At 58.6% G+C, this 86,824-nt stretch carries 98 protein-coding genes and 6 pseudogenes; 46 read left to right on the top strand and 58 right to left on the bottom strand.

Translation table 11 applies throughout. The annotated features are described in order from the left end of the window. From AC07OG_RS19700 to AC07OG_RS19675, 6 genes and pseudogenes are all read right to left on the bottom strand, one after another. A pseudogene (locus AC07OG_RS19700) lies at positions 1-75 on the bottom strand (hypothetical protein); the annotation flags it as partial. Beyond that, positions 71-919 (bottom strand): annotated as a pseudogene (speE, locus tag AC07OG_RS19695) (polyamine aminopropyltransferase); the annotation flags it as partial. The pseudogenes speE and AC07OG_RS19700, both read right to left, overlap by 5 nt. A gap of 253 nt (positions 920-1,172) precedes the next feature. Further along, positions 1,173-1,364: a PLDc N-terminal domain-containing protein gene (locus AC07OG_RS19690; RefSeq protein ID WP_060541565.1), complete on the bottom strand. Its 192-nt coding sequence runs from the start codon at positions 1,362-1,364 to the stop codon at positions 1,173-1,175. Positions 1,365-1,445: 81 nt separating this feature from the next. Next, positions 1,446-1,976 carry a hypothetical protein gene (locus AC07OG_RS19685; RefSeq protein ID WP_495067852.1) on the bottom strand — a complete coding sequence of 177 codons (531 nt, stop codon included), beginning with the start codon at positions 1,974-1,976 and terminating at the stop codon, positions 1,446-1,448. 132 nt (positions 1,977-2,108) lie between these two features. Beyond that, positions 2,109-2,627 carry an ankyrin repeat domain-containing protein gene (locus AC07OG_RS19680; protein WP_060541563.1) on the bottom strand — a complete coding sequence of 173 codons (519 nt, stop codon included), beginning with the start codon at positions 2,625-2,627 and terminating at the stop codon, positions 2,109-2,111. Positions 2,628-2,723: 96 nt separating this feature from the next. Continuing rightward, entirely contained in the window at positions 2,724-4,562 is a 1,839-nt protein-coding gene (locus tag AC07OG_RS19675; protein ID WP_495067851.1) for a long-chain-acyl-CoA synthetase, read from the bottom strand. A gap of 342 nt (positions 4,563-4,904) precedes the next feature. On the opposite strand from AC07OG_RS19675, the gene AC07OG_RS19670 reads away from it, so the two are divergent. Continuing rightward, on the top strand, positions 4,905-5,180 hold the full coding sequence (locus AC07OG_RS19670) for a DUF3509 domain-containing protein (protein ID WP_495067850.1): 276 nt from the start codon (positions 4,905-4,907) through the stop codon (positions 5,178-5,180). A gap of 189 nt (positions 5,181-5,369) precedes the next feature. Here the strand turns inward: AC07OG_RS19670 and mtnC are convergent, their stop codons facing one another. From mtnC to aroC, 5 genes are read right to left on the bottom strand one after another with little or no spacing between them, the layout of a single operon-like run. Beyond that, a complete protein-coding gene (mtnC, locus tag AC07OG_RS19665; RefSeq protein WP_495067849.1) occupies positions 5,370-6,053 on the bottom strand; it encodes an acireductone synthase in 684 nt (227 codons plus the stop codon). A gap of 4 nt (positions 6,054-6,057) precedes the next feature. Continuing rightward, the gene (locus AC07OG_RS19660; RefSeq protein ID WP_060541559.1) at positions 6,058-6,603 is read right to left on the bottom strand and encodes a 1,2-dihydroxy-3-keto-5-methylthiopentene dioxygenase; all 546 of its coding nucleotides are present in this window, start codon (positions 6,601-6,603) and stop codon (positions 6,058-6,060) included. Positions 6,604-6,615: 12 nt separating this feature from the next. Then, positions 6,616-7,236 (bottom strand): methylthioribulose 1-phosphate dehydratase, encoded by a 621-nt coding sequence (locus AC07OG_RS19655; RefSeq protein ID WP_060541558.1) that lies wholly within the window; start codon positions 7,234-7,236, stop codon positions 6,616-6,618. Continuing rightward, positions 7,233-8,384, bottom strand: coding sequence for an MFS transporter (locus AC07OG_RS19650; RefSeq protein ID WP_495067848.1), 1,152 nt, complete (start codon positions 8,382-8,384; stop codon positions 7,233-7,235). The genes AC07OG_RS19655 and AC07OG_RS19650 overlap by 4 nt, the downstream gene beginning before the upstream one ends. Before the next feature lie 28 nt (positions 8,385-8,412). Then, the gene (gene aroC, locus AC07OG_RS19645; protein WP_095059105.1) at positions 8,413-9,504 is read right to left on the bottom strand and encodes a chorismate synthase; all 1,092 of its coding nucleotides are present in this window, start codon (positions 9,502-9,504) and stop codon (positions 8,413-8,415) included. Between the two features lie 83 nt (positions 9,505-9,587). On the opposite strand from aroC, the pseudogene AC07OG_RS19640 reads away from it, so the two are divergent. Further along, positions 9,588-10,587, top strand: a pseudogene (locus tag AC07OG_RS19640) (alpha/beta hydrolase). A 98-nt stretch (positions 10,588-10,685) separates the two neighbouring features. Then, positions 10,686-11,474, top strand: coding sequence for a hypothetical protein (locus tag AC07OG_RS19635; RefSeq protein WP_495067847.1), 789 nt, complete (start codon positions 10,686-10,688; stop codon positions 11,472-11,474). 112 nt (positions 11,475-11,586) lie between these two features. Here AC07OG_RS19635 and prmB read toward each other — a convergent pair whose 3' ends face one another. Beyond that, a complete protein-coding gene (gene prmB / locus AC07OG_RS19630) occupies positions 11,587-12,495 on the bottom strand; it encodes a 50S ribosomal protein L3 N(5)-glutamine methyltransferase (RefSeq protein ID WP_218425109.1) in 909 nt (302 codons plus the stop codon). A 239-nt stretch (positions 12,496-12,734) separates the two neighbouring features. Between prmB and AC07OG_RS19625 the strand changes: the two genes are divergently transcribed. From AC07OG_RS19625 to AC07OG_RS19605, 5 genes are all read left to right on the top strand, one after another. After that, on the top strand, positions 12,735-13,325 hold the full coding sequence (locus AC07OG_RS19625; protein WP_495067846.1) for a cysteine hydrolase family protein: 591 nt from the start codon (positions 12,735-12,737) through the stop codon (positions 13,323-13,325). 132 nt (positions 13,326-13,457) lie between these two features. Beyond that, positions 13,458-13,778 carry a hypothetical protein gene (locus tag AC07OG_RS19620; RefSeq protein ID WP_060541551.1) on the top strand — a complete coding sequence of 107 codons (321 nt, stop codon included), beginning with the start codon at positions 13,458-13,460 and terminating at the stop codon, positions 13,776-13,778. Positions 13,779-13,876: 98 nt separating this feature from the next. After that, the gene (locus AC07OG_RS19615) at positions 13,877-14,434 is read left to right on the top strand and encodes a Smr/MutS family protein (RefSeq protein WP_060541550.1); all 558 of its coding nucleotides are present in this window, start codon (positions 13,877-13,879) and stop codon (positions 14,432-14,434) included. A 273-nt stretch (positions 14,435-14,707) separates the two neighbouring features. Continuing rightward, a complete protein-coding gene (locus AC07OG_RS19610) occupies positions 14,708-15,130 on the top strand; it encodes a hypothetical protein (RefSeq protein WP_495067845.1) in 423 nt (140 codons plus the stop codon). Continuing rightward, positions 15,127-15,423, top strand: coding sequence for a hypothetical protein (locus AC07OG_RS19605; RefSeq protein WP_495067844.1), 297 nt, complete (start codon positions 15,127-15,129; stop codon positions 15,421-15,423). Before AC07OG_RS19610 ends, AC07OG_RS19605 begins: the two co-directional genes overlap by 4 nt. A gap of 496 nt (positions 15,424-15,919) precedes the next feature. Here AC07OG_RS19605 and AC07OG_RS19600 read toward each other — a convergent pair whose 3' ends face one another. The 3 genes from AC07OG_RS19600 to AC07OG_RS19590 form a co-directional block, all read right to left on the bottom strand. Beyond that, on the bottom strand, positions 15,920-16,903 hold the full coding sequence (locus AC07OG_RS19600) for a hypothetical protein (RefSeq protein ID WP_495067843.1): 984 nt from the start codon (positions 16,901-16,903) through the stop codon (positions 15,920-15,922). Between the two features lie 264 nt (positions 16,904-17,167). Continuing rightward, complete coding sequence (locus tag AC07OG_RS19595; protein WP_495067842.1) at positions 17,168-18,166, bottom strand: DUF4238 domain-containing protein; 999 nt, start codon at positions 18,164-18,166, stop codon at positions 17,168-17,170. 92 nt (positions 18,167-18,258) lie between these two features. Next, positions 18,259-19,035, bottom strand: a complete 777-nt coding sequence (locus AC07OG_RS19590) for a hypothetical protein (protein WP_495067841.1) — start codon at positions 19,033-19,035, stop codon at positions 18,259-18,261. Between the two features lie 459 nt (positions 19,036-19,494). Here AC07OG_RS19590 and AC07OG_RS19585 point away from each other — a divergent pair, with 459 nt between their 5' ends. The 3 genes from AC07OG_RS19585 (at position 19,495) to AC07OG_RS19575 (ending at position 21,162) form a co-directional block, all read left to right on the top strand. After that, positions 19,495-19,863: a helix-turn-helix domain-containing protein gene (locus AC07OG_RS19585; protein ID WP_495067840.1), complete on the top strand. Its 369-nt coding sequence runs from the start codon at positions 19,495-19,497 to the stop codon at positions 19,861-19,863. 212 nt (positions 19,864-20,075) lie between these two features. Beyond that, positions 20,076-20,291, top strand: coding sequence for a hypothetical protein (locus AC07OG_RS19580; protein ID WP_495067839.1), 216 nt, complete (start codon positions 20,076-20,078; stop codon positions 20,289-20,291). 193 nt (positions 20,292-20,484) lie between these two features. After that, positions 20,485-21,162: a hypothetical protein gene (locus AC07OG_RS19575; RefSeq protein WP_495067838.1), complete on the top strand. Its 678-nt coding sequence runs from the start codon at positions 20,485-20,487 to the stop codon at positions 21,160-21,162. A gap of 166 nt (positions 21,163-21,328) precedes the next feature. Here AC07OG_RS19575 and AC07OG_RS19570 read toward each other — a convergent pair whose 3' ends face one another. The 3 genes from AC07OG_RS19570 to AC07OG_RS19560 form a co-directional block, all read right to left on the bottom strand. Next, the gene (locus tag AC07OG_RS19570) at positions 21,329-21,652 is read right to left on the bottom strand and encodes an SEC-C domain-containing protein (RefSeq protein ID WP_495067837.1); all 324 of its coding nucleotides are present in this window, start codon (positions 21,650-21,652) and stop codon (positions 21,329-21,331) included. 2 nt (positions 21,653-21,654) lie between these two features. After that, on the bottom strand, positions 21,655-22,500 hold the full coding sequence (locus AC07OG_RS19565; protein ID WP_495067836.1) for a DUF6602 domain-containing protein: 846 nt from the start codon (positions 22,498-22,500) through the stop codon (positions 21,655-21,657). A gap of 69 nt (positions 22,501-22,569) precedes the next feature. After that, a complete protein-coding gene (locus tag AC07OG_RS19560) occupies positions 22,570-23,364 on the bottom strand; it encodes a DNA adenine methylase (protein WP_495067835.1) in 795 nt (264 codons plus the stop codon). Positions 23,365-23,626: 262 nt separating this feature from the next. Between AC07OG_RS19560 and AC07OG_RS19555 the strand changes: the two genes are divergently transcribed. Beyond that, positions 23,627-23,962, top strand: a complete 336-nt coding sequence (locus tag AC07OG_RS19555) for a hypothetical protein (protein WP_495067834.1) — start codon at positions 23,627-23,629, stop codon at positions 23,960-23,962. An 18-nt stretch (positions 23,963-23,980) separates the two neighbouring features. Here the strand turns inward: AC07OG_RS19555 and AC07OG_RS19550 are convergent, their stop codons facing one another. The 34 genes and pseudogenes from AC07OG_RS19550 to AC07OG_RS19385 all read right to left on the bottom strand — a co-directional run bounded on the left by AC07OG_RS19550 (position 23,981) and on the right by AC07OG_RS19385 (position 51,596). Continuing rightward, on the bottom strand, positions 23,981-24,532 hold the full coding sequence (locus tag AC07OG_RS19550; RefSeq protein ID WP_495067833.1) for a lysis system spanin subunit: 552 nt from the start codon (positions 24,530-24,532) through the stop codon (positions 23,981-23,983). Then, positions 24,514-25,077: a glycoside hydrolase family 19 protein gene (locus tag AC07OG_RS19545; protein ID WP_495067832.1), complete on the bottom strand. Its 564-nt coding sequence runs from the start codon at positions 25,075-25,077 to the stop codon at positions 24,514-24,516. The genes AC07OG_RS19550 and AC07OG_RS19545 overlap by 19 nt, the downstream gene beginning before the upstream one ends. A gap of 34 nt (positions 25,078-25,111) precedes the next feature. Further along, entirely contained in the window at positions 25,112-26,158 is a 1,047-nt protein-coding gene (locus AC07OG_RS19540; RefSeq protein WP_495067831.1) for a phage late control D family protein, read from the bottom strand. A 78-nt stretch (positions 26,159-26,236) separates the two neighbouring features. After that, positions 26,237-26,443: a tail protein X gene (locus tag AC07OG_RS19535; RefSeq protein WP_495067830.1), complete on the bottom strand. Its 207-nt coding sequence runs from the start codon at positions 26,441-26,443 to the stop codon at positions 26,237-26,239. Further along, the gene (locus tag AC07OG_RS19530; RefSeq protein WP_495067829.1) at positions 26,418-27,263 is read right to left on the bottom strand and encodes a phage tail protein; all 846 of its coding nucleotides are present in this window, start codon (positions 27,261-27,263) and stop codon (positions 26,418-26,420) included. Before AC07OG_RS19530 ends, AC07OG_RS19535 begins: the two co-directional genes overlap by 26 nt. A gap of 9 nt (positions 27,264-27,272) precedes the next feature. Beyond that, positions 27,273-30,203, bottom strand: coding sequence for a phage tail tape measure protein (locus AC07OG_RS19525; RefSeq protein WP_495067828.1), 2,931 nt, complete (start codon positions 30,201-30,203; stop codon positions 27,273-27,275). Positions 30,204-30,353: 150 nt separating this feature from the next. Further along, positions 30,354-30,587 (bottom strand): annotated as a pseudogene (locus AC07OG_RS19520) (phage tail assembly protein); the annotation flags it as partial. Positions 30,588-30,662: 75 nt separating this feature from the next. After that, a pseudogene (locus AC07OG_RS19515) lies at positions 30,663-30,947 on the bottom strand (phage tail assembly protein); the annotation flags it as partial. A 20-nt stretch (positions 30,948-30,967) separates the two neighbouring features. Then, a complete protein-coding gene (locus tag AC07OG_RS19510; protein ID WP_495067827.1) occupies positions 30,968-31,471 on the bottom strand; it encodes a phage major tail tube protein in 504 nt (167 codons plus the stop codon). 12 nt (positions 31,472-31,483) lie between these two features. Next, a complete protein-coding gene (locus AC07OG_RS19505) occupies positions 31,484-32,647 on the bottom strand; it encodes a phage tail sheath subtilisin-like domain-containing protein (protein WP_495067826.1) in 1,164 nt (387 codons plus the stop codon). Between the two features lie 101 nt (positions 32,648-32,748). Beyond that, complete coding sequence (locus AC07OG_RS19500) at positions 32,749-33,351, bottom strand: tail fiber assembly protein (RefSeq protein WP_495067825.1); 603 nt, start codon at positions 33,349-33,351, stop codon at positions 32,749-32,751. After that, positions 33,348-35,300 carry a phage tail protein gene (locus tag AC07OG_RS19495; RefSeq protein ID WP_495067824.1) on the bottom strand — a complete coding sequence of 651 codons (1,953 nt, stop codon included), beginning with the start codon at positions 35,298-35,300 and terminating at the stop codon, positions 33,348-33,350. Before AC07OG_RS19495 ends, AC07OG_RS19500 begins: the two co-directional genes overlap by 4 nt. Beyond that, positions 35,293-35,901, bottom strand: a complete 609-nt coding sequence (locus AC07OG_RS19490; protein ID WP_495067823.1) for a phage tail protein I — start codon at positions 35,899-35,901, stop codon at positions 35,293-35,295. Before AC07OG_RS19490 ends, AC07OG_RS19495 begins: the two co-directional genes overlap by 8 nt. A 1-nt stretch (position 35,902) precedes the next feature. Next, the gene (locus tag AC07OG_RS19485) at positions 35,903-36,784 is read right to left on the bottom strand and encodes a baseplate assembly protein (protein WP_495067822.1); all 882 of its coding nucleotides are present in this window, start codon (positions 36,782-36,784) and stop codon (positions 35,903-35,905) included. Next, positions 36,781-37,107: a GPW/gp25 family protein gene (locus AC07OG_RS19480; RefSeq protein WP_495067821.1), complete on the bottom strand. Its 327-nt coding sequence runs from the start codon at positions 37,105-37,107 to the stop codon at positions 36,781-36,783. The genes AC07OG_RS19485 and AC07OG_RS19480 overlap by 4 nt, the downstream gene beginning before the upstream one ends. Positions 37,108-37,112: 5 nt before the next feature. Beyond that, entirely contained in the window at positions 37,113-37,391 is a 279-nt protein-coding gene (locus AC07OG_RS19475; RefSeq protein WP_495067820.1) for a hypothetical protein, read from the bottom strand. A gap of 64 nt (positions 37,392-37,455) precedes the next feature. Further along, a complete protein-coding gene (locus AC07OG_RS19470; protein ID WP_495067819.1) occupies positions 37,456-37,758 on the bottom strand; it encodes a hypothetical protein in 303 nt (100 codons plus the stop codon). Between the two features lie 7 nt (positions 37,759-37,765). Continuing rightward, positions 37,766-38,323, bottom strand: a complete 558-nt coding sequence (locus AC07OG_RS19465; protein ID WP_495067818.1) for a phage baseplate assembly protein V — start codon at positions 38,321-38,323, stop codon at positions 37,766-37,768. Further along, positions 38,320-38,838 carry a hypothetical protein gene (locus tag AC07OG_RS19460; protein WP_495067817.1) on the bottom strand — a complete coding sequence of 173 codons (519 nt, stop codon included), beginning with the start codon at positions 38,836-38,838 and terminating at the stop codon, positions 38,320-38,322. The genes AC07OG_RS19465 and AC07OG_RS19460 overlap by 4 nt, the downstream gene beginning before the upstream one ends. A gap of 4 nt (positions 38,839-38,842) precedes the next feature. Then, complete coding sequence (locus AC07OG_RS19455; protein WP_495067816.1) at positions 38,843-39,496, bottom strand: hypothetical protein; 654 nt, start codon at positions 39,494-39,496, stop codon at positions 38,843-38,845. After that, on the bottom strand, positions 39,493-39,813 hold the full coding sequence (locus AC07OG_RS19450; protein WP_495067815.1) for a head-tail joining protein: 321 nt from the start codon (positions 39,811-39,813) through the stop codon (positions 39,493-39,495). The genes AC07OG_RS19455 and AC07OG_RS19450 overlap by 4 nt, the downstream gene beginning before the upstream one ends. 2 nt (positions 39,814-39,815) lie before the next feature. Beyond that, complete coding sequence (locus tag AC07OG_RS19445) at positions 39,816-40,811, bottom strand: major capsid protein (protein WP_495067814.1); 996 nt, start codon at positions 40,809-40,811, stop codon at positions 39,816-39,818. A gap of 61 nt (positions 40,812-40,872) precedes the next feature. Then, positions 40,873-41,217: a head decoration protein gene (locus AC07OG_RS19440; RefSeq protein ID WP_495067813.1), complete on the bottom strand. Its 345-nt coding sequence runs from the start codon at positions 41,215-41,217 to the stop codon at positions 40,873-40,875. Further along, complete coding sequence (locus tag AC07OG_RS19435; RefSeq protein WP_495067812.1) at positions 41,214-42,368, bottom strand: head maturation protease, ClpP-related; 1,155 nt, start codon at positions 42,366-42,368, stop codon at positions 41,214-41,216. The genes AC07OG_RS19440 and AC07OG_RS19435 overlap by 4 nt, the downstream gene beginning before the upstream one ends. Further along, positions 42,365-43,843: a phage portal protein gene (locus AC07OG_RS19430; protein WP_495067811.1), complete on the bottom strand. Its 1,479-nt coding sequence runs from the start codon at positions 43,841-43,843 to the stop codon at positions 42,365-42,367. The genes AC07OG_RS19435 and AC07OG_RS19430 overlap by 4 nt, the downstream gene beginning before the upstream one ends. Beyond that, complete coding sequence (locus AC07OG_RS19425; RefSeq protein WP_390959284.1) at positions 43,843-44,049, bottom strand: phage head-tail joining protein; 207 nt, start codon at positions 44,047-44,049, stop codon at positions 43,843-43,845. Before AC07OG_RS19425 ends, AC07OG_RS19430 begins: the two co-directional genes overlap by 1 nt. A gap of 1 nt (position 44,050) precedes the next feature. Continuing rightward, entirely contained in the window at positions 44,051-46,072 is a 2,022-nt protein-coding gene (locus AC07OG_RS19420; RefSeq protein WP_495067810.1) for a phage terminase large subunit family protein, read from the bottom strand. 4 nt (positions 46,073-46,076) lie between these two features. Next, positions 46,077-46,679 (bottom strand): terminase small subunit, encoded by a 603-nt coding sequence (locus AC07OG_RS19415; RefSeq protein WP_495067809.1) that lies wholly within the window; start codon positions 46,677-46,679, stop codon positions 46,077-46,079. A 168-nt stretch (positions 46,680-46,847) separates the two neighbouring features. Next, a complete protein-coding gene (locus tag AC07OG_RS19410) occupies positions 46,848-47,192 on the bottom strand; it encodes a phage holin family protein (protein ID WP_489372147.1) in 345 nt (114 codons plus the stop codon). 517 nt (positions 47,193-47,709) lie between these two features. Then, the gene (locus AC07OG_RS19405) at positions 47,710-48,075 is read right to left on the bottom strand and encodes a PA0613 family protein (protein WP_407514023.1); all 366 of its coding nucleotides are present in this window, start codon (positions 48,073-48,075) and stop codon (positions 47,710-47,712) included. Beyond that, the gene (locus tag AC07OG_RS19400) at positions 48,068-50,284 is read right to left on the bottom strand and encodes a VapE domain-containing protein (protein WP_495067808.1); all 2,217 of its coding nucleotides are present in this window, start codon (positions 50,282-50,284) and stop codon (positions 48,068-48,070) included. Before AC07OG_RS19400 ends, AC07OG_RS19405 begins: the two co-directional genes overlap by 8 nt. Beyond that, the gene (locus AC07OG_RS19395; RefSeq protein ID WP_495067807.1) at positions 50,274-50,501 is read right to left on the bottom strand and encodes a TraR/DksA family transcriptional regulator; all 228 of its coding nucleotides are present in this window, start codon (positions 50,499-50,501) and stop codon (positions 50,274-50,276) included. The genes AC07OG_RS19400 and AC07OG_RS19395 overlap by 11 nt, the downstream gene beginning before the upstream one ends. Further along, entirely contained in the window at positions 50,494-51,012 is a 519-nt protein-coding gene (locus AC07OG_RS19390) for a phage regulatory CII family protein (protein WP_495067806.1), read from the bottom strand. Before AC07OG_RS19390 ends, AC07OG_RS19395 begins: the two co-directional genes overlap by 8 nt. Positions 51,013-51,338: 326 nt before the next feature. Beyond that, positions 51,339-51,596, bottom strand: coding sequence for a YdaS family helix-turn-helix protein (locus AC07OG_RS19385; protein WP_495067805.1), 258 nt, complete (start codon positions 51,594-51,596; stop codon positions 51,339-51,341). An 86-nt stretch (positions 51,597-51,682) separates the two neighbouring features. On the opposite strand from AC07OG_RS19385, the gene AC07OG_RS19380 reads away from it, so the two are divergent. The 13 genes from AC07OG_RS19380 to AC07OG_RS19320 all read left to right on the top strand — a co-directional run bounded on the left by AC07OG_RS19380 (position 51,683) and on the right by AC07OG_RS19320 (position 60,573). After that, positions 51,683-52,465, top strand: coding sequence for a S24 family peptidase (locus tag AC07OG_RS19380; RefSeq protein WP_495067804.1), 783 nt, complete (start codon positions 51,683-51,685; stop codon positions 52,463-52,465). A gap of 252 nt (positions 52,466-52,717) precedes the next feature. Next, on the top strand, positions 52,718-53,308 hold the full coding sequence (locus tag AC07OG_RS19375) for a hypothetical protein (protein WP_495067803.1): 591 nt from the start codon (positions 52,718-52,720) through the stop codon (positions 53,306-53,308). A gap of 9 nt (positions 53,309-53,317) precedes the next feature. Then, positions 53,318-53,602 carry a phage antirepressor KilAC domain-containing protein gene (locus tag AC07OG_RS19370; RefSeq protein ID WP_495067802.1) on the top strand — a complete coding sequence of 95 codons (285 nt, stop codon included), beginning with the start codon at positions 53,318-53,320 and terminating at the stop codon, positions 53,600-53,602. Between the two features lie 158 nt (positions 53,603-53,760). Beyond that, positions 53,761-54,087: a pyocin activator PrtN family protein gene (locus AC07OG_RS19365; RefSeq protein WP_407514034.1), complete on the top strand. Its 327-nt coding sequence runs from the start codon at positions 53,761-53,763 to the stop codon at positions 54,085-54,087. 51 nt (positions 54,088-54,138) lie between these two features. Then, the gene (locus tag AC07OG_RS19360) at positions 54,139-54,558 is read left to right on the top strand and encodes a hypothetical protein (RefSeq protein ID WP_495067801.1); all 420 of its coding nucleotides are present in this window, start codon (positions 54,139-54,141) and stop codon (positions 54,556-54,558) included. Next, positions 54,555-54,776 (top strand): hypothetical protein, encoded by a 222-nt coding sequence (locus tag AC07OG_RS19355; RefSeq protein ID WP_495067800.1) that lies wholly within the window; start codon positions 54,555-54,557, stop codon positions 54,774-54,776. Before AC07OG_RS19360 ends, AC07OG_RS19355 begins: the two co-directional genes overlap by 4 nt. Then, the gene (locus AC07OG_RS19350; protein ID WP_495067799.1) at positions 54,773-55,315 is read left to right on the top strand and encodes a phosphohydrolase; all 543 of its coding nucleotides are present in this window, start codon (positions 54,773-54,775) and stop codon (positions 55,313-55,315) included. The genes AC07OG_RS19355 and AC07OG_RS19350 overlap by 4 nt, the downstream gene beginning before the upstream one ends. Further along, positions 55,312-55,725 carry a hypothetical protein gene (locus tag AC07OG_RS19345; protein WP_495067798.1) on the top strand — a complete coding sequence of 138 codons (414 nt, stop codon included), beginning with the start codon at positions 55,312-55,314 and terminating at the stop codon, positions 55,723-55,725. The genes AC07OG_RS19350 and AC07OG_RS19345 overlap by 4 nt, the downstream gene beginning before the upstream one ends. 192 nt (positions 55,726-55,917) lie before the next feature. Then, a complete protein-coding gene (locus AC07OG_RS19340) occupies positions 55,918-57,126 on the top strand; it encodes a tyrosine-type recombinase/integrase (RefSeq protein ID WP_495067797.1) in 1,209 nt (402 codons plus the stop codon). Between the two features lie 22 nt (positions 57,127-57,148). Then, on the top strand, positions 57,149-57,694 hold the full coding sequence (gene folE / locus AC07OG_RS19335) for a GTP cyclohydrolase I FolE (protein WP_169994120.1): 546 nt from the start codon (positions 57,149-57,151) through the stop codon (positions 57,692-57,694). A 104-nt stretch (positions 57,695-57,798) separates the two neighbouring features. After that, positions 57,799-58,170, top strand: coding sequence for a glutathione S-transferase N-terminal domain-containing protein (locus AC07OG_RS19330; protein ID WP_060541548.1), 372 nt, complete (start codon positions 57,799-57,801; stop codon positions 58,168-58,170). 361 nt (positions 58,171-58,531) lie between these two features. After that, positions 58,532-59,881: an NCS2 family permease gene (locus AC07OG_RS19325; RefSeq protein ID WP_060541547.1), complete on the top strand. Its 1,350-nt coding sequence runs from the start codon at positions 58,532-58,534 to the stop codon at positions 59,879-59,881. Positions 59,882-59,946: 65 nt separating this feature from the next. Beyond that, complete coding sequence (locus tag AC07OG_RS19320; protein ID WP_495067796.1) at positions 59,947-60,573, top strand: LysE family translocator; 627 nt, start codon at positions 59,947-59,949, stop codon at positions 60,571-60,573. 229 nt (positions 60,574-60,802) lie between these two features. On the opposite strand, the gene uraH is transcribed toward AC07OG_RS19320, so the two are convergent. Then, a complete protein-coding gene (gene uraH / locus AC07OG_RS19315) occupies positions 60,803-61,156 on the bottom strand; it encodes a hydroxyisourate hydrolase (RefSeq protein ID WP_008031462.1) in 354 nt (117 codons plus the stop codon). A gap of 431 nt (positions 61,157-61,587) precedes the next feature. Between uraH and puuE the strand changes: the two genes are divergently transcribed. The 8 genes from puuE (at position 61,588) to AC07OG_RS19275 (ending at position 69,764) form a co-directional block, all read left to right on the top strand. After that, positions 61,588-62,514 carry an allantoinase PuuE gene (gene puuE, locus AC07OG_RS19310; protein ID WP_495067795.1) on the top strand — a complete coding sequence of 309 codons (927 nt, stop codon included), beginning with the start codon at positions 61,588-61,590 and terminating at the stop codon, positions 62,512-62,514. Continuing rightward, positions 62,511-63,026, top strand: a complete 516-nt coding sequence (gene uraD / locus AC07OG_RS19305; RefSeq protein WP_262196151.1) for a 2-oxo-4-hydroxy-4-carboxy-5-ureidoimidazoline decarboxylase — start codon at positions 62,511-62,513, stop codon at positions 63,024-63,026. The genes puuE and uraD overlap by 4 nt, the downstream gene beginning before the upstream one ends. Positions 63,027-63,115: 89 nt before the next feature. Beyond that, on the top strand, positions 63,116-64,111 hold the full coding sequence (gene alc, locus AC07OG_RS19300; RefSeq protein WP_495067794.1) for an allantoicase: 996 nt from the start codon (positions 63,116-63,118) through the stop codon (positions 64,109-64,111). Positions 64,112-64,232: 121 nt separating this feature from the next. Then, positions 64,233-64,736, top strand: coding sequence for an ureidoglycolate lyase (locus AC07OG_RS19295; protein ID WP_060541542.1), 504 nt, complete (start codon positions 64,233-64,235; stop codon positions 64,734-64,736). Between the two features lie 50 nt (positions 64,737-64,786). Next, a complete protein-coding gene (locus tag AC07OG_RS19290; protein ID WP_495067793.1) occupies positions 64,787-66,091 on the top strand; it encodes a urate hydroxylase PuuD in 1,305 nt (434 codons plus the stop codon). Between the two features lie 214 nt (positions 66,092-66,305). Continuing rightward, complete coding sequence (locus AC07OG_RS19285) at positions 66,306-67,658, top strand: nucleobase:cation symporter-2 family protein (protein WP_495067792.1); 1,353 nt, start codon at positions 66,306-66,308, stop codon at positions 67,656-67,658. Positions 67,659-67,814: 156 nt separating this feature from the next. Beyond that, positions 67,815-68,600 carry an outer membrane protein OmpK gene (locus AC07OG_RS19280; protein ID WP_060541539.1) on the top strand — a complete coding sequence of 262 codons (786 nt, stop codon included), beginning with the start codon at positions 67,815-67,817 and terminating at the stop codon, positions 68,598-68,600. Between the two features lie 378 nt (positions 68,601-68,978). Beyond that, entirely contained in the window at positions 68,979-69,764 is a 786-nt protein-coding gene (locus tag AC07OG_RS19275) for an outer membrane protein OmpK (protein ID WP_060541538.1), read from the top strand. A gap of 146 nt (positions 69,765-69,910) precedes the next feature. Here AC07OG_RS19275 and AC07OG_RS19270 read toward each other — a convergent pair whose 3' ends face one another. From AC07OG_RS19270 to AC07OG_RS19260, 3 genes and pseudogenes are all read right to left on the bottom strand, one after another. Further along, complete coding sequence (locus AC07OG_RS19270) at positions 69,911-71,083, bottom strand: patatin-like phospholipase family protein (RefSeq protein WP_060541537.1); 1,173 nt, start codon at positions 71,081-71,083, stop codon at positions 69,911-69,913. 53 nt (positions 71,084-71,136) lie between these two features. Continuing rightward, positions 71,137-71,223, bottom strand: a pseudogene (locus AC07OG_RS19265) (outer membrane lipoprotein carrier protein LolA); the annotation flags it as partial. Between the two features lie 25 nt (positions 71,224-71,248). Further along, the gene (locus AC07OG_RS19260; RefSeq protein ID WP_060541536.1) at positions 71,249-72,181 is read right to left on the bottom strand and encodes a lipid A biosynthesis lauroyl acyltransferase; all 933 of its coding nucleotides are present in this window, start codon (positions 72,179-72,181) and stop codon (positions 71,249-71,251) included. A gap of 118 nt (positions 72,182-72,299) precedes the next feature. On the opposite strand from AC07OG_RS19260, the gene minC reads away from it, so the two are divergent. From minC to AC07OG_RS19225, 7 genes are all read left to right on the top strand, one after another. Continuing rightward, on the top strand, positions 72,300-73,037 hold the full coding sequence (minC, locus tag AC07OG_RS19255; protein WP_060541596.1) for a septum site-determining protein MinC: 738 nt from the start codon (positions 72,300-72,302) through the stop codon (positions 73,035-73,037). A 200-nt stretch (positions 73,038-73,237) separates the two neighbouring features. Next, on the top strand, positions 73,238-74,050 hold the full coding sequence (minD, locus tag AC07OG_RS19250) for a septum site-determining protein MinD (protein WP_060541535.1): 813 nt from the start codon (positions 73,238-73,240) through the stop codon (positions 74,048-74,050). 3 nt (positions 74,051-74,053) lie between these two features. After that, complete coding sequence (gene minE / locus AC07OG_RS19245; protein ID WP_007974947.1) at positions 74,054-74,308, top strand: cell division topological specificity factor MinE; 255 nt, start codon at positions 74,054-74,056, stop codon at positions 74,306-74,308. A gap of 190 nt (positions 74,309-74,498) precedes the next feature. Then, on the top strand, positions 74,499-75,134 hold the full coding sequence (locus tag AC07OG_RS19240; RefSeq protein WP_060541534.1) for an RluA family pseudouridine synthase: 636 nt from the start codon (positions 74,499-74,501) through the stop codon (positions 75,132-75,134). A 458-nt stretch (positions 75,135-75,592) separates the two neighbouring features. After that, positions 75,593-76,882: a M18 family aminopeptidase gene (locus AC07OG_RS19235; protein WP_060541533.1), complete on the top strand. Its 1,290-nt coding sequence runs from the start codon at positions 75,593-75,595 to the stop codon at positions 76,880-76,882. A gap of 134 nt (positions 76,883-77,016) precedes the next feature. Next, positions 77,017-77,193 carry a hypothetical protein gene (locus AC07OG_RS19230; protein ID WP_177336965.1) on the top strand — a complete coding sequence of 59 codons (177 nt, stop codon included), beginning with the start codon at positions 77,017-77,019 and terminating at the stop codon, positions 77,191-77,193. A gap of 77 nt (positions 77,194-77,270) precedes the next feature. Beyond that, the gene (locus AC07OG_RS19225) at positions 77,271-79,424 is read left to right on the top strand and encodes a mechanosensitive ion channel family protein (protein ID WP_218425120.1); all 2,154 of its coding nucleotides are present in this window, start codon (positions 77,271-77,273) and stop codon (positions 79,422-79,424) included. A 92-nt stretch (positions 79,425-79,516) separates the two neighbouring features. Here the strand turns inward: AC07OG_RS19225 and AC07OG_RS19220 are convergent, their stop codons facing one another. Both AC07OG_RS19220 and AC07OG_RS19215 read right to left on the bottom strand, forming a co-directional pair. Continuing rightward, positions 79,517-80,056 (bottom strand): hypothetical protein, encoded by a 540-nt coding sequence (locus AC07OG_RS19220; protein ID WP_495067791.1) that lies wholly within the window; start codon positions 80,054-80,056, stop codon positions 79,517-79,519. Between the two features lie 151 nt (positions 80,057-80,207). Next, on the bottom strand, positions 80,208-80,921 hold the full coding sequence (locus AC07OG_RS19215; RefSeq protein WP_218425122.1) for a UTRA domain-containing protein: 714 nt from the start codon (positions 80,919-80,921) through the stop codon (positions 80,208-80,210). Positions 80,922-81,272: 351 nt separating this feature from the next. Between AC07OG_RS19215 and AC07OG_RS19210 the strand changes: the two genes are divergently transcribed. From AC07OG_RS19210 to AC07OG_RS19185, 6 genes are all read left to right on the top strand, one after another. Next, a complete protein-coding gene (locus AC07OG_RS19210) occupies positions 81,273-82,337 on the top strand; it encodes an ABC transporter substrate-binding protein (RefSeq protein ID WP_060541529.1) in 1,065 nt (354 codons plus the stop codon). Positions 82,338-82,513: 176 nt separating this feature from the next. Then, positions 82,514-83,320: an alkaline phosphatase family protein gene (locus AC07OG_RS19205; RefSeq protein ID WP_060541528.1), complete on the top strand. Its 807-nt coding sequence runs from the start codon at positions 82,514-82,516 to the stop codon at positions 83,318-83,320. Between the two features lie 5 nt (positions 83,321-83,325). Then, positions 83,326-84,162: an ABC transporter permease gene (locus AC07OG_RS19200; protein ID WP_162237395.1), complete on the top strand. Its 837-nt coding sequence runs from the start codon at positions 83,326-83,328 to the stop codon at positions 84,160-84,162. After that, positions 84,149-84,949 (top strand): ABC transporter permease, encoded by an 801-nt coding sequence (locus AC07OG_RS19195; protein WP_495067790.1) that lies wholly within the window; start codon positions 84,149-84,151, stop codon positions 84,947-84,949. Before AC07OG_RS19200 ends, AC07OG_RS19195 begins: the two co-directional genes overlap by 14 nt. After that, positions 84,946-85,935 carry an ABC transporter ATP-binding protein gene (locus AC07OG_RS19190; protein WP_060541525.1) on the top strand — a complete coding sequence of 330 codons (990 nt, stop codon included), beginning with the start codon at positions 84,946-84,948 and terminating at the stop codon, positions 85,933-85,935. Before AC07OG_RS19195 ends, AC07OG_RS19190 begins: the two co-directional genes overlap by 4 nt. Positions 85,936-85,969: 34 nt before the next feature. Then, the gene (locus tag AC07OG_RS19185) at positions 85,970-86,623 is read left to right on the top strand and encodes an HAD family hydrolase (RefSeq protein ID WP_060541524.1); all 654 of its coding nucleotides are present in this window, start codon (positions 85,970-85,972) and stop codon (positions 86,621-86,623) included. Positions 86,624-86,824: the final 201 nt, after the last annotated feature.

Below are 86,824 nucleotides of genomic sequence, written 5' to 3'. Positions count from 1 at the left end.
GAACAGACGGGTACTCATGGCCACCCGCGGAAACGCTTCCTGCATTGCTGCCAGGCATTCCCAGTGCACACTGCAATACGTATTGCGGCAAGGCGAAGGCGCCGATGTGGATCTCCGGATTGTAGTAGCGGGTGACGATACCGCTGCCGATGAAGCGCTGCTGCAGGGTTTCACGGGACAGCTTGCGATAAGCGGTATCGGTCGCACCCCAGGCAAAGGTCATCGAGCCGCCAATGTAGGTCGGCACGGCCGCCTGGTAGAAGTGCCAGTCCGGGAACAGGCTGTGCAGGCGACCGGCGGTGGTTTTTACTTCCTCGATCTGCATGAACGGCGTGCCGTTCTGGGTCACCAGGATGCCGCCTTCGTTCAGGCAGCGATGGCAGGCCTGGTAAAAGTTTTCCGAGAACAGTACTTCGCCCGGGCCGATCGGGTCGGTGGAGTCGGAAATGATCACGTCGAATTTTTCAGTGGTGGTGGCGACGAAGCGCATGCCGTCGTCGATCACCAGGTTCAGGCGTGGATCATCGAACGCGCCATTGGAGTGGTTCGGCAAGAACTCCTTGCACATATCGACCACGGTGCCGTCGATCTCGACCATGGTGATGTGCTCGACGCCGCCGTGCTTGGCCACTTCACGCAACATGCCGCCGTCACCGCCACCGATGATCAGCACGCGCTTGGCTGCGCCATGGGCGAGGATTGGTACGTGGGTCAGCATCTCGTGGTAGATGAACTCATCGGCCTCGGTGGTCTGGATAACGCCGTCCAGCGCCATCACCCGGCCCATGCGCGGGTTTTCGAAAATCACCAGGTGCTGGTGTTCGGTGCGCACTTCGTGCAGCAGTTTTTCCATGCGAAAACGCTGGCCGTAGCCTTCGTAGAGGGTTTCCAGGTAGTCGCTGGCAGGGATGTTGCTCATGGGAAGTGCTCCGATGAATGCGGGAGGCAACGGACGGTTACCCGCCCATGATGGCCAGTCGATCGGATCGATTGGCCGGGAAAGGCGCGCATTCTACGTCGCCGGACATGACAGGTCGAACCTCAGTTGTCCGGCTTGCCACAATCCCCTGTAGGAGCGTGGCTTGCCCGCGATACAGGCGCCATGGTCTGTCAGGTACACCTGTGATCCCATCGCGGGCTTGCCACGCTCCCACAGGTTCAGTGTCGCTTGTCTAGACCCGCACATTCCCGCGCGGCCCGGCAATGGCCCAGATGATCAGCCCCAGCACCGGCAGCAGCGCGATCAACAGTACCCAGAGGACTTTGGCCCCGGTCCCGGCACTACTTTTGAACACGTTGATGATCGCCCAGATATCCAGGACGAAAATGATCAATGCAACCAGACTGTTGAACGTGGAACCCATGGTGTCGCCCCTAAGAGTGGAAATCCCTCTTAGGATAGACGGTCATCGCCAGGGTTCCGTTTTATTGCCAGCATTTTGCTTTCAGACGTGGATCGCCACTTTCAGGGCTTCCAGGGAGGGTGCTGCGGCGATACCGACCTGGGCACAGAGTTCCAGCACCCGTGGCACGTCGTCGCCGAAGACCAGCACCACCTGCAACTCGTCATCGAGCAGATGACTGAAGTTCATCAGCGTGTAACCGCCGTTTTCCTTGTTCAGGCTGCTCATCTGCACCTGAATGCGATTGAGAGCAGTCAGGGCTTCAGTCTTGGCCAGTTGCTTGGGCTTGAGATTGAAATCGACGCCCGGGCCGAACGAGGCAACGATCTGCGCGAACAGGTCCGTGTAGGTATCGGCCTGAAACAGCACGGTCTCCGGCAGGCTGCCGACCACGACCCATTCACCCAGCGGGATCGGGAAGCTGTCGTCGTAGTTGATGTCCGGGTTGGCGGCCAGAAATGCGTCGGCGTCGGCGTACGCCTGGGCGGCTTCGTCGGCGACCTTGAGAATTTCGTCATCGCCCATGCACCCGGAGCTGATTTTGCTGATGAGTTCGACGAGTGCGGCTTTCATGGGGCGAATCCTGTGGAGAGGTCATTTTGAGGGCGCGAAGGATAGCGCATTCGTGGGCTGTGTGCTGAGGCTGGCATGACCTGTGGCAAGCCCCCTCACCACAGGCACACCCTCTCCCGACAGGACTCTGCTTCAGCCAGCCAACTTCTCAAGCTGCGCCACGGTATCGACAGCGCCCATGGTCCTGGCCGCATCCAGGGCGGTAATGCCATTGGCATCCTTGGCCTGGGCATCGGCACCTTTGCTGATCAGGTAGTCGACCACTTCGACGCGGTTGAACATCGCCGCCATCATCAGCGCCGTGCGGCCGTCGAAAGACGAACCTTCTACCTGCGCCCCACCTTCGACCAAGGCCTTGATCACTGCCAGGTCGCCCTTGAAAGCGGCACCGGCGATCGGACTCTGGCCATTGTCGTTACGGATTTCCGGGTCGGCCTTGTGCTCGAGCAGGACTTTCACCGTTTCCACATGACCGTGATACGCGGCCAGCATCAGCAAAGTGTCGCCCTTGTGGTTGCGCAGGTTCGGCGGCAGCCCCTTGGTCAGCAGCGCTGCCATCATGGCCGCATCGCCCTCGCGCGCCTTGTTGAATACCTGTTCGGCAAATTCGGCAGCTTCCTCGGGGGTCATCTGGCGGCTTTTATCTGACATTGGACACTCCACGTTCTGTCATTCGCAAAGCCGACAGTTTCCCGAGTGGCCCGGGCACTGTCACTTGTTTTTTCTCTTGGGCGGTCATAGCCATGTTCAATATCGGTATTTGCCGCTGTGAATGTCCGCCAGCAACTGCCCGGTCACCTGAACGTAAGTATGAGTGCCCGGCAACCAGGCGTAGATCGGGTCATCGCCGGTCCTGTCCGGATCGAACGCCTCGTCCTTGAGCCGGGTTTTCTGGTACTTGAAGGTCCCGGTGGTGTCCATCTTCACTTTCACCCGCAGGAACAACGGCACGGCATAGGCCGGCATCTGTTGCCGGGCGAAGGCCAGCAGCTCACTGAAATCCAGGGTCGCCAGGGACTCGGCGGGCGTGATGGCGGCCATCCCGGCGCGGCCATTGGTGTTGCGAATTTCCACGCCATAGGCCACGGCCTCGCAAATATGCGGGTGCTGCAAGAGGATGTTCTCAACCTCGGTGGTCGAAACGTTCTCCCCCTTCCAGCGATAAGTGTCACCCAGGCGATCGACGAATTGCGCATGACCGAAGCCGATGTTGCGTAGCAGGTCGCCGGTATTGAAATAGCGGTCGCCCTTTTCGAACACATCGTGAAGCACGACCCTGGCGGTTTTCTCAGGGTCGGTGTAACCGTCCAGGGGGGCCTTTTCGTAGATTTTCGCCAGCAACAAGCCTTGCTCGCCCTTGGCAACCTTGCGCAGCAAACCCTTGGCGTCGCGAAGCGGCTCACCACTGTCATGGTCATACGCGACCAGTTCCCATGACATCAGGGAAAAGCCGATGGTGTTGTCGAAATTCAGAATGTTGGTAAAACCGATGTTGCCGTCACTGGCGGCGTACAACTCGCAGATATGATTCACCGCAAAACGGGTCTTGAACTCGTTCCAGGCGCCGGGACGCAGACCGTTGCCGACCATTTTCTTCACACCATGACGGCTGTCTTCGGCGCTGGGCGGTTGATCCACCAAATAACGACATAACTCGCCAACGTAACCGATGGTGGTTGCCCGATATTTGCGCACGTCGCCCCAGAACCGGCTGGCGCTGAACTTGCGACGGATGGCGAACCCGGCCGCACCGCTGACGGCCGCCCCCCAGCAGACGCACAGGCCGGTGGCGTGATATAGCGGCAAGGGGCAATAGACGACATCGTCGGCGCGCATATCCAGGGCGATCATGCCAAAGCTTGCCGAGCTGCGCATCCAGCGGCCGTGCTTGAACACGCCGGCCTTGGGCAATCCGGTGGTACCGGAGGTGTAGATATAGAAGCAGGGGTCGTCGAAGAAGATCTGCTGGCTGCTGAGCGGATTGTCGCTGGATTGGTCAATGCTGGCGGACATCAGATTGACGAAGCCGTCCGGAGCAATGCCTGGCTGGTGGGAGGTGTCCTGATCGGCGACAAACCAGGTGCGCGACGACTCGATCGATACGCGCTCGCGCACCGCGAGAAACGCCGGGGCCAACTCCTCTCCGACGACGATCGCCACCGGCGCCACCAGGTTGAGGCTGTGTACCAGGGTGTCACGGGTTTGCGAGGTGTTGAGCAACGCACTGATCGCGCCGACCTTGGCCACAGCCAGGATAGTCACCAACAGCTCCGGGCGGTTTTCGATGAATACCGCCACCACGTCGCCCTTGGCGATGCCTTGGCTGATCAAGTGATGGGCGATGCGATTGGCCCATTGATTGACCTCGCCATAGCTGAGTATCACATCGTCCTGCAACAGCGCCGGCCCCTCGGGGTTACGCAAAACGGCCTGCTCGAAACTCCAGCCCAACCCACAGGGTTGGGCGGGATCCTTGACGTTGGCGACCTTCATGCCCCTCACCACTCGGGGAATGGCTTTGGCGATGGCTGGCAGCTTGCGCAGCATCATGCCCCAGGTGATGGTGTCGTGCGACGTGCGACTCATGTTGCTCCCGTTGGTCTTCTTATTGTCGGGCGGCGATGACTTGCCTCGAAAATACGTCAACGGTTCTTGAGCTGTACACGCGGTTTTTGAAATGTTTTGTATCCGCAGCAGCTACCTGTCGATTGGTAAACCCTGCCTGGCGAAAGGTTCCATCAAAACGCCGAACGCCCCCGCAAAATGCAGGATGCACGATGGCCATTCATGCAGATTGCACGAAATCAAAAAACTTCTCTATTTGTAAGTATCTGATTTTATTAGCATTTTTATAGGAGTCGATACTGGCACAATCACTGCAACCCTCTGTGCATGCTTGCCATTCAAGTACTCACGGAGCTGATAGACATGAGCCTGATTCAAGAAAAATTTTCGTCCTTGTTCTCCAACTTCAAAGTCACCACCCAGGCTCGACCTGACGGCGGGATTCTGCTGACGCTCAGTGCCGAAGGCAGGACCTTCAAACGCTCGATTTCCTACCAGCAATTGCACAATGGTGACCAACTGACGTGGGTCATCGGCGCAATTCGCCGCGACCTTGCCGAACAGGCCAGCGAGTTGCCGCAAATCTCCATGCTGCAAAGCCAGCAACGGTTTGCCCTGCCGACTTATCACTCGCTGTAAACCCGGAATCTGTCGCATGCCCTCTGTGGGAGCGAACCTTTGTGGCGAGGGGGCCTTTGTGGGAGCGGGCCTTTGTGGCGAGGGGGCTTGCCCCCGTTGGGCCGCGAAGCGGCCCCAGAAAATGGGACTGCTGCGCAGTCCAACGGGGGCAGGCCCCCTCGCCACAAAGGTTCGCTCCTACAGGGGGGATTAGATCGCCGCAGGATCGATCCGGGCAAAGCTGTCCACGGTTACATGCCCCGCCAGCTCACCGCCCTCGCGGGCCAGGCCGCAGGTGGTCATGCCTGCCAAACGCGCCGCATCCAGCTCTTCGACGATATCCGACAGGAACAGAATCTGCCCCGCTTCGACCTTGATCGCCTGGATAATGTTGGCGTAGGACTGTGCCTCGCGCTTGGGCCCGGAAGTGGTGTCGAAATAGCCGCTGAACAGCGGCGTCAGATCGCCCGCCTCCGAGCAACCGAAAATCAGGCGCTGGGCCTGGATCGAGCCCGAGGAATACACGAACAGTTGATAGCCGTCCTGGTGCCAGCGCTTGAGCGCATCGACTGCATCCGGGTACACATGCCCTTTCAACTGCCCGGCCTGATAACCCTGCTCCCAGACCATACCTTGCAACGCCTTGAGTGGCGTGGCCTTACGGTCTTGGGCAATCCAGCCCAGCAGAATCGCGATCACCCGCTCGACGTCGGCGTCCGGTTCATTGCTATCGCGGCGCACGGCCGCCAATTGCTCGGCCACGTCCGCGCGCTCGGCGTTCTGGCGGATGAAGTCCGGCAGGTGGCTGGCGGCATAGGGGAACAACACGTCGAAGACAAAACTCACCGCGCTGGTGGTGCCCTCAATGTCGGTGAGAATCGCTTTGATCGGCATCGGTTCAGTCCTCAAGACGCGGGAAACGCCCGGCGATGTCTTCGCCGGTGAAGTTGGCGACCCAGCCGTCCGGGTTGTTGAACAGCCGGATCGCGATGAAATGCGGGTGCTCGCCCATGTCGAACCAGTGTTTGGTCCCGGCCGGGACCGAGATCAGATCATTCTTCTCGCAGAGAACCGCGTAAACGTAATCTTCGATGTGCAGGGTGAACAAGCCACGGCCGGCGACGAAAAACCGGACTTCATCTTCACCGTGGCGGTGCTCTTCAAGGAACTTCGCGCGCAATTCGGCTTTTTGCGGGTGATCGCTGTTGAGGCTGATCACGTCGACCGTGATGTAGCCGCGCTCGGTCATCAGCTTGTCGATCTGCTCTTGATAAGCTGCGATCACTTCTTCCTGAGTGGCCCCCGGCTGAAGTTTCGTCGCCGCTTGCCAGCGGTCGAAGCGCACGCCCTGCTCGGCCAGGGTCGAGGCGATGTCTTCGTAATGGGTCAGCACCTTGTTGGGTATTTCAGGGCTCGAAACGTGATAAACGGACAGGCTGCTCATCAGGGCAACTCCTTAACGGTTTGAGAGCGAGCGGGTTTTCAGCTCGCACTCGAACAAAAATTCAAAGGCCTCGATCTGCCGCAGCGCATCACTCATGCGCGCGCCCCAGGTGTACAGGCCGTGGCCGCGGATCAGATAGCCGACGCAATCGGGATGGGCTTCTAGCCAAGGCTGCACCTTGGCGGCGAGGCGCGCAATGTCCTGATCGTTGTCAAAAATCGGTACCCGCACCGTCGATTCGTGGGTCGACACGCCGCTAAACGCTTTTTGCAACTCGTAGTCTTCGAACTCGATGAAATCTTGCGGCGTCAGGCGCGACAACACCGTGGCGTTGACCGAGTGGGTGTGCAGCACTGCGCCGATCTCCGGGCGCCAGCTGTACAACTGGGTGTGCAACAGGGTTTCGGCGGACGGTTTTTTGCCCGGCTCCAGGCTGTTGCCCGAAAGGTCGGTGGCCAGCACATCGTCCTTGCCGAGCTGGCCCTTGTGCTTGCCGGACACGGTCAGCAAGGCTTCGGTCGGCGACAAACGGGTGGAATAGTTGCTACTGGTGGCCGGCGACCAGCCGCGACCATACAGAAAACGCCCGGCGTCGATGATTTCCTGGGCGAGGTGTTCACGGGTAAGGCTCATGGCCTGTCCTCTTGCATACATGTGGCAATGATAACGGCAGCCGCGACAGCTGCGAGACTGGCAATACTAAAGGTCAATGCGGCCCCGAGGGCGTTCCAGCTGTAGCCGGAATATAACGCGCCCAACGCACCGCCTGTGCCGGCCAAGGCGGCATACAACGCCTGGCCCTGGCCTTGCTGGCGCGCACCGAAGCTACGTTGCACGAAGGCAATGGCAGCGGCGTGAAAGCTGCCAAATGTCGCCGCGTGCAGGATCTGGGCACACAACAGCACCCAAAGAAATTCTGCGAGCGAACCCAGCAATAGCCAACGTACCGCCGCCAGCGCAAAGCTGGCCATCAGCACCCGGCGCAGCGAGAAGCGCGCGAAGATCCGGCTCATGGCCAGAAACATCAGGACTTCGGCGACCACGCCAACCGCCCAGAGCATGCCGATCACGCCCCTGCTGTAACCCAGGCGCTCGAGGTGCAAGGTCAAAAACGTGTAATACGGCCCGTGACTCATCTGCATCAATGCCACGCAGCCGTAGAACGCCAGCACGCCGGGGTTGCGCAGCTGCTTGAGAAATCCTTCGCCGGCCACCCGGTTGCCCGGTGCGGGCTGGGCGTTCGGCACCCACAGGCTGCTCAGCACAATGCCGGCCATGATCAACACCAGCGCCGCCGGGTAAATGTCCAGGCTCAGCCATTCGAACAGGCGGCCCAGGGCAACCACGGTGATGATGAAGCCGATCGAACCCCACAGGCGAATCTGGCTGTAGCGGGAGGTCTGGCCTTGCAGATGTGCCAGGGTGATGACTTCGAATTGCGGCAACACGGCGTGCCAGAAGAACGCATGCAAAGCCATGACCATCGCCAGCCAGGCATAGCTCTTGCTGACGAAAATCAGCGAGAAGGTCAGCAAGGTGCACACTGCGCCAAAGCGCACGATGGCCAACCGCCGACCGGTGTAGTCGCCCAGCCAGCCCCAGATGTTCGGCGCCACGCAGCGCATCAGCATCGGGATCGCCACCAACTCGCCGATGCGCGCGGCGGAAAATCCCAGGTGATCGAAATACAACGCCAGAAACGGCGCCGTAGAACCGAGCAAGGCGAAATAGAACAAATAGAAACTGGAGAGCCGCCAGTACGGCAGCGCCGCCGCAGCCATCAGGCTGCAGCAGCTGAGAGGTCAGCCATTAAAGCTGACCCAGCACCGGCGTGCTCACGCGCACATCGGCGTTCTGCCCGCGGTGGCGCAGCAGGTGGTCCATCAGCACAATCGCCATCATCGCTTCGGCGATCGGCGTGGCGCGGATGCCGACGCATGGGTCGTGACGGCCCTTGGTGATCACTTCCACCGGGTTGCCGTGAATGTCGATGGAACGGCCCGGCGTGGTGATGCTCGACGTTGGTTTCAGCGCCAGATGCGCCACGATCGGCTGACCGGAAGAAATGCCACCGAGGATGCCGCCGGCGTTGTTGCTGAGGAAACCTTCGGGCGTCATTTCATCGCGATGCTCGGTGCCGCGCTGGGCGACGCTGGCGAAACCGGCGCCGATTTCCACACCCTTGACCGCGTTGATGCTCATCAGGGCATGGGCCAGCTCGGCATCCAGACGATCGAAAATCGGCTCGCCCAGGCCAGGCATCACGCCTTCGGCGACCACAGTGATCTTCGCACCGACCGAATCCTGGTCACGGCGCAGCTGGTCCATATAGGCTTCCAGCTCTGGCACCTTGTCCGGATCGGGGCTGAAGAAGGCGTTCTCTTCGACCGAATCCCAGGTCTTGAACGGGATTTCAATCGGGCCGAGCTGGCTCATGTAGCCACGAATGACAATGCCCTGGCTGGCCAGATACTTCTTCGCAATTGCGCCAGCAGCCACACGCATGGCGGTTTCACGGGCCGAGCTGCGGCCACCGCCGCGATAATCGCGCTCGCCGTATTTATGGTGATAGGTGTAGTCGGCATGGGCCGGACGGAACAGATCCTTGATCGCCGAATAGTCCTTGGACTTCTGGTCGGTATTGCGGATCAACAGGCCGATGGCGCAGCCGGTGGTGCGACCTTCGAACACGCCGGAAAGGATTTCAACTTCGTCGGCTTCCTGGCGCTGGGTGGTGTGGCGGCTGGTGCCGGGCTTGCGCCGGTCGAGGTCGCGCTGCAGATCCTCCAGGGATATCTCCAGCCCCGGCGGGCAGCCATCGACAATGGCGACCAACGCCGGACCATGGCTTTCGCCAGCGGTGGTGACAGTGAATAGCTTGCCGTAGGTATTGCCGGACATGCAGGACGCTCCGTGAAATGAACCTGAATACGTAATGCGCGCCAGTATACGCAGGCTACCCAAGTAGTTCATCCTCGAACCTTATGGGTGCCTGTGAGTCCAACGGGCATCTTTGTGAATGATGGCCTGATGATGCTGCGAGTTTTAGCCTTGAGCCTTACCCTTATCAGCGGCTTCGCCCAGGCAACTGTCCTGCAGCGACCGATCACCCTCAACACCGGCACCGGCGAGCTTTTCGGCTCGTTGTTGCTGCCCAAATCCGACAAGCCTGTGCCGGTTGTCCTGATCATTTCCGGCTCCGGCCCGACCGATCGCGACGGCAACAACCCCGACGGCGGGCGCAACGACAGCCTCAAGCGCCTGGCCTGGGTGCTGGCCAAACACAACATCGCCAGCGTGCGCTATGACAAACGCGGTGTCGCGGCGAGCCTGGCAGCGACGCCGGACGAACGCAACCTGAGCGTGGAAGCCTATGTGGCCGACGCCCAGGCCTGGGGCCACAAGCTCAAGGCTGATCCGCGATTCGACAAACTGATTGTGCTCGGCCACAGCGAGGGCGCCTTGATCGCCAGTCTCGCGGCACCCGATATCGATGCTGGCGCAGTGATTTCCATGTCTGGCAGTGCCCGGCCGGTCGCTGAGGTATTGCGCCAGCAACTGAGCAATCGCCTGCCACCGCCGCTGATGCTGCGCAGCAACGAATTGCTCGACAGCCTCAAGGCCGGCAAAACCGACGACAACGTGCCGCCGCAATTGCAGGTGATTTTCCGCCCGAGCGTACAGCCGTACCTGATTTCACTGTTTCGTCAGGATCCGGCCGCAGCGTTCGCCAACCTGAAAATGCCCGCCCTGATCATTCAGGGCAGCAATGACATTCAAGTCGGAGTGAATGACGCCCGCCTGCTCAAGGCCGCGAAACCGGACGCCGAACTGGCGCTGATCGAAGGCATGAACCATGTATTGCGAATTGTGCCCAATGACGTAAAGCGCCAGTTGGCCTCTTATAAAGATCCACAATTGCCCCTCGCAGCGGAACTGGGCGCGCGAATCATCGGGTTTATTGACGGACTTCGCACCAGTTAAGCCCGGCAACCCTCCAGTACTGAAAAAAACGGCCGATAAGCCTTTGTCGCCAGCGCACTGGCTGGCGACAAGCAGAGCTTGGACAGGATCTCGCCGTTATGACCGATACCCAGACTTCACCCGACACCAGCGCTGTACAAGACGCACCGACAGCGGTCGAGCTGCCCTGGGCGGACGTCCACGTCGAGCACCACAAGATGCTCCGCCTGGCACCGTTGCAGACCGACCGCAACACCGGTGGACGCCCCTTGCGTTTTGTCGAATTTGGCTATGCCGAACGCAATGACAAGCAGCACAGCCTGATGCGCATGAACATCACGCTGCCCGGCCAGCGCGTGCGCAAGGAACAGAATCATCTCGATGTGTGGGTCGATCACAGCGAAAAAACCGTGCATTTCGGTCCTGACAGCGGGCTGCAGGTCGAGCCACTGAACCGGGGTATCGGACGTTTCCTGACCGCCCAGGGCATCAACTGGGCGAAGAAGCGCTGGCCCGGCTATACCTTCGACGGTGCCGACCTGAACAACAAGGACGCACTGAACGAAGACACGCGCTTGCGCCGCGATCACTTTTTGCAAGCCCATGGTTTCGAGGTGGCCTACGCCGATGCCCAGCATTTGAAGGGCAGCGTCAAAGCCGTGCAGGTCGGTGACCTGACAGGTGACTGGAACACGGAGAAACTGCAGGTCGTGGAAACTCTCGAGGCGGCGCAGATGCTCCAGCAGGCCGAGCAGAATCTGGCCGAGCAGGAAGTCAAACTCAAGAAACACGAAGAGAAAGTCAGCAAGTACAAGCGTGAAGACGCCGGGCTGCGCTTCACCATCACTTGCCTGGTGGCGTTTGCGGTGTTTCAGGCGGGGTTGCTGATCTGGATTGCCACGCACTGATGGTCTTTTTTAGGAGCGAGCCTGCTCGCGATGGACGTTAACGATTACGCGTGTTATCTGGATAAACGCGGTGGTCTTGCGTCCATCGCGAGCAGGCTCGCTCCTACAGGGGTCAGACGCGCGAAGCGAACAGCGCCTGATGATTTCGACACTGCTCGGCGGTCAGCATGAACACCCCATGCCCGCCTCGCTCGAAGTCCAGCCAGGCGAAGTCGACTTGCGGGTACAACGCCTCGACATGAACCTGGCTATTGCCCACTTCAACGATCAGCAAGCCCTTCTCGGTCAGGTGATCGGCAGCTTCGGCGAGCATGCGCCGCACCAGGTTCAAGCCGTCATCACCGCAGGCCAGGCCCAGTTCCGGTTCGTGCTGGTATTCGTCCGGCATGTCGGCGAAATCTTCCGCATCGACATAAGGCGGGTTCGACACGATCAGATCGAAACGCTGGCCGGGCAAGCCATCGAAACCATCGCCTTGTACCGTAAACACCCGTTCATCGACGCCATGACGCTCGATGTTCTGGTTGGCGACCTCCAGCGCTTCGAAAGACAGGTCCGCCAATACTACCTCTGCGTTCTGGAACTCGTAGGCGCAGGCGATGCCGATGCAACCGGAGCCGGTGCAAAGGTCGAGAATCCGCGCCGGCTCGGCACCCAGCCAGGGTTCGAAACGTTTTTCGATCAGTTCGCCAATCGGCGATCGCGGGATCAGCACACGCTCGTCGACAATGAACGACATGCCACAGAACCAGGCTTCGCCCAGCAGGTAAGCTGTAGGTACCCGCTCTTCGATGCGGCGCTTGAGAAGAAGCTGCAGGTGTACCAGTTCATCTTCTTCAAGGGTACAGTCGAGATAACTGTCGGCGATTTCCCACGGCAAGTGCAACGCACCCAACACCAGTTGACGGGCTTCGTCCCAGGCATTGTCGGTGCCATGGCCAAAAAACAGATCCTCCCCATGAAAGCGGCTGACGGCCCAACGGATATGGTCACGCAGGGTACGAAGGCGGGAAGTGATCACAACGGCAAGCTCCAGAAAAATCGACTGGCAATTCTACCAGTCAAACGTCGTCACGACGACGCAGGAAAAGCTTTGGGATGAATGTAGGAACTATCCGATTATTCTGCCGGCTATTGAACAATGCGTAACAATTGACAAGGCTACCTGGCAGAAACCGCATCATCTACGTTCGTAGCGATTCACAGAATCGTTCAGCCAGAGGACAATGCCTCAAAAGCCCCACTCCAAGGAGCCCCAGAATGTCCGTTCCAAAAACGATGTTTCAACTCAGCGGCCGCGGTTATGCAGCAGCCAACCTGAGCCAAGCGACGCTGGTCATCATCGATGCCCAGAAGGAATACCTCACCGGGCCACTGGCCCTGACCGGCATGGACGCTGCCGTCGCGAACATCAAACAGTTACTCGCTGCTGCCCGCGCCGCCGGCCGGCCGATCGTGCACATTCGCCACCTTGGCACGCTGGGCGGGATGTTCAACCCACAGGGCGTAGGCGGTGAGTTCATTGCGGGTGTGGAGCCGCAGGGTGACGAAACCGTCATCGGCAAATTGCTGCCCAGCGCATTCCACGGCACCGAACTGGCAAAACTCCTGGAGGACCTGGGCGCACTGGACTTGATCGTCTGCGGCTTCATGAGCCACTCCAGCGTCAGCACCACAGTACGCGCGGCCAAGAACCTGGGCTTCCGTTGCACCCTGGTGGAGGACGCCTGCGCCACGCGCGATCTGCCTTACAAGGGCGGCGTCCTGAGTGCCGAACACGTTCACCAGACCGAAATGGCGATCATGGCAGACAACTTCGCCACCCTGGCCACAACCTGTGAGTTGGTCTGATTTGCATCTTGATGAGCGGCCAATATCGCCGCTCATCCGCTAAAGCCTCTCGTTTGCTGTAATTGTCTTAGCCTCAGGAACATCCCGGTCAACTTCCGGTCGAAGGGCCGATACCCATTGAGGAAGGTCGGAATGAAGTTATCCGATGGTTTTGACGCTCGCCGCTTGCGGCCCAAAGGCCAAAGCAACTGGCGTTTTCGAATCGGCGCGGCATTCGCGGCGCTGCTGGCGACCTGTGGTGTGCTGCTCGCCATGGCCGGCGCCGCCAGCCTGTTCGGTCACGTCCCGGCGCTAGGCGAACTGAATACCAGCCGCGCAGGCGCTGGGGTCATTCTGGCGCTGGGCCTGTTCGTGCTGTACATCGGCGTATGGCTGTGGCGCCGCTGCCGCCGTCGCTCGCGCCAGTCGCGGGCACTGGCCATGTCTCCGCACCTGATGAAAAAACACGACTGAAGCAAACGACACAACCAATGGCGTGCAAACGCCACGCAGTTTGTTGCGCCCCAATTGTCTCGACTTGGGTAAACTGGCCGCCCTTCGCGGAGGCTGACATGCAAGACGACGATTTTTCCTTATTCAAAAGCGCGATCCAGGGCGTCAAGCCCATCAAGCACGATCGCGCCGAAACCGGCAAACCCAAGGCTGACCGCGCGCAGATCGCCAAGCTGCGCCAGGCCGCCACTGTGCGCACAGATGCCACAACCGTTGACGGCTTGTCCGATCAGTTCGTCATCGACGTCGGCCCCGAAGACGAATTGATGTGGGCACGCGATGGCGTTCAGGAAAGCCAGATGCGCAAGCTCAAGATCGGTCAGATTCCGTTCGAAGGCAGCCTCGACCTGCACGGCATGACGGTGGAGAAGGCCCGGGAAACCCTCTGGGCGTTCCTGGCTGAAGCAACCAAATTCGAAATCCGTTGCGTGCGCGTCACCCACGGCAAGGCGGTGCGCCTGGACGGTAAACGGCCGATGATCAAGAGCCACGTCAATACCTGGTTGCGCCAGCATCCGCAGGTACTTGGCTTCACTTCGTGCCAGGCCAGACATGGCGGCGCCGGAGCGGTTTATGTGATGCTCAAACGCACCATGATGGAAGGACGCGACGAGTAAAGCTGATGCGCCGCGCTTGCAGCGCCGTGTCCACCACCGTACCCTTGCCCTTTGCGAAAAAATCCCACAGGTAGTTTCATGTCCCTGGAACAGAATTACACCGCTATTTTTGGTGGTTCTGCTAGAGCAGGATGGGGTAATAAAACTGGGCTTTTCGTACACTCAAATACCCAGTTTGCCCTCCTGCAACCCCTACGGTGGTACGAAAATTGGTACGCCAAACCTACTCTGTGGTTTTCGCTTGCATTCAAGTATATCTAAGGATTGAAACGATTGAGCGGTGAATTCAAGGAGCAGGTCTTCTCAAGGGCATCAGAGTCCGGCGGACGTCTACGTGTCAGAAGCGCCCTCAATCCAATCCTATGGCTATGCGGCATTGTTAGCATTCCAACATTGGCTGCCGGGGCATTCCATCCGATACCTGCATGGGTAGCAGTGGTCGGCTGCTCCCCAGTTGCTGTTGCTCTATTTGGCTTTGTATTTCTTCTGTTTGTTGATCGTGACAAATTACAGTCTGAAGACTTCCAACTCAAAAAACGGACGATGGAGCTTGCTCAACAGAAGGGGGAATTCACTCCTACTGCGATAGAAAGCCACCAAGTACCGAAAAATTCGAAAACCAAAGCAATACTACGCGCTCCTGAAAGCAATAAAGCCTTACTTAATGAAAAAAGCAAAGAGAGAAGCAAACAATGATACGAGCCTATCTCTTCATTTACAGCAATTTAACCGGGACTAGGGAAGAACTAAAAGATTTCTTCGACAACTCACCATCAGTTATTACATGGCGATTTGATATCGAAAATTCTTTTTATTTGATATCAGAAAAATCTGCTCAAGAGCTCTACGATGAATTCGTCGCATCACGAGGATCCAAAGGTCGTTTTATGTTTGTTGAATACAATGACAATAGCCAAGGACAAATGCTAGAGACAACTTGGTATTTCTTGGAAAACAAAAAAGCCAAACCAGGAGAAGATGCATCCTGAACGAGAATTGGCTGACGTAATGCATGCGGAGTCAACCTGACAGCTTCTATCACTCGAGATAATGATTGGGTATTTTTTCCAGGTGCAAATTCATTAGTTATCGCGTTTAAAGAATGCGAAGGCTCTTGAGCCGGCTTTGGGCCAAAAACCCAGAGTAAAGATATGTTTTCCTGGCTTCGACGAAACTGGAAGAAGCATAGTGAATAGCCTTTGAACCCACTACGCTGCATCAGGGATGCGCTTGGAACTCGCTAGCATTGACTTTCGCAATAGGTTGATCCGGAAAAGCCTTGCGAACCAAATGCACTTAGGAAAACCAAGTAAGCTGCTCAGAGACTCAACCACTTGCCACTATGCATCGTGACTTACTGATACAGATACCATGAGCGATCTTGAACAGCACATTGGGCCTACTCGCGCGTCATAGATATGATGATAGTGAGCCGCTAACACACGGTCGCGAATAACGTCGATGTCAGCGGCAACTCCAATCCTCTTAAGACTTGCTTGAGGCACCCTTCTTCGGCTTCGGTGGAGGGCCAACCAAGACTTTGCTCAGCGCTGATCCTCGAGGCTTGGCTTTTGTGACTGCTAAACCTGGTGTTTTTGAAGGTTTCCCAGCAAGAGGTTTTCCATTTTTTTTCGCAGTTCCCGTAATGGACATGGAAAGTCCTGTTCCGCTGCCGATGCGCTTGAAATAAGCGACATTTGTTTCATGCACTTTCTCCATCGTCACCCAGCCGGCTGAAGTCCCCAATGAATCTGCCCTGAATTCGTTGTCTTCGAGGACGCGCAGCATTTGGGGATAGCGCTTCTTATGGAAGTCCCAAGCGGCCAGAAACTTAATCCTTACCTGAGGCGAAGGGTGCGAGCGCATTTGCTCATGCACATGTTGAAGAAATTTGATCTGACCGTAGACGTCAGGAGCAATATCGCCGACTGGGAGATCGAACACAGTGGGAAATTGGCCGAAAGCATGTTTATTGAGCATCTCAAGTTGTCGATTGAGGTAAACGAAGGAAAAATCGGCATTAAACTGATCAAGCCGGAAGAACTGGTTGTACTTGGCGCACTCCCTATCCATAAATAGCCCCAGAGACGGGATGTCCTTCTCTGCAAGATAAGCTGTAATCAGAGCGCTACCAAAAAAGCACTCGACGTGCTTCAGTTCGTAATGAAAAAAGTCTCCGGCGACCAAAGCAGCCCTAAAGTAGATGTCCTGACCGATCAGTCGGTAATGTAGGTCCTCTGCGAACTCCGTCAAATACCATACTAAATATCGCCTTTCTTCGTCGTTGGCAGGCGACTTGACATTGTAAACCAACACAGTATCTGAAAAAACGATCGTCTTAAAACTGTTGTGCCTGTGGACATTCAGCGAATCGAGAATTGAATAGACTCGCGCCACCTTTCTTGGGTCTTTGCGTACCATTTCGGTAAAACCCAGGATATCGATATAGAGGAGGAATCGGTCAGTCATCCACTGTTCCTTATGCTGTGGAGTGGAAAGAAGAGCGGCTTGATCAGGATTTCAGCTTATCGCAGCCTTCAATCTAACACCTACTGGTCAAGTCGGACGCAAATGATGTTCAGCCAACTGGGTAGACTCGATGACGACAGAAGGGCTAATTCACCTAGAAAGTATCACTCGACTCAATTGGGTTGATCAGAATTATTTTGTCCCAACGACGATTAAGAAGTGGAAAGGTTTGGAACCACCTTCACAATCAACACGAAAATTTTGTCAGTCCGAAGGCGTCGTCCATTTCGGCTTGAAGACTCGCTTGCCGAAGGCTTGCCGAAAGTGAGATACAACTCTACCGTCAATATTTACTGTCTCGGTCTCTACTACTGGAGACTGATCCGCGAATGCAGCGACCAGTTCTTCTTGACCAGGAGTGGACGAAATGACTGCTTCATACGCGAACCTGCAGACCTGAGCATTGATTGCCTCGACCGAACCTTGGTCTGTTAAATCGGAATGCAAGAGACCTTTACGACTGAAAACCTCTTGAGAGTCTTTCGACCCCATGATCAACAATTTTGGGCTCACTGGAAAAATGAAAAGGATTTCGCCTTGCTCTACATCCACCGTGTAGGGACGCTGACTGGAAAATGGAAGGGAAGGATCAAACCAAATCACGGGATTGTCACTGGTGAGGAATGGCAGGGACGTATTGTTGTGTAAGACCACCAATCCGATCGCGTTATACAGAGGAACCATTCCCCGCAACATGTGGGCCATTGCATGAATACTGCGGTGTGGATCAATGGCGACCTCCACAACTTCGAGTACTTCCTTTGCTCCTGGGAACTCCGGTAGTTTGCCTGACGCATGCAGCATGTTTAGCGCCATTTTTACCGCCTGTGCGTCCAATGCCTCAGCCATATCGCGCGCCGCGGGCACACGCACTCTCTGAAGGGACATAAAGTCGAAAACATTCTCGAGACGGTCATTCACACTCTCGCGTCGATGAAGCGTGGCGACGATCTCTGGCCAGGCGGCCTCAATAGTGGAAAACAAATCCTCCAGCGTGCTGTTGTCCTGCCCACCTTCCGGAGTCGGCTGGGAGTAATAGTAACGTCTGACCTGGGTTGCACCGGGCACGAGCGGCAACGCCTTGTATGGCTCGTCTTTGCGATATACAAGCAACTTACCCCGGTCATTGCAAAATGCTTTTAGGTACGATTCTGGAACGTAATGATGCCGTTTTTTCTGAGGAGTTGCCTTCGATGCTTCCATTCTGAATTCCCTGCGCCTCACGTTTTATTTTAGTTGCTCGCGCCTCAAAGTGATGCACAAATGCGCGCCAAGTTACTGTAATGTACCCTGCCTTACGCTATTGATGATCGAACTCGAATTATCTCACCGAGCAATGCGTCTAAATTCGCCTTGAAATCAACCTGATTTTCAGTAGGAAGATCCTCAACCTGACGCATCGGCAGATGAAGATGCGAATCCGCGATATGTCGCAAAGTAACTTGCAGCGGAGTGATCATCCCCTTAAAAGATTTCCCGCCCGAGTAGTTACTTACTACTTCAGCAAAGGTTTTGTGCCCGAAAACCGGTGGAATATGGTCCGTGATGGTACGAAGCAGCATTGCCGTCGCCATATGGCATCCACGTGCATGAACCTCATTCAGCTCCTCCAGCAACCGATTAAGTTTCCGGAGATCCAACCCACCGGCTGGCAATGCTTTCAGTGAAGCTATCCGCGACAAATGAACATAGGTCGGAGGAGGTGACTCTGGCGGAACCTGATGATTGTCGTCTGAGCATTTCTGTTCTTTTTCTGAGAGTTCAACTGCCAGGTCACATGCGACTCGACCTATTGTATTTAGCGCACCATGCGCAGCTACGTTGCTTCCCCGGCCTTGGCTGATAGAGCTAAGTGTTGCAAGGGTGAATACGGCTTGCTGAAACTCAAGCGTGCGGCGTGGACCTAAGTCATCACGGATGGACGAATTAAGCTTGTCTCCGTCTTTACACGCTACTCCAACAGAAAGGATAGGAGCGAACGCAGCTCCCGGACGCCCAGTTTCAAAAGCATTTAACGCCGCCTCCGCATCTGCAACCATATGATTTAATTCGGTATAAAACGAGCTTTTCAAGAACTGCCCTCAATCATAAAAATTCGAGCGCACCTCCGACCTTTTCCCGGCAATAGTAAACAACTGCTAGACGTGGGCTGCGATACGCGACGGAAGGAATTAAACATTGTTTCCGCAAGGGGCGATAGATCTGCTTCCCAAGCTGATAACGAGGGTTCGATTCCCTTCACCCGCTCCACTATTTTCAAGGCTTCCAGCCTTCCCCGCGTCAACTAGGTGTCTGTTAAGGTGTCTGCTTCTGTTTTTCGCAGACTCCGTATGAACTGAACAGACACCTGCACCTAGACACTCCGCATTCTGAATTAGCCCCGCATCCTCCAGGCCGATCACTGCGTCACCACCTGCACTCCTTCCCATTTCTGTACCACCGCGAATCCTCCAGATTCAATTTGAGGCTCTAGAATCGTTTCCCTCCGCGTGCTTTACTGTACAAATAAACAGTATGTTGAGGAATGCGTAATGGTGGGGAAAATTATCGACCTGCAGCAGATCAGAGCGCTGAAGGAAGCTGGAATCGAATGGGGATTCAACCCATTCGGAAATGACCTACCGCTGTCCTTCTCGGCCGATCATTGCGCCACTGCCCGCGCCATGCTGGATTGGTCATTGGAGGCACTCGCATTCCGGTCCGGAGTTTCAGTCAAAGCAATCAGGAAACTTGAAGAAGGTCGAGGGGCATTGCGACCGGTCACGATGCAAGCCTTGTCGTTCGCATTCGAAGCGGAGGCTCTGATTTTTTTTCCTGGACAGGAGCCCATGCGTGGTAATAACTGCCGCGGTGGAACCAGGGACCCCAGGACACGAGACGATTTCCACCTGGTTGAGTAACTACCTTTATGCGGATCTATGCGGCATTCGATAGGGATTCGAACCCCTTCTGATGTACTTGCAAACCGCTGAAGGCCAGAATCTACGGGGCTTTCGCTCTTTCCTCATGGCGTCTTACGGTCTATGGCGGCCCTGAATTTGCCCTAATTTTGCCCTAAACCTCTTCACCGCTGCCGCTGCTATGCTTGGGGTTTCTCGAAAGGAGTCGAACCATGCCAGCTGATTATTCGCTAACGGATGTACTCACTAGGATTTACGACAACCAACTTGCGCTGGAGGCAGCAGTGATGGAGTTGACCCTCTGGGTGGAGCAGCGAGGTTCAGCAGACATTGGAGGAAATGTTCGCAGCGCGCTGGATGCGATTGGTGAAAACGCAGGCCATATCAAGCAGGGCCTGGCTCGACTTAAAGGTATGGATCTTGGCTAGGCGTCAAATCCGAGGGGACCTCATGGTCTCCTCTGGTAGGCCTAACGATAGTCAATTTAATTCCACCAAGATAACCATAGCCTCCGATCCCCCCTGATAATAGAGGCGCTTCCGGATAAAATGCCGTTACCAATCCTTCCTGCACTCACCCAGTGGGGACACGTGTGGAGTAATATTGAGGAATTCAAACAGAATGGAATGTCACGATATTTTGACATGGATCGAATCATTGCTGAGTAAGGAGCTGATAAGTGCTTTCATCGGCGCAATTATCGGGGGGCTTTTCACTATGTGGGCCACAACCCGAGCACATAAGTTGGCAGATCTGGCCCAGCACGAGGCTCACCTTACGCTACTCTATGACACTACTCGACTGATCGAGGTAGAGATTTCCACAGCTATTACTGTCTTCATGGAGGAGTACGGCAATGAACTGCTTCAGCTTCCAGAGGACGAACCGTGCGTCGATGTATTTCCCATCGGAGCCAATCCGTTCCCAATCTACGATTCTTCTCCGGCTTGCTTAAGCCGTCTACAACCTGAACTGTCAGGGTTGCTTGTCCGACTCTACATGAGGGCAAAGGGACTCATCACTATGGTGGAGCTAAATAATGCAGACAGCGAGCGAGCCCGCGAGCTAGCTGAAGCGAGACTACATGAACAATTATCCAGGCTCACAAACAATGAAGACCTCGAAGCTGGGAACCGCCTGAGAGAACTATACGTTCTGGACTTTCATCACAGTGCGGAGATTATGGGGATGGGAATGACGGCCAATGGAATGAAAGGTTTAATCCAAGAAATACAGACGCTGCTGCAACAAGCCAAAACTCTGATCGATCAGCTCCCAAAGCCAAAAAACCGAAAATAAAGTAGAGACGTGACTAACTCTCCACCCTTGACAGCTCCCTGAAAGAAGATCTCCGATCAGCTTCCCAAGCTGATAACGAGGGTTCGATTCCCTTCACCCGCTTCACTTTTGCAAAACCTCTAGCCTACTCAGCATCAATTAGACTACGAAGGTAATAAAATCAAAACTAAACCTCATTGAACACCCCACAGTTATTACAGCGAATAACAAAATTGCTGACTGCATCTCTCCTCACACCTACAATCAAATCCGACGCACACTTTCCACAAGTTAAAGCAAGACCTACCTCAACACCGCTAAATAAAACCGTTCCGTTACCAGTACGATGATACACAGTGCGTGTATTAGGGTCAGGCTCAGGAATTACTTTTAACGCAATGCGCTGCGTAATTTCCGGAGCCGTAATTTGCTTTACCTTTGGCCCGTGACACTCCTTAAAAAGCAAACCTGATTCACAAGGGCACGGTTCTTCTGGGTCTATTTTTGCCATGACTACTCCCTAAAAACGGTGATCGGCAAGCCCGGGTCTATATACTGACCTAAATCCGGAACATTCAATTTCATTTTCGCCAACATAATCAACAAGTAGGTAAAAAATCGACCAAACGCCCTATCTCGATCATCCTCCTTAACGATCCTAAGCACCTTCTCATCATCCGACTCCGAGTTACCGGCCCTCTTTTTCCATGTTTGAATGATATTTACAAATTCATCAGTGTCTAAAAGAAGATGCTTCTCCCCTTTTGACAAATTCACAAACTCATACCTTAAAACACCCTCACCTAGCACGCAGACAAGATTACAAAAACAATTCACGTTATTGATAGATTTATTTTGAGCCACCCAATTATCACTAAGCGAATCCAATGAATTCCCGGCCAACTGAAACCCAAACACGATACCAAAAGGCCTCGAAGCACGCTGTATAGTTGCATACTCTCGCGTCGAAATTATACCCAACTCTCTAGGAGCCAACATTTTAAAAGATTCGATTTTTTTGGCAGCATCATGAAACTCAGTTTTAGAAAGTGACGACTTCACTTCTATTATTCCATAGACACCTTCAACGGGCAGAATAGATGTCTTTCCAGCATACAAAATTGGACAATTAACAGCATCATAAATAATAATATCTATTGCATGAGAGCGCTGACCACCTTTAGTTATTACTTCACCCTTAGTAACACCATACCTCTTAGGTAGGTGTTCCCTTAAAAACTCGACAATAAACTCCTCTCTATTTTCACCCTTATCACCACTATGCTTGATAAATCCGGATTCTTTAAATTTAGCAAGCATCGTCGTCTCTACAGATGCAAAAAGCTCATTCAAATCCATATCTATGGTCACCCTAAAAATTTCAACTCTTGAAAAACATGCGTAATCGAGCCCCTTGCTGCACTCTCATCAAAACAGGCCCCCAAGCACTACGGGTTCCCAATTCATTATCAACAACTCACTGCTGGACTCGGCTTTTCCATGTCGTTGATTGGTATTGCTGTAGCAGATGTCTAGGGTCTCCATGTGAAACCGGCCAAACACTCGCCGAATGTCCGGGTGATCGTTGATGCTGATCATTACCTTGCCTTTGCAACGCCTCATGAAGTCGGCCATTCGTTCATAGTTTTCAAACGGAAAGTCTACCCCATAGCCGGCGGTCTGCCAGTACGGAGGGTCCATGTAGTGGAAGGTATGCGCACGGTCATAACGCTCAGCGCACTCCAGCCAGGGTAGGTTTTCGACGTAAGTACCGGACAGCCGCTGCCAGGCGGCCGAGAGATTTTCCTCGATCCGTAGCAGGTTGATGGCCGGGCCGGTGGTTGCGGTACCGAAGGTCTGCCCGGTGACCTTGCCGGCAAAGGCATGGTGCTGCAGGTAGAAAAATCGAGCGGCGCGCTGGATGTCGGTGAGGGTTTCGGGGCGGGTCATCTTCTGCCACTCGAACACCTGGCGCGAGCTGAGCGCCCATTTGAATTGGCGCACAAATTCTTCAAGGTGGTTCTGCACGACGCGATAGAGCGTCACCAAGTCGCCATTAATGTCGTTGAGGACTTCAACGGGTGCAGCCTGGGGCCGCATGAAGTACAACGCGGCACCGCCGGCAAAGACTTCAACGTAGCATTCGTGGGGCGGAAAAAGCGGGATGAGGCGGTCGGCCAGGCGGCGTTTGCCGCCCATCCAAGGGATGATGGGTGTGGACATAAATAGCAAGACCTTTACTGTATGGATAAACAGGTGCTAGGCTCGCCGCGCTTCGTGCACGGAGTAAGAGCCTTGGCTGGACTTGCAGGGACAATCTGCAGGGACGGCGGCCAGGCTGGGTGTTGACGCACCCAGTTCGGTCGCTCTTTTTTCTTGAGTTGAGGCTACGAAACCGGAACGGCCCAGCAGTTCGTCACCTTGATCTCGCCTAATCGTCACGCCTCAACTACTGTATATAAAACCAGTCTTGTAAGGTGTGACCGTGGACCCGTACGAAACCGAAGACACCTCAGACTGGCTCGGCTGCCCGACTCCGCTCGAAACCTGCCAGCATCAACTCCGGATGTATGAGAACGAATTTGAGGAACTGACTCTGCAGCTGCGCCAAGCGCGGGAGAAAATCTTCAAGCTGGTCGAGATGCACGCCGGAGCTGCCAATGAACGCGATACGCTTCGCTCTCAATTGGCCACCGCCAATGCTGAAACGGCAGATGCGAACAGGCTCGCGACTGAGATCGAGACGCGTAGCAACTGGCAGCTGATGGCCAAGGACAAGCACATCAGCGAGCTCACCGCGAAGTTGCGCACCTACACCTGAAATGCTCAGCCCCCTGGGTTACCTGGCGACAGGTAAATCCAACATCAGTGCCCGTACATAGGCCTGACAGGCCGCAAGGGCAATCAGTCCTCGGTCGCCGTCATCGGTGACGCCGATAATTCGTTGAGCATGCGCCGGCTCAAGTTGGGCTCTTGTGGGACCATGAACCACGCCGCCGGCGCCGGAGGTGGCAGGCACTGCACAGCCTCCGGCTGAACTCGCATCGAGGAGGACTGACAGCCGCAGATCAGCAGTGGCAAGGCGATCGCGCAGGCGAGCCTGTTTCGTTTGAGCATCGCTCAGTTCCTTGTAATGGGTTTGCTCGCTGGCCGACACCCGCTGCTCAAGGGCCAGACGCCTACCTTGCTCGACACGCTGTTGCGCAGACGCGGCCAAGGTTACTTGGCTCAAGGTGTCGGTGTGCAGCCGAGACTGTTCGGCGAGTTGCTTGCCGTAGCGCCAAGCCTGAACCTGCCAAGCTGAAGCGGCAGATCCACCCGCAACCGCGACCAGCAGGCCGCCGACAGCCAACACTCGGTACGGAGCTGGGATCAGGTCGATGAGACGCATAACACCGCCCTCGCCCGCTCCCACAGTTGCAGTCGATCCGCCAGGCCATTGAGACCGCCATTGATCTTACGGGTGATTGCCTCGAACTCGCCTCGATCGGCGAGCGCGTTCAATTCACGTACCCACCAGAACCACGCGGCGGACTCGGCGGCCCATTGCGGCAGTTCGAGCAGCTCAGGGGTACGCAACAGGCGCTCGTCACCGAACAGCGCCAGGCTGCAGCGCAGATAGTTGCCATGGCCGGTTATCTGAATCAGGCCGCGACCGCGATAGCGTTGGCCATCCCCATCCGCTTCAGGAGTATTACCCAGCCTAACGGCCAGATTGCCGGTGTCGTACTTGCTCAGGTACTGATCGCTGCCCAGTTCACGCACGTACTGCAGTTGACCGGATTCGTGCCCGACCTGCGCGAGGAACGCGGCTTGGCGTTTCGGCGTGTTGATTTGCCGATGAACCATGGCGGCATTTAGCGCGAATACAAAAACGCCCGCTTGGCGGCGGGCGTTGGGCATGATGCGCTGGAGTTGTTGTTCAGTTAACGGCATTCGCTTGCTCCTTTTTCAGTGACGGAGGACGTTGTTATTGATTCAGCTGCACGACCTTCAGGTTTTGAGGTTGTTTCTTCTTACCTTTGGCTTTGGCTTTGCCCTGCTTGCCGCCGTTGCACTCCACCGTGGTCGACCAACCGGACTGGGTGTAAACCTGCTCGACTGAATCGGTCAGGTATTCACCGTCGAGACCATCCTTGAAGCCTTGGGCGTTGATCGATCGTTCGGCGAAAATGTCCGTGCGCCCGGGCATCTCCAGACGCACGCCGGCGCCGGAGCGATTGAACGCGGCCAAGCGAGCTTTGGCCGCCGCCTCGGCAGCGGTTTTGTTTGGGTAGATATGTCGATCGGTGTGCACCGCCGGCAGGCCATCGGGCACGTCGGCGTTGTCCAGGGAAACCACCACCAGCTTTCCGTTTTTCTTGTCCTGATGTTTGGTCGCCACGGCCTTGTGCGCATTGCGATCGCCCAGACGAAACTGCCAACGGCTGACATCGCGGCGCGTCAGGGTGATGCCTCCGAAGGTCTTGCCGCTGGCACTCTGGCCACCTTGGCGGGGCATCACCAGCAACTTGCCCTCGGCCACCTTGGCGGTGCAGTCGTACTGCTTGGCCAGGCGCGTGAGAAAGTTAAAGTCGGACTCATTGAGCTGATCCGCCCGGACCACCTTGGTCGACACCGAACACCCCGGCTGCCAGCCGTTGCGTGCAGCAATGTCGGTCACGATGCTCGACAGCGGTACATTTTCCCAACTGCCACTGCGAATGGTTTTGCCGGTGCCGCGCATGTCACTGGCCTTGCCCTTGATAACCAGCGTGTCCGGCGGTCCCGAGATTTCTATCTCGTCGACCACGTAACGCCCCAAGCGGGCCAGCGAGGTTTCGGCGTAGCCAAGATAGACCTCGATGGCACTGCCGCGTGAGGGCAACGTCACCTGGCCATCGCGATCATCGATGCGCAACTCGAACTCATCGGAGTCCATCCCGGGCTTGTCCACCGTGCGCAGCTGGATCAGCCGATCATTGATCAAGGACGTGATGTCGGCGCCATTGGCGACGATGCGAAACTTGGGCGTCATGGATTTTTCCAAAAAAAAACCGCACAAGGCGGGTAATAAAATAAGGAACTTGGGATCAAGCGACACGCGTGTAGACCCTCAATCCCAGAGCGTGACCTGTTCCTGTACCGGCGCCGCCAGATCCGGCAGCGTGATCACCACGCCGGCTCGATAGGGTTGCGGCTCTTCGGCCAGACCCTGATTGGCATCCAGCACCGCTTCCACACTGCCCACCAGGTGGCCATAAAAGTTATGGCAGATGGTGTCCAGCAGATCCCCGTCAGACGTTCTGCATGTCGTCGCCATAGCGCCCAAACTCCAGAGTGAACCCTTGTTTACGCGGAATCCCGCCGTGCATCAGCGCGCCCTGCTCTTCCGAGATGCTCTTCAGGCACCAGGTGCCCATGACATCGCCGTAACCTGTGGTCAGGGTCAACGGCTTCAGTTGAGCGCCAATGCTGCGCAAGGTGTCGAGCTGCTTCAGTCCCCCCTTGAAGCCCGGGTAAATCGTACCCTTCAACGTGATTTTTTCTTCACCGATGCCCACCGCCTGTTGCGCCGGCCGGCGCGACAGGCGCTCTTGCGAGGCCCAGCGAAACTCGGTTGAGCGCGACAGTTCGTCGAAGGCCGCCGTGTCCAGGTTGAAGTAGTACGGTTGCGCCTTGGGGTCCTGCGGCTGAATGATCAGCAGGTGTGGAAACGGTTTCACTGCCTCCGGTGCCGGCGTGCCATCGGTAGCGAACGCACTGGTGGGCACGATGTTGGCCAGCGACGGGCTGACCTTGCCGGCAATCTTGTTGATCGCCGTCGCCGCCTTTCCCGCCTGTTCCTTCAACGTCCCCAAGCGCTCCTGTACTTCGGCGGCGGCCCGGGTGGCCCGGCCGTAGGTCGCTACCACTTGCCCGACCTTGGCTTCCGCCGCATTCACGCCGCGCATGACCCGTTGCAGCTTGGCACCGATGGCCGGCCCCACGAACGGGATACTTTCCAGCTCGGACGCGGCGCCGGTAATCTCCCTGATCGCTCCATTGACCGGGCCGAGCATACTGTCCGCACTGCGGCGTCCGGACTCCCCGGCGTCGACCAGGTACTTAAGGCCGGACTGCAATTGCTCCATGTAAGCCATGAGTTCTCCTTACAAGTGGGGTTCATCGAACAACTGGCTCGACGCGTTTTGCTTCGCGACGTCGGCCATCATTCGCTGCATATGCGGCATCAGGTCTTGAGCCAAGCGCTGCGGATCCTTGACGTCGCCTTGCACGGTGACCGGCATGCTCAGGGAGTACTGGAACTGCTGATCCACCTTAGTGGGTGCCGGCTTCTCTGGCGCTTTGGGTTGGATCGCCACCGCCGTCGGCTTAACCGGTGCCGGCGTCGCCAGTGCGCGGGCGACATCACCCAAGGCTGGGTTGGAGGGTGCGGAGCTGGCCGCCATCAGCAGCGCGCTTGGCTCGTTCGCTGCGTTGAAAGATCGTCCCATGCTGGCCAAGCTGGGCACCACCGGCCCCGGTCGAGGCGCCATCAACAACGGTGTTGCCGGTGTTGCTGGCTGTTTTTCTTCGCCACCCAGCCATGACTTGCCCACGGCCCCGCCCAGCGCCGTACCGCCCATACTGCCCAGATACGCACCGACCATCCCGCCAATCGCGGTACCAATGATGGGCACCACCGAACCGATGGCAGCCCCGGCAGCTGCACCGGCCATGGTGCCCGCCAGAGACCCCGCGGCCGCACCGTAACCCTCGGCTTTTTCATCTTTCGTCTCAGCATTCAGGTAAGTGTCGACAGCCATGCTTCCGGCCTCCAACAGCGAGCCGCCCGGGATCACTTTGCCCACCTTGCCAACCTTCCCCACCGTTTCCGCAACAGCGGCCACCTTAGCAATGACTCCACCAGTTGGCGGCAGCGGTACGGGTGGACGCGGCACGGGAACAGCCGGCCGAGGCAACGGCACCGGCGTCCTGGGCACAGGCATCGGTGATCGCGGTACCGGTGTCGCCGGTCGAGGCGCGGGCATCGGTGGACGTGATGGACCTCTCGGCCTTAGCGTCGCGGCACTACGACGCCGCCGCGAGGAATTACTCGGAGCCTTTCGACCCCGGCGCCGATTCTCCAAAGGTCCACTGCCGCCCAGGGCTGCCGCATTCACGACGAACACCTTCCTGACGCTGCCGTCCTCCAGACCAGCTTGCACCTCGCCGCCACCAGCGGCCTCTTTGGCCAGCGACACCACCTTGAGCCCAGTCGCCACCAGATCTAAACCGCCGGCTTTCTTGCCCTCCTGGCCGTCAGCGGTTTCGCTGGCATCAGGCGATCCCTTGAGGTTCGCGAAAGCCTTGAGCCCCGTCTCGACCAATGCCAAGGCTTTACCCGCCTTGCCCTTGGGCTCTGCCCCCGTGGCGGCACTGCCCCCCTCCAACGAGTTGGTGACAAAGACCTTCTGCACCTCGCCGGATTTGCCTTTGCCCAAGGTTCCGCGCACCAGGTTGAGCAATCCCTTGCCGATCTTGAACGAGCTGACCGCCGTCTGCAGCGCGAGCAAACCACCCCCGACCGCCGCAATACCGGTGACCACGCCAGGCGAGCTGTCCGACAGCGCAGTGATGCCCTTGGTCACCTTGGTCAGCGCTTCCGCCACGGTATCCGTCACCGGACGCAAGGCGTCGCCAACGCTGCGCATGGCGTCGTCCATCGACTGCGCCATTTCCGCCCATTTCTGTGACGACGATTCACGCCGCTCGGCCAGGTTTTTGTCGAGGATGCCTGAGGCGTCGCGCGAATCGTTTTTCAACTGGCTGTACAACGCCTTGTTCTGCAGGTAGGCCGAAAGCGCCGCCTTGACCTGCATATCAGCGAACAGGTCACCGGTGCGCAAGGCCTCCTCGAGCGATGCCATCATGGCCTTGGCCTTTTCCGGATCCGCCTCCTGGCTGATCTTCGACGTGGCTTCCGCCATCATTGCCGCCCGTTTCGGGTCGGTGGCCTGGATGTACTTCTGCGCCAACGCCATGCTCGACTCCAGCGTCGACATACCGTTCTGCAGCCCGGTCTGCATCGAGCCCTTGTAATCGATGCCGGCTTTTTTGTAGGCCTGGACGGTGTCGGTCGAACCGATCTTGCCCATCCAGTTTTTGAGGTTGTTCGCCGCCTCGTCGGCACCACCGGCAGTTTTCATCTGCACCTGCAGCATCGCGCCCAGCTGCGTCACCGCGTCCATGCCGGTGATATTCAAGTTGCCCATGTTCGACAGCAGCTCGGGGAACCAGCGGGCCATATCCACTGCTTCGAAGCTGCCGGCCTGTCCCTGATAGGCAATGGCTTCGAGCGCCTGCTGCATCTGTTTGGCGTCGGTGATCTTGGCGTTCTGCCCGAGCGCATTGATCATCTTCGCCGTGTCGGCACCGTTCGAACCCTGACCTACGGCAAACTTGGCCGCGACCGGTGCATACTCCAGCGCTTTGGCCAGGTCCATCCCGGCCCCGACCAGTTGATTGACCACGTCGGCGACGTCATTGCGTGCCATGCCAGTGTCGCGCGAAGTCTCGATGATCTTCTGCGACACCTGCTTTTCTTTAGGATCGTTGGCAATCCCGGCCTTGATTGCGATGTCACGGACAATGGCCCCGAAGTCGGCACTGACCTTGGTCGCAATGCCCACCGTTGCCACCCCGGCCACGGCCTGACCAACCGTGCTTTTCATCCCGGCCTTGCCGGCGTCAATCTGCTGGTAGCCCTTGGCCTTGAGTTCTGCCTTGTTCGCGGTCTGGCCCAGCGAGCGGTACGCCTTGTCCAGTCGACCGACCTCGATGCCCTGTTTCTTCAGGCTGTCGAGATTGGAATTCAGACGACCCAGCAGCTTGGACGCCCCCGCAGCGCCACTGTCGTGGGCTTTTTTCCATTCATCGCGCAGGCGAATGGTGTCGCCAATGGTGCGCTGTAGCACACGCGCCTTGTTGCCTTCCGCTTCCAGGCGCTTGATGCGCCCGGTGACCTCATTGAACGCGGTACCGACCGTAGGACTGACGGCCCCGCCGATTACCAACCCGAGGGAGAGTTTGTTCGCCATGTTATGGCTCCCCTGTGCAGAGCATTACCGGAAGTGGCTCAATCCGTGAGCCACCACACCATCTCGGAGAACGGCATCGATTGAATCTCGGCAGCGGAAAATCCGGTATCCGCCGCGAGACGCTTCGCCACCATCTTCATCACCCCCGGATCAAACCCCGTCGTCTTGCTCCAGGCGAAAATAGCCGGCCTGTAGGCGGTTGTAGTCCACCACTTTCAGGCCCTCCAGATCGGCGATCGCCGCGCCGGCCAGCTCCGCAAACAGCACCAGTTCGCGCTGCTCATCGTCACCGCCTGCTGCCCGATCCGCCGCCCGCACTTCGCGTACCGTGGGCGAGCGCAGGATCAGTTTGTCGATCTGCACGCCGTTGACCTCGCTCGGGCGCGACAGGCTGACCACCGCGTTTTCGGCGGTGACCGACAACCAGGCGGGGAGCGTTTTCGAATAGTCGGCGTGCGGGACCAGGTTCGAATAGGCCGCCTGCAGACGGCGATAGTCCACCACCTTCAAGCCCTCCAGATCCTTGAGCCCCGCCTCGGCCAGACTGGCGAACAGCTGCAACTCGCGCTGCTCGTCATCGTCACCGGCTGCACGGTCGGCCGCGCGGACTTCGCGCACCAGCGGTGCACGCAGCACCAATGTATCGACCTTGACCCCATTGACCTCGCTCGGGCGCGAGAGGGTAATCACCGCGCGATCCGTGTCGATCGACAGCCAGGCCGGCAGCTTATTTGCAGTTTGCATGGTCATCCGGTTCTATTCCCTTAGAGGCCGAGTGCGGAGCGCACTTCGGCGAGTTGGTCTACGCCGTCGATCACCTGAATACCGGCGATCATGTCGATTTCGTACATCACGCGGCCGTCGATTTCGAGCTTGTAGTACACCGGCGCGATCGCGTGTTTGATCTCCGCCGGATCCCCGGCTTTCCAGTCACCGAGGTCGACCTCTTTCAACAGGCCACGCAAGGTAGCCACGACTGCCGTGACGGTGCCCTTATGGCCACGGAAGGCACCCCGGAACGACGCGTTGAACGCCGAACCATCGGCCAGACCGAAGTGCTTGAGCGACTCGCGACGAACGCCCTTGGTGACAAAGGTCGCTTCCATCTTTTCCAGGCCCTGGGCCATCTCGATGGCCCCGGCCATACCGCCGCCTCGGTACTCATCCGTTTTGGTGGTCAATTTGGGCAGGGTCAGGCTCGGCACGTCGCCGGCAAAGTTGACGCCGTCGACGAACAGGTTGGTGTTAAATAGGGTTTGAGGAATCATGTAGAGCGCTCCTTAAGCGTCGAGGACTTCGGTCAGCCACTGGTTGGTGACTTCGATCAGGAAGTTCGGGTTTTCCGCCGGCGGCACGTCGGTGAAGCGGATGCGCCAATACACCTTGCCCTGTTCAATCTGACTGGCGGTGTTGAGCTCGGTGTCGGCGAACACTTCAAAGTTGATGATCGCGCCGGCGTTTTTCTGATCGCGCATGAACGCATCCAGGCCTTCGGTCACATCCTTGACGTAGGTCTTAGTGATCGAGCGGTCGACCGCCCACTTGTGCCCCGCCTGGATCGCATCCATGAGGATGTCGCAGGTACGCACGCGGGTGACGAACGACCATTTCGGGTCGCTGGACAGCGTGCGGTTGCCCCACAGGCGATAACCGCCGTCGCGAATGATCGTGGCGATGAACGCGTTGTTCAGCAGGTTGGCCCGGCACGTCTCGTCGCCGTCGAGATATTCGATCGGGCGGGTGGTGCCAGTGATGCCGACAAACTCTTTGTTCGACGGCGACGCCCAATAGCCGTAGTTGGCATCGGTCCAGGCAAACAAACCCGCGACCCAGGCCGAGCCCGGCGCGTCGACTGTCTCGCTAAGGACGGTATCCCAGTACTGCACCCCAGGATCGACCATAAAAATGCGCCGGCTGCCGAAGTTCTCGGCATATTCCATCACCGCTTCATCGGTGGTGTTCGGGCCATCCACGATGGCGATCGCACGCAACTTGCCAGCCAGGGCATCCATGGCGGTCGCCACAGCCTCGGTGGCGGAATACCCCGGGGCGATCAACAGTTTCGGCTGGGCGTTGTGTTTGCTCTTGCCGTCCAGCAGCGCTTGCAGGCCGGTACGCTGGCCGGACGCCAGAACGCCACCGATGATGGCCGAGGTTTGCAGCGCCTCGTCTTCAAGCTTCGCCACGCCCACCGCGACAATCACCGCTTTGGCGCGCACATAGATGGCCGCTGCCGCCTTGGCGATTTCCGAATCGGCGCCAAACGCGGCAATGGCTTCGCGCTCGGACGTGAGCAACACCAACTCGCCAGGCTGGGCCGTGGCCAGAAGGCCCGGCGTGAAGGTGGCGCACAGACCAATGATTGAGGAGGACGGCAGCGAGATAGTGCGCGCCCCCGTCTCGATCAGCGAAGTCGTGACGCCGTGAAAAAAGGAACCACTCATAGTCAATCTCCAGAAACGAAAAAGCCCCGCGGAAGCGAGGCTGTGAGGGGTAATTGCGTTACGCATAACGGAAAAGAAAACGCCCCGCCAGTGCGGGGCGTTTATTCGTCTTGCTCGGCCTGCCAGGGTGGCGCGATCGGGCGGTGATCAATCAGCGGGAACTCGCCATTTTCCGGCCAGTCGCGTAATTGCTGGCGGTACACCTGCAAGGCGGTGTATTGCTCGGCCGTGAGCGTGGTCGACAGGCCGCTTTCCACTTCGTCCCGGTGACGCGAAACCACACCGTCAGTTAGTGAAAGCTGCAAGTCTCGCCAGATCCGTTCGGCACTCTCCTGATCGGCCAGCGTCGCGACCAGCGGGGCCGCCAACACCGGCGCGCCGTGCACATCCGCCGCAATACGATGGCCGGAGGCTTGCCCTTCCAGCAAGGCGCGGTGCGCTTCCAGGGTGATCGTTACCCCGCCGTTGTCACTGTCCAGGAACAGGAAGCGCTGGTCGTGCTCGATCCACTTGGCCCAGATCATCGGCTCAGGGGGTGTCTCCAGCTCTGGGGCGTCTTGCTCATCGGCCACGATGATCATCCCGGCGCTGAGACCTAGCATCAGCGCCTCATAGTCGGCTTGGCTAATTTCAACACCGCCGTTGTCGTCCTCCGAGTACACAAAGCGCTGTTCTTCATCCGACCATTTCGCCCACATCGTCATACTGAGGTTCCTTTTGCAACGTAGTGACAAACCACCCCGCCAATGTTGCAGCGGCCGTTAAAACCCGAAGTGGTCAGCGAGTCACCCCACGCTGACGTGGTGGTGGTCGAGGCGTTCATGGGGGTGACAATAACCTCATCTGCCCGCCCGAAACCTAGCGGGAAAGTAACCGGCATCGCCGCACCAGGGGTGACGTTGGAGGTGAATGTGCCCCGGCATTCTTGCTGCCCATTGGGCAGTTTTTGATAGCTGATCGCAGTGTTCGTGCCGGCGAACGATGCGGAGTAACGCACCGCGGCCGTGCCACCGATCAAGCGCCACTGCCCAGCGAGGCGGATAAATTCGGCGGTATCTCCAAGCCCAAGAACGATGTTCCCGACCACTCCGGTCACTGTGGTAAGCGTGTCCCCCGCCGCTGGCACCACCGTTACCAAACCCAACCCCGCACACGCGACGGTAATAATCGCCGCCGTCGGCGCGGGGATGGTATTGGTCGCCGGCAGCGTACAACCCAGCGGCGAAGGGTTGGAAAAGCTGGTTAGGCCACCCACCTCGCTCAACGTCAACACGGTGCTGGCCGAGACCGTCAGGTAACTGGAATATTGCAGACCCTGGCGCCGAACGTATTCGGTGGTAGAGAAGGATTTATCGTTGGAGAACTGTGCCGGCGTCGTCCAATTCGGGCCAGACATGACGCCGGCGTATTTCAGCGCGGCCGCGCCGTCGATCAAGCGCCACAAGCTGCCAATGCGCACAAATATGGCACTATCACCGAGGCCAATCGCAATGTTGCCGACGTAGTTCACGGCGTCGATGATGTCGGTGCCTCCGGCCGTAACCGTTAATGTTCCCTGGCCACAGAGAACCTCAACCACGGCGCCGCGCGGAATCAAAGCCCCTGTGGGCAGCGTGGCCACCATTGCCGAACCGGTGGGAGAAGCAAAAGCCGCCACCTTGCCGACGTCCGCCACCGTCAGCACAGCTGACGCCGAGTAGTTGGTGTAGTCGCCGTATTCAACCCCCATGCGCTTCAAGAACGCCGCATTGACCAGTCGCAGCGAAGCGTCGAACTGTGCCGGTGTGTTCCCCGTGGGGTTAACCAGCGCCGGCGAGTCGATCGGGGCAAAGCCCGCCGTCACGTTCTGAAACGTCAGCGCCGTGGTGCCAACCACAATTGCGCCATCGGTGATCAACTGCCAACGGGTGTCGGCCTGGGAGGCGCCTTGCTCAACCGACGTCAGCAGCGCCGAGGTCACTTCGGCATTGGTGTTGGTATCAGGCGCCCGCGCCCACACCGCCGCCGCAGCCAGGTAAATGCCATTATCCTTGGCCACGGCCTGGTTTTTCACCAGCACACGATCACCGGCCGCCAGGGCCACGCCGTCAATAGTTTGAAGCCCGGCCAGCGCGATGTTGGCCGTGGTGGCCGCGCGCACCGATTGCTTGCTGTCGAGCTTGCACAGCTCTTCCATGATCCGCAGATCGACGTATTCACGGGTCGCCAACACCACCGCCGGGTCAATTTTCAGCGTGATGTTGCCGGTGCTGGCCACCATGAAATTCATCCGAACCACTTGCGTTCGGCCCGAGCCTTGCGCCAGCAACGGCTTGAAGCTAGGCGCGCAGTTGGCCACCGCCACCAGATCGCCGTCCGCGTCGTACAGGCCGATTTCGCGAATCCACCAGCCCCCCTCATCGGCCGGAATAATCTGCTCGGCAATGATCACCGCCGCATTGTTCGGGTCGACCCGCACCTGATTCAGTGGCCGGCGCCGGCGCTCATTGATAAGACTGGTTTGCGCTACGCTGGGGATGGGGTCGGTTTCGTTGGCATCCCCCACGCCCATTTGAGCAAAGGTCCAGGCAACACCGAGCGCGTCGGCGTTCGCCTGCTTGGCCATCCCCACATTCGTGAGGGTGGCGAAAAACTGCGAATTCGCATCAATCATAATAAACGTCCAGGGTGTCTATGGAGTGTTCGCGGCCAATCACGCCGAGGGTGCCGCTGACCTCGATGTCACGTATAACCGGTGGGTAAACGTCGATTTCGTCGCCCTCGTAAACGCTGACTGCGACGTTCAAAACACCTTGGGTTTCGAGGCTGATCGCCAAGCTCGTCAGATGCCGGGTCACCGGTTTGGCATCGTCGATCAGGCGTTCCAGCTCCTGATACATTTCCTCGGTGATCCCGGTGTCCAGCACGCCGACCTTGAGCGCGAAGGTGCCCGGCACCCCCTCCGGCACCGTGTTGAACCACTCGACAATCTCGATCAGGTAGCCCAGCGGCTCGACCACCCGGCGCAAGGCGCCGATGGTGCCCTTGTGGGCATGGATGTAATACGACGCCTTGATGGCTGCGCGTTTGGTCGCCTCGCTCCACCGGTAATCCCAGCGATCGACCGACCAGGCCCATGCCAGGTGCGGCAGCAAATGCACCGGGCAAGTGTCGGCGTTGTAAAGCGTGCGCAGCGGGACAATCGTCTTTTCGTAGAACGCCGCTTCCAGAGCGCGCTCCAGTTGCGTGCTATTGCTCGGCAGTAGACTGTTCATGTCAGACCGCCAGATTTACGGTGACTTCGGTGCAGTACGCCGCCTGGGCCTTGGTTAGGGCCAGGTCCACCCAGCCAACCAGCTCAACCCGAGACACGCCGGCGACATGCAGTTGCGCGTCCACCGCCGAACGCGCCACCTCAACCCCCAGGCGCTTGCGCGGATTGATCCAGTCGTTAATGCGTTTTTTTGCCTCGACCAGACTGGCGTCCGCCTCAGGCCCACCACTGCTCATGTGCAAAATGGCATCGATGCGGTAGTCGATAATCTGCGCGCCCTGCACCGTCACGCGATCGGCCACCGGCCTGACATCCTCGTCATTCAGCCCAGCCTTGACCGTGGCCAGCAGCTCAGGACTGGCCACGCCTTTGCCCACGGAACTAAGAACCGTGACCGTAACGTTGCACGGTGACGGACTTTCGGCCGTGGCATCAGTGACCAGACCCGACGCATTGCGTGCGTGCAGAATGTAACTGTTACGCGGGCCGGCCGTGGTCAGCCCTTCATAAGCCAACTGGATACGCTCACGGAACGGGTCGTCTTCTTCCTTGACCTCCGGTACCGGAGGCACTGACAGCGGATCTGCGGCCTGAATGACCAGCCGCTTGAGGTTGACGTTGGCCCCCAGGTGGTCGAGGTCGTCGCCGATGGCGTGTGCCAGTAACAACGCCTTGCCGGCATCGTTGACCCGGGCACGGTTCCCGACCTTGATGTAGGCGCCCACCTCCAACACCTTGGTCACCGGGTCGCTTTCCAGCGCCGCACTCCAGTTATCGCCCATGTGTCCACGAAAGACCCCGAGGCCTTCCTCATACACCTCTTCGAAGTCCAGCGGTTCCAGCACGCTTGGCGCAGGAAGCGACGACAGATCAACGATGCTCATACGTCCACCTCCAACATGACGTCGTCGCCTTGGTACTTGCCGGCGACCTTCAGATTGATTTGTCCGCCGATCACCGAAATGACCCGCACCCGATCCAGCTTCAAGCGTGGCTCCCAACGCCCCAAGGCCCTGGCCGCTTCGGCTTGCACGGAGCTTTTCCAGCCCTCGTTAACGGGCAGGTCGACAAAACGCCGGAGCGAGCTGCCGTACTCTGGTCGATGCCGCCGGCTGCCCAGCGGAGTGCCCAAAATGTCCCCGATGGACTGCCGCAAATGCTCGATGCCGGAAATGGGCTGGCCGGTGTGGCGATCCATTCCGATCATTTTGGTTACTCCGGTAATTGCTCCAGATCTGGATGCGCTTTCAAAAAGGCATATTGGTCATCACCACAAGCAGTGACGCGCCCGGCCACTACGGACAACGTGACGCCGTCGGGCAGAATCAGAGTGCGTGAGGTGAAAAGCTTGTCGCGAAAAACGCGCGGGGGACCGATGGACTCAGCTATAAAAGCAGTAGCAGGAAAACCCAACGGTGCTGGTTTTAATCCTGGCACTGCAATGGCTTCAGCGACTTCGGCGGAAGGGCCATCAGCTCTAGACTTACTCATAAAGCATGCTCCAGATGTGAAAAAACCCGCACTGGGCGGGCTGATAGATATAGAGGGTTGAAAACTACGGACACCTCGCCGTGACAGTCTTTGCCACCGCATCTGCAATCGCGACCGGATCACCACCACTACAAGTGATAGTGATGTTCGTCACTATCGAACGCTGTTCGCGCGGCACGTATCGGCCATGACTCAACACCCGCACCAGCGCTTCAGCAACGTCTTCCGGATTTGCCTCGCGCAAGATGATTGGCCAGCGACTACGCATTCGATACGCGTCGTAATGCTGGGCAATCTGTCCTTCCAACAGCTTCACGATTGTCTCAACGTCAAACGCCGGCTTTTCAGAAATCGGCTCGTCGATCATTTTGACCTCAGTGTGTGTGGTGGTTGCTGTTGCCGGTGGCGTCGATGATTGCGCCGGCACTGGTGATGCCGTTTGTGACGTGCAAGGCGCCGTCGATGGTCACCGCCGCTTTCAGGGTGATGTTCCCGGTCGTCACGTTGACGGCAGCGTCTGTTACGACCACCTCCGTGCTGGCGACCTTGATGGTCACCGTGCCGCTCGGTAGGGTGATGCTGTAGGTCTTAGCCTGCCAGTCGTAGACCAGCGAACCGCCATCATCAAAGCGCCAGACTTCCACGTGGTCGCGGTTGTCCGGCTGTCCACCGGCATCACCGTAGAGCCCAGGAATGAAGGTGCCCATACCCGCCTGGCCGCTGGGGTTGAACAGCACACCCTGTTCGTTCAGGCTCGGCGCGCGCCAGTGACGGGCCTTGCCGGCGGCCAGACTGTGCCAACGCACCCACGCGCTGACCCAATCACCGGCCTGCACTCGAACAGTGGCTGCAGCCAAATCCACACCGACCACTACGCAAGGCATCAACATGGCGGCAATCATGCGGTCATGTTCAGCAAGGGCGTAGCTCATGGCACATCATCCGCTGGGAAAAACTGCTCTTTCGGATCGTGATTGATACCGAACCACAGCGAACCCGGTTGCTCATCAGGCCATGGCCATTGTTGTGCACCGAGGTAGATCTGCTGATGCCACTCCACCAACCAGACGGTGTAGCCATCCAGCTCAGGCCGGGTCCAATCCTGCCCAGCCTGAATGAATACCGCCGGTTCAACTGCCAGCCCCCAAGTCTGCGCCCGCAAAATCACCGCGAGCTGGGTGGCCAGTTGCACGGCCTGCTGATGATGGTGCGCCTTGATCGGGTCGACGACGATACGTGCCTCGAACCTGCACACTAGGGTCGTTTCCCCGGTGCCGATATCGATGCCCGGTTCAATCTCGGCTATCTCCAAGAACACCGCCGGCAGCGCCACACGATCCTTAATATTCGGCCAGGCTGTCACCGCACACACACCCGGTAGCTCCGCCAGCAGTTGTTGCTCAATGGCCCGATAAAGCTGATCCAGGCTAAAAGGCTCTTCCGACACGGCACTAACTCCTCAAGTACTTTTGCAGCTCGAAGTTGAGTTCCTGCTGCAGGATTTGCAGCAAGCGTTCATCCGCCTTGCGCACCCAGCTTTCAAAATGCGGTCGCGCCTGTTCCAAGGACACCTTCGCCTTGGCCAGTGGAAACCGGCTGCCGTTTTCAGCGACCCAACCCGAACTCGGCCCGCCTCCTGAGGACACCGTACTGTCAGGGTAATCTTCCGCATCGAAATGCTTGCTCGCCGTACGGATCCAGATATCAGGCTTGTTGCCGTAGACCTGTTTGAGGAAGGCGCCCTGGTAACGACGCCCAGCCACCGACACGCCGCTGCCAGTCTGCCGCGCTCGGCCGATCCGACTGGACTCGATGGCGTTCAAGCCAAACCACAGCTTGCCGCTCATGGCCCCACCGGTGACCGGGTAACTGCGCAATCGTTGACGCACTGCTGCGACCGCGATGCGCTCCTGCCGACTGACCGCCCGGGCGATGTGCGTGCGCAACCAACCCAGCGTCTTGTTGATCGCTCGACGATGCGCGGCCGCAGCGGCCTTGGGCACCACCTTGGCAAAGTCCTGGAACGCTTGCAGGTCCGCCGACGACGACTGGATGGAGATCATCCCGCCGCCGGCCGACGACTTGAAGTGGCTACCGACGCTCATGCACGCATCCTCAGGATCAAAGCGACCAACCCATCACCGCTGGGTTCCAGCTGCAGCAGGTCATAATCGCCACCGCCGTCCAAAGCAGGTAGATCGATGCTGACCAACAGGCCCTGCTCCAGGCCGTGGGAATCGCTAACTCGGATCTCAAAACGTGGCTCGCGCAACCCGGTGTTGAGCTTGCCGAACTTCGGCTGCAGCCAGGGCGCCGCGAACATGCCGAGGACCGGCTCCTCCCGGCCTTCGATCCGCGCGCTGTCGCCCAGCGTTTCGAACACCACCGCGTCGACCTCGGCGACCAGGTCGCGGAACGCCACGGTCAGAGTTCCAGAAGGATCTGCGCGCGTGGCCGCGTGCACAGGTGCAACGGGTTGGACTGGGCTTCACCGGCCACGCCTTTGTTGAATGGCAGCGGTTCCAGCATGCTGTAGTACGGAATGCCTTGGGTGTTGACCGTTTCCATGTAGTCGGCCGGGGCAAACACCGAGATGTACAGATCCGGCACGCCTTCGGGGATCAACAACGCCTTGTCGTCGTGAACGAAAGACACGCCGGCCACCTTGCCACGGTAGCGCTCCCAGATAATGCCGCCGAACTCGAAGCTTTCACGGGCATCACCACGCAAAGCAGCCGCCTGCTGACTGTTGAGGTAGGTCTCCTTGACAGACTTATGAACGATCAGCTTGTTCCAGAAAGTCTTGCCGCAGAAGGCGCGGGAACTGGTGCTGGTCACACTGCCGAGCGCATCCTCTTGCATGTCCAATGCTTCGCCGCATTTAACCCGCAGTTCAGTGTTCGGATCCGCCAAGCCCATGGGCAGTTTTTGACGCGACACACCGAAGCGATCGTAAAGGTCCAACAGCACCGTCGAACCATCGGCATCGAGGATCAGCCCGTTGAGCGCGCCCATGCGCTGGAATTCATGCGTGGCATCCAACTGACGCCGCGCTTTGGCCAAGCGGGCATTGACCACATCCTGCACCGCTTGGAGCTCGGTGCGCGTACCGAAGGCACGAATGCCCTGGATCTCGTCGGCCTTGATCGTGAAGCGCTCCGGCAGGTGCACGGTGTTGAACGGGATCAGGTTGCGCTTGCTGGCCGCGACCACCAAGCCCGAACCGCCGCGCTCACCGGCCGGCACCAGAGCCAGGGTGTCGCCGTCCTTTTCGATCTGTACGGTCAGGGTGGTGATGCCTTCCTCGCGAAACAGGCCCAGGGCACTGATACGACCCGGCAGGTAGGGTTGGTCATTGAGGGCAGCGGTCAGCGCGGTAACGGTAAACGCTTCGTCGTCAAAAATGGCGATCTCGGCCATGGGTACTCTCCAGAAATGAAAAACCCCGCTCAAAGCGGGGGCATGAAGTTGGGTGATCGACTTAGCGAACGATCAGAAAGTGAGTGGCCAGCGCCTTTTCAGCGTCCAGATCCAACCCGGTCAGATGGGCTTCGCTGACTTCCGCCAACCGCACCACCGCCCGCCCGCGTCGCACTACATCCGACTCGCCCAACGGACCGAAGAGAATGGCGACGGCGGTCTCGCTGCCGTCCTCTGCGTCCGGGGCGTACGGGGCGAACTCGCCGGTGGCCGTTACCAGGCCGAGGATCTGACCTGGTTCCAGCGCGGGACCGGCGGTGACGTTGATCGCTTCACGCGAGATGTTCCCGGTCCCTTCGGACAGCAGAAACTCACCAGCGTGGATCGGTTCTTTTTTGATGGTCATGCTCTTGCTCCTTTCGCGCCATGCGCAGTTCCAGATTGAGCGGCTTGTCGAGCAGCCCAGATCGAAGTGGGATCAGGTTGTTTGGCTTGCACCTGCGGTGCCGGGTCATTGTTCAGCGGCAAGCTGCTATCAATTTCGAAGCCCTTGCCGCTGCTGACGATCTTGTCGAACAACCGCGCTCGGACCGCCGCAACGTCCAGGCCCGCCGCGACATACTCGACGCTGAACTCGGGCAAACGCGCGGCTACACACAGGTCGTTCACGGCCTTGGCACGCGTAAGACCAGCCTGGACGATCTCGTCACTTTCGAGCCTGGTGGAGCTGATCAGCGGCTCGACGAGGTTGCTGATGCCCGACTCGGCGCATCGCTGGGTGATCAACAGGGCCAGCTTGGCCGAGTCGATCACAGGCGGTACCAAGGGTGGATCGTCGAGCTCTAACTCGGGATCGGACTCAGCTGGCTCGTCGAGCTGAGCCAGTAGTTCGGCCGGCGCATGCTGGTAGCGCTGCAACACGGCACCCTGGCCGAGGCAAGCCTTCACCGTGACACCGTCACCGACTTCATCGGCCAGCCCCAGGGCCACCGCCTCATTGGCGGTCAGCCAGGTTTCAGCGGCAACCAGGCGCCGTAACTCATCCTCATCGATGTCCGGAGCCTTCGCCTTGTAGGCCGCAATGATGGCTTCCATCGTCTGATCGAGGACGTCGGCCACTTTGCGGAAGTCTTCGGCATCACCGGCTGCGTAAGTCCACGGGTTGTGGATCATCAGCATTGCGTTGGACGCGATCACAACTCGGTGCGCGCCGCACACCGCCACGCTGGCCGCACTGGCCGCCAATGCGTCAATACGGCCGGTGCAGCGCTCCCCCAAACGTGACAACGCGTTGTGCATCGCCAGTCCATCGAACAAGTCGCCACCGATGCTATTGAAGGCCGCGATCACCGGCGAAACGCCGTCGTCCATGGCACGCAGATCTTGCACAAATTGATTGGCGGTAATGCCCCAGGCGCCGATCTCGCCGTAGACGAAAACCTCGATCACCCGCTCGGCAGCTTCGCCGTTGGCCTGCAACGCGTACCAGGTCTTGTCCTGCACCTGCACGCGTTTACCCGCCCGGTTATAAACGCGTGGCCGCGTCTTCTTGCTCATGATTGCTCCTTATCGTCGACGGGGACGAACGCTTCAAGAGTGGTGTAATTGAGGCCAAGGGCTGTAGCCCGGGCCAGATCGGCGGCGTTTTCGGCGTCGACCGTTTCAGCGTCATAACCGGTTCGCAGGACCATCTCACTGCGTGAGGCGAAGCCGGCCTGCACTTCCATCCGTCGCGCTTGTACGTCCTGCACTGGCTGGATGTAAGCCCAGCCTTGCGGTACCCAACGGGTACGCAGGTACTCACGGCGCCGCTGGGCGTAGTCATCCAGCTTGAGGACACCGGACAGCACAGCCATGTCCATCCAGGCCGCCCTAACCGGGCGGCACAGCTGGTGCACGTACACACTGAACTGCAGTTGTTCCAAACGGCGCCGAAACTCGTTGAGCACGACCCGCAACGCCCGGTCGTTGACCTCACGCATGTCGCCGGTGAGGATCTCGTATGGCGTCCCGGTCCCTGCCGCAGCGGCCATCAGCTGCTGCCGCATGAAGTCGGGATAGTTGTTACCCGCGTCCGGTGGCTTAGAAAACTCAACCTCTTCACCCGGCCCCAACTCCTGCATGGTGCCGGGCTCCAGCGCGACCATCGGCGTGAAGCCGTCGCGATCCATGCTCAGCGGCTGGCCGGTGACCGGGTCTCTCGGCACGGGGCCGGACTCAGGGGCTGGCCGGCTGATAAAACCGGCAAACAGGTTTGCCACTTCCTGACGGAACAGCACCGCGTCGTCGTAGTTGTCGAGGCTGCGCAAGCGCTTCAACACCGGAGACAGGCGCGGCACACCGCGCAACTGGCCCGGCTCGACCGGTTCGAAGATGTGCAGCACCTGCGCCGCCGGTACGCGCACCAGCTGGTTGTAACCCGCGTTCAGCGACGAGGCATCGCGGGGATGCGCCAGGTACATCCAGTACGCCACGCGCTTGCCGCCGGGTGTGAATTCAATGCCGGCCCGAATGAAGTTGCCATCGCGGGTGGTCTCGAACTTGTCATGCGGCACGAACTCTGGGGCCAGAATCTGTACCTGCAAAGGCACCGCAAGACCTTCGTCCAAACCACGCGGACGCAAACGAACAAAACATTCGCCCGAAGTTTCCACTGTGCGGGCCACCAACGCCTGCTGGCCGTTGAAGTCGGTGCGCTCGTCTGCGTCCGATTCATCAACCCAGTCATCCCAGAGTTCCTGCAGCAGTTTGCGCAGGGCTTCGTCGTCGGTTTTCGGTCGCGGCGTGATACCAGTACCGATCAAGTTGCTGACGCGCTTGTCGATCACGTTGTAGGCATACGGGTCATTGCGAACCGCTGCCCGCGACCGTGAGCGCAGATTGCGCAGTGCCGGGGTGTTGATGCTGTTGATTCCGTTGTCCGGCGCATCCCAGCCAGTGGAGCGACGGCCCTCACCGGCGCCTTCGTAACTGGCCTTGATGTTCGACGGCAACACGAATCCGTTACGGGTGAGCGTCGGATAGCGGGCCATTAGAGTCCTTTGCCCCCGTGGTAAAGCCGAACGACGCGAGAGCGCGGCCCGGCCGAGTTCACCAGTGAGGTGCGGATCTCGTCTCGTGCTTTGAGCAGCTCGTCGACGGAGCGGTATTCCACGGTACGGTCGGTGTAACGCACGGTTTTTTCACCGCGCGCGATGGCCGCCTCAACCGCGTCGAGGTGCTTTTGGGTAAATGACATATCAGCGTCTCTTCAGGTAACCGCTGCTGGAGCTGCGGCGTTGAGGTGGCGGAGCGGCTTGTCGCGATGGCACGACGGGAGCAACGGGTTGCGGAGCCGGTTGTGGTACGACAGCGGCTGTAGCCTGCTCGGGATTGCTGATGCGCTCGCCTTGCACGGGCTTGATACCCAACGCTTCGTCGAACAATCCTGACTGCGCCAGAGACTGACGCACCCGCTCCCAGTCGTGTTCCTTGTAGCGGTTGAGGCCCAGGTAATGCGCCATGGCCAGGCAGTACACCATCAGGTCGAGCGCTTCGTTGCGCTCGGCCTTGCCCTTGACCCATTCGATACGCTTGTGACCACGGATGTAGCGCGCCACCTTGCGCTCCGCGACACACTGATCGAAGAAGTCGTCGGGCAAGTCATTGGCGAAGTGCAATGCACCCGGGCCGGCTTCGAATGGATAGCGGTTGTAGATCCAGTCCTTTGCCGTATCGGTACCGACGAACCACAGCTCGGCGCCGTTGCGTTCGGTCTGGCCTTTCCAGGTCACGTCGACCATGGACGGGCGCTGAGCAATGACCGGTTTTCCGGGTTTGCTGGCACCCTTGATGGCGAACACGTTGCGCCAGCGGCGAACGCGGCAGAACTGGTACACCTCATCGGTGTGGTGACCACCAGAATCGACCGCGACTGCAAGAATGCTCAGGCCCACACCGCACGGATGGCGGTACTTGGCCTTGAGCAATTCGTCCAATGCGGCCCAGGTGCGCTCATCGGCGGGGTCGCCCGAGACGATCTGGTAATCGATGACCCAGCGCTCCATGCCAACGCCCCAGCCCATGGCCATGAACTCCAGGCGATTGGCCTGTACGTCGACGGCACCGGTGATCATCAGCACCGCCGCCGGCATCGACCCCAGCCCGAAGAGTTCCAACCGTGCCCGTTTGCGCAAGGTATCGGCCTTGGTTTGCTCCTGCGCGCTGTCCCAAACCTTCGCCAAACGGGTGTTGTAAAACACCTGCATCGGTTCCAGATCGCCTTTGGCCTGGGCCTTCTTGGCCTTCTCGAATTGCTTGGCTAGCGACTTCCAGTCCATCCAGCCAAGCGGCGAATACAGCGCGTTGAGATGAAAACCCACTGTTTCACCATCGCCTTCGGCGTGGGCACGCCACTCGCCGTTGGTGAGCATTTCCCCCTTGTGGAACTCCTCGATCAGCACGTCGCAGTCAGGACCAGCGCACTGATAGTGCACCACGCTGTAATCCTTCGAGTAATGCAGACGCTCCCATTCTAGGGTTTGCATGTAGCCGCAGCTCGGACACGGCACGTAGTAGTGACGCTGGTCACTGCCGTCGAACAGGTCGGAAATTCGCGACGCACCCTTGATCGTCGGTGAGCTGGAGAAGTAGAACTTGGCGTTACGGCCGAAGGTACTGCCCCGAGTTTCCGCCAGCTCGATAGGATCGCCCTCCTCGCCAATGTCTACCTCCCAGCGATCAATCTCGTCGCCGTACACGTAGCGCGCCGACAGTTCCGAAAGGTTGGCCGCCGAGCCGGCGGTGGTGACGTACAACGTCCCACCCTCAAACTCCTTGGTGTCCATGGTATTGCGCGAGTCCCGAGAGCGGTTGGCCGCGACACGCTCGCGCAATACCGGTGTCGCCTTGATGGTTTTGCCGATCCGCGACGACACCCGCTTGGCCAGACCCAGACTGGGCAACAGCGCCAGGATGTTCGACGGCGCCATGTGCATCAGGCCACCGATCCAGTTCAGACCAATCTGGGTTTTCATCAGCTGCGACGCGACCATGGTGATTACGCGCTTGCAGGGGTGAGCCGGCGACAGGCACCGCATGGGTTCGCGGGCATACGGTGTCCGCGAGGTCCGATACTGGCCGGGCTCAGCGGCGCCGGTGTCACGCGGAATGCGCATGTACTCATCGGCCCACTGATCGATCCAGACATCCGGGTCGGGCCGCAGCCCACGGAAATACGCCTCGCGGTACACCTCTGCACCGTCAGGAATGTCCGTGGGCATAAGGTCAACTCGTAGTTAGTGCGTGTTCCAGGTCCGCTGAAGAGATGCGCTCGGCATCCTCCAGCGCGCGACGGATCGCCGCCGTCAGGTGTTTTTCGATTTCCCAAGGGTCGGTCATGGAAGCCAGTTCGGGTGCCAGCTGTGGAGGCATACCCAGCAACTGATCACGGAGCATCCGACCAGCGTTGTAGGCTCCGGTATGGACCGCTGACGCCGACACCAGTGAACCCTTGGCCTTGTGCAACTCGATCTCGGCGAGCTGGGCCAGGTTGTGTTCGCGCAGTGCGCGCGCTTTCTGGAAGTCCGGCAATTGCCCGGTAGGGACAATCACTGGCGGCGGCGCAGCCGTTGAAGTCGGCTCGACCTGGCTGGACAGCTGGCTGTACACGTCACGCTGCAGCCGATCTTGGTGATGCCGATCAGCAACGGCGGCCTTGCTGGGGTCAGCGGTGTCGCGAATCAACGCTTCGCTGGCCGTGACATCGACCTGTTTGCCGTCGGCGGTGAGTACCAGACGGTTGTTGTTTTTCAACCAGGTGATGTAGCTGGGCGCCCTGCCGATCCGAGCCGCGAAGGCGCTCTTTGACAGGTACATTGGTTCTGTCATAAGCCCTCCTTTTCAACGGCTTTTCAATGCAAACCTTTCAATTTCAATGGATTGAATTTCAGTAAGCTGGCAACCCTGCCGCTAACACTTTCCCGCGGGTTTCCGACCCCGTACCCCCCGGAAAACCCCAGGGTCCCCGGTGATTTTCGGAGGCCCGGGCCGGAAACATCACCCCTGTTCACCGCCGGTGGGCGGCACTTCGCAGACGCCCAGCCGCTTCGCCGCCCAGCGCTCGTAAAGGCCGATGGCAACATCGGCGCCAGCCATCGCGGTCAGACAACCCAAGCTGCCCGCCGCCCAGATCGACATGCCGGCAGCGATCATCAACATCATCGCCGACACCCCACAGGCAATACAGGCACCCGACCGTAGCGCCAGGCGTCGCAACAGCACCCAGCCCCGCGCCCCATCCTTGTCGGCTCGCCACATCTCGCCCGATACGCCGCCGACCAAGGCCAGGACGATCACTAACCAGATTGGCATCTCTGCCAGCGCTTGCTGCTCGTTCGTCATCGCCCTACTCCATAAACGCAAAAACCCGGCGCAATGGCCGGGTTTGGTGTGTGGTGCCTACCGCTCTCTGCGGTCGCACCTATCGAAGATGACTACTTTTTACAGGTGGATTCCGGTGGCAGCAACCCCACTTTAATGCCACCCGGTGAATGTCTGGGCTACGTCTAGGCAATGTCGGTGAATATCTTTATTTCGGCTTTCAGCGCCTCTGGCGCTGTCCTACCTGTCCCACTATTCAGAGTCGAAGTAGGACAGCTACAGCCCCTTAAATTCGGGACTCTGCCCTACTGTCCTACCTTACTTAACTTTTCCTTGTGTATAGAAAGAAAGCTAAAAGCACGCGTGCGCGCCATGGGCGCGACTACGTGCCCGCTATGCTTACGTGTGCATGGTGCGAGCAAAGGTTGGACAGTAGGACAGCCCAGCAACGGCGCGGCCTGCACTTGTCCGACCGCATTAAATGGCAGTCGGACAAGGCCGGACAGTAGGACAGGGGTATGCGGAGTGACGCCAGGGGTCATGCAGCCTTCCCCATCAACAGACCTGCGATGTGCAGGTGCGCTTCATGCAGACGCTGATAATAGGTATCGCGACTGCAACCGCAATGGGTGTACTTCTGCGACAGAAAGCTTTCGTGGTTGCAGTAGTGCTCCCACACCACCACCGACAGCTGCGCCGGCAAATGCTTGTTGACGATCAGCTCGATATCCACCGACTCATCCAACAGCACTCGACTACCCCGCGTGCCACGTATCAGCTCACCCTTGCACTCCATCAGCATGGCAATCATGTTGCCCCCACTCGCTCCACCATAGGTTTCAGGAATCGGCGAGTGCAGATCCTGCGCCCAGAGCTTGAGCATCTCATCGATTCGCTTAATCAAAGCAAGGCTCCTCTACCACCGCCTGCTGCAATGCAGACGCACGCCCCCACGTTGCAGGCTTCTGATAGGCCCACTGGCGGACACCGCTTTTCGCCAACGCTGGCATACGTTTCTTGCGCCAGCCCAGCCGATGCATGATCGCGCCGACCCGCATCTGTTCAGGCTTGCCCCAATGACCGAAGTCCAGTTTGAGGGCCTGGGTCAGGATCTCGTTGCCGGTGGCGGTCTCGCCGAGCTGCGACTCTTCCAACCAGGTCAGGATCGGCCCTTCCCACTCGTCCACTACAAAGCGCTCGTCCTGTGCCTCGGCGAACATCCATGACTCGTCCTTCGTCACCCACCAGATATCGCCAGCCTCGAAGCAGAACACCGCTTCAGCCCAGAGCTGATCACGGATCTCGCGCAGCTGCTCCAAGTCGACCTTGTTGCAGAACACCGGCCAGTAACGTCGGTTACCCGTGGCGTCCTTGAGGTATTCCTCTTGGTTGGTGGTACCCACAAACACACACTGGCGTGGCACGTCGTTCGTTCTGCGGCCGTAGCTCTCGCGGTAGGTGTCGGTGGACGCCGAGAAGAACTGTTTGGCCTTGGTGCTTTCGGCCTTGTTGAAGCTGTCAAGCTCCCCCAGTTCGACAATCCACTTGCCGCGTATTGCCTGGAAACTGTCCTTGTCGCCAAGGGCAAAGGGCGTGTCCATGAACCACTCACCGCCGAGAATGCCCATGGCGGTGGACTTACCTTCTCCCTGCCCACCCTCGAGAATCATCACCGAGTCGGCCTTGCAGCCTGGGCGCATGACCCGGGCCACCGCAGAGATAGGCCAACGCTTGCCGACCTTGGCCGAGTATTCGGTAGCGTGAACACCCAACACGTCGGTCAGCCAAGTTTCCAGCCGAGGGACACGGTCCCACTCCAACTTCTCCAGGTACTCACGCACCGGGTGAAAAGAATGGTCGTGGGCAACCACGCTGACCGCCTCGATCACATGGGATGCCTTAACCCGCAGGTTGTATTGCTGCGCGAGCCACTTCATCACCCGCATGTCATCGATGTCGGCCCAATCCCCGGCCCCGCCGCCGAAGGGGGCGGATCGCAGCTTGACGATCTTGGAACTGAACACGCTATAACCGATGACGCCGGCCCAACGTTCGTCATTGCCCAGAATCAGCTCGACGTTTTGCATATGCGCAATCAGGGAGCCGTTTTCGGTGCGGGCCAGTTGATCCTTCCAACCACCAGCAGCAGGAGGCTTGACCACCGCCAACACCTGGCGGCGGACAGCCTCCAAGCCTTCGGCAATATGCAGATCGTTGAAGTCGGTCCACTTGATCTCACGCTCGCCCGAGAAGACGGGTCCGACCACCTGGCCACCGACGATCAACGCGGCGTTGTTGGCCTTTTCTTCACCTGGGTTCCAAGGCTCGCCATTGGGGCGTTTGGTTTTCCAGTCATCGTCTCGGCAGAGGATCAATGGGCAACCGGGGAAACGCTCGCGCATGGCCTTGGAGACCGGCAGCAGGTTGCCCGCATCGAATGCGATAGCGACTGTCAGCGACGTGGCCATGTGCAGGCTAGCGCCCGTGGCATAGCCCTCACATACCAGCACCGGCTCCCCCGGTTCCGGGTGCGGGCCAATCAGATGGAACGCGCCTTCCTTCGACATGCCGGCGGGCCAGTAGGCCTTGTCGCGCCCGGTGTCTTCTTGCTTTGCCGGGAAGATCACCTGCAGGCCTACGATTTGATCTCGCACGTTGCACATAGGCACTAAAAATGCGCCGGTTCGTGGCGCATAGCGAACTTTGAATCCAACGATTTGCTTTCGATCCAGATAGGCGCTCTTACCCTTCTCAGGCATGCGCTTGAACAAACCTGCGGCACGGTTGGCCGCACGCCGTGCAGCGTTGGCCGCGATCTCAGCAGCCTTGCGCTTTGCCTCCTCCTGACGAGCGCGCATGACTTCGCGCTCTTCGGGGCTCATACGCCCGGCCTTGACCTTAACTTTCTGGGTCTCACCGGAACGCCAGTCACCGAAACTACCGAAGATCAGTGTTTCGTTTTTTTCGGTGCGGTGCTCATGAAGCACATACCAACCGTTTTTTTCCTTGCCCTTGTCCTGGGAGGTTTTGCAGCGGGTCAGTTTGCCGAATACCAACGGCTGCTCAGGTTCGAGTCCGTAATCTGCGAATTGCCCCATAACCTCATCGAGCATGGCGGGCCTCCCGCGACTCGACAGCGGACTGACAAATAACACACAGATCGCAACCCGACAGGGCAAGTCGGCGAGCCTCTGGGATAGGGTCGTCGCAACTTACGCAAAAAAGGAAAGAATGCGTCGCCAACACAGGTTTGGCTGCGTTATGTGCAGCAAGGGCTTGATCAAGTCGCTCCTGCACCAGGTCATTCGCGAAGTCGGCGATATCAGCCATGGTCAGTACCCCGCGATTTCTGATTGACGTACGAGGCGCGGTTGAACATTCCCAGAAGTCCTTGGATGCCGCGAAACACTTGCTGACGTATTTCAGCTAACTCACCGTCATCCACCTTGCCGTCGCCAATGCTTTTGGCCCAAACGACAGTCAGATCGGCCACTTGGCGAAGATAAACAGCGATGCCGGTGGTCAAGGTTTCGGACATGTCGTCGGTATAGGCTTCGGCCAACTCCTGCCAGACCGTGTCGCCGACCAGCGCATGCACGGCATCGAGAATGCGGCGGTCCTTGGTCAGCTCCAGGATCTCGCCGAACTCTTGGATGTTCACAGAGTGACTGGGATGGGTGGGAGAAAGTTTGTGTTGCAGCGTGGTGGGGTTCCGGCCGGTGGTGGCGGCGATGGCAGCGGCGCCACCCGGGTAATCCCTTGCGGCATGGTAAAGCGCGAGGTCGAGCGGCAGAACTTCCCGCTGTGCCCGCTCAACAGAACTTAGAGCGATACGGCTCATGGCATTAATCCTTATAAGTTGCCAGTGCCGCGCGACATGCAGTGGTGATACATTTGCCGCGTGGCTTGAAAGGGCCCAAACGCCGGCTAGATCTTCAGGATCAACACCGGCACCGTGCCGAGGCAAACGATCCGTCGTTTACCTCTGGCGCAACAGCTGCCCTATCTGTGGTGGAAAAGGCAGCAACACGAGGCATCCGTGCCTTGGCAACGCGATAAAGGTTGGCGGTTTTGCATGTGGTGTGCCCGCCTACCTTTATTGCGACCCGACAGCACTGTGGTGGTGTGTGCCGGGAGGAACTGGGCGACCCTTGGGTCGCCTTTTTTCTATGCAGCTTTTACGACAGCGATGTTTTCAGGAGCCGGGAATATCTCCGGCAAGTCCGGCCGCAACTCATGAGGCAGAAGAGCCCCTAAAAGTGCTTTCGCAAGTGGACGAACCTGAGCGACTGGTACGCCCCGCCGCCGCCAATTAAAAAAGCGCTGAGGGCTAACCCCACACTCTCTGGCTAGCTGCGAAGGGCTTTTACCGGCCCCCTCTGCGACCCGCACTATCAAATCGAACACCTGATCAGGCGTACTCATGACGTCACCTACACAAACATAATGAATGACACAACCAAACAATACGTTTGTTATCATTTGAATGCAAGGGCTGTAACATTCTGTTTATGAGCAAACAATCGCAACACCTAAAAGGGCAACGTTTTCGTCAGGCACTGGATGATTCCGGACTTTCCGGCGCGGAGCTCGCGCGGCTGCTTGATTTGGAAAACGACCAAAACATCACGAACTGGAAGGCCAGGGGCGTACCTGCATACATGGCGGGCCAAGTCGCGACAACATTGGTTGTGGAGCGCGAATGGCTGGAAGGTAAAGACGTTCCTATGCGGACGGCGACCACTGAACGCTCCAACCCGCAGCGCGCCGCCAATGACTCCCCCCTTTATGTCCTTGAGCCATTAGCTCCCTGGGACTCCGACACCCCCCTAGATGACGACGAGGTCGAGTTGAGACTTTACAAGGAAGTCGAACTGTCCTCCGGACCAGGAAAGGTTGCGCGCACCGAAGTCCAAGAGATTACAGGGCCAAAGCTCCGTTTTTCGAGGGCCACTATGAGGACCTGCGGAGTGGACCCTGCAAATGCAGTGTTTGCCACCAACAGCGGCAACAGCAACCACCCGCTAATTCTTTCGGGCGCAACCGTCGGAATCGATACAGGCATGACCAGGATCATTGACGGGGAAATTTACGCTATCGACCATGACGGCCATTTCCGCATTAAATTTCTTCAGCGCACCCCCACAGGATTAAAAATGAGGAGTTTCAATGCTACCGAGTACGCTGACGAAGATTACGACTTCGATCAGATAATGGCTCAACGGGTACTGATTCTGGGTCGAATTTTTTGGTGGTCGTCAATCCGCCCTTTGAAGGGACCATCTTTAATCTGACCCAAACAAAATGTGTTGACCACAAACCAAACAAATTGTTTACTTGCCTCACTCTCCCACCACAGAGCGAGGCAACACCATGCACACCACAGCCACCCTGCACGTCCATCCGGCCGCTGCTAACCCGTCCCGCATCATGGAGATTCGCCGCCTAGCGCAGTACCTAGGATGCGCGTTTATTCCCCACAAACCCAAGCTGGCGGCCCGCACCGCACCTGCACCGTTTGATCCGAACGGCGGAGGGCACGCAGCATGAGCAAGTTCAAACTCGACAACCGCACGCTGCAACTGCTCAACGCCCAAGTCAATCTGAGCGAGACGTTCAATCACACTCTGCGGTCGACGCCACAACGCGAAGCACTGCCGTTTCGCCTGAAGGTTGAACGAAGCGCCATAGACACCCTCTTCACCGTAGAACTGGGCAGCGAGCGCCACACGCTGACCTTGCAGAATGAAAAAAAGATGCACCTCAAGCTGGCCGACTTTATCGAAGAGATTGCCAACGGCCCGCTTGCCCCCAGTAACACAGCCGATCCAGAGAACGTCCCGCACGCTAACCGACAATATGCGCGGTTTGATGTCGAGAATAGGCAGAAGGTGTTCGAGCTGGTACGCACCGGCGGCTCACTTAGCCTCGACATGGGCTTCGAACTCCCATTGCATGTCGCCATCCACCGCACACAAACACGCCCAGGCATCACTACCATCATGAGCATCGGCGTGAAGCGCCCGCGCACCAAGTGCTTCACCGTGTGCGGCACAGATGTCGAGATCTACGAGCAAGTAGCCGAATCCATCAACCACCTGGCTGCCGTGGCGACTCCCGCCGCGCATGCAGCCTAGGAGGTCGAGATGGAACGTAGCCTGGAAAAAGCCGCCAAGTACTTCGGCCTCACTCGACCCAAGCTGATCGCGCTCATGCGCGAGAAAGGCCTTCTCAATGCCCGCAACTTGCCGGCCTTCCCGGTTCGCGACCGCGAATACCTGCGGATCAAGGACGGCACCTGGTATCACGAAACTGCTGGCATGCAATACAGCCAATCGACCAAGGTTCGGCAAGCCGGCATGCGCTGGCTGGCCGAGCAGCTAGGGCTCGAACTCCCCGATATTCCGGCCGACAACCGTGACGTGGCCTAGGGAGTACGCCCGCCAGATCCTTGCCATGCGCACACGCGAGGAGCGCAACGCTGCGCTCCTCGAAGTGCCGGAGCATCTGCGGGAGCTGACCAAGACGCACTGCCTGAACGCATGGAATCACCCATCAAGATGCAAACGCAAGGAGGCCACGCAAGCCCATGAACAACACCAATCAAAACCCGCTCCGGCTGATGCCGACACCGGAAACCGTAACCGTTGAACTGCTCTACCGCACCTTCGGCGACGTGCTTATTCCTCTGGAAAAGCTTCGCCTTCAGTACTTCCGCAATCTCAATGAACAGACGTTCGCGTCCGACCTCGACAACGGCCGCATCCCATTGCCAGTGACCACGCTCAAAGACAGCCGTAAATCCTTCAAGTACGTCCATATCCGCCATCTGGCGTCGTGGATCGACATCAGAGCCTATTCAGCCGACGAGGAGCAGGCAAAGAAACAGATCGATTCAACCCCGCAGGACCAGTAACCCCAAACGGCCGCCACCACCGGCCGGGTAAAACAACCAGGAGCACACCACATGACCACAATTCAGATCTGCGCACTGATCACCCTCATCTTGCTCGTCGGCCTCACCTATTGGGCTGGCTATCGCGGCGGCCTGATCGATGGCCGCATCGAAGGTATCGACGAAGGAAAGGCCATTCAGCAATCAGATAACTCAGGAACTATCCAGGATCTGAAACGAGCGCTTGATCAGGCCCTGGCCCACCACAAGCAACTGTACTCCCACTACGAGCGCGCGCTGGCCGCCTCGAAACTGGGAGAACCAGAACGCAAGATCCTGCTGGCCATCGTAGAGCAACTGAGAATCGCGGCCGAGACATTCAGCGCATTCCGCACCGGCAAAAAACTCGAACGAGACACCCTTGCGCTCCGCGATCAAGCGCTCGCCATGGCAACCCTTTTGGAACCGGTAGCACAGGAGGATGCAGCATGAGTCAAGTTATCCCAATGCTGCGCCTGACACCCCAGGCGGCCGGTGAACTGCATCAACAATGCACCAAAGCCACTACCGAATTGCAGGAGCTCACTCGCTTTCGTAAAGAATTCGACCGACAACTGTCCACGCTGATCGGCCATGACGCTCTGCGCAAACTGAACAAAGACACTAAGAACGCCTTGCTACTGGCGGACCTGGCCAAGGAGGTCGCATGAGCCAGATTCTCACCGTTACCGGCAAGCGCTTTGACCTGTACGAACCAGATGCCGATTTAATCGACCCACGTGACATCGCTCATTCGCTGGCTCACCTGTGCCGTTTCAACGGCCACACTCGTGAGTTCTACAGCGTGGCGCAACACAGTTGCATGGTCGCGGACCTGGTGCCCGAACAGGACAAGCTGACGGCCCTCCTCCACGACGCGGCCGAGGCTTATATCGGCGACATGGTGCAACCGCTGAAGCAATGGATGCATGCATACCAGGACGTCGAGCAATGGATTTGGGAGCGCATCTGCACTCGCTTCAACCTCGCCTCAGAATTACCAGCCTCTGTCCGCCACGCCGACCTTGTCGCCCTGGCAACTGAACGCCGTGACCTGCTGCCAGCCGACCCGACCATTTGGGATTGCCTGATCGACATCGAACCCACGCCAGAAACCATCCGCCCATGGTCCGCCACCGAAGCCCGGCTCACGTTTCATCAGCGCCTGATGGACCAACTCGCTATCGAACACCGGAGGAGAGCGGCATGAAAATGGACCAGAACACCACCCAAACATCGACCGCTTTGCTCCGTAACTCATCTGGTGTCGACATGCTAGAAACAAACAGTCTCTGCTGCGCAGCAGCAGGCATTATTGCCCCTTTCAGCGCCAATGCCGAGGCACTTATACCCCACGAAAAGCTGCGCGGGGCAGCGCACCCTGAGGCAACGCTAAACGCTCAGGCTCGCCCGCCCGCGCAGCCTGTCGTGGGGTATACGCATGCCCGATCAATGGAGCAGGCCTTAAATTCCCCCCAAGTCGCGACATCCGCTGAACTCCAAAACATTACGACTAGATACCTTGCAGCGTTATCGCGGGAAGCTGAGCTGCGCTCTCGCCTGGTAGCTGAAGAACGAGATTCGGGCGTCGGAATGGTGGAGGGGCAAAAAAATGAATAACGCCAGCCTAACAACTGCGGAACCGCCACTCGACCACTACCAGGTCGACAAAATCCCCGAGGAGAAAATGGCCGAGCTGGTTGGTTCTACCCGCAGAGCTCTGCAAGGGAAACGGGCCAGGGGAGTTATCCCCAGGGGCGTCTGGAACATCATTGATAATCGCATCTATTACAGCATCAGGAGATACGAGGCATGGCTCGAAAGCCAATGGGATTGCCCACCGGAGTTGAATTTGCTGGACAGTCCGTCCGCATTCGCTTCACCTGGAATGGGCAACGTCGTTGCGAGACCCTCCCCTATCCCCAGACACCGAAAGGCGTTAAAGCGGCAGCCGATCTACGCGCTAACGTAACCGGTCTGATCAAACATGGGGTAATGGACGAACAACGCTACGCCGAACTGTTCCCCAACTCCGCTTACGCGACCTACTCTGCGACTCCCCTGTTTGGGGAGTACGCCCAGCAGTGGCTGAACAGCCGGGAGGTGGTGGAAGGCACTCGCAAGAATTACCGCATTTCACTCAACCTGTATTGGATGCCGACGCTGGCCCTGTTCCCGCTCGACAGCATCACTTCGGTGATGCTGCGTAAAATCGTCGGCAGCACGTCTTGGGCATCACCCGGGGTGAAGCGCTCCGCCATTCAACGATTGACCACGCTGTTCGGCACCGCCATAAAAGATGGATTGATCATCCGCAACCCGGCTGAGTCCATCGAACTGCCGGCGAAAACCAAAAAGCCGATCGACCCTTTCACGGTGGCGGAGGCCGATGCGATCATCATCCACCTTTATAGCAGCCTGACCCATTCGATGCGCATCTACGCGGCGTATTTTGAGTTTGCCTTTTATACCGGCATGCGACCCAGTGAAATGGCTGCGCTGCGCTGGGAAGAGATCGATAAGGAAAACAGAGTGGTAAACGTGTGTCGGATCGTCGCGGACTACAAGATCGAGGAGCGCACTAAAACCCGCAACAGCCGACAGGTCATGCTCAACAGCCGCGCCTTGCACGCGATCGAGGAGGCCCAGCGTGTTGCCAATCAACGCGCTAAGCAGAGCCGCCGCAAGCAGGTGAAGTCGCCGTTCGTGTTCCCACCGACCAAGAACTTCGAATTCATCCAGCAAGCCAGTGTCACCGACAAACACTTCCAGGCGGCGCTGACCGCCCTGAAGATTCGCGCCCGCCGGCAATACAACTGCCGGCACACTTACGCTACCATGTGCCTCATGGCGGGTATGAACCCTGCATTTATTGCCACTCAGCTCGGTCATAGCGTTCAGATGCTGCTATCGACCTACGCCCGTTGGATGAACTCCAGCACCGACTGGGGTGAGCTCGGGAAGCTCGAAAACAGCTTGATTGGTACAAAATTGGTACAGGCAGAAACAGTACCCCTCTGAAACCCTAATGGAATCAGCCCCTGTGACACTGGAACAGAATTACACCGCGATTCTCGGCCAACTGGGCGAGGACGTCTCCCGCGAGGGCCTGCTCGACACGCCAAAGCGTGCAGCCAAAGCCATGCAGTACCTCTGCCGCGGCTATGAACAGACATTGGAAGAAGTCACCAACGGTGCCTTGTTCAGCTCCGACAACAGCGAAATGGTGCTGGTCAAGGACATCGAGTTGTACTCGCTGTGCGAACACCACCTGCTGCCGTTCATCGGCAAGGCCCACGTCGCGTACATTCCAAGCGGCAAGGTGCTGGGCCTGTCCAAGGTTGCGCGCATCGTCGACATGTACGCCCGCCGCCTGCAGATCCAGGAAAACCTCAGCCGCCAGATCGCCGAAGCAGTCCAGCAGGTGACCGGTGCCCTGGGTGTTGCCGTGGTGATCGAGGCCAAGCACATGTGCATGATGATGCGCGGTGTGGAGAAGCAGAATTCGTCGATGATCACCTCGGTGATGCTCGGTGAGTTCCGTGAGAACGCCGCGACCCGCAGCGAATTCCTCAGCCTGATCAAGTAATTCGCGTCACGAAGAAAACCGGCATTCATCGCCGGTTTTTTTTCGCCCGCGAAAAATCAGGTAAGCTGCGCGCCCTTCTCAATCTGCACCGTGAGGCTTTCAACGTGTTCGTAAAAGCGCTTCGAGTCGGCCTTGGCCAACTGATCATCTTTATTGACTTCCTGACCCGCCCAGGCAAGAAGCAGCGCCCTGCGGCTGCCCAGGCCCAGGTCGAATCCGCCGCCAAGGATCTGACCCTGTATCAATTCCACGCCTGCCCGTTCTGCGTGAAGACCCGCCGCACCCTGCGCCGCCTGAATGTGCCGGTGGCACTGCGTGACGCGAAAAACAACGAACAGGATCGCCAGACCCTGTTGGAACAAGGCGGCAAAATCAAAGTGCCGTGCCTGCGTATCGAAGAAAATGGCCAGACGACCTGGATGTATGAGTCCAAGGTGATCATTGATTATCTGGATAAGCGGTTCGCGGCAGCCTGAGATTTTTCGGTGTAGCTGATGGCCTCATCGCGGGCAAGCCCGCTCCCACAGTGATGTGCGGTGTTCGCAAAACCTGTGGGAGCGGGCTTGCCCGCGATGAGGCCGGTGCAGGCACCGCAAACTTCAGAGAAAAAAAACCGGCCTTCGCGCCGGTTTTTTTGTCCCATATATCCCTATTTCCAAACTTTTCGTAAGCAGAATAGAAAACATTATTTGCTTTCTTTGTATACAAAAGCATAATCCACTTCGTGCGAGTTCCTGACCAACCGGTCAACAAATTCGCAAGTGCCTCAATGGGCCGCTGCCACCCTCATGGGTCCGGCCCTGGAAATAACAATAAAACTCTTGAGGAGTACTCGCTGTGGAAAGCCGCAAATCCGATGCATCGACGCTGGAACTCTCGCCGCCATTGCGCAATGGCTTGCTGGAACGCCTGTTCAAACTCACTTTGCATGGCACCACGGTGAAGACTGAGCTGATTGCCGGTCTGACAACCTTCATCACCATGGCCTACATCATTTTCGTCAACCCCAACATCATGGCCGACGCCGGGATCGATCACGGTGCGGCCTTCGTCGCCACCTGCATCGCCGCCGCGCTGGGTTGCCTGTTGATGGGCCTGTATGCGAACTGGCCAGTCGGCCTGGCTCCAGGCATGGGGCTCAATGCGTTCTTCACTTACACCGTGGTAGGCACCATGGGCTACAACTGGGAAACCGCTCTGGGTGCGGTGTTCGTTTCCGGTGTGCTGTTCATGATCCTGACGTTTTCGCGGATTCGTGAATGGCTGCTCAACAGCATTCCGGTCAGCCTGCGTTACGCCATGGGCGCCGGCGTTGGCCTGTTTCTCGGGCTGATCGGCCTGAAAACCGCAGGCATCGTCGTCGATAGCCCGGCGACCCTGATCAAGCTCGGTTCCCTGCGCGAACCCGGCCCGCTGCTGGCTGCCGTGTGCTTCCTGATGATCGCCATCCTCAGTTATCACCGGGTGTTCGGCGCAATCCTGATCAGCATTATCACCGTGACTCTCGCCGGCTGGGGCCTGGGCCTGGTGCACTATGAGGGCATCATGTCGGCACCGCCGAGCCTGGCTCCGACCTGGATGGCCATGAATGTCGCCGGTGTGTTCAATGTCAGCATGATCAGCGTGGTCCTGGCATTTCTCTTTGTACACATGTTCGACACCGCCGGCACCTTGATGGGCGTTGCCCAGCGTGCCAATCTGGTAGGCGCTGATGGCCGAATCGAAAACCTGTCGCGCGCCATGAAAGCCGACAGTGCATCCAGCGTATTCGGCGCCGTGGTCGGTGTTCCGCCGGTCACCAGCTATGTGGAAAGTGCTGCTGGTGTTGCTGCGGGTGGTCGCACCGGTCTTACCGCCGTCACTGTTGGCGTGCTGTTTATCGCAGCCATGTTTTTTGCTCCACTGGCAGGAATGATTCCGGCCTATGCAACCGCTGGCGCGCTGATCTACGTGGCGATGCTGATGATGGGCGGCATGGCCCACATCGAATGGGATGAAGCGACCGACAGCATTCCGGCAATCGTCACAGCGATCATGATGCCGCTGACCTTTTCGGTCGCCGACGGCATCGCACTGGGCTTCATCACCTACGTGGCGTTGAAGGCCGGCACTGGCAAGTACAAGGAAATTTCCGTCAGTCTGTGGGTGCTCTGCGCGATCTTCATCGCCAAGTTCATCTTCTTGTAAGCCATCAAGGCTTGAAAACAGCCTCACCCCGTCGGGTGAGGCTTTTGTGCAAATGGAGGAAAGTGATGAGTCTGGAAACCTGGCTGCTGTTCAGCGGCGCTGCGCTGATAGTGATATTGATCCCGGGCCCCCTGTCTTTGCTGATGATCAGCAACAGCCTTAATTATGGCCTGCGCCGTTCCTACCCGGCCTTTCTGGGCGGAGTGTCGGCCTCGATCTGCCTGCTCAGCGCTTCGGCGCTGGGCCTGGGTGCGTTGTTGCTGGCCTCGGAGCAGCTGTTCAGTGCCTTGAAAATCCTCGGCGCGCTGTACCTGTTCTATCTCTCGTGGCAAAGCTGGCAGCAGTCACGCCTGCCCGCCCATGGCGCGCAAGTACCACAGGCTGCGCCGGTGCCACACTTTCGTGCGCTGTTCGGGCGCGCGTTCATGCTGGGCGCGAGCAATCCCAAAGACATTCTGTTCTTCGCCGCTTTCCTCCCGCAGTTCCTGAGTGCCGAGCAGCCGTTCCTGCCGCAGTTGCTGGTGATGATTGTGACCTGGACCGTGCTCGACCTGCTGTGCAAGCTGGCCTACGGCCTCGGCGCCCATGGTGCGGCGCGGTATCTGCGCAGCGGCAAGGGACAGAGCTGGTTCAACCGGATCAGTGCCGGGTTGTTCGGTGGCGCGGGGGCGGCGTCTCTACTTAGCCGCTAAAAGCCTGAAGCTAAGAGCTTCGCGAGCAAGCCCGCTCCCACAGTTGATTGTCAGCGAACATGGTATTTGCGTTCGAGGGTGATCCGGTGTGGGAGCGGGCTTGCTCGCGAAGACGGCTTCACAGACACCAGTTTTCTCCAGACGAAAAAAAGCCCGCAGTGTGAGCGGGCGAAAGACCAAAGAAGCTATATGCGCAGTCGCTTCCAGGCTGAGGCAGCTGCTTGGGGGATCAGCTGCCGCGATAGGTGGAATAGCTGTAAGGCGAAATCAGCAATGGCACGTGGTAGTGATCCTGCTCGGCGGATATGCCAAAGCGCAGCACCACCACATCCAGAAATGCCGGTTCCGGCAGTTGAACGCCCCGGGCGCGGTAATAATCGCCAGCGTGAAACTGAACCTGATAGACCCCGGTCCGGTAGTCATCACCTTGCAGCAACGGTGCATCGACCCGGCCATCGCTGTTGGTGATCGCGCTGGCGACCAATTCCAGCTGCGAGCCTTCAACACGGTACAACTCGACCTTGATCGAGCTGCCCGGGCAACCGTGTGCTGCGTCCAAAACGTGTGTAGTCAAACGTCCCATTGATTCTGCGCGCCTGCCTGCATGGAGCAGTCAGACCTCGCGCCTCCCGAAGTCAGTTGAAAAGGAGACCGCACCGATTCGGAGCACGAAAAGCTGCGGCGAGCGACCGATTAAGACATTTTCCATAAAAATTGTACACAATAAAAACGACATTTTTCCCGCCTCTCCGGCCATCGGTCCATTTATCACCCATCTGAAGCCAAATCTGACCGCTGTTACATCTCTTATTCAGTCGCTGACCGTTCAGGCAGATTTATTGCAGACCTATGCGCATAACAGCAAAAGATGACAGCTGGTTAAAAATGCGAAAATTCAGGCTTACAAAGTGAATATAAAGTTGTATACAATCACTCCATCGCTGTGACGCCAGCCTTTCAATTACTTCAGGCGCGCCACACAACCTGTCAACACGAACAAGAAGGAAGACTGCAGTGAGCGCTGACTACCCACGCGACCTGGTCGGTTACGGCAGTAACCCTCCGCACCCACACTGGCCTGGCAATGCCCGCATCGCACTGTCCTTCGTGCTCAATTACGAAGAAGGTGGCGAGCGCAACATCCTGCACGGCGACAAAGAGTCCGAGGCCTTCCTCTCGGAAATGGTTTCCGCCCAGCCGCTGCAAGGCGCACGTAACATGAGCATGGAATCGCTCTACGAGTATGGCAGCCGCACCGGCGTCTGGCGGATTCTGAAACTGTTCAAGGAATTCGACATTCCACTGACCGTCTTCGCCGTGGCCATGGCCGCCCAGCGCCACCCGGATGTGATCCGCGCCATGGTCGATGCCGGCCACGAGATCTGCAGCCACGGCTACCGCTGGATCGACTACCAGTACATGGACGAAGCCGAAGAGCGCGAGCACATGCTCGAAGCGATCCGCATCCTCACCGAAATCTCCGGCGAGCGCCCGTTGGGCTGGTACACCGGCCGCACTGGCCCGAATACCCGACGCCTGGTGATGGAGGAAGGTGGCTTCCTCTACGACAGCGACACCTATGACGACGACCTGCCCTACTGGGAACCGAACAACCCGACCGGCAAGCCGCACCTGGTGATCCCGTACACCCTGGACACCAACGACATGCGCTTCACCCAGGTGCAGGGCTTCAACAAGGGCGACGATTTCTTCGAATACCTGAAAGATGCGTTCGATGTGCTGTACGCCGAGGGCGCCGAAGCACCGAAGATGCTGTCGATTGGCCTGCACTGCCGATTGATCGGCCGTCCGGCGCGACTGGCTTCGCTCAAGCGCTTTATCGAATACGCTAAAAGTCATGAACAGGTGTGGTTCAGCCGTCGCGTCGACATCGCACGCCACTGGCAACAAACCCACCCGTACCAAGGGGCCGCCAAATGAGCACCTTTCAAAGCCTGAAACCCTCGACCCTGAGCCGCGACGCCTTCGTCAAAGCCTTTGCCGACATTTACGAACACTCGCCATGGGTGGCCGAAAAGGCCTTCGACCTGGGCCAGGACGCTTCGATCGACCAGATCGAAACCCTGCACCAGCGCATGAGCGACATCCTGTTGAGCGCCGATCACGCCAGTCAATTGGCCCTGATCAACGCTCACCCGGACCTGGCCGGCAAAGCTGCCGTCCAGGGCGAGTTGACCGAAGCCAGCACCAATGAACAGGCTGGCGCCGGTATTCACCAATGCACGGCCGAAGAGTTCCAGCGCTTCACCGAGCTGAACGACGCCTACAAGGCCAAGTTCAAGTTTCCCTTCATCATGGCGGTAAAAGGCAGCAACCGGCATCAGATCCTCGCGGCGTTCGAAACGCGCATCCACAACCCGGTCGACACCGAGTTCAAATGCGCGCTGGCGGAGATCAACAAGATCGCCCTGTTCCGTTTACTGACCCTATAGCGAGCCTGGCCCTGCAAATTCATGAACGTCGAAATCGACCAGGGCCCTGCAAGCATCCCAAGCCAACTTATTAAAGGCAGACAAGAAGAATGAAAGCTTACGCCGTACCTTTCGAGAAGTTCGTCAACCTGGCCGACGCCCGCTTGGGCACCAAAATCATCTCGGTCACCGATGACTGGTTCGCAGACGCCAACCGTCTGTTCCAACCGACCCCGGCCGTGTGGAAGGAGGGCGTGTTCGATGACAACGGCAAGTGGATGGACGGCTGGGAGTCGCGCCGCAAGCGCTTCGAAGGCTACGACAGCGCGGTAATCCGCCTGGGCGTGCCTGGTTCGATCAAGGGCGTGGACATCGACACTTCATTCTTCACCGGTAACTTCCCGCCGTCGGCGTCCCTGGAAGCCTGCTTCCTGGCATCGGGCGAACCCGACGACAATACCCAGTGGACTGAAGTGCTGTCTGCCGTCGAGTTGCAGGGCAACAGCCACCACTATCACGAAATCAGCAACGACCAGGCGTTCAGCCACCTGCGCTTCAACATCTACCCGGATGGTGGTGTAGCCCGCCTGCGCGTGTACGGCGTGCCACACCGCGACTGGTCCGCTGTGGGCGACAACGAGCAAGTCGACCTGGCCGCAGCCCTCAACGGTGGCCGCGCCCTCGCCTGCTCCGATGAACACTTCGGCCGCATGAGCAACATCCTCAACCCGGGCCGTGGTATCAACATGGGCGACGGCTGGGAAACCGCACGTCGTCGTACCCCGGGCAATGACTGGGTAATCGTCGCGCTGGGTCATGCTGGCGAAGTCGAGAAAGTCGTGGTCGACACGCTGCACTTCAAGGGTAACTACCCGGACAGCTGCTCGATCCAGGGCGCGTTCGTGAAGGGCGGTACCGACAGCCAGATCGAAACCCAGTCGCTGTTCTGGCGCGAACTGCTGCCAAGCCAGAAACTGGAAATGCACGCCGAACACACCTTCGCCGAGCAGATCAAGGCACTGGGCCCGATCACCCACATCCGCCTGAACGTGTTCCCGGATGGTGGTGTTAGCCGCCTGCGGGTTTTGGGCAAAGTAGCGAAGTAAGCGGCGCGCCCTTCGCGAGCAAGCCCGCTCCCACAGGGGAATGCATTCCAAATGTGGGAGCGGGCTTGCTCGCGAAGGCGTCAGAACCAACAACACAGAACTCAACGAAAAGAAGAACAGCATGCGCACACTGACGATTGAACCGCTGACCAAAGAAGCCTTCGCCCCTTTCGGTGACGTGATCGAAACCGACGGCAGCGATCACTTCATGATCAACAACGGTTCGACCATGCGCTTCCATAAACTGGCGACGGTTGAAACCGCCACGCCAGAAGACAACGCAATCATCAGCATTTTCCGCGCCGACGCGCAGGACATGCCGCTGACCGTGAGCATGCTGGAGCGTCATCCGCTGGGCAGCCAGGCTTTCATTCCGCTGCTCGGCAACCCCTTTCTGATCGTGGTCGCGCCAGTTGGCGATGAACCTGTATCAGGCTTGGTCCGCGCCTTCGTCACCAACGGCAGGCAGGGCATCAATTACCATCGCGGCGTCTGGCACCACCCGGTGCTGACGATCGAAAAGCGGGATGACTTCCTGGTGGTTGATCGCAGTGGCACAGGCAATAACTGCGATGAGCATTTTTTCAAAGAGGAAGAGCGTTTGGTCCTCGCCCCCCACCAATAAGAGAAGGTCTGATCACTCGACAACAGAGTGACAGGCGAGAGGTAAAGACTGTGGAAGCACATCTGTTGGAATGGCTGAACCTGAGCGTACGCTGGGTTCATATGATTACTGGTGTGGCCTGGATCGGCGCATCGTTCTATTTCGTCTGGCTGGAAAACAACCTCAATCGGGTCAACCCGAAAAGTGGTCTGGCCGGTGATTTGTGGGCGATCCACGGCGGCGGTATCTACCACCTGGAAAAATACAAACTGGCTCCACCGACCATGCCGGACAACCTGCACTGGTTCAAATGGGAAGCCTACTTCACCTGGATGTCGGGTATCGCGCTGCTGTGCGTGGTGTTCTACTCCAACCCGACGCTCTACCTGCTGGCCCCAGGCAGCAGCCTGACCGGCCCTGAAGGCGTTCTGCTGGGCATCGGCTCACTGTTCGTCGGCTGGTTCGTCTACTCCTTCCTCTGCGACTCGGCCCTGGGCAAACGCCCTGCCCTGCTGGGTTTCATCCTGTTCGTACTGATCATCGGCGCGGCCTACGGCTTCAGCAAGGTGTTCAGCGGTCGTGGTGCGTACCTGCACGTCGGCGCGATCATCGGCACCATCATGGTCGGCAACGTGTTCCGCATCATCATGCCGGCGCAGCGCGCACTGGTGGCGGCGATTGCCGAAAACCGCACGCCCGATCCGGCGCTGCCGGCCAAAGGCCTGCTGCGTTCGCGTCACAACAACTACTTCACCCTGCCGGTGCTGTTCATCATGATCAGCAACCACTTCCCGAGCACCTATGGCAGCCAATACAACTGGCTGATCCTGGCCGGGATCGCGGTGTTTGCGGTGCTGGTGCGTCACTACTTCAACACCCGTCACGACAGCCACAAGTTTGCCTGGACCCTGCCAGTGGCAGCCGTCGGCATGATTTGCCTGGCTTATGTAACCGGTCCGAAGCCGATGTCCAGCGCCCCTGAAGTGGCCAAGGCACCCGCTGCGATCGAGTACCAGCCGCTGCCGGAAACAGCAGTGGGCGGTGGCTTGAAACCGGCTGAAGCGAAACCTGCAGAGGCACCCGCAGCCGCACCGGCCCAAGCGTCCAACGCCGGCCCTGGTTTCGACAAGGTGCATAGCGTGATTCAGGAACGTTGCGCAGTGTGTCACTCGGCCAAACCGACCAGCCCGCTGTTCAGCGCAGCGCCTGCCGGCGTGATGTTCGACACTCCCGAGCAGATCCGCCAGAACGCTGCGCGCATCCAGGCTCAAGCCGTCACCAGCCAGATCATGCCACTGGGCAACATCACCCAGATGACCCAGCAGGAACGTGATCTGATCGGTGCCTGGATTGTGCAGGGAGCTCCGACCAACTAAGCAACACAAAAGCCCGTGAAAACGGGCTTTTGTGGCGAGGGGGCTCGCCCCCGTTCGACTGCGAAGCAGTCGTAAAACCTGCGGATGCGATCTCTCAGACGCAACGCAATTGTCGGTTTTGGGGCTGCTTCGCAACCCAACGGGGGCAAACCCCCTCGCCACAGATCTCCCTGATGCACGAAATCACAAGAATAAAAAAGATCCGAGGTGTTGCATGTCCGAGCTAACCCAAGCACGCATCCCCGACGCACCCGCCATTCAGCGTTTGCCCCTTTTGCAACTGATCCTGGTCGGTCTGCAACATGTTCTGCTGATGTACGGTGGCGCCATTGCGGTGCCGCTGATCATCGGACAGGCTGCTGGCCTGAGTCGTGAAGAGATTGCCTTTCTGATCAACGCCGACCTGCTGGTCGCCGGCATCGCCACCATCGTCCAGTCGCTGGGCATCGGCCCCATGGGCATTCGCATGCCGGTGATGATGGGTGCCAGTTTCGCCGCGGTCGGCAGCATGGTCGCCATGGCCGGCATGCCGGGTATCGGTCTGCAAGGGATCTTTGGCGCGACCATCGCCGCCGGATTCTTCGGCATGCTCATCGCGCCGTTCATGTCCAAAGTCGTACGCTTCTTCCCGCCTCTGGTGACCGGCACGGTCATCACCTCGATCGGTTTGTCGCTGTTCCCCGTGGCCGTAAATTGGGCTGGCGGTGGAGCGGCCGCGACTCAATTCGGTTCACCGATTTACCTGACCATCGCCGCGCTGGTGCTGGGCACCATCCTGTTGGTGCATCGCTTCATGCGCGGTTTCTGGGTCAACATCTCCGTGCTGATCGGTATGTGCCTGGGCTATGTGCTGTGCGGTGTGTTGGGCATGGTCGACCTCAGTGGCATGGCCCAGGCGCCATGGCTGCAGTTCGTCACACCGCTGCATTTCGGTATGCCGAAATTCGAACTCGCACCAATCCTGTCGATGTGCCTGGTGGTGGTGATCATTTTCGTCGAATCCACCGGCATGTTCCTGGCACTGGGCAAGATCACCGGCCAGGAAGTCTGCCCGCGGATGCTGCGTCGCGGCTTGCTCTGCGACGCCGGTGCCTCGTTTTTCGCCGGGTTCTTCAATACCTTCACCCACTCCTCCTTCGCCCAGAACATCGGCCTGGTGCAGATGACTGGTGTGCGCTGCCGTTCGGTGACTATTGTTGCCGGCGGTTTGCTGATCGTTCTGAGCCTGCTGCCCAAAGCCGCGTTCCTGGTGGCTTCGATTCCGCCAGCGGTACTCGGCGGCGCAGCCATTGCGATGTTCGGCATGGTCGCGGCCACCGGGATCAAGATCCTGCAGGAGGCCGACATCGGTGACCGGCGCAACCAGTTGCTGGTGGCGGTGAGCATCGGCATGGGCCTGATCCCGGTGGTGCGTCCGGAGTTTTTCGCCCACCTGCCCGTGTGGATGAGCCCGATCACCCACAGCGGTATCGCCATGGCCACCCTCAGCGCCCTGACGCTGAACCTGCTGTTCAATATCCTTGGCGGTGCCGAACGCGCGGCCATCAACGACTGTCAGGCCCACTAACAACTAACGACACAGAACCCTGTGGGAGCAGGCTTGCTCGCGAAGAGGTCGGCACATCCAACATCAATGTTGACTGGCAAACCGCTTTCGCGAGCAAGCCCGCTCCCACAAGGGGGTTTCCTGCGCCTTGAAAACAAGAAAAATAGGGAGCAACAGATGATTCGGACACAAACCAGCATGCTGTTGGGCGGTGGGCTTCTGGCGGCCAGCCAGGCCATGGCCGGCGATCTACTGCTGTGGCAAACCAACAGCCTGAGCTATCTGTACGGCAAGGACTTCGCGGTCAACCCGTCGATCCAGCAGACGGTGACCTTCGAACATGCCGACCGCTGGAAGTACGGCGACAACTTCCTGTTCGTCGACAGCACCTATTACAACGGCGAGAAAGACCGCAACAAAGGCGTTCACGCCTATTACGGCGAGTTCAGTCCGCGCCTGTCCTTGGGCAAGATCCTCGACCGCCGTTTCGAATTCGGCCCGATCAAGGATGTGCTGCTGGCCATGACCTACGAGAACGGCGAAGACGACACCGAGGCCTACCTGATCGGCCCGGGTTTCGACCTGGCAGTACCGGGCTTCAACTTTTTTACCTTGAACTTCTATTATCGCCAGACCGAAGGGGCACGTCCCGGCGACGACGTCTGGCAAATCACCCCGGCCTGGTCCTACACCCTTCCATTGGGTAACTCGAACCTGTTGCTCGACGGTTACATCGACTGGGTGGTGGACAACGACCAGAACGCCCACGGCACCTATCACGCCAACCTGCACTTCAACCCACAGATCAAATACGACCTGGGCAAAGCCCTGGGCTGGCGTGAGAAGCAGGTCTACGTCGGCGCCGAATACAGCTACTGGAAAGATAAATACGGCATCGAGAACACGTCCCGATTCGATACCAACGAAAACACCACCAGCCTGCTGCTGAAGGTGCATTTCTGATGCTCACCCGCAACCGTGCCCCAAACATGTCGTCGGTGCGCCGTTGCGGGGCACTTGAGACCTGGCCGAGGAGTCAGTATTCTCCGCGGCCGCCTGAATCCGCTTTAAAAAAAAGCCCGGATATAATTCCTGACCAAAAAGCCAACTTACCCCGGCTCTGGACGGTACCAAGGCACCCGGTAATCACTCTCAATCGGCTGTTTTTGCGCAGCCGAGCGGGAGTTTTTTTGTTTTCTGAAAGCCTTGGCGCAGCTCTTGCTAACAGCACTAAAGCTGACCGAACGGATGATTTTTTTGTAGCTGCAGATAAAGGCGCCACACCAGAGCGCCGACCTTAAAAAAATAACGTGGAACCACCTACATTTTGGGAGCAACCGAATGAAACGTACGTGCACTAGCCTGATGCTGGCAGGATCGATGTTGGCGGGGGGCCAGGCCATGGCCGGCGACTTGCTGCAATGGCAGACCAACAGCCTGACCTACCTCTACGGCAAGGACTTCCAGGTCAACCCGCGCATTCAGCAGACCGTGACCTTCGAGCACGCCGATGGCTGGAAATACGGCGACAACTTCTTCTTCATCGACAAGATTTTCTACAACGGCAAGGAAGACGCCTTCGCGGGTGAGAACACCCACTACGGCGAGCTCAGCCCGCGTTTGTCGTTCAACAAGATCTTCGATCAGAAGTTTGAGTTTGGCCCGATCAAAGACGTGCTGCTGGCCATGACGTACGAATTTGGCGAAGACGATACCGAGTCGTACCTGATCGGCCCTGGTTTCGACCTGGCAATCCCTGGTTTCGACTACTTCCAGTTGAACTTCTACAACCGCCATACCGAAGGCGACCGTCCGGGTGACGATGTCTGGCAGATCACTCCGGCCTGGTCCTACACCATTCCGGTGGGTGGCTCGGACGTGCTGATCGACGGTTTCATGGACTGGGTCGTCGACAACGACGTCAACAGCAAGGGCGAATACCACGCCAACCTGCACTTCAACCCACAGGTCAAATACGACCTGGGCAAGGCACTGCATTTCGGCGAAAAGCAGCTGTACGTGGGTGTTGAGTATGACTACTGGAAGAACAAGTACGGTATCGAAGACAGTCAGGGCTTCAAGACTGATCAGAGCGTGACCAGCTTCCTGGTCAAGGTTCACTTCTGATTTTGTAGGAGCTTGCCTGCTAGCGATGGACCAGAGAGCGCCACGGGGGTGTCAGGCCCCCAGCGTCATCGTTAACGACCATCGCGAGCAGGCTCGCTCCTGCAATTGACCGCGTGTCCATGTGAGAGCACGCCGCACTAGCGATCTCAGGCCGAAACCACCGGCTGCGCCAACCCCAGAAACCGGCACAACTCAGCCTTCTTGGCCAACGCGTCACGCCGTCCCAGTTCGATCAACTCGCTGCAATACCCCGCCTCGAACAACAAATAACTCAGCACCCCTGCCCCGCTGGTCTTGGTCGCACCCGGCCCGCGCAAAAACAGGCGCAACGCCGCCGGCAATTCCTGACGATGGCGCGCAGCAATCTCGTCGATCGGCTGACTGGGCGAAATCACCAGCACCTCCACCGGCGCCACCCCCAGTGCTCGAGCCGGTGTGCCGCTGGGCAGCAGGTGACTGAACTGGTTCAGGCGTTGCAACAATTCAATGTCGCTTTCCAGGCTGTCGATGAATGTACTGTTGAGCATGTGCCCGCCGATCTGCGCCAACGTTGGCTGCTGGCCGCTGTAGGCCCCTTGCCGGGGCTGTAGCGGGTCGACGCCGCGTGGATTGCCGCTGACGCCCACCACCAGCACCCGGTTGGCGCCCAGGTGGAGGGCCGGGCTGATCGGTGCCGATTGGCGCACCGCACCGTCGCCGAAATATTCTTCACCGATTTTCACCGGAGCGAACAGCAATGGAATGGCTGAACTGGCCAGCAAGTGTTCAACGGACAAGCGGACAGGCACGCCAATGCGCCGATGACGCAACCACGGGTTGATGGTGCCACCGCCCTGATAGAAGGTGACGGCCTGACCCGACTCATAGCCAAACGCCGTGACCGCCACGGCCTGCAACTGTTGTTGCGCGATGGCGTCGGCAATGCCGTTCAGGTGCAATTTGTCGTTGAGCAAATCCCGCAGCGGTGAGCTGTTGAGCAAGGCCACCGGGACTTTTGCACCCAGACCGAGCAGGCTGTGGCTGATAAAACGGCTGGCCTGGCCGATCACCCCTGGCCAGTCGCTGCGCAACACCTGATTGCTGCGAAAGCCCTGCCAGAAGGCGGTGAGGCGCTCGATGGCACCACGAAAATCCATCGCCCCACTGGCGAGGCTGACCGCGTTGATCGCCCCGGCCGAGGTGCCGACGATCACCGGAAACGGATTATTCGCGCCCTGCGGCAACAACTCGGCTATCGCCGCCAGAACTCCGACCTGGTAAGCCGCCCGAGCCCCGCCACCGGAAAGAATCAAACCTGTAACCGGTTCGCCTGGACTCATGCACAACGCTCCTTGGTGCTTGATGGGATTTCGTTGTTTCGACCTATTCCCCCTGTAGGAGCGAGCTTGCTCGCGATGAACCTGAGAGCGCCACGGGGTGTCAGGTTTGCCGCGTCATCGTTGACGACCATCGCGAGCATGCTCGCTCCTACAGGGGATCGTGATTCAACGGCGTTTTGCGTACAGCTTGGGCTCGCCCGGCGGACGACTCTTGAAACGGCGATGGGCCCACAGGTATTGCTCGGGACGCTCACGCAAAACGCCTTCGATCCATTGATTGATGCGGATGCAGTCGGCCTCTTCGGTTTCGCCCGGGAAGCCTTCGAGTGGCGCATGAATCACCAGACGGTAGCCGCTGCCATCCGCCAGGCGTTCCTGGGTGAACGGCACCACCAGCGCCTTGCCCAACCGGGCAAACTTGCTGGTGGCAGTGACCGTCGCGGCCTGAATGCCGAAAAACGGCACGAAGAGACTTTGCTTGGCGCCGTAGTCCTGATCCGGTGCGTACCAGATCGCCCTGCCCGAACGCAGCAGCTTGAGCATGCCGCGCACGTCCTCACGCTCCACGGCCAGCGAGTCGAGGTTGTGCCGTTCGCGGCCCTGACGCTGGATGTAGTCGAACAGCGGGTTCTTGTGCTCACGGTACATGCCGTCGATGGTGTGCTGTTGGCCGAGCAATGCAGCACCGATCTCCAGTGTGGTGAAATGCAGCGCCATCAGAATTACACCCTTGCCCTCGCGCTGTGCCTGCTGCAGATGCTCCAGCCCTTCGATGTGGGCCAGGCTCGCCAGGCGCTTGCGCGACCACCACCAGCTCATCGCCATCTCGAAGAAGGCGATGCCGGTGGAGGCGAAGTTCTCCTTGAGCAGGCGCTTGCGCTCGGCCGTACTCTTTTCAGGGAAACACAGCTCCAGATTGCGCTTGGCGATGCGCCGTCTGTCGCCGGCCACCCGATACATCAATGCGCCCAGCACGCGACCGATCCACAGCAATGCCGGATACGGCAACTGGACGATCAGCCACAACAGCCCCAGGCCACACCACAGCGGCCAGAAACGTGGAGAAAGAAAAGATTTTTGAAAACTCGGGCGATCCATTAAAGCTTCCGCAATGACAGTGGCCGCGCATTCTACATCGTTCGACCCGGCTTGCGGCCTGCGGGCGTTCTCGTTATAAGTCTCGGCACTTTTAGTGACAAGTCGTTGTATGCCGACCATGAGCCAAACCGAACCGCTAGACCAAGATCCCGTGTTCCAGTTGAAGGGCAGCATGCTGGCCATTACGGTGCTGGAACTGGCCCGTAACGACCTCGAAAGCCTTGATCGGCAACTGGCTGCCAAGGTTGCCCAGGCGCCCAACTTCTTCAGCAACGCGCCGCTGGTACTGGCCCTGGACAAGCTCCCGGCCAGCGAAGGGGCTGTCGACCTGCCCGCGATGATGCGCGTGTGCCGCCAACACGGCCTGCGCACCCTGGCGATCCGTGCCAGCCGCATTGAAGACATCGCGGCCGCCATCGCGGTCGACCTGCCGGTGCTGCCACCATCAGGTGCCAGGGAGCGCACGCTGGACCTGAGCGAAGGCCAACCGAAGAAAAAACCGGAAAAACCGCCCGAGCCGACCATCAAGCCGACCAAAATCATCACCTCGCCCGTGCGCGGTGGCCAGCAGATCTACGCCCAGGGCAGCGATCTGGTAGTGATTTCCTCGGTCAGCCCCGGGGCGGAACTTCTCGCCGATGGCAACATCCATGTATACGGTCCTATGCGTGGTCGTGTACTGGCTGGCGTCAAGGGAGACACCAAGGCCAGAATTTTCTGTCAGCAAATGAGCGCTGAGCTGATTTCCATTGCCGGTCATTACAAGGTTTCCGAAGATCTGCGACGTGATCCCCTTTGGGGTTCGGGCGTGCAGGTCAGCCTGTCGGGCGATGTGTTGAACATCATTCGTCTTTAACGGATACTGCCGCATTTTCCAATCATCTCTAAAACGTAGCGAAAACGGCTCAAACGAAGTAGGAAAAAGGCTACAAGCAGTGTTTACCGGGGGTAAACGCCGTCTGCGGCCAAATTCCAGCCAAGGCTGTCCAACTGCAGTAGTTTTCAAGAGATGTTTTTCAGGGGCTAAAAAGTCCTTTTCCTTAGGGGTGAAACACCTTGGCCAAGATTCTCGTGGTTACATCCGGCAAGGGTGGTGTGGGTAAGACCACCACCAGCGCCGCTATCGGTACCGGTCTCGCTCTGCGTGGCCACAAAACAGTCATCGTCGACTTCGACGTCGGTTTGCGTAACCTTGACCTGATCATGGGGTGCGAGCGCCGCGTGGTTTACGACTTCGTCAACGTGGTCAACGGCGAAGCGAACCTGCAACAGGCCCTGATCAAAGACAAGCGCCTGGAAAACCTCTACGTCCTGGCTGCCAGCCAGACCCGCGACAAAGACGCGCTGACCGTCGAAGGCGTGGAAAAAGTCCTGATGCAACTCAAGGAAGACTTCGAGTTCGTGGTCTGCGACTCGCCGGCGGGCATCGAGAAAGGCGCCCACCTGGCCATGTACTTCGCTGACGAAGCGATCGTCGTGACCAACCCTGAAGTGTCCTCGGTACGTGACTCCGATCGCATGCTCGGCCTGCTGGCCAGCAAGTCCCGTCGCGCTGAACGCGGCGAAGACCCGATCAAGGAACACCTGCTGATTACCCGTTACCACCCGGAACGTGTGAGCAAAGGCGAAATGCTCGGCGTAGAAGACGTCAAGGAAATCCTCTCGGTGGCCCTGCTCGGCGTGATCCCTGAATCCCAGGCGGTGCTCAAGGCATCCAACCAGGGTGTTCCGGTGATTCTCGACGACCAGAGCGATGCCGGCCAGGCCTACAGCGATACCGTTGACCGCCTGCTGGGCAAGACCGTGGATCATCGATTCCTCGATGTACAGAAGAAGGGATTCTTCGAGCGCCTGTTTGGAGGCAACTAAGCAATGAACCTTTTTGACTTCTTTCGTGCCAACAAAAAGCAAAGCACCGCGTCGGTAGCGAAAGAGCGTCTACAGATCATCGTGGCGCACGAACGCGGCCAACGCAGCACCCCGGACTACCTGCCGGCCTTGCAGAAGGAACTGGTGGAGGTGATCCGCAAGTACGTCAATATCGGGTCCGATGACGTGCACGTCGCACTGGAAAGCCAGGGCAGTTGCTCGATTCTGGAACTCAATATCACCCTGCCTGATCGCTAGTCGATCCGGCTGGAGCCACGGCGGCTCGATGACTTGAGCGCACCTTTTTCGTAGGAGCCGGCTTGCTGGCGATGCAGACAGCGCGTTGTATCTGATACAACGCGTCGATGCCATCGCTGGCAAGCCAGCCCCTACAATCAAGGAGTCAAGTCATCGAGCCGCCGTTGGCGTTTGTTACGAGGCTGTTTTAATGCCGTTGTCCAACGTCCACATCATCCATCAGGACGCCGCCGTCCTGGTGGTGAACAAACCAACCTTGCTGCTCTCCGTCCCTGGCCGGGCCGATGACAACAAGGATTGCCTGATTACCCGCCTGCAGGAAAACGGCTACCCCGAAGCGCGAATCGTCCATCGCCTGGACTGGGAAACTTCCGGCATCATCCTGCTCGCCCGCGATCCGGACACACATCGTGAGTTGTCTCGGCAATTTCATGACCGCGAAACCGAAAAGGCCTACACCGCCTTGTGTTGGGGTCAACCTGAGCTCGACAGCGGTAGCATCGATTTGCCATTGCGCTACGATCCGCCAACCAAGCCGCGCCATGTGGTCGACCACGAATTCGGCAAAAACGCCCTGACCTTCTGGCGTGTGCTGGAACGTTGCGGCGACTGGTGTCGCGTTGAACTGACGCCGATAACCGGCCGCTCCCATCAGTTGCGCGTGCACATGCTGTCCATCGGCCATCCGCTGTTGGGTGACGGGCTCTATGCCCATGAGCAGGCACTGGCGGCCTGGCCGCGCCTGTGCCTGCACGCGAGCATGCTCAGCTTTACCCATCCGCAAAGCGGCGAGCGCTTGCGCTTCGAGTGCCCGGCACCCTTCTAAAGCAAATGCAAAACCCCCTGTAGGAGCGTAATGCTGTTCACTTAAGCGGGTAGCACACTTTGTGGCGAGGGGGCTTGCCCCCGTTGGGTCGCGAAGCGGCCCCAAAACCTGCCACCGAGGCGTATCAGTTACACCACGTGCAATAGTTTTACGACTGCTTCGCAGCCGAACGGGGCGGTGCGGCGGTCCGACAAGCCCCCTCGCCACAGATTTTGTACTTGCCGGAAGATCCGTCTTAAGTGAACAGCATTACCCTGTAGGAGCGAGCATCCTCGCGATGGACATCTGAACACCGCGGGGAATCAGACAGCCCGCGTTATCGTTCACGTCCATCGCGAGCGTGCTCGCTCCTACAGGATGTTCTCAAGATTCAATCCTGGCGCCACGCCACCCCGCACTCCAGCGCCAATTCAATGGCCAATACGTTAAACTGGCGCCATTGCTGTCTGGAGCTACTTATGCGCGAAGAGTTGAACCAAGGCCTGATCGACTTCCTCAAGGCCTCCCCTACCCCATTCCATGCCACCGCCAGCCTGGTCCAGCGTCTGGAAGCGGCGGGCTATCAACGCCTCGACGAACGCGAACCGTGGAATACCGAAGCCAACGGCCGCTACTACGTCACCCGTAACGACTCCTCGATTGTCGCAATCAAAATGGGCCGCCACTCGCCGCTGCACGGCGGTATCCGACTGGTGGGCGCCCACACCGACAGCCCGTGCCTGCGGGTCAAGCCGCAGCCGGAACTGCAACGCCAGGGTTTCTGGCAGTTGGGCGTCGAAGTGTATGGCGGCGCACTGCTGGCCCCCTGGTTCGACCGTGACCTCTCCCTGGCCGGCCGCGTGACATTCCGCCGCGATGGCAAGGTCGAGAGCCAGCTCATCGACTTCAAGGCCCCGATTGCGATCATTCCGAACCTGGCCATTCACCTCAATCGCGAAGCCAACATGGGCTGGGCGATCAACGCCCAGACCGAGCTGCCGCCGATCCTGGCGCAATTCGCCGGCGACGAGCGCGTAGACTTCCGCGCGGTGCTCACCAACCAACTCGCTCTGGAACATGGCCTGAACGCCGACGTGGTGCTCGATTACGAGTTGAGCTTCTACGACACCCAGAGCGCCGCGGTCATCGGCCTGCATGGCGACTTCATTGCTGGCGCGCGCCTGGACAACCTGCTGTCGTGCTACGCCGGCCTGCAAGCGCTGCTGAGCGCCGATACCGACGAGACCTGCGTGTTGGTGTGCAACGACCACGAAGAGGTCGGCTCGTGCTCGGCCTGCGGTGCCGATGGCCCCATGCTCGAACAAACCTTGCGCCGCCTGTTGCCCGAAGGTGATGAATTCGTACGCACCATTCAGAAATCCCTGCTGGTCTCGGCGGACAACGCCCACGGCGTACATCCCAACTACGCCGACAAGCACGACGCCAACCACGGCCCGAAACTCAACGCCGGGCCGGTGATCAAGGTCAACAGCAACCAGCGTTACGCAACCAACAGCGAAACCGCCGGGTTCTTCCGTCATCTATGCATGGCTGAAGAAGTGCCAGTACAAAGCTTCGTGGTGCGCAGCGACATGGGTTGTGGCTCGACCATCGGCCCGATCACCGCCAGCCATCTGGGCGTGCGCACCGTGGATATCGGCCTGCCGACCTTCGCCATGCACTCGATCCGCGAACTGTGCGGCAGTCATGACCTGGCGCACCTGGTCAAAGTGCTGAGCGCGTTCTACGCCTGCCACGAACTGCCGTAACCCCTGTAGGAACTGCCGCAGGTTGCGATCTTTTGATCTGATTTTGATCCTGATCACGGAAAAAAAGATCAAAAGATCGCAGCCTGCGATAGCTCCTACAATTAAAACATCCCTTTGCGACAAGGCTGTCATCCATGATTTCGATGCAAAACTTTCAGGCCATGCTGTACCCGATTCTTGCCGGGATGCTCATGCTGGCCGTCGGCTTCAACTTTCGTGACAAGAACGCCGGTGTGTTCGCCATGTGGATCGGCATGCTGACGATTCTTGCCACCGTGGTGATCAAGATCCTCGCCAAACTCAACGAATAAAACCTCGCCCTGGCTCGCATTGATTTTGGCGGGCTCGTACACTCGGTCGATCCGCTCCCTGCGAGGTTGACCGCCTAGTGTTCGTTCGTCTGTTCGCCCTACCGTACTTATTCCTTGTCTGCCTCATGACGCTGGTGCCGCTGGCATCTGCACAGGCGGTCGGCCTGCCGGGCCTGCTCGGCGGCCAGGCCAAGACCCAGCCCGAAGCGCAGGAACCCCTGGGACAATCCCTGGATGAAGTCATCAAGTCGCTGGAGAACGACCAGCAACGCAGCAAACTGCTGGCGGACCTGAAGCAGCTGCGCGACGTCACCAACAAAGCCCAACCGCCTGCCGAAGAGGGCGTGCTGAGCCTGATTGGCGGAACCCTGACCAATCTGGAACAGAAGTTTTCCGGCGCTGACAGCCCACTCACCCGCTGGTCCAACGAGTTTGACCTGGCCGCACAAGAGTTGGCCGCGCTGGCACTGCCAGCCAATGAATGGCTGCCGATGATCTTTGCCTTCGCCATGATCCTGATGGTCTGGAGCCTGCTGGCCGCCGCGCTGATCTGGATCAGCCATCGAGTGCGCATGCGCTTCGGCCTGACCGAAGAACTGCCGCAGCACCCCAGGGCAGTGGACATGCTGCGCTTCGCCTTGCGTAAACTCGGGCCATGGCTGGTTGCCCTGGTCATCACGGTCTACATGAGCTACGCCTTGCCCTCATCCCTGGGCAAGAGCCTGGCGATGGTGTTGGCCTATGCGCTGGTCGTCGGCACCTGCTTCTCGGCCATCTGCGTGATCGCCTTCTCCCTGCTCGACGGCCCGCACCGCCATCGCGCGCTGTACATCCTGCGCCATCAGGCCTTTCGCCCGTTGTGGCTGATCGGTAGCTTCGCCGCATTCGGCGAGGCCCTGAACGATCCGCGACTGGTCAACAGCCTCGGCGTTCATCTGGCCCACACCGCTGCAACCGCCGCCAACGTCCTGGCAGCCTTGTCCACGGGGCTGTTCATCTTGCGTTTCCGCCGCCCGATTGCCCACCTGATCCGCAATCAGCCACTGTCCCGGCGCCTGACCCGCCGGGCATTGAGCGACACCATCGAGATCCTCGGCACCTACTGGTACGTGCCTGCCCTTGTGCTGGTAGCCGTTTCGCTGTTCGCCACCTTCATCTCGGCCGGCGATACCAGCACCGCACTGCGCCAGTCATTGATCTGCACGGTGCTGCTAGTGCTGTGCATGGTCATCAATGGACTGGTCCGCCGCCACGCCCTCAAGCCACAACGCGGGGTCAAGCGCCATGCCTTGTATTCGGAGCGCTTGAAAAACTTCTTCTACACCATCGCCCATCTGCTGGTATGGCTGGCCTTCATCGAACTGGGCCTGCGGGTCTGGGGCCTGTCGCTGATCCGCTTCACTGAGGGCGATGGCCATGAGGTCAGCGTCAAGCTGCTCAGCCTTGCCGGCACGCTGCTGTTTGCCTGGCTGATCTGGATCCTCAGCGACACAGCGGTGCACATTGCCCTCACCCGCTCGCGCAAAGGCCTGGCCAACGCCCGCGCACAGACCATGATGCCGCTGATCCGCAACGTACTGTTCGTGGCGATTTTCATCATTGCGCTGATCGTCGCCCTGGCGAACATGGGCATGAACGTCACGCCGCTGCTGGCCGGTGCCGGCGTCATCGGCCTGGCCATCGGTTTTGGCGCGCAGTCGCTGGTGGCCGACCTGATCACCGGGCTGTTCATCATCATCGAAGATTCCCTGGCCATCGACGATTATGTCGACGTCGGCGGCCACCTCGGCACCGTCGAAGGCCTGACCATCCGCACCGTGCGCCTGCGGGACATCGACGGCATCGTCCACACCATCCCGTTCAGCGAGATCAAAAGCATCAAGAACTACTCCCGTGAATTCGGCTACGCGATCTTCCGGGTGGCGGTGCCGGCCAATATGGACATCGACAACGCGATCAAACTGATGCGCGACGTCGGCCAGAAAATGCGCACCGATCCCCTGCAACGCCGCAATATCTGGTCGCCACTGGAAATTCAGGGGGTGGAAAGTTTCGAGGCCGGCAACGCGATCCTGCGCGCCCGGTTCAAGACCGCGCCGATCAAGCAGTGGGAAGTGTCTCGTGCGTTCAACCTGTCGCTCAAACGCCATCTGGATGAGGCCGGACTGGATCTGGCGACGCCGAGGATGAGCATTCAAATGGTGGCAACAGATAACCAGATGAATAAGTAACTTCAAACGAAAAGCAGCGCGAATATTCGCGCTGCTTTCTTCACTAACCGCTGGTTCCCGATCAACCGCACTACGATCAGGAAAACACCAAATTAGAGGATAGATAACACAAGGGGAGTTGGTTTGGCTGTATATGGCTCGTCAGCCGGGTGATCCTCCCACGTTCCCTCTCCCGTTGGAACAATATAAAACACGCCCTTCTCTTCTGATTGTTCTCTGAGCTTTCGCCCGGCGATCAGGAAGTTATAAATATTGTCAAGATCATCAAATCCGTCAGCGCCATCATACAATATGACCGGCGAATTACCGGCAGCGACCAAGTGCACAACTTTTTCACCTGCAGATTGATCCTTCGATAGCGGCCGCCCATCGAGATCAACGAGAGTGAACAGCGTCACTTCAGTACTAATGCAAAGATACCCTTCGCGATTTATTCCGACAAATTCTTCACGCTCACTGTTACCCACCGTAATCACAAATTGATTTATAAAGTTTCGGAAATGAAAAACAGTCGGCTCAACATTTCGACGCAGAGCGCCAACCCTGCTCTTGTTAATCACAGCAACCGAATGGCCGAACGATTTAAAAACGCCTTTGAAATCCGGCTGAGATTGTTCTGCATAATCAGACATAAAAATACCCGCGAATAAAGTTATTAAAAGCCAACCATTGACTTGCAGTCAGCCTAAACAAACTTAACTCAACAAAATACCTGAAAGTACTTACTGATTATTTCAAAAAACAAATATATAAACAGCCACTCGGAGACCGGTAAAACCTAACTTACACTACATCAACCCCAACATGAATCGCATCATGCCGCCAAAACTCCAGATCACAATCGATCAACCGCTCATGCTGATCATAATTGACCCGCGCAATCCGCAACCCCGGACTTCCGACCGACACCCGTAACGCCGCCGCCGCATCCATCGACAATGCCGTCGGCACTATCTCGAAACGCACCCGGCCATAGTGCAAATCGTAATGCCGCGCATATAACTCGGTGATCGACTGATTCAAGTCGAACTCGAGAATCCCCGGAAAGTATTGCGGATTCAGATAGTGTTCCACGTACAGCACAAGCCGCCTGTCGATCCGCCGCGCACGGCAAATCTGGATCACCCTCGACAGTGCCGGCAATTGCAGCCAGGCACAGACCGCCGCCGATGCCGGCTGCAAGCGCGCCGAAATCATTTCGGTGGAAGGCTCCCGCCCTTGGGCGCTGACCATCGCGTGAAAATGGCTGCGCTGCATCAGGTTGTAAGCCAGGCGCGGTGGCGATACGAACCAGCCCCGGCGTTCCTCGCGATAAATCTGGCCTTGAGACTCCAACTGCAACAACGCCTCACGCACAGTGATGCGCGTAGTGCCGAACAACTCACTGAGCTTGCGCTCGGCCGGCAACTTGCTGCCCGGGGCCAGCAGTCCGTGGTCGAGCTGTTCCTGGAGAACCTGGCCAATGGCTGTCACCGCCTTGGTTGCCTCATCGCGCATCAAGGTTACCTATCTGGACTAGACCAGCTTTGTTTCGGGGCAGAAGCGCACGGTAAACGGGCTCCCTTTCAGTGGTGTGTCAGCGTAGGCACTCCAGATGACCGATAGATGACAAAGCCGCCCAGCGGTCGCGCTCGACCGTGCAATACGTCGGCCAAGTCAGCTGCCGGCGGGGCTTTGGCCATGGTCTACGCTTAGCAGGCCCCCAGTAATATCGAGCAGCGAAAAGCCTTGCAGGGCGACGAGCGACATCAAAGTGTCATCCAGCATCCTTAAATTGGCTCGGGTATTGCTGACCTAGACCAACATAACCGCAATCGCAGCGTTGATCACGAACCAAGGAGCTTTGGAATGAAACAGTTTCTCCTGGCATCACTGTTAGGCTCGACCATTGCAATGTGCACCGCCGCCATGGCGGCCGATGATCTGAAAACCCTGGAAGCCGCTGCGAAAGCGGAAGGCGCCGTCAACAGCGTCGGCATGCCCAATGACTGGGCCAACTGGGCCGGTACCTGGAAAGACCTGAGCGACAAATACGGCCTCAAGCACATCGACACCGACATGAGCTCAGCCCAGGAGATCGCCAAGTTCGCCGCGGAAAAAGACAACGCCAGCGCCGACATCGGCGACGTCGGCGCCGCGTTCGGCCCGATCGCGGTCAAGCAAGGGGTGGTCCAGCCTTACAAACCTTCGACCTGGGATCAGGTACCGGAGTGGGCCAAGGACAAGGACGGCAACTGGGCACTGGCCTACACCGGTTCCATCGCGTTCATCATCAACAAGAAGCTGCTGCATGGCTCCGAAGCACCGACCAAATGGGCCGACCTCAAGACCGGCAAATACAAGGTCTCCATCGGCGACGTGAGCACTGCCGCCCAAGCTGCCAATGGTGTACTGGCAGCGGCACTGGCCAACGGTGGCGACGAGAAAAACCTGCAGCCTGCCCTGCTGTTGTTCGCCGACATTGCCAAGCAAGGCCGCCTGTCGATGGCCAACCCGACGATTGCCACCATGGAAAAAGGTGAAATCGAAGTCGGCGTGGTCTGGGACTTCAACGGTTTGAGCTACAAGGCCAAGATGGCCAACCCGGATGACTACGTGGTGCTGATCCCGTCTGACGGCTCGGTGATTTCCGGTTACACCACCATCATCAACAAGTACGCGAAAAACCCGAACGCCGCCAAGCTGACCCGCGAATACATCTTCAGCGACGCCGGCCAGATCAACCTGGCCAAAGGCAACGCCCGTCCAATCCGTGCCGAGCACATCAAACTGCCGGACGAGGTGAAGTCCAAGCTGCTGCCAAACGAGCAGTACAAAAACGTGACGCCGATCAAGGACGCGGACGCGTGGGAAAAGACCTCCAAGGCACTGCCTCAGAAGTGGCAGGAAGAAGTCATTATCAATATGCAATAACCCGGTAGACCCCCACCTTGGTGATCCTATGGAGAACCAATGTGGGAGCGGGCTTGCTCGCGAAGGCGGACTGAGATTCAACACTTGTGTTGACTGACACACACCTTCGCGAGCAAGCCCGCTCCCACAGGGGAGTGGCTGCGTATTTGAAATATCTGCTCGCGGAGGTCCGCCCCATGAAACACAACGTCATCCTGGTCGTGCTCGACGGCCTCAACTACGAGGTCGCCCGCCACGCCATGGGGCACCTGCAGGCTTACGTCGGCGCAGGACGCGCGGCACTCTACAAGCTGGAGTGTGCGTTGCCGGCCCTGTCCCGCCCTCTTTACGAATGCATCCTCACCGGTGTCCCTCCGATCGACAGCGGCATCGTCCACAACAACGTCTCGCGCCTGTCCAACCAGCGCAGCATTTACCATTACGCCACGGATGCCGGGTTGAAGACTGCGGCGGCGGCCTACCACTGGGTCAGCGAGCTGTACAACCAATCGCCATTCGTACCCGCCCGGGATCGTCACACCGACAACCCGCAATTGCCGATCCAGCACGGCCATTTCTACTGGAGCGATCATTACCCGGATTCGCACCTGTTCGCCGACGCCGAAAACCTGCGCCTGCGCCACGCACCGGACTTTCTGCTGATCCACCCGATGAACATCGACGATGCCGGGCACAAGCATGGCCTCGACACCCCGCAATACCGCAACAGCGCGCGCACGGCCGACATCATCCTGGCCGACTACCTGCAAGGCTGGCTCGACGCCGGTTATCAGGTGCTGGTGACCGCCGACCACGGCATGAACAACGACCGCTCCCACAACGGGCTGCTCAAGGAGGAACGCGAAGTGCCGCTGTTCGTCCTCGGCGACGCATTCAGCTTCGATTCGGGCGCCGCGCCCGCACAAACTGACATCTGCGGCACGGTCTGCGAACTGCTGGGCGTGCCTCACGACAAACCGGTGTGCCGGGAGCTTCTGAAGTGAATTCCATGACTCGCGGCAAATGGCTCGCGGCCTTGTGCCTGGTGCCATTTGCGCTGTTCTTCATTGTCTTCGAAATCGCCCCGCTGACCTGGGTCATGATCAACAGCCTGCAATCGGAAGAGTTCGGCTGGGGCCTGGCCAACTTCAAAAAAATCTTCAGTTCGAAGTTCTACCTGCAGGCGATCCAGTACAGCCTTGAGATCAGTTTCTGGTCCAGCGTATTCGGCATCCTGATCGCGGTGCTCGGTGCCTATTCTCTGCGCCAGGTCGACTCGAAGCTGCGCAATTTCGTCAACGCCTTCGCCAACATGACCAGCAACTTCGCCGGCGTGCCCCTGGCCTTCGCGTTCATCATCCTGCTCGGCTTCAACGGCAGCTTCACCATCATGCTCAAACAGGCCGGGATCATTCAGGATTTCAACCTGTACTCGAAGACCGGGCTGATCATTCTCTACACCTACTTCCAGATCCCCCTCGGCGTGCTGCTGCTCTACCCCGCCTTCGACGCCTTGCGCGAAGACTGGCGCGAGTCCGCCGCGCTGCTCGGCGCAAGCGGCTGGCAATACTGGCGGCACATCGGTTTGCCGGTGCTGACCCCGGCGCTGCTCGGGACCTTCGTGATCCTGCTGGCCAACGCACTCGGCGCCTACGCCACGGTGTATGCCCTGACCACCGGCAATTTCAACGTACTGCCGATCCGAATCGCAGCGATGGTGTCGGGGGACATTTCCCTGGACCCTAACCTGGCCAGTGCCTTGGCCGTGGTGCTGGTGGCATTGATGACCCTGGTGACCATCGTGCATCAGTTGCTGTTGAAGAGGAGTTACCATGTCTCGCGCTGAACTGGGGCCCGCCGGTGTCTATCACCGGGTTGTGGTGTACCTGCTGTTTGCCATATTGCTGCTGCCGTTGCTCGGCACGCTGGTGTACTCGATCGCCAGCAGTTGGTCGGCAACCATTCTGCCCAGCGGATTCACCCTCAAGTGGTACATCCAGCTGTGGAGCGACCCGCGTTTTCTGGATGCTTTCGGGCAATCGCTGCTGGTCTGCGTCGGTTCGCTGATCCTGTCGGTGGTGCTGATCCTGCCGCTGTTATTCGTGGTGCACTACCACTTCCCCAAGCTCGATGCGCTGATGAACATCCTGATCCTGCTGCCCTTTGCCGTGCCGCCAGTGGTGTCGTCCGTGGGGCTGTTGCAGCTCTATGGTTCGGGACCGCTCGCCATGGTCGGCACGCCGTGGATCCTGATCGGTTGCTACTTCACCGTGGCGTTGCCATTCATGTACCGGGCGATCACCAATAACCTGCAAGCGATCAACCTGCGCGACCTGATGGACGCCGCTCAATTACTCGGCGCCAGTACCTGGCAAGCCGCGTTCCTGGTGGTGTTGCCGAACCTGCGCAAGGGCCTGCTGGTGGCCCTGCTGCTGTCGTTCTCGTTCCTGTTCGGTGAATTCGTCTTCGCCAACATCCTCGTCGGCACCCGCTACGAAACCCTGCAGGTCTACCTCAACAACATGCGTAACAGCAGCGGCCACTTCACCAGTGCGCTGGTGATTTCCTACTTCTTCTTCGTGCTGGTTCTGACCTGGGCGGCCAATATCTTGAACAAGGACAAAAGCGAATGAGCTATGTCAGCGTCCAACATCTGCAAAAGAATTACGCCGGCACCACGGTGTTCAGCGACATCAACTGCGAAATAAACAAGGGTGAATTCGTCACCCTGCTCGGCCCGTCCGGTTGCGGCAAATCGACCCTGCTGCGCTGCATTGCCGGCCTGACCTCGGTGGATGGCGGCAAGATCCTGCTCGATGGTGTGGATATCGTGCCATTGAGTCCGCAGAAGCGTGGAATCGGCATGGTGTTCCAGAGTTATGCGCTGTTCCCCAACATGACGGTGGAACAGAACGTCGCCTTCGGCTTGCGCATGCAAAAGGTCAACGCCGACGACAGCCACAAGCGCGTCGCCGAAGTGCTGAAGCTGGTGGAGCTGCAGGATTTCGCCGCGCGTTACCCGCATCAACTGTCCGGCGGCCAATGCCAGCGTGTGGCACTCGCCCGCTCCCTCGTCACCCGGCCACGCCTGTTGTTGCTGGATGAACCCCTGTCGGCCCTGGACGCACGGATTCGCAAGCACTTGCGCGAACAGATCCGGCAGATCCAGCGCGAGTTGGGCTTGACCACGATCTTCGTCACACACGATCAGGAAGAAGCCCTGACCATGTCTGACCGGATTTTCCTGATGAATCAGGGAAAGATCGTACAAAGCGGCGACGCCGAAACCCTCTACACCGCACCAGTCGATGTTTTTGCCGCCGGTTTCATCGGCAATTACAACCTGCTGGAAGCCGAGAGCGCTTCGAAGCTGTTGCAGCGCCCGATCAGCCATCGCATTGCCATTCGCCCGGAGGCCATCGAACTCAGTCTGAACGGCGAACTTGATGCGCAAGTGCGTAGCCATACGCTGCTGGGCAACGTGATCCGCTACCGGATCGAGGCCCGGGGTGTTGAGCTGGTGGTGGACGTGCTGAACCGCTCGGCGTCCGACCTGCACCCCGATGGTCAGCGCCTGGCGCTTTCGATCGATCCGACGGCCCTGTGTGAGGTAGCCTGATGACTTTGCTGATGTTGAAGAGAGAACCGCACTGATGGCCCTGGCAATTTTTGATCTGGATGAAACCCTGATCCACGGCGACTGCGCCACCCTCTGGAGCGAGCAGATGGGCCGGCTGGGATGGGTCGATCCCGAGTCGTTCATGCGCAAGAACAACGAGCTGATGGACGCTTACAGCCACGGCAAGTTGCGCATGGAAGAGTACATGGACTTCAGCCTGGAGCCGATGATCGGTCGCACGCCACAGGAGGTCGAACATCTGGTCGGGCCCTGGGTGGAGGACTACATCGAGCCGATCATTTTCAGTGATGCGACCAAGACCATCGCCGCCCACCGCAAGGCCGGCGACCGGATCCTGGTGATCTCGGCGTCGGGCACGCACCTGGTCGGGCCGATTGCCGAGCGCCTGGGCATCGACGAGATACTGGCCATCGAGCTGGGAGTCGAGCACGGGGTTTACAACGGCCACACCGTCGGCACCCTGACCTACCGCGAAGGCAAGATCACCCGCTTGCTGGAGTGGCTGGATGCGCAAGAGGAAAACCTCGAAGGTGCGAGTTTCTATTCTGATTCGCGCAATGACTTGCCGTTGCTGATGAAGGTGGATTTCCCGCACGTGGTCAATCCGGACCCGGTGTTGCTGGAACACGCCGAAAAAGCCGGCTGGCCGATCCACCTCTGGAAGTAACCCGAATCCTTTGTGGGGGCTTGCCTGTGGTGAGGGGGGTTCCTGTGATTATGGGGCTTCCTGTGGTTAAGGGGCCTCCTGTGATTAGGGGCTTTCTGTGGTTAAAGGGCTTCCTGTGATCAGGGGCTTCCTGTGGTTAAAGGGCTTCCTGTGATTAGGGGCTTTCTGTGGTTAAAGGGCTTCCTGTGATTAGGGGCTTAC

This window comes from Pseudomonas sp. GW821-FHT09H03 (assembly GCF_059415945.1).
The sequence above is the reverse complement of the archived record's forward strand: the minus strand, read 5'-3'. Positions and strand labels throughout refer to the sequence as shown.

What these genes read in the sequence shown, in the direction of transcription:
- AC07OG_RS19690 (WP_060541565.1), bottom strand. Translation starts at nt 1,364, where the DNA reads ATGGGTTCCACGTTCAACAGTCTGGTTGCATTGATCATTTTCGTCCTG.
- AC07OG_RS19685 (WP_495067852.1), bottom strand. Translation starts at nt 1,976, where the DNA reads ATGAAAGCCGCACTCGTCGAACTCATCAGCAAAATCAGCTCCGGGTGC.
- AC07OG_RS19680 (WP_060541563.1), bottom strand. Translation starts at nt 2,627, where the DNA reads ATGTCAGATAAAAGCCGCCAGATGACCCCCGAGGAAGCTGCCGAATTT.
- AC07OG_RS19675 (WP_495067851.1), bottom strand. Translation starts at nt 4,562, where the DNA reads ATGAGTCGCACGTCGCACGACACCATCACCTGGGGCATGATGCTGCGC.
- AC07OG_RS19670 (WP_495067850.1), top strand. Translation starts at nt 4,905, where the DNA reads ATGAGCCTGATTCAAGAAAAATTTTCGTCCTTGTTCTCCAACTTCAAA.
- mtnC (WP_495067849.1), bottom strand. Translation starts at nt 6,053, where the DNA reads ATGCCGATCAAAGCGATTCTCACCGACATTGAGGGCACCACCAGCGCG.
- AC07OG_RS19660 (WP_060541559.1), bottom strand. Translation starts at nt 6,603, where the DNA reads ATGAGCAGCCTGTCCGTTTATCACGTTTCGAGCCCTGAAATACCCAAC.
- AC07OG_RS19655 (WP_060541558.1), bottom strand. Translation starts at nt 7,236, where the DNA reads ATGAGCCTTACCCGTGAACACCTCGCCCAGGAAATCATCGACGCCGGG.
- AC07OG_RS19650 (WP_495067848.1), bottom strand. Translation starts at nt 8,384, where the DNA reads ATGGCTGCGGCGGCGCTGCCGTACTGGCGGCTCTCCAGTTTCTATTTG.
- aroC (WP_095059105.1), bottom strand. Translation starts at nt 9,504, where the DNA reads ATGTCCGGCAATACCTACGGCAAGCTATTCACTGTCACCACCGCTGGC.
- AC07OG_RS19635 (WP_495067847.1), top strand. Translation starts at nt 10,686, where the DNA reads ATGACCGATACCCAGACTTCACCCGACACCAGCGCTGTACAAGACGCA.
- AC07OG_RS19625 (WP_495067846.1), top strand. Translation starts at nt 12,735, where the DNA reads ATGTCCGTTCCAAAAACGATGTTTCAACTCAGCGGCCGCGGTTATGCA.
- AC07OG_RS19620 (WP_060541551.1), top strand. Translation starts at nt 13,458, where the DNA reads ATGAAGTTATCCGATGGTTTTGACGCTCGCCGCTTGCGGCCCAAAGGC.
- AC07OG_RS19615 (WP_060541550.1), top strand. Translation starts at nt 13,877, where the DNA reads ATGCAAGACGACGATTTTTCCTTATTCAAAAGCGCGATCCAGGGCGTC.
- AC07OG_RS19605 (WP_495067844.1), top strand. Translation starts at nt 15,127, where the DNA reads ATGATACGAGCCTATCTCTTCATTTACAGCAATTTAACCGGGACTAGG.
- AC07OG_RS19600 (WP_495067843.1), bottom strand. Translation starts at nt 16,903, where the DNA reads ATGACTGACCGATTCCTCCTCTATATCGATATCCTGGGTTTTACCGAA.
- AC07OG_RS19595 (WP_495067842.1), bottom strand. Translation starts at nt 18,166, where the DNA reads ATGGAAGCATCGAAGGCAACTCCTCAGAAAAAACGGCATCATTACGTT.
- AC07OG_RS19585 (WP_495067840.1), top strand. Translation starts at nt 19,495, where the DNA reads ATGGTGGGGAAAATTATCGACCTGCAGCAGATCAGAGCGCTGAAGGAA.
- AC07OG_RS19580 (WP_495067839.1), top strand. Translation starts at nt 20,076, where the DNA reads ATGCCAGCTGATTATTCGCTAACGGATGTACTCACTAGGATTTACGAC.
- AC07OG_RS19575 (WP_495067838.1), top strand. Translation starts at nt 20,485, where the DNA reads ATGGAATGTCACGATATTTTGACATGGATCGAATCATTGCTGAGTAAG.
- AC07OG_RS19570 (WP_495067837.1), bottom strand. Translation starts at nt 21,652, where the DNA reads ATGGCAAAAATAGACCCAGAAGAACCGTGCCCTTGTGAATCAGGTTTG.
- AC07OG_RS19565 (WP_495067836.1), bottom strand. Translation starts at nt 22,500, where the DNA reads ATGGATTTGAATGAGCTTTTTGCATCTGTAGAGACGACGATGCTTGCT.
- AC07OG_RS19560 (WP_495067835.1), bottom strand. Translation starts at nt 23,364, where the DNA reads ATGTCCACACCCATCATCCCTTGGATGGGCGGCAAACGCCGCCTGGCC.
- AC07OG_RS19550 (WP_495067833.1), bottom strand. Translation starts at nt 24,532, where the DNA reads ATGCGTCTCATCGACCTGATCCCAGCTCCGTACCGAGTGTTGGCTGTC.
- AC07OG_RS19545 (WP_495067832.1), bottom strand. Translation starts at nt 25,077, where the DNA reads ATGCCGTTAACTGAACAACAACTCCAGCGCATCATGCCCAACGCCCGC.
- AC07OG_RS19540 (WP_495067831.1), bottom strand. Translation starts at nt 26,158, where the DNA reads ATGACGCCCAAGTTTCGCATCGTCGCCAATGGCGCCGACATCACGTCC.
- AC07OG_RS19535 (WP_495067830.1), bottom strand. Translation starts at nt 26,443, where the DNA reads ATGGCGACGACATGCAGAACGTCTGACGGGGATCTGCTGGACACCATC.
- AC07OG_RS19530 (WP_495067829.1), bottom strand. Translation starts at nt 27,263, where the DNA reads ATGGCTTACATGGAGCAATTGCAGTCCGGCCTTAAGTACCTGGTCGAC.
- AC07OG_RS19525 (WP_495067828.1), bottom strand. Translation starts at nt 30,203, where the DNA reads ATGGCGAACAAACTCTCCCTCGGGTTGGTAATCGGCGGGGCCGTCAGT.
- AC07OG_RS19510 (WP_495067827.1), bottom strand. Translation starts at nt 31,471, where the DNA reads ATGATTCCTCAAACCCTATTTAACACCAACCTGTTCGTCGACGGCGTC.
- AC07OG_RS19505 (WP_495067826.1), bottom strand. Translation starts at nt 32,647, where the DNA reads ATGAGTGGTTCCTTTTTTCACGGCGTCACGACTTCGCTGATCGAGACG.
- AC07OG_RS19500 (WP_495067825.1), bottom strand. Translation starts at nt 33,351, where the DNA reads ATGACGATGTGGGCGAAATGGTCGGATGAAGAACAGCGCTTTGTGTAC.
- AC07OG_RS19495 (WP_495067824.1), bottom strand. Translation starts at nt 35,300, where the DNA reads ATGATTGATGCGAATTCGCAGTTTTTCGCCACCCTCACGAATGTGGGG.
- AC07OG_RS19490 (WP_495067823.1), bottom strand. Translation starts at nt 35,901, where the DNA reads ATGAACAGTCTACTGCCGAGCAATAGCACGCAACTGGAGCGCGCTCTG.
- AC07OG_RS19485 (WP_495067822.1), bottom strand. Translation starts at nt 36,784, where the DNA reads ATGAGCATCGTTGATCTGTCGTCGCTTCCTGCGCCAAGCGTGCTGGAA.
- AC07OG_RS19480 (WP_495067821.1), bottom strand. Translation starts at nt 37,107, where the DNA reads ATGATCGGAATGGATCGCCACACCGGCCAGCCCATTTCCGGCATCGAG.
- AC07OG_RS19475 (WP_495067820.1), bottom strand. Translation starts at nt 37,391, where the DNA reads ATGAGTAAGTCTAGAGCTGATGGCCCTTCCGCCGAAGTCGCTGAAGCC.
- AC07OG_RS19470 (WP_495067819.1), bottom strand. Translation starts at nt 37,758, where the DNA reads ATGATCGACGAGCCGATTTCTGAAAAGCCGGCGTTTGACGTTGAGACA.
- AC07OG_RS19465 (WP_495067818.1), bottom strand. Translation starts at nt 38,323, where the DNA reads ATGAGCTACGCCCTTGCTGAACATGACCGCATGATTGCCGCCATGTTG.
- AC07OG_RS19455 (WP_495067816.1), bottom strand. Translation starts at nt 39,496, where the DNA reads ATGAGCGTCGGTAGCCACTTCAAGTCGTCGGCCGGCGGCGGGATGATC.
- AC07OG_RS19445 (WP_495067814.1), bottom strand. Translation starts at nt 40,811, where the DNA reads ATGGCCGAGATCGCCATTTTTGACGACGAAGCGTTTACCGTTACCGCG.
- AC07OG_RS19440 (WP_495067813.1), bottom strand. Translation starts at nt 41,217, where the DNA reads ATGACCATCAAAAAAGAACCGATCCACGCTGGTGAGTTTCTGCTGTCC.
- AC07OG_RS19435 (WP_495067812.1), bottom strand. Translation starts at nt 42,368, where the DNA reads ATGAGCAAGAAGACGCGGCCACGCGTTTATAACCGGGCGGGTAAACGC.
- AC07OG_RS19430 (WP_495067811.1), bottom strand. Translation starts at nt 43,843, where the DNA reads ATGGCCCGCTATCCGACGCTCACCCGTAACGGATTCGTGTTGCCGTCG.
- AC07OG_RS19425 (WP_390959284.1), bottom strand. Translation starts at nt 44,049, where the DNA reads ATGTCATTTACCCAAAAGCACCTCGACGCGGTTGAGGCGGCCATCGCG.
- AC07OG_RS19420 (WP_495067810.1), bottom strand. Translation starts at nt 46,072, where the DNA reads ATGCCCACGGACATTCCTGACGGTGCAGAGGTGTACCGCGAGGCGTAT.
- AC07OG_RS19415 (WP_495067809.1), bottom strand. Translation starts at nt 46,679, where the DNA reads ATGACAGAACCAATGTACCTGTCAAAGAGCGCCTTCGCGGCTCGGATC.
- AC07OG_RS19410 (WP_489372147.1), bottom strand. Translation starts at nt 47,192, where the DNA reads ATGACGAACGAGCAGCAAGCGCTGGCAGAGATGCCAATCTGGTTAGTG.
- AC07OG_RS19400 (WP_495067808.1), bottom strand. Translation starts at nt 50,284, where the DNA reads ATGCTCGATGAGGTTATGGGGCAATTCGCAGATTACGGACTCGAACCT.
- AC07OG_RS19395 (WP_495067807.1), bottom strand. Translation starts at nt 50,501, where the DNA reads ATGGCTGATATCGCCGACTTCGCGAATGACCTGGTGCAGGAGCGACTT.
- AC07OG_RS19390 (WP_495067806.1), bottom strand. Translation starts at nt 51,012, where the DNA reads ATGAGCCGTATCGCTCTAAGTTCTGTTGAGCGGGCACAGCGGGAAGTT.
- AC07OG_RS19385 (WP_495067805.1), bottom strand. Translation starts at nt 51,596, where the DNA reads ATGAGTACGCCTGATCAGGTGTTCGATTTGATAGTGCGGGTCGCAGAG.
- AC07OG_RS19380 (WP_495067804.1), top strand. Translation starts at nt 51,683, where the DNA reads ATGAGCAAACAATCGCAACACCTAAAAGGGCAACGTTTTCGTCAGGCA.
- AC07OG_RS19375 (WP_495067803.1), top strand. Translation starts at nt 52,718, where the DNA reads ATGAGCAAGTTCAAACTCGACAACCGCACGCTGCAACTGCTCAACGCC.
- AC07OG_RS19370 (WP_495067802.1), top strand. Translation starts at nt 53,318, where the DNA reads ATGGAACGTAGCCTGGAAAAAGCCGCCAAGTACTTCGGCCTCACTCGA.
- AC07OG_RS19365 (WP_407514034.1), top strand. Translation starts at nt 53,761, where the DNA reads ATGAACAACACCAATCAAAACCCGCTCCGGCTGATGCCGACACCGGAA.
- AC07OG_RS19360 (WP_495067801.1), top strand. Translation starts at nt 54,139, where the DNA reads ATGACCACAATTCAGATCTGCGCACTGATCACCCTCATCTTGCTCGTC.
- AC07OG_RS19355 (WP_495067800.1), top strand. Translation starts at nt 54,555, where the DNA reads ATGAGTCAAGTTATCCCAATGCTGCGCCTGACACCCCAGGCGGCCGGT.
- AC07OG_RS19350 (WP_495067799.1), top strand. Translation starts at nt 54,773, where the DNA reads ATGAGCCAGATTCTCACCGTTACCGGCAAGCGCTTTGACCTGTACGAA.
- AC07OG_RS19345 (WP_495067798.1), top strand. Translation starts at nt 55,312, where the DNA reads ATGAAAATGGACCAGAACACCACCCAAACATCGACCGCTTTGCTCCGT.
- AC07OG_RS19340 (WP_495067797.1), top strand. Translation starts at nt 55,918, where the DNA reads ATGGCTCGAAAGCCAATGGGATTGCCCACCGGAGTTGAATTTGCTGGA.
- AC07OG_RS19320 (WP_495067796.1), top strand. Translation starts at nt 59,947, where the DNA reads ATGAGTCTGGAAACCTGGCTGCTGTTCAGCGGCGCTGCGCTGATAGTG.
- uraH (WP_008031462.1), bottom strand. Translation starts at nt 61,156, where the DNA reads ATGGGACGTTTGACTACACACGTTTTGGACGCAGCACACGGTTGCCCG.
- uraD (WP_262196151.1), top strand. Translation starts at nt 62,511, where the DNA reads ATGAGCACCTTTCAAAGCCTGAAACCCTCGACCCTGAGCCGCGACGCC.
- alc (WP_495067794.1), top strand. Translation starts at nt 63,116, where the DNA reads ATGAAAGCTTACGCCGTACCTTTCGAGAAGTTCGTCAACCTGGCCGAC.
- AC07OG_RS19295 (WP_060541542.1), top strand. Translation starts at nt 64,233, where the DNA reads ATGCGCACACTGACGATTGAACCGCTGACCAAAGAAGCCTTCGCCCCT.
- AC07OG_RS19285 (WP_495067792.1), top strand. Translation starts at nt 66,306, where the DNA reads ATGTCCGAGCTAACCCAAGCACGCATCCCCGACGCACCCGCCATTCAG.
- AC07OG_RS19280 (WP_060541539.1), top strand. Translation starts at nt 67,815, where the DNA reads ATGATTCGGACACAAACCAGCATGCTGTTGGGCGGTGGGCTTCTGGCG.
- AC07OG_RS19275 (WP_060541538.1), top strand. Translation starts at nt 68,979, where the DNA reads ATGAAACGTACGTGCACTAGCCTGATGCTGGCAGGATCGATGTTGGCG.
- AC07OG_RS19270 (WP_060541537.1), bottom strand. Translation starts at nt 71,083, where the DNA reads ATGAGTCCAGGCGAACCGGTTACAGGTTTGATTCTTTCCGGTGGCGGG.
- AC07OG_RS19260 (WP_060541536.1), bottom strand. Translation starts at nt 72,181, where the DNA reads ATGGATCGCCCGAGTTTTCAAAAATCTTTTCTTTCTCCACGTTTCTGG.
- minC (WP_060541596.1), top strand. Translation starts at nt 72,300, where the DNA reads ATGAGCCAAACCGAACCGCTAGACCAAGATCCCGTGTTCCAGTTGAAG.
- minE (WP_007974947.1), top strand. Translation starts at nt 74,054, where the DNA reads ATGAACCTTTTTGACTTCTTTCGTGCCAACAAAAAGCAAAGCACCGCG.
- AC07OG_RS19240 (WP_060541534.1), top strand. Translation starts at nt 74,499, where the DNA reads ATGCCGTTGTCCAACGTCCACATCATCCATCAGGACGCCGCCGTCCTG.
- AC07OG_RS19235 (WP_060541533.1), top strand. Translation starts at nt 75,593, where the DNA reads ATGCGCGAAGAGTTGAACCAAGGCCTGATCGACTTCCTCAAGGCCTCC.
- AC07OG_RS19230 (WP_177336965.1), top strand. Translation starts at nt 77,017, where the DNA reads ATGATTTCGATGCAAAACTTTCAGGCCATGCTGTACCCGATTCTTGCC.
- AC07OG_RS19220 (WP_495067791.1), bottom strand. Translation starts at nt 80,056, where the DNA reads ATGTCTGATTATGCAGAACAATCTCAGCCGGATTTCAAAGGCGTTTTT.
- AC07OG_RS19215 (WP_218425122.1), bottom strand. Translation starts at nt 80,921, where the DNA reads ATGCGCGATGAGGCAACCAAGGCGGTGACAGCCATTGGCCAGGTTCTC.
- AC07OG_RS19210 (WP_060541529.1), top strand. Translation starts at nt 81,273, where the DNA reads ATGAAACAGTTTCTCCTGGCATCACTGTTAGGCTCGACCATTGCAATG.
- AC07OG_RS19205 (WP_060541528.1), top strand. Translation starts at nt 82,514, where the DNA reads ATGAAACACAACGTCATCCTGGTCGTGCTCGACGGCCTCAACTACGAG.
- AC07OG_RS19200 (WP_162237395.1), top strand. Translation starts at nt 83,326, where the DNA reads ATGACTCGCGGCAAATGGCTCGCGGCCTTGTGCCTGGTGCCATTTGCG.
- AC07OG_RS19195 (WP_495067790.1), top strand. Translation starts at nt 84,149, where the DNA reads ATGTCTCGCGCTGAACTGGGGCCCGCCGGTGTCTATCACCGGGTTGTG.
- AC07OG_RS19190 (WP_060541525.1), top strand. Translation starts at nt 84,946, where the DNA reads ATGAGCTATGTCAGCGTCCAACATCTGCAAAAGAATTACGCCGGCACC.
- AC07OG_RS19185 (WP_060541524.1), top strand. Translation starts at nt 85,970, where the DNA reads ATGGCCCTGGCAATTTTTGATCTGGATGAAACCCTGATCCACGGCGAC.